Source organism: Streptomyces sp. NPDC039462 (assembly GCF_055639375.1).
This window is the reverse complement of record NZ_JBVKAO010000002.1, coordinates 800474-911773: the sequence shown is the minus strand read 5'-3', so window position 1 is coordinate 911773 and position 111300 is coordinate 800474. Positions and strand designations below refer to the sequence as shown.

106 protein-coding genes (1 of these 106 running past the window's edge) are annotated in these 111300 nt (G+C 70.7%); 58 read left to right on the top strand and 48 right to left on the bottom strand.

The genetic code is table 11. The features are described from left to right. Nucleotides 1-458: the 3' portion of a hypothetical protein gene (locus ACZ7LU_RS14655; protein WP_471916846.1), read on the top strand. 19 nt of this gene lie to the left of the window's left edge; only the last 458 of its 477 coding nucleotides appear in the window; the start codon falls outside the window, past its left edge; the stop codon is at nucleotides 456-458. A gap of 5 nt (nucleotides 459-463) precedes the next feature. On the opposite strand, the gene ACZ7LU_RS14650 is transcribed toward ACZ7LU_RS14655, so the two are convergent. The 4 genes from ACZ7LU_RS14650 to ACZ7LU_RS14635 all read right to left on the bottom strand — a co-directional run bounded on the left by ACZ7LU_RS14650 (nucleotide 464) and on the right by ACZ7LU_RS14635 (nucleotide 4343). After that, nucleotides 464-1087 (bottom strand): hypothetical protein, encoded by a 624-nt coding sequence (locus tag ACZ7LU_RS14650; protein ID WP_471916845.1) that lies wholly within the window; start codon nucleotides 1085-1087, stop codon nucleotides 464-466. A gap of 12 nt (nucleotides 1088-1099) precedes the next feature. Beyond that, nucleotides 1100-2311 carry a Shedu anti-phage system protein SduA domain-containing protein gene (locus ACZ7LU_RS14645; protein WP_471916844.1) on the bottom strand — a complete coding sequence of 404 codons (1212 nt, stop codon included), beginning with the start codon at nucleotides 2309-2311 and terminating at the stop codon, nucleotides 1100-1102. A gap of 99 nt (nucleotides 2312-2410) precedes the next feature. Continuing rightward, nucleotides 2411-3121, bottom strand: coding sequence for a peptide-methionine (S)-S-oxide reductase MsrA (gene msrA / locus ACZ7LU_RS14640; protein ID WP_471916843.1), 711 nt, complete (start codon nucleotides 3119-3121; stop codon nucleotides 2411-2413). 103 nt (nucleotides 3122-3224) lie between these two features. Further along, on the bottom strand, nucleotides 3225-4343 hold the full coding sequence (locus ACZ7LU_RS14635; RefSeq protein ID WP_398300615.1) for a hypothetical protein: 1119 nt from the start codon (nucleotides 4341-4343) through the stop codon (nucleotides 3225-3227). Nucleotides 4344-4444: 101 nt separating this feature from the next. On the opposite strand from ACZ7LU_RS14635, the gene ACZ7LU_RS14630 reads away from it, so the two are divergent. After that, on the top strand, nucleotides 4445-5602 hold the full coding sequence (locus ACZ7LU_RS14630) for a cystathionine gamma-synthase (protein ID WP_398300617.1): 1158 nt from the start codon (nucleotides 4445-4447) through the stop codon (nucleotides 5600-5602). 11 nt (nucleotides 5603-5613) lie between these two features. On the opposite strand, the gene ACZ7LU_RS14625 is transcribed toward ACZ7LU_RS14630, so the two are convergent. The 3 genes from ACZ7LU_RS14625 to ACZ7LU_RS14615 form a co-directional block, all read right to left on the bottom strand. After that, complete coding sequence (locus ACZ7LU_RS14625; protein WP_471916842.1) at nucleotides 5614-5868, bottom strand: hypothetical protein; 255 nt, start codon at nucleotides 5866-5868, stop codon at nucleotides 5614-5616. Then, nucleotides 5865-6347 carry a sigma factor-like helix-turn-helix DNA-binding protein gene (locus ACZ7LU_RS14620; RefSeq protein WP_471916841.1) on the bottom strand — a complete coding sequence of 161 codons (483 nt, stop codon included), beginning with the start codon at nucleotides 6345-6347 and terminating at the stop codon, nucleotides 5865-5867. The genes ACZ7LU_RS14625 and ACZ7LU_RS14620 overlap by 4 nt, the downstream gene beginning before the upstream one ends. Before the next feature lie 70 nt (nucleotides 6348-6417). Then, nucleotides 6418-6936: a MarR family winged helix-turn-helix transcriptional regulator gene (locus ACZ7LU_RS14615; RefSeq protein WP_398300623.1), complete on the bottom strand. Its 519-nt coding sequence runs from the start codon at nucleotides 6934-6936 to the stop codon at nucleotides 6418-6420. 157 nt (nucleotides 6937-7093) lie between these two features. On the opposite strand from ACZ7LU_RS14615, the gene ilvA reads away from it, so the two are divergent. From ilvA to ACZ7LU_RS14600, 3 genes are all read left to right on the top strand, one after another. Further along, on the top strand, nucleotides 7094-8323 hold the full coding sequence (gene ilvA / locus ACZ7LU_RS14610) for a threonine ammonia-lyase (RefSeq protein WP_471916840.1): 1230 nt from the start codon (nucleotides 7094-7096) through the stop codon (nucleotides 8321-8323). Nucleotides 8324-8483: 160 nt separating this feature from the next. Then, nucleotides 8484-9461, top strand: a complete 978-nt coding sequence (locus ACZ7LU_RS14605; RefSeq protein ID WP_398300627.1) for an ATP-binding cassette domain-containing protein — start codon at nucleotides 8484-8486, stop codon at nucleotides 9459-9461. Beyond that, nucleotides 9458-10309 (top strand): ABC transporter permease, encoded by an 852-nt coding sequence (locus ACZ7LU_RS14600; RefSeq protein ID WP_398300629.1) that lies wholly within the window; start codon nucleotides 9458-9460, stop codon nucleotides 10307-10309. The genes ACZ7LU_RS14605 and ACZ7LU_RS14600 overlap by 4 nt, the downstream gene beginning before the upstream one ends. Nucleotides 10310-10385: 76 nt before the next feature. Here the strand turns inward: ACZ7LU_RS14600 and greA are convergent, their stop codons facing one another. Together greA and ACZ7LU_RS14590 are read right to left on the bottom strand one after the other, a co-directional pair. Further along, nucleotides 10386-10883: a transcription elongation factor GreA gene (gene greA, locus ACZ7LU_RS14595; RefSeq protein ID WP_398300631.1), complete on the bottom strand. Its 498-nt coding sequence runs from the start codon at nucleotides 10881-10883 to the stop codon at nucleotides 10386-10388. A 175-nt stretch (nucleotides 10884-11058) separates the two neighbouring features. Continuing rightward, the gene (locus ACZ7LU_RS14590; RefSeq protein ID WP_471916839.1) at nucleotides 11059-11502 is read right to left on the bottom strand and encodes a DUF4307 domain-containing protein; all 444 of its coding nucleotides are present in this window, start codon (nucleotides 11500-11502) and stop codon (nucleotides 11059-11061) included. Between the two features lie 170 nt (nucleotides 11503-11672). Here ACZ7LU_RS14590 and mca point away from each other — a divergent pair, with 170 nt between their 5' ends. Next, entirely contained in the window at nucleotides 11673-12554 is an 882-nt protein-coding gene (mca, locus tag ACZ7LU_RS14585; RefSeq protein ID WP_468311520.1) for a mycothiol conjugate amidase Mca, read from the top strand. A gap of 19 nt (nucleotides 12555-12573) precedes the next feature. After that, nucleotides 12574-12822 (top strand): hypothetical protein, encoded by a 249-nt coding sequence (locus ACZ7LU_RS14580; protein WP_398301417.1) that lies wholly within the window; start codon nucleotides 12574-12576, stop codon nucleotides 12820-12822. A 40-nt stretch (nucleotides 12823-12862) separates the two neighbouring features. Here ACZ7LU_RS14580 and ACZ7LU_RS14575 read toward each other — a convergent pair whose 3' ends face one another. Further along, nucleotides 12863-13111: a chaplin gene (locus ACZ7LU_RS14575; protein WP_471916838.1), complete on the bottom strand. Its 249-nt coding sequence runs from the start codon at nucleotides 13109-13111 to the stop codon at nucleotides 12863-12865. Between the two features lie 431 nt (nucleotides 13112-13542). Between ACZ7LU_RS14575 and ACZ7LU_RS14570 the strand changes: the two genes are divergently transcribed. Then, nucleotides 13543-14583: a hypothetical protein gene (locus tag ACZ7LU_RS14570; protein WP_471916837.1), complete on the top strand. Its 1041-nt coding sequence runs from the start codon at nucleotides 13543-13545 to the stop codon at nucleotides 14581-14583. A gap of 81 nt (nucleotides 14584-14664) precedes the next feature. Here the strand turns inward: ACZ7LU_RS14570 and ACZ7LU_RS14565 are convergent, their stop codons facing one another. Continuing rightward, entirely contained in the window at nucleotides 14665-14904 is a 240-nt protein-coding gene (locus ACZ7LU_RS14565; protein ID WP_398300640.1) for a chaplin family protein, read from the bottom strand. A 141-nt stretch (nucleotides 14905-15045) separates the two neighbouring features. Further along, nucleotides 15046-18300 carry an AAA family ATPase gene (locus ACZ7LU_RS14560; RefSeq protein ID WP_468556821.1) on the bottom strand — a complete coding sequence of 1085 codons (3255 nt, stop codon included), beginning with the start codon at nucleotides 18298-18300 and terminating at the stop codon, nucleotides 15046-15048. A gap of 114 nt (nucleotides 18301-18414) precedes the next feature. Between ACZ7LU_RS14560 and ACZ7LU_RS14555 the strand changes: the two genes are divergently transcribed. Beyond that, nucleotides 18415-20436 (top strand): thioredoxin domain-containing protein, encoded by a 2022-nt coding sequence (locus tag ACZ7LU_RS14555; RefSeq protein WP_471916836.1) that lies wholly within the window; start codon nucleotides 18415-18417, stop codon nucleotides 20434-20436. A 93-nt stretch (nucleotides 20437-20529) separates the two neighbouring features. On the opposite strand, the gene ACZ7LU_RS14550 is transcribed toward ACZ7LU_RS14555, so the two are convergent. The 4 genes from ACZ7LU_RS14550 to trhA form a co-directional block, all read right to left on the bottom strand. Beyond that, on the bottom strand, nucleotides 20530-21285 hold the full coding sequence (locus ACZ7LU_RS14550; protein WP_471916835.1) for a Mut7-C RNAse domain-containing protein: 756 nt from the start codon (nucleotides 21283-21285) through the stop codon (nucleotides 20530-20532). A 29-nt stretch (nucleotides 21286-21314) separates the two neighbouring features. After that, a complete protein-coding gene (locus ACZ7LU_RS14545) occupies nucleotides 21315-21950 on the bottom strand; it encodes a TetR/AcrR family transcriptional regulator (RefSeq protein WP_471916834.1) in 636 nt (211 codons plus the stop codon). Between the two features lie 4 nt (nucleotides 21951-21954). After that, nucleotides 21955-23472: an MFS transporter gene (locus ACZ7LU_RS14540; RefSeq protein WP_471916833.1), complete on the bottom strand. Its 1518-nt coding sequence runs from the start codon at nucleotides 23470-23472 to the stop codon at nucleotides 21955-21957. A 114-nt stretch (nucleotides 23473-23586) separates the two neighbouring features. Beyond that, entirely contained in the window at nucleotides 23587-24324 is a 738-nt protein-coding gene (gene trhA / locus ACZ7LU_RS14535) for a PAQR family membrane homeostasis protein TrhA (RefSeq protein ID WP_468718641.1), read from the bottom strand. Nucleotides 24325-24640: 316 nt separating this feature from the next. On the opposite strand from trhA, the gene ACZ7LU_RS14530 reads away from it, so the two are divergent. After that, nucleotides 24641-26500: a phosphoenolpyruvate carboxykinase (GTP) gene (locus ACZ7LU_RS14530; protein ID WP_471916832.1), complete on the top strand. Its 1860-nt coding sequence runs from the start codon at nucleotides 24641-24643 to the stop codon at nucleotides 26498-26500. A 230-nt stretch (nucleotides 26501-26730) separates the two neighbouring features. After that, nucleotides 26731-28446 carry an Ig-like domain repeat protein gene (locus ACZ7LU_RS14525; RefSeq protein WP_471917077.1) on the top strand — a complete coding sequence of 572 codons (1716 nt, stop codon included), beginning with the start codon at nucleotides 26731-26733 and terminating at the stop codon, nucleotides 28444-28446. A 75-nt stretch (nucleotides 28447-28521) separates the two neighbouring features. On the opposite strand, the gene ACZ7LU_RS14520 is transcribed toward ACZ7LU_RS14525, so the two are convergent. Then, complete coding sequence (locus ACZ7LU_RS14520) at nucleotides 28522-28932, bottom strand: SCO4983 family protein (RefSeq protein WP_468087643.1); 411 nt, start codon at nucleotides 28930-28932, stop codon at nucleotides 28522-28524. A gap of 81 nt (nucleotides 28933-29013) precedes the next feature. Next, nucleotides 29014-30225, bottom strand: coding sequence for a pyridoxal phosphate-dependent aminotransferase (locus tag ACZ7LU_RS14515; protein ID WP_468311506.1), 1212 nt, complete (start codon nucleotides 30223-30225; stop codon nucleotides 29014-29016). A 203-nt stretch (nucleotides 30226-30428) separates the two neighbouring features. Here ACZ7LU_RS14515 and ACZ7LU_RS14510 point away from each other — a divergent pair, with 203 nt between their 5' ends. Beyond that, nucleotides 30429-31298 carry a S1 family peptidase gene (locus tag ACZ7LU_RS14510; RefSeq protein ID WP_470985548.1) on the top strand — a complete coding sequence of 290 codons (870 nt, stop codon included), beginning with the start codon at nucleotides 30429-30431 and terminating at the stop codon, nucleotides 31296-31298. Between the two features lie 91 nt (nucleotides 31299-31389). Here ACZ7LU_RS14510 and ACZ7LU_RS14505 read toward each other — a convergent pair whose 3' ends face one another. The 3 genes from ACZ7LU_RS14505 to ACZ7LU_RS14495 form a co-directional block, all read right to left on the bottom strand. Continuing rightward, nucleotides 31390-31788: a DUF2267 domain-containing protein gene (locus ACZ7LU_RS14505; RefSeq protein WP_398300662.1), complete on the bottom strand. Its 399-nt coding sequence runs from the start codon at nucleotides 31786-31788 to the stop codon at nucleotides 31390-31392. 48 nt (nucleotides 31789-31836) lie between these two features. Next, nucleotides 31837-32256 (bottom strand): Hsp20/alpha crystallin family protein, encoded by a 420-nt coding sequence (locus ACZ7LU_RS14500; RefSeq protein WP_398301421.1) that lies wholly within the window; start codon nucleotides 32254-32256, stop codon nucleotides 31837-31839. Between the two features lie 161 nt (nucleotides 32257-32417). Beyond that, nucleotides 32418-32795: a hypothetical protein gene (locus tag ACZ7LU_RS14495; protein WP_398300664.1), complete on the bottom strand. Its 378-nt coding sequence runs from the start codon at nucleotides 32793-32795 to the stop codon at nucleotides 32418-32420. 273 nt (nucleotides 32796-33068) lie between these two features. Here ACZ7LU_RS14495 and ACZ7LU_RS14490 point away from each other — a divergent pair, with 273 nt between their 5' ends. From ACZ7LU_RS14490 to ACZ7LU_RS14475, 4 genes are all read left to right on the top strand, one after another. Next, a complete protein-coding gene (locus tag ACZ7LU_RS14490; protein ID WP_398300666.1) occupies nucleotides 33069-33419 on the top strand; it encodes a MerR family transcriptional regulator in 351 nt (116 codons plus the stop codon). A 335-nt stretch (nucleotides 33420-33754) separates the two neighbouring features. Next, on the top strand, nucleotides 33755-33958 hold the full coding sequence (locus ACZ7LU_RS14485) for a cold-shock protein (RefSeq protein WP_046930152.1): 204 nt from the start codon (nucleotides 33755-33757) through the stop codon (nucleotides 33956-33958). A 293-nt stretch (nucleotides 33959-34251) separates the two neighbouring features. After that, the gene (locus tag ACZ7LU_RS14480) at nucleotides 34252-35673 is read left to right on the top strand and encodes a DEAD/DEAH box helicase (RefSeq protein ID WP_468087635.1); all 1422 of its coding nucleotides are present in this window, start codon (nucleotides 34252-34254) and stop codon (nucleotides 35671-35673) included. Between the two features lie 78 nt (nucleotides 35674-35751). After that, nucleotides 35752-36039, top strand: a complete 288-nt coding sequence (locus ACZ7LU_RS14475; protein ID WP_398300670.1) for an SCO5918 family protein — start codon at nucleotides 35752-35754, stop codon at nucleotides 36037-36039. A gap of 9 nt (nucleotides 36040-36048) precedes the next feature. Here the strand turns inward: ACZ7LU_RS14475 and ACZ7LU_RS14470 are convergent, their stop codons facing one another. After that, a complete protein-coding gene (locus ACZ7LU_RS14470) occupies nucleotides 36049-36585 on the bottom strand; it encodes a hypothetical protein (RefSeq protein ID WP_471916831.1) in 537 nt (178 codons plus the stop codon). Nucleotides 36586-36695: 110 nt separating this feature from the next. Here ACZ7LU_RS14470 and ACZ7LU_RS14465 point away from each other — a divergent pair, with 110 nt between their 5' ends. Then, nucleotides 36696-38138, top strand: a complete 1443-nt coding sequence (locus ACZ7LU_RS14465; protein WP_471916830.1) for a cellulase family glycosylhydrolase — start codon at nucleotides 36696-36698, stop codon at nucleotides 38136-38138. A 98-nt stretch (nucleotides 38139-38236) separates the two neighbouring features. Then, nucleotides 38237-39118, top strand: a complete 882-nt coding sequence (locus ACZ7LU_RS14460; protein ID WP_470985536.1) for a trypsin-like serine peptidase — start codon at nucleotides 38237-38239, stop codon at nucleotides 39116-39118. 4 nt (nucleotides 39119-39122) lie between these two features. Here ACZ7LU_RS14460 and ACZ7LU_RS14455 read toward each other — a convergent pair whose 3' ends face one another. Further along, nucleotides 39123-40739, bottom strand: a complete 1617-nt coding sequence (locus ACZ7LU_RS14455) for an N-acyl-D-amino-acid deacylase family protein (RefSeq protein WP_471916829.1) — start codon at nucleotides 40737-40739, stop codon at nucleotides 39123-39125. Between the two features lie 378 nt (nucleotides 40740-41117). Continuing rightward, a complete protein-coding gene (locus ACZ7LU_RS14450) occupies nucleotides 41118-42437 on the bottom strand; it encodes an amino acid deaminase (RefSeq protein ID WP_471916828.1) in 1320 nt (439 codons plus the stop codon). A 128-nt stretch (nucleotides 42438-42565) separates the two neighbouring features. Between ACZ7LU_RS14450 and ACZ7LU_RS14445 the strand changes: the two genes are divergently transcribed. The 4 genes from ACZ7LU_RS14445 (at nucleotide 42566) to ACZ7LU_RS14430 (ending at nucleotide 46445) form a co-directional block, all read left to right on the top strand. Next, nucleotides 42566-43648, top strand: coding sequence for a sugar kinase (locus tag ACZ7LU_RS14445; RefSeq protein ID WP_468718648.1), 1083 nt, complete (start codon nucleotides 42566-42568; stop codon nucleotides 43646-43648). Then, nucleotides 43645-44421 (top strand): IclR family transcriptional regulator, encoded by a 777-nt coding sequence (locus tag ACZ7LU_RS14440; protein ID WP_362996219.1) that lies wholly within the window; start codon nucleotides 43645-43647, stop codon nucleotides 44419-44421. The genes ACZ7LU_RS14445 and ACZ7LU_RS14440 overlap by 4 nt, the downstream gene beginning before the upstream one ends. Before the next feature lie 7 nt (nucleotides 44422-44428). Beyond that, nucleotides 44429-44839, top strand: coding sequence for a RidA family protein (locus ACZ7LU_RS14435; RefSeq protein ID WP_361055398.1), 411 nt, complete (start codon nucleotides 44429-44431; stop codon nucleotides 44837-44839). A gap of 115 nt (nucleotides 44840-44954) precedes the next feature. After that, nucleotides 44955-46445 carry a GntP family permease gene (locus ACZ7LU_RS14430; RefSeq protein WP_468718649.1) on the top strand — a complete coding sequence of 497 codons (1491 nt, stop codon included), beginning with the start codon at nucleotides 44955-44957 and terminating at the stop codon, nucleotides 46443-46445. Between the two features lie 63 nt (nucleotides 46446-46508). Here ACZ7LU_RS14430 and ACZ7LU_RS14425 read toward each other — a convergent pair whose 3' ends face one another. Further along, the gene (locus ACZ7LU_RS14425; protein WP_471152407.1) at nucleotides 46509-46697 is read right to left on the bottom strand and encodes a hypothetical protein; all 189 of its coding nucleotides are present in this window, start codon (nucleotides 46695-46697) and stop codon (nucleotides 46509-46511) included. Between the two features lie 1308 nt (nucleotides 46698-48005). Beyond that, nucleotides 48006-49349: a M14 family metallopeptidase gene (locus tag ACZ7LU_RS14420; protein WP_470985527.1), complete on the bottom strand. Its 1344-nt coding sequence runs from the start codon at nucleotides 49347-49349 to the stop codon at nucleotides 48006-48008. 285 nt (nucleotides 49350-49634) lie between these two features. On the opposite strand from ACZ7LU_RS14420, the gene ACZ7LU_RS14415 reads away from it, so the two are divergent. The 14 genes from ACZ7LU_RS14415 to ACZ7LU_RS14350 all read left to right on the top strand — a co-directional run bounded on the left by ACZ7LU_RS14415 (nucleotide 49635) and on the right by ACZ7LU_RS14350 (nucleotide 61652). Then, nucleotides 49635-50966: an Nramp family divalent metal transporter gene (locus tag ACZ7LU_RS14415; RefSeq protein WP_398300689.1), complete on the top strand. Its 1332-nt coding sequence runs from the start codon at nucleotides 49635-49637 to the stop codon at nucleotides 50964-50966. Nucleotides 50967-51095: 129 nt separating this feature from the next. Further along, nucleotides 51096-52007: a hypothetical protein gene (locus ACZ7LU_RS14410; RefSeq protein WP_471916827.1), complete on the top strand. Its 912-nt coding sequence runs from the start codon at nucleotides 51096-51098 to the stop codon at nucleotides 52005-52007. A gap of 107 nt (nucleotides 52008-52114) precedes the next feature. After that, the gene (gene cpaB / locus ACZ7LU_RS14405) at nucleotides 52115-52825 is read left to right on the top strand and encodes a Flp pilus assembly protein CpaB (protein ID WP_471916826.1); all 711 of its coding nucleotides are present in this window, start codon (nucleotides 52115-52117) and stop codon (nucleotides 52823-52825) included. Between the two features lie 10 nt (nucleotides 52826-52835). Next, entirely contained in the window at nucleotides 52836-54455 is a 1620-nt protein-coding gene (locus ACZ7LU_RS14400; protein WP_471916825.1) for an AAA family ATPase, read from the top strand. 35 nt (nucleotides 54456-54490) lie between these two features. Next, complete coding sequence (locus ACZ7LU_RS14395) at nucleotides 54491-54814, top strand: TadE/TadG family type IV pilus assembly protein (protein WP_468088284.1); 324 nt, start codon at nucleotides 54491-54493, stop codon at nucleotides 54812-54814. Nucleotides 54815-54848: 34 nt separating this feature from the next. Beyond that, complete coding sequence (locus tag ACZ7LU_RS14390) at nucleotides 54849-56186, top strand: CpaF family protein (protein ID WP_398301425.1); 1338 nt, start codon at nucleotides 54849-54851, stop codon at nucleotides 56184-56186. Beyond that, nucleotides 56183-57130: a type II secretion system F family protein gene (locus tag ACZ7LU_RS14385; RefSeq protein WP_398300697.1), complete on the top strand. Its 948-nt coding sequence runs from the start codon at nucleotides 56183-56185 to the stop codon at nucleotides 57128-57130. The genes ACZ7LU_RS14390 and ACZ7LU_RS14385 overlap by 4 nt, the downstream gene beginning before the upstream one ends. A 41-nt stretch (nucleotides 57131-57171) precedes the next feature. Continuing rightward, nucleotides 57172-58062 carry a DUF5936 domain-containing protein gene (locus tag ACZ7LU_RS14380; protein ID WP_398300699.1) on the top strand — a complete coding sequence of 297 codons (891 nt, stop codon included), beginning with the start codon at nucleotides 57172-57174 and terminating at the stop codon, nucleotides 58060-58062. 264 nt (nucleotides 58063-58326) lie between these two features. Continuing rightward, nucleotides 58327-58530, top strand: a complete 204-nt coding sequence (locus ACZ7LU_RS14375) for a hypothetical protein (RefSeq protein ID WP_468311569.1) — start codon at nucleotides 58327-58329, stop codon at nucleotides 58528-58530. Beyond that, nucleotides 58527-59129, top strand: coding sequence for a pilus assembly protein TadG-related protein (locus ACZ7LU_RS14370; RefSeq protein WP_468311567.1), 603 nt, complete (start codon nucleotides 58527-58529; stop codon nucleotides 59127-59129). Before ACZ7LU_RS14375 ends, ACZ7LU_RS14370 begins: the two co-directional genes overlap by 4 nt. Before the next feature lie 32 nt (nucleotides 59130-59161). After that, nucleotides 59162-59755, top strand: coding sequence for a hypothetical protein (locus ACZ7LU_RS14365; RefSeq protein WP_471916824.1), 594 nt, complete (start codon nucleotides 59162-59164; stop codon nucleotides 59753-59755). A gap of 4 nt (nucleotides 59756-59759) precedes the next feature. Beyond that, nucleotides 59760-60404, top strand: coding sequence for an OmpA family protein (locus ACZ7LU_RS14360; RefSeq protein WP_471916823.1), 645 nt, complete (start codon nucleotides 59760-59762; stop codon nucleotides 60402-60404). 27 nt (nucleotides 60405-60431) lie between these two features. Further along, nucleotides 60432-61232, top strand: a complete 801-nt coding sequence (locus tag ACZ7LU_RS14355) for a class I SAM-dependent methyltransferase (RefSeq protein WP_471916822.1) — start codon at nucleotides 60432-60434, stop codon at nucleotides 61230-61232. 48 nt (nucleotides 61233-61280) lie between these two features. Further along, nucleotides 61281-61652 (top strand): winged helix-turn-helix transcriptional regulator, encoded by a 372-nt coding sequence (locus ACZ7LU_RS14350; protein WP_468556788.1) that lies wholly within the window; start codon nucleotides 61281-61283, stop codon nucleotides 61650-61652. Between the two features lie 221 nt (nucleotides 61653-61873). Here ACZ7LU_RS14350 and ACZ7LU_RS14345 read toward each other — a convergent pair whose 3' ends face one another. Then, nucleotides 61874-62251 carry a DUF192 domain-containing protein gene (locus tag ACZ7LU_RS14345; protein WP_471917076.1) on the bottom strand — a complete coding sequence of 126 codons (378 nt, stop codon included), beginning with the start codon at nucleotides 62249-62251 and terminating at the stop codon, nucleotides 61874-61876. A gap of 348 nt (nucleotides 62252-62599) precedes the next feature. Here ACZ7LU_RS14345 and ACZ7LU_RS14340 point away from each other — a divergent pair, with 348 nt between their 5' ends. Next, the gene (locus tag ACZ7LU_RS14340) at nucleotides 62600-63142 is read left to right on the top strand and encodes a hypothetical protein (protein WP_471916821.1); all 543 of its coding nucleotides are present in this window, start codon (nucleotides 62600-62602) and stop codon (nucleotides 63140-63142) included. Between the two features lie 106 nt (nucleotides 63143-63248). Here the strand turns inward: ACZ7LU_RS14340 and mgrA are convergent, their stop codons facing one another. After that, nucleotides 63249-64286, bottom strand: coding sequence for an L-glyceraldehyde 3-phosphate reductase (gene mgrA / locus ACZ7LU_RS14335; RefSeq protein WP_398300713.1), 1038 nt, complete (start codon nucleotides 64284-64286; stop codon nucleotides 63249-63251). A gap of 128 nt (nucleotides 64287-64414) precedes the next feature. Between mgrA and ACZ7LU_RS14330 the strand changes: the two genes are divergently transcribed. The 4 genes from ACZ7LU_RS14330 (at nucleotide 64415) to ACZ7LU_RS14315 (ending at nucleotide 69384) form a co-directional block, all read left to right on the top strand. Continuing rightward, nucleotides 64415-65176: an isoprenyl transferase gene (locus tag ACZ7LU_RS14330; RefSeq protein WP_398300714.1), complete on the top strand. Its 762-nt coding sequence runs from the start codon at nucleotides 64415-64417 to the stop codon at nucleotides 65174-65176. 306 nt (nucleotides 65177-65482) lie between these two features. Continuing rightward, nucleotides 65483-66805 (top strand): PhoH family protein, encoded by a 1323-nt coding sequence (locus tag ACZ7LU_RS14325; protein WP_398300716.1) that lies wholly within the window; start codon nucleotides 65483-65485, stop codon nucleotides 66803-66805. Nucleotides 66806-67194: 389 nt separating this feature from the next. Then, nucleotides 67195-67923: an aggregation-promoting factor C-terminal-like domain-containing protein gene (locus ACZ7LU_RS14320; RefSeq protein WP_468087594.1), complete on the top strand. Its 729-nt coding sequence runs from the start codon at nucleotides 67195-67197 to the stop codon at nucleotides 67921-67923. Nucleotides 67924-68061: 138 nt separating this feature from the next. Beyond that, nucleotides 68062-69384, top strand: coding sequence for an AI-2E family transporter (locus tag ACZ7LU_RS14315; RefSeq protein WP_398300720.1), 1323 nt, complete (start codon nucleotides 68062-68064; stop codon nucleotides 69382-69384). A gap of 60 nt (nucleotides 69385-69444) precedes the next feature. On the opposite strand, the gene ACZ7LU_RS14310 is transcribed toward ACZ7LU_RS14315, so the two are convergent. Both ACZ7LU_RS14310 and ACZ7LU_RS14305 read right to left on the bottom strand, forming a co-directional pair. Then, on the bottom strand, nucleotides 69445-69975 hold the full coding sequence (locus tag ACZ7LU_RS14310; protein ID WP_030562721.1) for an alkyl hydroperoxide reductase: 531 nt from the start codon (nucleotides 69973-69975) through the stop codon (nucleotides 69445-69447). 15 nt (nucleotides 69976-69990) lie between these two features. Further along, nucleotides 69991-70545, bottom strand: coding sequence for a peroxiredoxin (locus ACZ7LU_RS14305; RefSeq protein WP_468087589.1), 555 nt, complete (start codon nucleotides 70543-70545; stop codon nucleotides 69991-69993). Between the two features lie 132 nt (nucleotides 70546-70677). Between ACZ7LU_RS14305 and ACZ7LU_RS14300 the strand changes: the two genes are divergently transcribed. Beyond that, the gene (locus ACZ7LU_RS14300; RefSeq protein WP_471916820.1) at nucleotides 70678-71631 is read left to right on the top strand and encodes a LysR substrate-binding domain-containing protein; all 954 of its coding nucleotides are present in this window, start codon (nucleotides 70678-70680) and stop codon (nucleotides 71629-71631) included. Nucleotides 71632-71882: 251 nt separating this feature from the next. Here ACZ7LU_RS14300 and ACZ7LU_RS14295 read toward each other — a convergent pair whose 3' ends face one another. The 3 genes from ACZ7LU_RS14295 to ACZ7LU_RS14285 are packed head-to-tail and all read right to left on the bottom strand — an operon-like array spanning nucleotide 71883 to nucleotide 75435. Beyond that, entirely contained in the window at nucleotides 71883-74228 is a 2346-nt protein-coding gene (locus tag ACZ7LU_RS14295; RefSeq protein ID WP_471916819.1) for an FtsX-like permease family protein, read from the bottom strand. After that, nucleotides 74225-74911: an ABC transporter ATP-binding protein gene (locus ACZ7LU_RS14290; protein ID WP_471916818.1), complete on the bottom strand. Its 687-nt coding sequence runs from the start codon at nucleotides 74909-74911 to the stop codon at nucleotides 74225-74227. The genes ACZ7LU_RS14295 and ACZ7LU_RS14290 overlap by 4 nt, the downstream gene beginning before the upstream one ends. Beyond that, nucleotides 74908-75435 (bottom strand): PadR family transcriptional regulator, encoded by a 528-nt coding sequence (locus tag ACZ7LU_RS14285; protein ID WP_268773229.1) that lies wholly within the window; start codon nucleotides 75433-75435, stop codon nucleotides 74908-74910. Before ACZ7LU_RS14285 ends, ACZ7LU_RS14290 begins: the two co-directional genes overlap by 4 nt. A gap of 238 nt (nucleotides 75436-75673) precedes the next feature. Between ACZ7LU_RS14285 and ACZ7LU_RS14280 the strand changes: the two genes are divergently transcribed. Next, entirely contained in the window at nucleotides 75674-77938 is a 2265-nt protein-coding gene (locus ACZ7LU_RS14280; protein ID WP_468087583.1) for a transglycosylase domain-containing protein, read from the top strand. Nucleotides 77939-78004: 66 nt separating this feature from the next. Here the strand turns inward: ACZ7LU_RS14280 and ACZ7LU_RS14275 are convergent, their stop codons facing one another. The 4 genes from ACZ7LU_RS14275 to ACZ7LU_RS14260 all read right to left on the bottom strand — a co-directional run bounded on the left by ACZ7LU_RS14275 (nucleotide 78005) and on the right by ACZ7LU_RS14260 (nucleotide 83018). Further along, nucleotides 78005-80047, bottom strand: a complete 2043-nt coding sequence (locus ACZ7LU_RS14275; RefSeq protein WP_398300731.1) for a SpoIIE family protein phosphatase — start codon at nucleotides 80045-80047, stop codon at nucleotides 78005-78007. A gap of 63 nt (nucleotides 80048-80110) precedes the next feature. Further along, complete coding sequence (locus ACZ7LU_RS14270; RefSeq protein ID WP_468087579.1) at nucleotides 80111-80752, bottom strand: class I SAM-dependent DNA methyltransferase; 642 nt, start codon at nucleotides 80750-80752, stop codon at nucleotides 80111-80113. Between the two features lie 116 nt (nucleotides 80753-80868). Further along, a complete protein-coding gene (fomD, locus tag ACZ7LU_RS14265; RefSeq protein WP_468087577.1) occupies nucleotides 80869-81555 on the bottom strand; it encodes a cytidylyl-2-hydroxypropylphosphonate hydrolase in 687 nt (228 codons plus the stop codon). A gap of 107 nt (nucleotides 81556-81662) precedes the next feature. After that, the gene (locus ACZ7LU_RS14260) at nucleotides 81663-83018 is read right to left on the bottom strand and encodes a class II fumarate hydratase (RefSeq protein WP_471917075.1); all 1356 of its coding nucleotides are present in this window, start codon (nucleotides 83016-83018) and stop codon (nucleotides 81663-81665) included. A 213-nt stretch (nucleotides 83019-83231) separates the two neighbouring features. On the opposite strand from ACZ7LU_RS14260, the gene ACZ7LU_RS14255 reads away from it, so the two are divergent. Then, complete coding sequence (locus ACZ7LU_RS14255; protein WP_471916817.1) at nucleotides 83232-84782, top strand: ricin-type beta-trefoil lectin domain protein; 1551 nt, start codon at nucleotides 83232-83234, stop codon at nucleotides 84780-84782. A gap of 88 nt (nucleotides 84783-84870) precedes the next feature. Here ACZ7LU_RS14255 and ACZ7LU_RS14250 read toward each other — a convergent pair whose 3' ends face one another. Continuing rightward, a complete protein-coding gene (locus ACZ7LU_RS14250; protein ID WP_398300741.1) occupies nucleotides 84871-86538 on the bottom strand; it encodes a fumarate hydratase in 1668 nt (555 codons plus the stop codon). Nucleotides 86539-86753: 215 nt separating this feature from the next. Between ACZ7LU_RS14250 and ACZ7LU_RS14245 the strand changes: the two genes are divergently transcribed. Continuing rightward, entirely contained in the window at nucleotides 86754-87410 is a 657-nt protein-coding gene (locus tag ACZ7LU_RS14245; RefSeq protein WP_471916816.1) for a DUF1707 SHOCT-like domain-containing protein, read from the top strand. 150 nt (nucleotides 87411-87560) lie between these two features. After that, complete coding sequence (locus ACZ7LU_RS14240) at nucleotides 87561-87974, top strand: WhiB family transcriptional regulator (protein WP_398300745.1); 414 nt, start codon at nucleotides 87561-87563, stop codon at nucleotides 87972-87974. Nucleotides 87975-88055: 81 nt separating this feature from the next. Here the strand turns inward: ACZ7LU_RS14240 and glpX are convergent, their stop codons facing one another. Beyond that, nucleotides 88056-89087 carry a class II fructose-bisphosphatase gene (gene glpX, locus ACZ7LU_RS14235; protein WP_127909988.1) on the bottom strand — a complete coding sequence of 344 codons (1032 nt, stop codon included), beginning with the start codon at nucleotides 89085-89087 and terminating at the stop codon, nucleotides 88056-88058. Between the two features lie 164 nt (nucleotides 89088-89251). On the opposite strand from glpX, the gene ACZ7LU_RS14230 reads away from it, so the two are divergent. Then, nucleotides 89252-89779 carry a DUF4245 domain-containing protein gene (locus tag ACZ7LU_RS14230; protein ID WP_468311452.1) on the top strand — a complete coding sequence of 176 codons (528 nt, stop codon included), beginning with the start codon at nucleotides 89252-89254 and terminating at the stop codon, nucleotides 89777-89779. Between the two features lie 69 nt (nucleotides 89780-89848). Here the strand turns inward: ACZ7LU_RS14230 and ACZ7LU_RS14225 are convergent, their stop codons facing one another. From ACZ7LU_RS14225 to ACZ7LU_RS14210, 4 genes are all read right to left on the bottom strand, one after another. Continuing rightward, nucleotides 89849-90439, bottom strand: coding sequence for a malonic semialdehyde reductase (locus ACZ7LU_RS14225; RefSeq protein ID WP_468311450.1), 591 nt, complete (start codon nucleotides 90437-90439; stop codon nucleotides 89849-89851). Nucleotides 90440-90658: 219 nt separating this feature from the next. Next, complete coding sequence (locus tag ACZ7LU_RS14220; RefSeq protein WP_471916815.1) at nucleotides 90659-90973, bottom strand: exodeoxyribonuclease VII small subunit; 315 nt, start codon at nucleotides 90971-90973, stop codon at nucleotides 90659-90661. A gap of 9 nt (nucleotides 90974-90982) precedes the next feature. Next, a complete protein-coding gene (gene xseA / locus ACZ7LU_RS14215; RefSeq protein ID WP_471916814.1) occupies nucleotides 90983-92191 on the bottom strand; it encodes an exodeoxyribonuclease VII large subunit in 1209 nt (402 codons plus the stop codon). A 195-nt stretch (nucleotides 92192-92386) separates the two neighbouring features. Continuing rightward, entirely contained in the window at nucleotides 92387-93799 is a 1413-nt protein-coding gene (locus ACZ7LU_RS14210) for an APC family permease (protein WP_471916813.1), read from the bottom strand. A 108-nt stretch (nucleotides 93800-93907) separates the two neighbouring features. Here ACZ7LU_RS14210 and ACZ7LU_RS14205 point away from each other — a divergent pair, with 108 nt between their 5' ends. Beyond that, nucleotides 93908-94891: a 4-hydroxy-3-methylbut-2-enyl diphosphate reductase gene (locus ACZ7LU_RS14205; RefSeq protein ID WP_398300757.1), complete on the top strand. Its 984-nt coding sequence runs from the start codon at nucleotides 93908-93910 to the stop codon at nucleotides 94889-94891. Between the two features lie 41 nt (nucleotides 94892-94932). Then, nucleotides 94933-95673, top strand: a complete 741-nt coding sequence (gene ppgK, locus ACZ7LU_RS14200; RefSeq protein WP_471916812.1) for a polyphosphate--glucose phosphotransferase — start codon at nucleotides 94933-94935, stop codon at nucleotides 95671-95673. A gap of 40 nt (nucleotides 95674-95713) precedes the next feature. On the opposite strand, the gene ACZ7LU_RS14195 is transcribed toward ppgK, so the two are convergent. Continuing rightward, nucleotides 95714-96424, bottom strand: a complete 711-nt coding sequence (locus ACZ7LU_RS14195; RefSeq protein ID WP_471916811.1) for a DUF6542 domain-containing protein — start codon at nucleotides 96422-96424, stop codon at nucleotides 95714-95716. A 200-nt stretch (nucleotides 96425-96624) separates the two neighbouring features. On the opposite strand from ACZ7LU_RS14195, the gene ychF reads away from it, so the two are divergent. The 4 genes from ychF to ACZ7LU_RS14175 all read left to right on the top strand — a co-directional run bounded on the left by ychF (nucleotide 96625) and on the right by ACZ7LU_RS14175 (nucleotide 100106). Continuing rightward, nucleotides 96625-97713: a redox-regulated ATPase YchF gene (gene ychF / locus ACZ7LU_RS14190; protein ID WP_468311439.1), complete on the top strand. Its 1089-nt coding sequence runs from the start codon at nucleotides 96625-96627 to the stop codon at nucleotides 97711-97713. A gap of 192 nt (nucleotides 97714-97905) precedes the next feature. After that, nucleotides 97906-98190 carry a hypothetical protein gene (locus ACZ7LU_RS14185; protein ID WP_471114286.1) on the top strand — a complete coding sequence of 95 codons (285 nt, stop codon included), beginning with the start codon at nucleotides 97906-97908 and terminating at the stop codon, nucleotides 98188-98190. After that, nucleotides 98172-98585 carry a DNA-binding protein gene (locus tag ACZ7LU_RS14180; RefSeq protein WP_471916810.1) on the top strand — a complete coding sequence of 138 codons (414 nt, stop codon included), beginning with the start codon at nucleotides 98172-98174 and terminating at the stop codon, nucleotides 98583-98585. The genes ACZ7LU_RS14185 and ACZ7LU_RS14180 overlap by 19 nt, the downstream gene beginning before the upstream one ends. Nucleotides 98586-99317: 732 nt before the next feature. Continuing rightward, nucleotides 99318-100106, top strand: a complete 789-nt coding sequence (locus ACZ7LU_RS14175; protein WP_471916809.1) for a helix-turn-helix transcriptional regulator — start codon at nucleotides 99318-99320, stop codon at nucleotides 100104-100106. Nucleotides 100107-100636: 530 nt separating this feature from the next. Here the strand turns inward: ACZ7LU_RS14175 and ACZ7LU_RS14170 are convergent. From ACZ7LU_RS14170 to ACZ7LU_RS14160, 3 genes are all read right to left on the bottom strand, one after another. Continuing rightward, entirely contained in the window at nucleotides 100637-101746 is a 1110-nt protein-coding gene (locus tag ACZ7LU_RS14170) for a beta propeller repeat protein (protein ID WP_471916808.1), read from the bottom strand. Between the two features lie 49 nt (nucleotides 101747-101795). Continuing rightward, entirely contained in the window at nucleotides 101796-102857 is a 1062-nt protein-coding gene (locus ACZ7LU_RS14165; RefSeq protein WP_471916807.1) for a hypothetical protein, read from the bottom strand. A gap of 170 nt (nucleotides 102858-103027) precedes the next feature. Beyond that, nucleotides 103028-104242, bottom strand: a complete 1215-nt coding sequence (locus ACZ7LU_RS14160) for a threonine synthase (protein ID WP_471916806.1) — start codon at nucleotides 104240-104242, stop codon at nucleotides 103028-103030. Between the two features lie 268 nt (nucleotides 104243-104510). Here ACZ7LU_RS14160 and ACZ7LU_RS14155 point away from each other — a divergent pair, with 268 nt between their 5' ends. Next, nucleotides 104511-106085 carry a S8 family peptidase gene (locus ACZ7LU_RS14155; RefSeq protein ID WP_468311430.1) on the top strand — a complete coding sequence of 525 codons (1575 nt, stop codon included), beginning with the start codon at nucleotides 104511-104513 and terminating at the stop codon, nucleotides 106083-106085. 76 nt (nucleotides 106086-106161) lie between these two features. Here the strand turns inward: ACZ7LU_RS14155 and ACZ7LU_RS14150 are convergent, their stop codons facing one another. Next, a complete protein-coding gene (locus ACZ7LU_RS14150) occupies nucleotides 106162-107373 on the bottom strand; it encodes a serpin family protein (protein ID WP_471916805.1) in 1212 nt (403 codons plus the stop codon). 80 nt (nucleotides 107374-107453) lie between these two features. Here ACZ7LU_RS14150 and ACZ7LU_RS14145 point away from each other — a divergent pair, with 80 nt between their 5' ends. The 4 genes from ACZ7LU_RS14145 to ACZ7LU_RS14130 all read left to right on the top strand — a co-directional run bounded on the left by ACZ7LU_RS14145 (nucleotide 107454) and on the right by ACZ7LU_RS14130 (nucleotide 111295). Next, nucleotides 107454-108686 (top strand): DUF4190 domain-containing protein, encoded by a 1233-nt coding sequence (locus ACZ7LU_RS14145; RefSeq protein WP_471916804.1) that lies wholly within the window; start codon nucleotides 107454-107456, stop codon nucleotides 108684-108686. A gap of 113 nt (nucleotides 108687-108799) precedes the next feature. Beyond that, nucleotides 108800-110014, top strand: coding sequence for an alpha/beta hydrolase fold domain-containing protein (locus ACZ7LU_RS14140; protein ID WP_471917074.1), 1215 nt, complete (start codon nucleotides 108800-108802; stop codon nucleotides 110012-110014). A 112-nt stretch (nucleotides 110015-110126) separates the two neighbouring features. Continuing rightward, a complete protein-coding gene (locus tag ACZ7LU_RS14135) occupies nucleotides 110127-110882 on the top strand; it encodes a GntR family transcriptional regulator (protein ID WP_398300781.1) in 756 nt (251 codons plus the stop codon). A 227-nt stretch (nucleotides 110883-111109) separates the two neighbouring features. Further along, complete coding sequence (locus ACZ7LU_RS14130; protein WP_398300783.1) at nucleotides 111110-111295, top strand: SPOR domain-containing protein; 186 nt, start codon at nucleotides 111110-111112, stop codon at nucleotides 111293-111295. Nucleotides 111296-111300: the final 5 nt, after the last annotated feature.

Genomic DNA, 111300 nt, shown 5'->3' with positions numbered 1-111300 from the left:
TAAGTACGTTGCTGGGCGCGGTGATCGGCGTCGGCGCGACGCTGCTCGCCGACCGGGCCCGGTGGCGGCGCGAGAGCGCGGACCGGGAGACGGCGACGCGGAGGCAGCTGTACGCGGAGTACACGGCGGCGCTCTCGCGCGTCCGCACGGCCCTGCACGAGTGCGCGCAGGGGGCGGTCGGCGCGACCCCGGGCAGCGAGGAGTATGCGCGTGAGGTCCGGGAGCGGTTTCTGGCGCCGGGTGCCTCCGAGATCCGGCACCAGCTGGCGATCATCGCCCCGCGCGATGTCGTGGCTGCCGCCAGGTCGGCCTTTGTCGCTCTGCGGACGACGCGGGACCGCGTCCTCGACGGTGTGACGGCCGACAGCGAGAGCTACGCCGAGCTGGAGGCCGGGAACGACGCGGCGATCGCCGAGTTGCGGCGCGTGATGCGGCGGGACCTCGGGGTCGGCGACTGAGGGGCCTACCAGGTGTACACGTACCGGTTGGCTGGGTGGTCGAATGTGGCGGTCACTCCGTGGGGAGGCAGGGTGAACTCCTCTTCGAGCCACTGGATCACCGCCGCCGCGAGCCCCTCCGGCTGGTAGTCCGTCTCGGGGAACCAGACGTGGTGGACGGTGACCGTGGTGTGCAGGGGAGAGTGGCTGGCCGCCACCGCGGGGGCGGCCAGCGCCACGCCGTGGTGCAGCCACACCGCTTCCTCGGGAGCGAGCCGCCGGCCCGTGCGGTCGGCGGGCGGGTGGGTGAGGACGGGGGAGACGTCCAGCCACACGTGCGCGCCGACGCGCTCCGCGTGCGCGGGTGGGACCGCTGCCAGCGAGGCGTCCGCCGTGAGGTCCACGGCGATGCCCCAGGCGGTCTTCAGCATGCGGTACTTGACCGTCCGCCCGGGGCGGCCCCGTCGGGGGAGCAAGGGGGCGGTCAGTTCTGGCTCGGCGCCGGGGCGATGCCCGTCGGGCACGCCCGCCCCCAGTTCGTCTCCGACGGCGCGTCCAGGACCGCGCCCGTGCCGCCGATCCCGCAGTACTCCGGGGTTCTTTTCCAGGTACTGCTGGTGGCTACGCACCGAGGAGAGATGAGAGTCCATCGCATGGGTACCTCACTGCCATCCGCCCAGTGAACGCTCTGCGTTATCTACCAACTCCTTGTAGGTTACGGCCTCAACGCGGCTCATATGGGTGTTGAGCGTACGCAATGCTTCATTGATGTCTTCCTCGGCTACGTCTGGTTGTACGGATGGGTGTCCGATTAGCACCAGAGCGCTTGCCCGGCGAGTTTCGATTCCTAGTTCGTCTCGTATCCGGAGCCGATGCTCGTCCAGGCCGACCAGATAGTTCACCGCTTGGCTAACTGCGTCGTGCACTTCAGCCGTTGGCACCCAGCATCCTCTGTGCCTCTTGACGAGGGAGCCACGGAGGCTCATTGAGCACTTCAACTCGATGATGTGTAGTGCGCCGTCCCCGCGTATCAATGGGATATCCACCTCGTCTCCGGGAACCAGTCTGCGCTGGATTGCCTGGCTTGCGAACTGTCCGCCGAAGATCCAGTGTTGACCGTCTAGCGCGCGCTGGAGATCCCTCTCGCTCGCCTTGGGGTCCTCCACGGCCATGCGAAGTTCCTTGAGGCCTCGCCGTCGGCGCTGGACCTCTGCGGCTCGTAGAAGGATCTGTCCTTCTCGGTCTGCTGCCAGAATTGCGAGAGACTCGGGGGTCATCACGATGCGGCGAGCAGCGTCTTCCGGATCTTCCACGTCAACCCGCTGACGAAAGACCTGTTCAAGCCAGGCGGCTACCTCTGCACTGCCCCTGAGGATCCGATAGCGGCCAGGTTGCTCCTGCGACTGTTGCAAGTAGCGTGAGTCCTGGGCAACGCTCTCCACATGGTTGAGCACCTCACTCGGGCTCGCGTTGGGGTGCTGGCTGAGGTACTGGGAGCCGAGCTGAGAGAAGAAGGCAAGGCTGCCGGAGAGCGTCCGTGCCAGGTAGTCCTGATGTGAGCTCAACGGTTCTGTCGACCTTTGGAAGAGCCGGTAACGCTCTTCGAAGTCTGGCCGGAGGATCCGTCCTTCCGCGTAGTCCAGAGAGTCTTGTATCAGTCGCACGACTTGCCACTCATCTGCTGCTGCCGCGGTTGAGCGCACCTCCTTGAGTAAGGTGACGAGTGCCTTGCCTCCCCTGTAGGGGCTCCTGCCGCTGGTCATGTGCGTAACGACCGATGCAAGGGCATCCTTGATCTTGGGGTCGATGGCTTGCTCGGCGACGTGCTTCAGTTGCAACTTCAGCGCAAAGTCAGATCTCACATCCACAGACATGATTCTGGCGCCTGGCACTGACATCTGCCGTAAGTCGAGAGAGCGGTGGCTGCCTAGTCGTTGGCTGCACAGCCCTTCTGGTAGGGCTCCGTTGCAGGCCTACTGTTCTGCCGTCTCCGGCGCAGGCGTGATCCCGGTCGGGCAAGCGCGGCCCCAGTTCGTCTCCGACGGAGCGTCGAGTGCTGCGCCCGTGCCGCCGATCCCGCAGTACCCGTCGGGGTTCTTGTCCAGGTACTGTTGGTGGTACGGCTCGGCCGGCCAGAACGGGCGGGTGTCGGCCGGGAGGACCGTCGTCGTGATCGTGCCGTAGCCGGCGGCCGTCAGGACCTTCTGGTACGCCTCCAGGGACGCGGTCGCCGCCTCCTCCTGCGCGGGGGAGTGCGTGTAGATCGCGGAGCGGTACTGCGTGCCGACGTCGTTGCCCTGGCGGAAGCCCTGCGTGGGGTTGTGGGACTCCCAGAACAGCTTCAGGAGCGTGGCGTACGAGACCTTGGACGGGTCGAAGACGACGCGGACGGCCTCGGTGTGGCCGGTGAGGCCGGAGCACACCTCTTCGTAGGAGGGGTTTTCCGTGTAGCCGCCCTGGTAGCCGACGTACGTCGTCCAGACGCCCTCGGTCTGCCAGAACTTGCGCTCCGCGCCCCAGAAGCAGCCGAGCGCGAAGTCCGCGATCTCCAGGCCGTCGGGGTAGGGGCCGAGCAGCGGGTTGCCGAGCACCGTGTGGCGGGAGGGGACCTCGAATTCCGGGGTGGCCCGGCCCTTGAGGGCCTGCTCGGCGGTGGGGAGCTCGGGCGTGCGTCCGAAGATCATGCGGGTCTCCTCGTGGGTGACAGGGGTCTACCGGGTGAACGTACGGAGGGGGCGGGGCATTCCGGTCGGCCGGTGCCCACCCCCTGCCCCCCCGGCGCTCTCGTCAGTGCGGCAGCGTCGCCGGGCTGCCGCCGTTCGCCTCGTAGCCCGCGACGGCCAGGGCGCGGTAGACCGCGTAGTCCGACGCGGGGTCCTCGGACAGGGTCCAGGGGAGCGCGCCGATGTGGCCGTCCACGTGCACCAGCTGGTTCATGGCCTCCGCCCAGCGCTCGGAGCGGACCAGGAAGAAGACCAGGAGGTGGCGGACGTGCGCCAGCATGGGGTCGTCCGCGCGCGCGGAGTGCACCGCGAACAGCGCGCCCTCGACGGCCTTGGTGACGACCTCGCTCTCGTAGAACCCGCGGACGAGGTTGACCTCGGGCAGGTGCTCGTACACCGCGAAGAGGGGGAGCGCCGCGAGCAGGGAGCCGCGGGGCGCGCGGGCGGCCGCGGCCTCCGCGAAGTCGTTGGCGAGGTCGCGGGAGCCGTGCCACTTCTCGCACCAGTAGTGCAGCGCCGCCAGATGCGCGCCCATGTGCGCGGGCGCGCGGTCCAGGATCTTCAGCCACAGCTGCTCGAACTCCTCGCGGGGATACGCCAGTCCGCGCGCGATGGAGAGCTCGATGATGTACGGAACGGGGTCGCCGGGGGCGAGCAGCGCCGCCTGCGCGCACGCCTCCTTCGCCTCCTCCAAAATGATCCGGAATTCGTCCGTCCCCTGCACCGCCGTGCGCCACGCCTGCTGGACGAGGAACTCCGCGTGCACCGCGGCACCGCCCGCGTCCTTGGGCGCCTCGGCGCGCCACACCCGCAGCCACTGCCCGCCCGGGGTGTCGCTGACGCCGCCCGGCCGCCGCTGCAGCTCCAGCGAGGCCGCGCCCGCGAAGGCCTGCACGCGCTGCCAGCGCCGCTCGCCGTGCGTCTCCGTGCCGGCGAGGAGCTGCGACGCGGCCTTCCACTCCTGCGTGCGCTGCACGAGGTCGAGCACTTCGAGGAGGTCGGCGTCCGGTCCCGGCATGCGGATGTCCAGCTCCTCCTGGCGCAGGAAGCCGTAGTTCGCCGGGTCCGCGGCGTCCGGCGAGCCGGGGGCCACCTGCCGGATCCCGCCGCGCCTGCGCAGCAGCACGGGCCCCAGGACCGCACCGATCATGATCACCGCGAACAGGAACCAGAGAATCTCCATGACACAAGCGAACCAGACGGGTCGGACAATTGGCCAACCTGCCGGGACGTACCCGGACCGACCCGGCAGAAGGGCCCCCGCGCGCACTACGCTCAGGCCGCATGAGTGACTCGCACAGCACGCAGAGCTTCGAGACCGTGGCCATCCACGCGGGCAACACCGCCGACCCCCTCACCGGCGCCGTGGTCCCGCCCATCTACCAGGTGTCGACCTACAAGCAGGACGGCGTGGGGGGCCTGCGTGGCGGCTATGAGTACAGCCGCAGCGCCAATCCCACGAGGACCGCCCTGGAGGAGAACCTGGCCGCGCTGGAGGGCGGCAGCCGCGGACTCGCCTTCGCGTCCGGCCTCGCCGCCGAGGACTGCCTTCTCCGTACGCTGCTCGGCCCGGGTGACCACGTCGTCATCCCCAACGACGCGTACGGCGGCACCTTCCGCCTCTTCGACAAGGTCGTCTCACGGTGGGGCGTGGAGTGGTCGGTGGCCGACACCTCCGACCCCGAGGCCGTGCGGGCAGCGCTGACCGACCGTACGAAGGCGATCTGGGTGGAGACCCCCTCCAACCCGCTGCTCGGCATCACCGACATCGCCGCGCTCGCGCAGATCGCCCGTGACGCCGGCGTGCGCCTCGTCGTCGACAACACCTTCGCGAGCCCCTACCTCCAGCAGCCGCTGGCGCTCGGCGCGGACGTCGTCGTGCACTCCATGACGAAGTACATGGGCGGCCACTCGGACGTCGTCGGCGGCGCGCTCGTCGTGAGCGACGCGGCCCTGGGCGAGGAGCTGGCGTACCACCAGAACGCGATGGGTGCCGTCGCGGGCCCCTTCGACGCCTGGCTGGTGCTGCGCGGCATCAAGACCCTCGCGGTGCGCATGGACCGGCACAGCGAGAACGCCACCAAGGTCACCGAGATGCTGACCCGGCACGCGCGCGTGAGCAGCGTTCTCTACCCGGGCCTTCCGGAGCACCCCGGTCACGAGATCGCCGCCAAGCAGATGCGGTCCTTCGGCGGCATGGTGTCGTTCCGTGTCCAGGGCGGCGAGGAGGCAGCCGTCGAGGTCTGCAACCGCGCCAAGCTGTTCACCCTCGGCGAGTCCCTTGGCGGCGTCGAGTCGCTGATCGAGCACCCGGGCCGCATGACGCACGCCTCGGTGGTCGGCTCGGCCCTGGAGGTCCCGGCGGACCTGGTGCGCCTCTCGGTGGGCATCGAGTCGGCGGACGACCTCATCGCCGACCTCCAGCAGGCGCTCGGCCAGTAAGCACCCGCCGGTCAGCCCCAGCGCGTCAGGGGTGGAGTCGTGTCCGACGGCGGCTCCACCCACGGCCGGGCCAGCGACGCCCACACGACGAACGCCACCGCGGCGGCGAACAGCAGGGTCCAGAACAGCCGCCGTGCCGCCCTGCGGCGCCGCAGGGCCCGGCTGCCCCGCCGCACCGCGTCGTCGAGGAGCTCGGGCGGCACGGAGGGCGCCGTGCCCTCCAGGAGGCGCCGGATCGCCTGCTCCTTGCGCTCGTACTGACTCATGAGGGCACCGCCCCGACCGGCGCCCCGGCCGGCGCGGGGCCGCGCGGCGGGTGCAGGACCGTCGCCATCGCGCGGGCGCAGATCGCCGCGACCCGGTCGGCGGGCAGGCCGAGGAGCGCCGCCGTCTGTTCCTCGGCGACGCCCTCGTACATCCGCAGGACGAGAATCAGCCGCTCCTGGGGGCTGAGCCGGGCCAGGACCCCGCCGTGGCCGCGGTGGCGCCGCCAGGCGGCGCGGCCGAAACGCAGGGCGACCTGCTGGCGGGTGCGGTCGTACGGATCCTCGCCGCGCAGCCGGTCCCACGACGCGTACGTGTGCGCGAGGGCGGCGGTCAGCAGGGCACGCGCGCGTGGGTTGTCCTCCGGGGGCTCGGCGGTGAGGAGCGTCGCGGCATGCAGGAGCCGCCCTGCCGCGCCCGCGACGAACGCCTCGAACTCCCGGGCACGGCGGGCGTTCCGCAACGCCTGCCGCTCTCGCACCGCGCCTCCCGGCCGGAGGCCACGAGCAAGCGGCCTCCGGTCTCATATGAGGCCAGACGCGGGTCCGGGGTCAAGACTCCGGAGTGGCCGGAACTTCTCCTCCGGGAGCCGGCTGTGACGTCTGCCGTGCCGAGAGGGCGGAATTGAAGCGTGTGAGGAGCGCGCAGAAGCTCTCGCGCTCCTGCGGCTCCCAGTCCTGCGTCAGCTCGGCCATCAGCTCGCGCCGCGAGGAGCGCACCTCGTCGAGCCTGGCCTGGCCGCGCGGGGAGAGCTGGAGCACCACGGCGCGGCCGTCCTCCGGGTGCGAGGTGCGCTTGACGAGCCCGGTGTCGACCAGCGGGGCGACCTGCCGGGTGACGGTCGAGGAGTCGATGCCCATGCTCGCCGCGAGCGCCTTGACGCCCATCGGGCCTTCTTTGTCGAGGCGGTTGAGCAGCAGATAGGCGGCGCGGTCCATGGAGTTGCGGACCTGTCCTACGCCGCCGAGGCGCGTCTGCTCCGCACGGCGGGCGAAGACCGCCACCTGGTGCTGCAGGCTGTCCAGGAGGGCGGGGTCGCTGGCGGTCGTCATGTCCGGAGTTGTGGGCATGGCCGGGGGCTCACTTCATGCGAGGGCAGTGGGTTGGGGGACAGGGTACGCGGCCGCGGCGCGTACCGTACCTGCGCTGCGCAAACCCACGCTCAGAACGGTCTCGTCCCTTGGTCGCCGCAGGAGGACTCGGACGCCGGCTGCAAGACTTGCCGTCATGAGCTACCGCACGCCCCACTCCTTGCCGACGGTCACCCTCGACGACGTGCGCGGCGCGCAGAAGATGCTCTCCGGAGTGGCCCGGATGACGGCCATGGAGGGCAGCAGGCACCTGTCGCAGCTGGTCGGGGCGCCGGTGCACCTCAAGTGCGAGAACCTCCAGCGGACCGGTTCCTTCAAGCTGCGCGGCGCGTACGTGCGGATCGCGGGCCTGCTCCCCGAGGAGCGCGCCGCCGGTGTCGTGGCCGCCAGCGCGGGCAACCACGCGCAGGGCGTGGCGCTGGCCTCCTCGCTCCTCGGCGTGCGCTCCACGGTCTTCATGCCGGCCGGTGCGCCGCTGCCCAAGGTCGCGGCGACGCGGGACTACGGAGCGGAGGTGCGGCTGCACGGCCAGGTGGTCGACGAGACGCTGGCCGCCGCGCAGGAGTACGCCCACGAGACGGGCGCCGTCTTCATCCACCCCTTCGACCACCCGGACATCATCGCGGGGCAGGGCACGGTCGGCCTGGAGGTCTTGGAGCAGTGCCCCGAGGTGCGCACCCTCGTCGTGGGCATCGGGGGCGGCGGCCTCGCGGCGGGCATCGCGGTCGCGGTCAAGGCGCTGCGCCCGGACGTGAAGCTGGTGGGCGTGCAGGCGGCGGGGGCCGCGGCCTATCCGCCCTCGCTTGCCGTGGGGCGCCCGGTGTCGATCGGCGACCCCGCGACGATGGCGGACGGCATCAAGGTCGGCCGCCCCGGCGACGTACCGTTCCAGCTGGTCGAGGAGCTGGTCGACGAGGTCGTCACGGTCTCCGAGGACGAGCTCTCCAGCGCCCTGCTGCTCTGCCTGGAGAGGGCCAAGATGGTGGTGGAGCCGGCCGGTGCGAGCCCGGTCGCGGCCCTGCTCAGCGACCCGAAGGCGTTCGAGGGGCCGGTGGTGGCGCTGCTGTCCGGCGGGAACGTGGACCCGCTCCTGATGCAGCGCATCCTGCGCCAGGGCATGGCGGCGGCGGGCCGCTACCTCTCGCTGCGGCTGCGCCTGACGGACCGCCCCGGCGCGCTCGCCACGCTGCTCGGGGTGCTGTCGGAGGCGGACGCCAACGTCCTCGACGTGAGCCACGTGCGCACCGACCCCCGGCTCGGGATCACCGAGGCCGAGGTGGAGGTCCACCTGGAGACGAAGGGCCCCGAGCACTGCACCGAGGTGGGAACGGCCCTGCGGGGGGCGGGTTACACGGTCATCGGCTGAAGCTCCCCCTCCGGGACCATCTTTCGAAAATGAGGTGAGCCGACGCGATGTATCGCGTTACGGTGTGCTCTGCGTCACCCGTCGTCGGGCGTACGAAGTCCGGCAAACCTAAGCTTTCCGTAGAAAGTCACCGGAAGTCACCCACACCAGGGGGAATCTCATGCCAGGCGCCATCTACGCCGAAGGTCTGGTGAAGACCTTCGGCGACGTACGTGCTCTGGACGGCGTCGATCTGGATGTCCCGGAAGGCACCGTGCTCGGCCTCCTGGGGCCGAACGGCGCGGGCAAGACCACGGCGGTCCGCTGCCTGACGACACTGCTCACCCCGGACAGCGGCAAGGCGGTCGTCGCGGGCATAGACGTCCTCAAGCATCCGAACGAAGTGCGGCGTTCGATCGGCCTCTCCGGCCAGTTCGCCGCCGTGGACGAGTATCTGACAGGCCGTGAGAACCTCCAGATGGTCGGCCAGCTCTATCAGATGAAGGCCAAGGAGGCGAAGGCAAGGGCGGGCGAACTGCTCGACCGGTTCAACCTCGCCGACGCCGCCGACCGCCCCTCCAAGACGTACTCCGGAGGCATGCGCCGCCGCCTCGACCTCGCCGCCGCGCTCGTCGTCTCGCCGCCCGTGATGTTCATGGACGAGCCGACCACCGGCCTGGACCCGCGCAACCGCCAGCAGCTGTGGGAGGTCATCCAGGAACTCGTCTCGGGCGGTACGACACTGCTCCTGACCACGCAGTACCTCGAAGAGGCCGACCACCTCGCGCACGACATCTGCGTCGTCGACCACGGCCGCGTCATCGCCCGCGGCACCTCCGACCAGCTCAAGGCCCAGACCGGCGGCGAGCGCGTCGAGGTCGTCGTGCACGACCGCGAGCACATCGCCACCGCCTCCGAGGTGCTGCGCGGCTTCGGCAAGGGCGAGGTCGCCGTCGCCGAGCACACCCGCAAGCTGACCGTCCCCGTCGCCGGTGGCGCCAAGCTGCTCGCCGAGGTCATCCGCGAGCTGGACACCCGCGGCATCGAGATCGACGACATCGGCCTGCGCCGCCCGACCCTCGACGACGTCTTCATCTCCCTCACCGGGCACGTCGCCGAGCTGGCCGACGAGGGCAACGGAAAGGAGACCGGCAAGTGAGCACCGTCACCGACACCGCGCGCACGGCGGCCCCCAGGCCCGCCGGCGGCATCGGCCAGTCCGTCAGGGACTCCTTGGTGGTTGCCAAGCGCAACTTGATCCGTATGTCCCGAATTCCCGAAATGGTCATTTTCGGCCTTATTCAGCCGATCATGTTCGTGGTGCTGTTCAGCTATGTGTTCGGCGGCTCCATGATGATCGGCAACAGCACCGATCCGGCGGACTACCGCAACTTCCTGATGGCGGGCATCTTCGCGCAGACCGTCACCTTCGCGACCGCGGGCGCGGGCGCCGGCATCGCCGACGACATGCACAAGGGCCTCATCGACCGCTTCCGCTCCCTGCCCATGGCGCGCGGCGCGGTCCTCACCGGCCGCACCATCGCCGACCTCGTGCAGACCGCGCTGACCCTCCTGGTCCTCGCGATCGTGGCGGTCCTCGTCGGCTGGCGCATCCACGAGGGGATCGGCAAGGCCCTCGGCGCCTTCGGCCTGCTGCTCCTGCTGGGGTACGCGTTCACCTGGGTCGGAGCGCTCATCGGTCTCTCGGTCCGCACTCCGGAGGCGGCGACTTCGGGTGGCCTGATCTGGCTCTTCCCGGTCACCTTCATCTCGAACGCGTTCGTGGACTCCAGCAAGATGACGCCCTGGCTGCGGCATGTCGCGGACTGGAACCCCTTCAGCGCGACCGTCCAGGCCTGCCGCGAGCTCTTCGGCAATCCCGGGGTGTCCCCGTCCGACGCCTGGCCGATGCAGCACCCGGTCTGGGCCTCGGTGATCTACTCGGTCCTGATCATCCTGATCTTCCGCACCCTGTCGGTCCGCAAGTACCGCTCGGCGACGGCCTGAGCGCACATGACCGAGCCCCCGGCACCGCGATTCAGGGTGCCGGGGGCTCGGTCGTGTGCGGAGCTCTGGGAGCGCGCTAGGCCGCGTACGGCTTCGCGGCGAGGATCTTCACGGAGGCGAACTTGCCGTTCGGCAGTTCGTACTGCGCGTTCTCGCCGATCTTCTTGCCGTTCACGCCGGTGCCCAGCGGGGACTGCGGCGAGTACGTCTCGATGTCGCCGCTCGCGTACTCACGGGAGGCGAGCAGGAAGGTCAGCGTGTCGTCCTCGTCGCCGTCGAAGGCGATGGTGACGACCATGCCGGGCTCCACGACCCCGTCGTCGGCCGGCGCCTCGCCGACCCGTGCGGTCTCCAGGAGCTGGGTGAGCTGGCGGACGCGGAGCTCCTGCTTGCCCTGCTCCTCCTTGGCCGCGTGGTACCCGCCGTTCTCCCGCAGGTCGCCCTCCTCGCGCGCCGCGGCGATCTTGGCCGCGATCTCGGTGCGCGCAGGACCAGACAGGTACTCCAGCTCGGCCTTGAGCTGGTTGTACGCCTCCTGGGTCAGCCAGGTGACGTTCTCGCTGGTCTGGGTCACAGGTGCTCCTCGTAGGTACTGGGAATACAAAGCATCGCCCTACCCAGAAGGATGTTCCTTCACGGGTGGGCGAAACCACGAGCCTAACAATTCAGGCGCCCAAGGGGGAGGACATAAGCCATCAGATTTGCGTCAACGCAGGTGAGCGCGGTAAACGCCGGAATGTCGCCCGATGTCAGTCGGAGTGGCAGCCCAGCAGCTCGACGCTGGTGGCCCTACTTGTCGTACGCAGAGTGACGACCTTGTCGATACGGTCCGTGCGCTGGTCGAAGCGGAAGTCCGCGCGGCCGACCTCGGCGCCGGACTCCGCCTGTGAGCGCAGGGTGCAGTAGCCCCGGGCGTCCGAGTCCTTGCGGACTTCCAGATGAGCCTCGACGGACCGGTCGGACACGACGTCGAACTTGATGACCTCGGCGCTGACCTTCGTACCGTTGACGTAGTCGTAGCCGAACCAGCCGACGACACCGAGCAGCAGCACGCCGAGCACCGAGCCGACGATCTTCAGCTTGCGGTCGGCGGCCTCGTCGGCCGTGCGGGAGCGGCCGTACCGCCCCTCGGGAACACCCTTGGAGGAGCCCTCGGAAGGCCCTTCGGGGAGCTTCGAGCCCACCGCCGCCATGATCGTCCTCCAGGAACAGTGGATGCCGGAATTTTCCGCCCCCCGGTTCCGTCACTATAGAAGCCTCCCGCCCGCCACCCGACCGCCGCCCCTCATCGACGCCCCTGCGGGGCGGCACCTGTTCAACGCGCCGGATCACCGAGGGCGCCCGATTACTTGAGGATCGAGTCTTGACTGAGCAGCTTCGACTGATGGCCGTGCACGCCCACCCCGACGACGAGTCGAGCAAGGGCGCGGCCACCATGGCCAAGTACGTGTCCGAGGGGGTGGACGTGCTCGTCGTGACCTGCACGGGCGGGGAGCGCGGCGACATCCTCAACCCCAAGCTCCAGGGTGACGCCTACATCCAGGAGAACATCCACGAGGTGCGCAAGAAGGAGATGGACGAGGCGCGCGAGATCCTCGGCGTCAAGCAGGAGTGGCTCGGCTTCGTCGACTCGGGGCTCCCCGAGGGCGACCCGCTGCCGCCGCTGCCCGAGGGCTGTTTCGCCCTGGAGGACCTCGACAAGGCCGCCGGCGAGCTGGTGCGCCAGATCCGCGCCTTCCGTCCGCAGGTCATCACGACGTACGACGAGAACGGCGGATATCCGCACCCCGACCACATCATGACCCACAAGATCACGATGGTGGCCTTCGACGGTGCCGCGGACGCCGAGAAGTACCCGGAGAGCGAGTTCGGCCCGGTCTTCCAGCCGCAGAAGCTCTACTACAACCAGGGCTTCAACCGCCCGCGCACCGAGGCGCTGCACCACGCGATGCTCGACCGCGGCCTGGAGTCGCCGTACGGGGACTGGCTGAAGCGCTGGGACGAGTTCGAGCGGGTCGAGCGCACGCTGACCACGCACGTTCCGTGCGCCGACTTCTTCGAGATCCGTGACAAGGCCCTGATCGCACACGCCACGCAGATCGACCCCGACGGCGGATGGTTCCGGGTGCCAATGGAGATCCAGAAGGAGGTCTGGCCCACGGAGGAGTACGAGCTCGCGAAGTCGCTCGTCGATACATCCCTCCCCGAGGACGACCTCTTTGCGGGCATCCGCGACAATGCCTAGCGTGAACGCACATCTGGCAATGACGCATCTCGTCCCTCTTGCCAAGGAGGTCGACGACGACAAGGTGACTCCGGGTGTCCTGGGCTTCATCGTCTTCGCGGTGATGGCCCTGGCCGTCTGGGGCCTGATGAAGTCGATGAACCGGCACATGCGGAAGGTCGACTTCAAGGAGCCGGCGGAGACGGAGTCCGCGGAGAAGGAGCCGGTCGGCGCGGCGGCGGGCGAGGACGCGGGCGCCGTGCGGCGGGAGTCCGACAGCGGGAAGTAGAGAAGTGCCCCGTCGTGTCAGCGCGCGACGGGGCGGTGGGCTACTTCGAGACGCAGGTGTTGCCGGCCGCCGGGTTGAGGAGGCCGATGACGTTCACGGTGTTGCCGCACGCGTTGACGGACAGGTCGACGGGCACCTGGACGACATTGCCGCTGAGGACGCCGGGGGAGTTCTTGGCCTTGCCGTGGGCGACCGCGCCGGGCGAGGAGTCGGCGGTGGCGGCGCCGGTGCCGCCGATGACGGTGGCCGTGACGAGGGCCGCGGTGATGAGGATCGAGCGCGTGCGCATGGGTGCCTCTCTGCACAGAAGAACGGACCCCACAGATGTCACCGGCCCGGCCCGCGGGCAAAACGATCGTGGGCCGTATGCCGGAGCGGAGCCGCCCGTCCGTGGGCACCGGCGGCGAGCGGTCCCCCCATCTCCTCAGTGATCGAGTACGTGCCGCCGGGCGGCTTCTCCAGTGGCGGGGCGCATGAAGCGTGCATAGAACGGGATACACGCTCACGCGCGGGGCGAGGACGTCCCGCTGAAATGGAGAAGAGAAGATGGCCGCTGAGTCATTCTCTGCCGCCGCTGGGGATTCTTCCGGTACCGGCGAACCTCTGGTTTCGACGTCGGTTCACTGGGGCACCGCGCAGCTCGGCGCCCCACCGCGTGACCAGCCCGCCCCGTGGCCCCGGACGGCAGACCCCACAGCCGACCCGACACCCGACCCGACCGTGGACGGAGCCGTCGAGCTCGACCGCGAGGCCGTCCCCCCGGACCCGCCCCCGTACGACGTCGACGACGGACCCCCGGCCCAGGTGGTGCCGGAGACCGACGAGGGCGCGGTCGCGGACCTCATACGCGTCGCCGTGGTGTCCAGGCCGCTGGACGACGTCGTCGACCTCGTCACCCGCCTGGAGCAGTCGCCGACCGGCATGCCGACCGCGGCCTCGGTGCTCCGCCTGGCCGCCGTCGCCCGGTCCGTCGACGACGTCACCCGGCTGGTGGAGCTGCTCGGTCCGCCCGAGCACCCCGCCGAGCCCATGAACCAGGCCATCCGGCACGCCGCCGAGGAACGCCCCATTCCGGAGGTGAGCCGGCTCGTCCACCTGCTGTCCCGGCCCCCGCACGATCCGCACAGCGGCGCCGAGGTGGTGCACGCCGCCGGTACGACCAGGTCCGTCGAGGAGCTGATGCAGCTGATCGGCAACCTGAAGGAGCACAGGAACGCCGACGCCGAGGCCGACGCCGAAGCGGCCGCAGAAGCCGCGGCCGCCGGAACCGCGGGCACGGCGGCCACGACGGCCGGCGAAGCCGTCCGGTCCTCGTCCGGCACGGTCCCCGGCGCGGCGCCGCTCGCCGCGCGGGACAGCGCACGCCTCGTCTGGCTGCGCCGCGCGGCAGGCGTGCTCCTGCTGCTCTGTGCGGCCGCTCATTTCCCGCTGAACTGGTCGGACGCGCCGAGCCTCGGCCTGCCGGCCGCGATCGCCGTCTCGGCGGTCTGCGCGGCGGCGGGCGTGGCCCTGTTCCTGAGCGGGTCGCCGCTCGTGGCCGTGGCGAGCACCCTCGTCGCGGGCGGGCTGACGCTCGGCCATCTCGTGGACGGCCGGGTCGACTCCACGACCCTCAGGTACGTCCTGCGGCCCGACGGGGTGACCGCACCCCTCCCGACCCTGTCGGCGGCGGTCGCGACGCTGGCCTCCCTGCTGGTCGTGGCGCTCACCGTCGCCGCCCTCAGGGCCGCCGCCGGACGGTACCCGGCGCCGCCCCGATGACCGGCAGCCGATGACCGGCAAGTGACAGGCAAGAAGGAAGGCCCCGCACCGGCGGGGCCTTCCTCATGTGTGCGTCGACCGTCAGTTGGTCTTGCAGTGGTTGCCGGTCGCGGGGTTGAGCACTCCGACGATGTCGATCGTGTTGCCGCAGATCGGGACGTCGACGTCGACCGGGACCTGGACCGCGTTTCCGCTGATGATGCCGGGGGAGTTGGAGACCTCCGCGTTGACCGGGTCGGGGTCGGCGACGGCCGCGCCGGCACCGCCGATCACGGTGACGGCGGCGAAGGCGGCTGTGGTGAGGATGGAGCGAGTACGCATGAATACCTCTTCGTAGGAGGAGAAGCGGACTCTGCGAGCGTCACCCGGGCCGGTTCACCGCGACAGCGGTCGTAGGCCGACAGTAGGAATAATGACCTCTTTCGTGTCATTTCGGCTGAAGTCCGATTCTGTAGCGTCGGCTCAGCTCGGCCGGGGCACGTCGACCCCCATCACCTCCCGCGCATGCCGGCTCGGCACCATGCCGAGCCGCCACGCCTGCCAGCCCGTCTCCAGCTCGGCTCCCCGCTCCAGGAGCAGGCCGTACGCCTGGACGTACTCGGCGAGCTTGCCGTCCCGGGTCGGATGGCCGGCCCGGGCCAGCTGGCCGAGCTCCTCCTGGGCGACCGCCGTGCCGATCTCCCAGCCGCCCGGCGACGCGTACGGCAGCAGGGTGCAGCGCAGGAAGCGGGCCCAGTCGCCGCCGCGCCGGTCGCCGTAGGAGGCGAAGAGCTCGATGGCCTCGTCGCACAGGGCGAGCGCCTGCTGGCTGCGGTTGTTGCCCGCGTCGACGACGACCAGCTCCAGACACGTCCAGGCCTCGCCGTGCGCGACGCCGATGCGCTGGAAGTCGGCGCGGGCGTCCACGAGGAGCTGGCGGGCGAAGCCGGAATTGCGCAGCGAACCCGTCTGGGCGGCCCGCTGGTCGCGGGTCACGCGCGCGGAGTGGTGCCGGGCGCACGCCAGGCCGTACACGTCCCGCATCCGGGAGAACATCGTGCGGGCCCGCTCCAGCTCCCGCACCGCCTGGTCCAGGCTGCCGGTCTCCTCCAGGGCCTGGCCGAGGTAGTACAGCGACCAGGCCTCGCCGCGCGCGTCGTCGTTGTCGCGGTGCCGGGACACCGCGTGGCGCAGCCCGTCGACGGCGGGGGACGGGTCGCCGTCCACCAGGCGGGCCCGCGCCAACTGCGTGAGCGCCCAGGCCTCGCCGCGCGCGTCACGCGTGCGGCCGTACAGATCGAGGGCGGTCCGCAGCTCGCCCTCCGCGCGCGGGACGTCACCCATGCGCAGGCAGAGCTGCCCGAGCTGGAAGTGCGTCCAGGCCTCGCCGTGCACAGAGCCGCTGTCACGGTGCAGCGCGAGCGCCGTCTCCAGCATGCCGAGGGCGTGCGCCAGGTGGGCGCGGTCCCGCTCGACGGCGGCCAGCGCGTGCAGCGTCCAGGCGCGGTCGCCCGCCAGCTCGTCGGCGGCCTGCAGGTCGAGGGCCTCCGTGAGGCGGGCCGCCGCCTCCGTCAGGTTGCCCTGGTGGTGCAGGGTGATGCCGAGGGAGCCGAGGGCGCGGGCGGCGGCCGCGTCCTGGTGGGCCTCGAAGTACAGGTCGACGACGGAGTTCAGCGTCGTGCGGGACTGGTCGAGCTCGCCGAGCTGACGGGCCGCGATGCCCGTGCGCCACTGCACGCTGCGGCCGAGCAGGCCCTGGTCGATGGCCTGCGTCAGTTCGTTGATCTCGCCGAGGCGGTAGAGGTCGCCGCGCAGCAGGCAGTAGTCGCACAGCGCGCCGAGGAGGTTGAGCACGGCCCGCTGGTCGACGCCCTCCGCGTGCCGCAGGGACGCCGTGATGAACGTCGACTCGTCGTCGAGCCAGCGCAGGGCCGCGTCGAGCGAGGCGAAACCGTGCTGCCCGAACTGGTTGGCGCGCGTGGACGTCTTGCCGTCGACCAGCCGGATCACCGTGTCGGCCAGCTCTCCATAGCTGGCGATGAGGCGCTCCTGCGCGGCGGTGCGCTCGGCGGCCTCCTCCTCGTCCAGGAGGCGGGCCCTGGCGAAGGAGCGGACGAGGTCGTGCAGGCGGTAGCGGCAGGCCGGGGCCTCGGGGGCCTCACCGGTCCCGTTCCGGGGGCGGGGGCGGTCGAGCAGGCCCGCGCGGGACAGCGCGGTCAGCTGCCGGGCCGCCTCCTCCTCGTCCGTGCCGAGCAGCGCCGCCGCGGCGGCCGTGCCCAGCGAGGCGCGCCCCGCGAGCGCGAGCCGGCGCAGCAGCCGCCGGGCCGGTTCCGGCTGGTCGGAGTAGCGCAGCCACAGGACACGCTCGACAGGACCGACCTTGTCGGCGGGGCCGTACGCCGACAGGTCGGCGGCCAGCTGACGCGGCGTCCGCGGACCGAGCGAGGAGCCCGCGGCGCGCAGCGCCAGCGGCAGCCCGCCGCACAACTCCCGCACCGCGTCCGCCGATTCGGCGTCGTAGGGACCGGAGAGGTCCTCCGCGGACTCGCGGAGCAGCTCCTCGGCACCCGCCTCGTCCAGTGCGTCGACCGGCAGCCGGTGCACCCACGCGGGCAGGTCCGCGGGCAGCTCCAAGGGCTCGCGGGCGGTGACCAGGACGAGGCTGTCCGAGCGCTCCGGGACCAGCGTGCGGACCTGCTCGGCGTCGCCGGCGTCGTCGAGGACGATCGTCACCGCGACGCCCGTCAGATACTGGTGATAGAGCTCGCTGAGCCGCTTGAGCTGCTGCTCCTGCGAGGACCGCTCCCGGAAGAGCAGCTGCTCGCGCGGAGCGCCCAATCGGTTCAGCAGATGCATCAGGGCGTCGCGCGTGGACATCGGGGACTCCTGCGGGCTGTCGCCGCGCAGGTCCACCACGCAGGCGCCGCGGAACTGGTCCCGCAGGTCGTGCGCCGCCCGCACCGCCAGCGAGGTCCGCCCGGAGCCCGGCGCGCCGTGCAGCACGACGACCGTGGGCCGGGTGTCGGTGCTGGCGCGCGCCGCGTGCACCCACCGCGCGATCTGCCCCAGCTCGGCCCGCCGGCCCACGAAGGGCGCCGCGGTCTCCGGGAGTTGCGCGAAGGACTGCTGCAGCACGCTGCGCCGCCGGGCCGCCGCGCTCTTGTCCGTGCCGCGCAGCTGGGGCGCCGACTTCTTCGCCGCGTGCGAGCCGGTCGATGCGGCGAGTACCCGCTGCTGGTCGAGGAAGGGCCGGATGCCGCGCACCTCCAGGGCCGTCAGCCACTGCAGCCGCAGCTGCTCGGGCCCGCCGGGCCTGCTGAGCTCACCCGCGCGGCGGCTCGCCGCGGGCACGTGGGAGGCCGTCACCTTCACGACCGTCGCCGCCGCGCCCGCCACGGCGACGACCGCGCCGGTCCCGAGCGCCGTGCCGACGCTCGTGCCGAACGACAGGTCGGACACCCCCGCCGCGAGCGCCGCAACCACCGCCACGAGCAGCGGAGTTCCGGCGCCCTCCTTCGCGTACCGCTGCGCGAAAGTGAGCCGGCCCGCCTCCGCCTCGTCGAGCGCTCCGGTGTACGCCGTGTACTCCTCGGCGGCCGTCTGCGCCATGGCGTCCAGCGCGCCGCGCGCCCGCGAGAGCAGTACGCTCCCGTCGACGCGCCCGCCCGACCGCCGGACCTCCTCCTCCACGGCCCGTGCCAACAGCCGCTCGGCCTCGGCCCGATGGCTGTCCCGCATATGGGTTCCCCCTCCGAGAGCAACAGTTGCCTGCGGTCACAAGTGTCCTGCGTACGGGGCCCCGGCGCGAGGGCGTCCGCCGATCGGGGCCCGGTGTGCGCGAGGATGGGCACCATGCCGAACCGACTGGCCCATGAGACGTCCCCCTATCTCCTTCAGCACGCCGACAACCCCGTCGACTGGTGGCCCTGGTCGGCCGAGGCCTTCGAGGAGGCGCGCGAGCGTGGAGTGCCGGTGCTGCTGAGCGTGGGCTACAGCAGCTGCCACTGGTGCCACGTCATGGCGCACGAGTCCTTCGAGGACGAGGCGACGGCCGCGCTCATGAACGAGAAGTTCGTGAACATCAAGGTCGACCGGGAGGAGCGGCCCGACATCGACGCCGTCTACATGGAGGCCGTGCAGGCCGCGACGGGCCAGGGCGGCTGGCCCATGACCGTCTTTCTCACCGCAGACGCCGAGCCCTTCTACTTCGGCACGTACTTCCCGCCGGAGCCCCGGCACGGCATGCCGTCGTTCCCGCAGGTCCTGGACGGCGTCCACCGGGCGTGGACGGACCGGCGCGGCGAGGTCGCCGAGGTCGCCGGGAAGATCGTGCGGGACCTCGGCGAGCGGCAGCTCACCCACGGCTCGGGCGAGAAGCCCGGCGAGGACGAGCTCGCGCAGGCGCTGCTCGGCCTGACCCGGGACTACGACGCGACGCACGGCGGGTTCGGCGGCGCGCCGAAGTTCCCGCCGTCCATGGCGGTCGAGTTCCTGCTGCGGCACTACGGCCGCACGGGCGCGGAGGGCGCGCTGCAGATGGCCGCCGACACGTGCGAGCGGATGGCGCGCGGCGGCATCTACGACCAGCTCGGCGGCGGCTTCGCGCGCTACTCCGTGGACCGCGAGTGGGTCGTGCCGCACTTCGAGAAGATGCTGTACGACAACGCGCTGCTGTGCCGCGCCTACGCCCACCTGTGGCGGGCCACCGGCTCCGAGCTCGCGCGCCGGGTCGCCCTGGAGACCGCGGACTTCATGGTCCGCGAACTCCGCACGAACGAGGGCGGTTTCGCCTCCGCCCTCGACGCGGACAGCGAGGACCCGGCGACGGGCGCGCATGTCGAGGGCGCGTACTACGTGTGGACGCCGGGGCAGCTGCGGGAGGTCCTGGGGGAGGACGACGCGGAGCTGGCGATGACCTGCTTCGGCGTGACGGAGGAGGGCACGTTCGAGAAGGGCGCGTCGGTCCTCCAACTCCCGGTCCAGGACGGCCCGGTGGCGGACGCCTCCCGTCTCGCCTCCATCCGGGAGCGGCTCCTCGCGGCGCGCGCCGAGCGGCCCGCGCCCGGCCGGGACGACAAGGTGGTCGCCGCCTGGAACGGCCTCGCGATCGCCGCGCTCGCGGAGGTCGGCGCGTACTTCGACCGGCCCGACCTGATCGCGGCCGCCGTCGCCGCGGGCGATCTTCTCGTACGTCTCCACATGGACCCGCGCGCACGGATCGCCCGCACCTCCAAGGACGGCCAGGTGGGGGCCAACGCGGGCGTCCTCGAGGACTACGCGGATGTGGCGGAGGGCTTCCTCGCGCTGGCCGGGGTCACCGGTGAGGGGGTCTGGCTGGAGTTCGCCGGTTTCCTCCTCGACCACGTCCTCGCGCAGTTCGTGGACGCGGAGAGCGGCGCGCTGTACGACACGGCGGCGGACGCGGAGCGGCTCATCCGGCGCCCGCAGGACCCCACGGACAACGCGGCGCCGTCCGGCTGGACGGCCGCCGCGGGCGCGCTCCTGTCCTACGCGGCCCACACCGGCGCCGAGCCGCACCGCACCGCCGCGGAGCGGGCCCTCGGCATCGTCAAGGCACTCGGCCCCCGCGTGCCGCGCTTCATCGGCCACGGCCTCGCGGTCGCGGAGGCGGCGCTGGACGGGCCGCGCGAGGTGGCCGTCGTGGGCGACGTCCTCGGCGACCTGCACCGCACGGCGCTGCTCGGCACCGCGCCCGGCGCCGTCGTCGCGGCCGGCCCGGCGGGCAGCACGGAACTCCCCCTGCTCGCGGACCGCCCCCTGGTCGACGGCCGCCCGACGGCGTACGTCTGCCGCGGCTTCGTCTGCACGGCCCCGACGACGGACCCGGCGGAACTGGCGGGGCTGCTCTCCTAGACCGCCTGCACCGTCAGGCCGCCCTCGCGTCAGGCCGCCTTGCCGTGGGGCGGGCGGTCTGACGGTGGCGCGGGCGTTCGAGCCGGAGGGTGTCTAGGCCGTCCGCGCCGCGGACCGGTGCTCCGGTGTGCCGAATTCCGCCATCGCCCGCTCCACGATGTCCTCCAGGCGGTCGTGGTGGGCGCCCCGCCAGAACACGCGGTCGCAGCTCTCGCACTGGGCGAAGACGTCGTACGTGCCGCGGGTGCCGCCCTCCAGGAGGTCCGCGACCTCCTCCTTCGTGGCCGACCGGAGCGTGCCGTTGCAGGCGCTGCAGCGGGTCCAGGGGCGCAGCTCGGGGGCGAAGCGGCCGAGGACGTCGCAGAGTTGGTCGTCGGGGCGGTCGCTGTAGACGTACGCCCCGGCCCACAGCTCGCGGCGGCGCAGCAGCCCGCGGTCGCGGCTCAGCAGCACGCGCCGCTCGGCCGCCGAGCGCGCGGCGAGGGCCGGGTCGCCGATGTCCGTGCTCTCGTACGCCGCGTCGACGCCGAGCAGCCGCAAGCGGCGGGCCAGCGTGCCGAGATGGACGTCGAGGAGGAAGCGGAGCGGGGCGCCCGGCACCGGCTGCGGGCGCGTCACCGCGCGCACGGTCACCGTCTCGCCCGCCGCGGGCACGTGTCCGGCGGCGACCCCGCGGCCGTCCACCACGAGCGCGCCGACCTCCGTCAGCGGGACGCCGAGCGACTCGACGACGTGCCCGAGCGTGGACACCCCGTCCGTGACGGCCGCGGTGGGTCCGCCCCGGCGTGTCTGCGGGACGAAAATCCCCAGCTCGGGGGCGAAACTGATGGAGATCTCCGGACCGTTCATGCCGTCAGGATGGCATGCCGGGCCGGGCGTCACCGGGAATTTCCCGCCTCCGGGAACCCGTGCGCCAGCATGTCGAGGGTCCGGTCCACGAGCACGGTCAGGTCGTCCTTGTGGTCGTGCTCCGCCCAGTACGCGGCGGTCTCGGTGAGCGCGCCGATCAGCCCCATCGCGAAGGTCCGCACCTCCAGCTCGTCCGCGTCCCGGCCGGTGCGCTCCGCGATGACGCGGCGCAGGATGCCGCCGGTGACCGACATGCTCTCCAGCATCCGGGAGCGCACGGCGGGCACCTCGATCATCAGCTTCGTCCGCAGCCGCGACACCTCGGGCTCCTCCGCGTGACCGAGGCCGACGGCCCGTCGCAGCACGTGCCGCAGGGACTCCACGATCGGCTCGTCGGCGGGACGCTCCCGCAGCTCCTGCTCCAGGAGCGGGTCGAACTCGTCGGTGAGGACGATGTCCTCCTTGGTCGGGAAGTAGCGGAAGACGGTGGAGGGGGAGACCTCCGACGCCTCCGCGATCTGCTCGACCGTCGTCGCCTCGTACCCCTGGGCCCGGATCAGCCGGTACGTCGCCTCACGGATCGCGAGGCGGGTCTTGAGCTTCTTGCGCTCACGGAGCCCCGGCCGGGGGGCGCCCGTGGGGGCGGAGATACGTGCGGCCGTCATGACCTCATTGTCGGGCATCGGCCCCGGTCCTGGGCAGGAGCGCGGCGACGAACAGCGCGGTCACCAGGGCGGCGACTCCGCTGACCAGCAGGACGAGGCCCATGCCGTGGAGGTACGCGGAGTTCGCGGACTCGACGAGCCCCGGCGCCCCGGTCCGTTCCGCGACCCCGTGCGCGGCGACCACCGAGTCACCGGCGGCGTCGGCCGCGGGCCCCGGCAGGCCGCCGGTGTCGAGCTGGTCGGTGTAGGCCCCGGCGAGCAGCGAGCCGAGCAGCGCGATCCCGAGGGCGCCGCCCACCTGTCGTACCGTCATGAGCAGCCCCGAGCCGGAGCCCGCGCGCTCCACGGGCAGCGCGCCGAGCGCCGAGTCCATGGCCGGCACGATCGCGCAGCCGAAGCCGAGGCCGGCGATCGAGAGCCACAGCGCGGTGAAACCGTAACCGCTGTCGACGTCCGTGCGGCTGCCCAGTATCGCGGCGAAGGCGAGGACGACGAGCCCGCCGCTGATCACCGCCCGCGCCCCGAAGCGCCGCACGACCGGCTCCGCGCCCTTCGCGGCGACGAGGAGACCGCCCATCATCGGCAGCATCCGCACACCGGTGCCGAAGGCGTCGTTGCCGAGGACGGCCTGGAGGTACTGCGGCAGCACGAACATCAGGCCGGACAGCACGAACATCACCAGCGTCGCCGCCACCGTGTTCAGGAAGAAGCCGCGGTTGCGCAGCAGCGACATGTCGAGCATGGGCCGCGTCATCCTGCGCTCCCGCAGCACGAGCGCGGCCACGAGGAGGGCGGCGCCGGCCAGCGTCGCGACGACCAGCGGGTCGCCCCAGCCGCGCCCCGGCGCCTCGATGACGCCGTAGACGAGGGCGCCGAGGCCGGCGGCGGTCAGGGCGGTGGAGACGACGTCGACCCTCGGGGCGGCGGGGTCGCTGGTCTCGGGGAGCAGGAACAGGCAGGCGGTGAGGCCGATCGCGACCATGGGGACGTTGATCAGGAAGATCGAGCCCCACCAGAAGTGGTCGAGGAGCCAGCCGCCGACGATCGGCCCGAGCGGCGCGCCGAGCGCGGAGGCGGCCGAGACGATGCCGACGGCCTTGGTCTGCTCGCCGGGCCCGAAGAGGGCGGGCAGCACGGCCATGGCGAGCGGCATGACGAGGGCGCCGCCCACGCCCATGACGGCACGGGCCACGACGATCAGTGAGACGTCGTCGGCGAGCGTGCCGAGCAGCGAGCCGCCCAGAAAGATCCCGAGCCCGGTCATCAGCATCCTGCGGCGTCCGAAGCGGTCGCCGAGGAGGCCGGCGGGAAGCATGAGGGCGGCGAAGACCACCACGTAGGCGTCCGCCATCCCCTGCTGCTCGCCCGTGCTCGCGCCGAGCTGCTCGGCCATCGTCGGCAGCGCGACGTTGAGGATCGTCATGTCGAAGCCGAGCACGAGCATGCTCGCGACCAGGGCGGCGAGGGCCCACCAGCGGCGCGGGTCCTGCCGCACGGCAGCGGTATCAGTGACAGTCACCATGAAATGAGAGTAGCTCTCAAAAGATGCACACTGTCAACATCGGAAACCGTCCCGGGCATGAAAAAAGTGGCCGCGACTCGGAAGCCGCGGCCACTGAAGTGGAGAGGGGGAACGTCAGCCGTGCTGGTAGGCCACCAGGGAGATGCCCACGTAGTGCACGGCGAAGGCCGCCAGGGTCAGCGAGTGGAAGACCTCGTGGAAGCCGAAGAAGCGGGGGGAGGGGTTCGGGCGCTTGATGCCGTAGATCACGCCGCCCACGCTGTAGAGCACGCCGCCGACGATGACCAGGACGAGCACCGCCACGCCGCCCGTGCGCATGAAGTCCGGCAGGAAGAAGACGGCGGCCCAGCCCATCGCGATGTAGCACGGGGTGTAGAGCCAGCGTGGGGCGCCGACCCAGAAGACCCGGAAGGCGATGCCGGCGACGGCCGCCCCCCAGATGCCCCACATCAGCCACCGCCCCTTCGCGTCGGGGAGCAGCAGCAGGGTCAGCGGGGTGTAGGTGCCCGCGATGATCAGGAAGATGTTGGCGTGGTCGAGCCGGCGCAGGACGCCGTCGGCTCTCGGGCTCCAGTTCCCCCGGTGGTAGAGCGCGCTCACGCCGAACAGCAGGCACGCCGTCAGGGCGAAGATGCCGCAGGCGAGGCGGCCGCGGGAGGAGTCCGCGAGCGCGGTGAGCACCAGGCCCGCGACCACCACCGCGGGGAACATGCCCGCGTGCAGCCAGCCGCGCATCTTCGGCTTCACGGGGAGCGGCATGGAGTCCGGGGACGGGACGAGGGAGGGGTTGTCGGAGCCTGCCGAGGGGTCGTCCGCGGGCTGCGGGATCGCTTCGGGGACGTGAGCGGTCATGTGCCGCATCGTACCTACGGGCCCGTAAGTCCGGAATCAAGCGGTGGCTTCTCGGCCAGAGGGGGACGGTTCCGCGCCAGAAGGGGACGGTTCCGCGTCAGAAGGGACGGAACCGCGCCCTCGCACCCGTACCCGTACAAGTGGCGATGCTCACGCCGCTCAGGTGTGAAGCCCTCTGGACAGATGCGCGCGGGCGTCGGATGATCAAATGAGTGCGGTCGGCACCGGATGAGCGCCAAAGTACGTCCACGTGAAGCGTCCGGGTCGCAGCCCCCACGGGGCATACATCCTGAAAACCCCTCGATTAGGAGCAATCGTGGCGCGCGACATCGCGGCTCCCCTGTCCTTGGGCACTGCCCCGACCAACCACCGGGAGCTCGTCTCCTGGGTCAACGAGATCGCCGAACTGACGCAGCCCGACCGCGTCGTCTGGTGCGACGGATCCGAGGCCGAGTACGAGCGCCTGTGCGAGGAGCTCGTCGCCAAGGGCACGTTCAAGAAGCTCGATCCGACTCTGCGCCCGAACTCGTACTACGCGGCCTCCGACCCGACCGACGTCGCGCGCGTCGAGGACCGCACCTTCATCTGCTCCGAGAAGGAGGAGGACGCGGGCCCGACCAACCACTGGAAGGCCCCCGCGGAGATGCGGGAGATCTTCCGCGGCAAGGACGAGCAGGGCGGCGTCTTCCGCGGCTCCATGCGCGGCCGCACCATGTACGTCGTGCCCTTCTGCATGGGCCCGGTCGGCTCGCCGCTGTCCGCGATCGGCGTCGAGATCACCGACTCGGCGTACGTCGCCGTGTCCATGCGCACCATGACCCGGATGGGTCAGCACGTCCTGGACGAGCTCGGCGACGACGGCTTCTTCGTGAAGGCCGTCCACACGCTCGGCGCGCCCCTCCAGGAGGGCGAGGCCGACGTCCCGTGGCCCTGCAACACCACGAAGTACATCTCGCACTTCCCCGAGGACCGCGAGATCTGGTCGTACGGCTCGGGCTACGGCGGCAACGCCCTGCTCGGCAAGAAGTGCTACGCCCTGCGCATCGCCTCCGTCATGGCCCGCGACGAGGGCTGGCTCGCCGAGCACATGCTGATCCTGAAGCTCACGCCCCCGCGGGGCGAGAGCAAGTACGTCGCGGCCGCCTTCCCGTCCGCCTGCGGCAAGACGAACCTCGCCATGCTGGAGCCGACGATCTCCGGCTGGACCGTCGAGACCATCGGCGACGACATCGCCTGGATGCGCTTCGGCGAGGACGGCCGGCTCTACGCGATCAACCCCGAGGCCGGCTTCTTCGGCGTCGCGCCCGGCACCGGCGAGCACACCAACGCCAACGCCATGAAGACGCTGTGGGGCAACTCCGTCTTCACGAACGTCGCGCTGACGGACGACGGCGACGTCTGGTGGGAGGGGATGACGGAGGAGACCCCGGCGCACCTCACGGACTGGAAGGGCAACGACTGGACGCCGGAGTCCGCCCGCGAAGCAAATGGATACCGTCCGGCCGCGCACCCCAACGCCCGCTTCACCACGCCCGCCTCGCAGTGCCCGATCATCGCGCCCGAGTGGGAGGACCCCAAGGGCGTGCCGATCTCGGCGATCCTCTTCGGCGGCCGGCGTGCCAGCGCGGTGCCGCTGGTGACGGAGTCCTTCAACTGGCAGCACGGCGTCTTCCTCGGCGCGAACGTCGCCTCCGAGAAGACCGCCGCCGCCGAGGGCAAGGTCGGCGAGCTGCGCCGCGACCCCTTCGCCATGCTGCCGTTCTGCGGCTACAACATGGGCGACTACATGGCCCACTGGGTCAAGGTCGGCGCGGACAAGGACCAGTCCAAGCTGCCGAAGATCTACTACGTGAACTGGTTCCGGAAGAACGCGGACGGCAAGTTCGTGTGGCCCGGCTTCGGTGAGAACTCCCGCGTCCTCAAGTGGATCGTGGAGCGCCTCGACGGGAAGGCCGAGGGCGTCGAGACCCCCATCGGCATCCTGCCGACGGTCGACTCGCTGGACACCGACGGCCTCGACCTGGCCAAGGACGACCTGGAGTTCCTGCTCACGGTCGACAAGGAGGTCTGGCGCGAGGAGGCCTCCCTGGTCCCCGAGCACCTGAACACCTTCGGCGACCACACGCCCAAGGAGCTGTGGGACGAGTACCACGCGCTGGTGGAGCGTCTCGGCTGACGTTCCGCTTGACGTCTCCCGCGCATCCCGGAGGGGCCCCGCACAACGGCGTGCGGGGCCCCTCCGCGTGTCCGCACGCGTCCCCGCCCACCGGTCCTCGCAACTTATACACCTTGCCTTCACACGGATCTCACATGTTTCAATGACCCCCACGGGGGCCGGTGATCGTCACGGGCCGTCAAAACAGCCTGTGGGGGGCCAAGTTGAAGAAGACTCAGCGGTTGAGACGCGTGACGGGCGCGGCGGTCGTGGCGGCACTCGGCTCGGCCGGGCTCGTCGCGGCGGGCACGCCCGCGGCGCACGCCGCCACCGCGTCGGACGAGGTCGTGAAGCTGCCGATCTCCTCGTACTCGGCGATCGCCGTGGACTCCGCGCACGAGCGGGTCTACGTCTCGGACAACAACCGCGGCAACTGGGACAACAAGGGCGTCATCGCCGTCTACGACTTCGAGGGGCACCTCGTCTCCAAGATGACCACCGACACCCGCGTGTCGGGCCTCGCCCTGAGCGCGGACGGCAACACGCTCTACACCGGCGAGCGCGCCAGGATCGTGACGTACGACGCGACCACGCTCAAGCCGACCGTGGTCTCCAACGCGTACGAGGAGACCTGCGGCCGCGAGGTGGCCGTCACCGGCGACAAGGCCTGGTGGACGACCCAGTCCGGTTCCTACGTGTCCGACTGCCCCGAGACGCGGAGCGACCTGGACGGCCTGGTCGGCGGCGTCCACGGCCGGACCGGCTGGAACGCCAAGGGCAGGCTCGCCCTGGAGGCCGCCCCGGGCGACACGAAGCGGTTCTTCATGGGCCAGGAGCCCAGCTCCACGGAGAAGGACCCGTTCCTGGCCGCCTTCGACGCCGAGGGCGACAATCCCGTGCGCGACGCCGTGCGCCGCTTCGGCGACAGCGAGGGCAAGGGGGCGCTGCGGCTGAAGGACCTGGCGGTCAGCGCCGACGGCAAGCGGGTGGCGGTCGCGGACGCCGCGTACGGCACCCGGCTCCTGAACGCCGGTGACCTGTCGGACGCCGGCACGCCCTACCAGGCGCTGCCCGAGGGGGCCACGTCCTCCGCGGTGGCGTTCAGCGGCGACGGGAAGTACGTGGCGCGCGGTGCGGCCGCCACCGGGAGCACCGCCGATCTGCTGGTGCAGCCAGCCGATCCGGCGGACGGGGTGACGCCGTTCGAGTTCGCCTTCGAGGGGCCGCTCGACGGCGACCGTGTCGTGCCGCGCGGTCTCGACTGGTCGAAGGACGGGAAGCGGCTGTTCGCCGTCACCGCCAACGCCGCGGGCCACGAATACTGGCTGCACATCATCCAGCCGCCCGCCGCGCAGTACGACTCGCGCTTCACCGGCACGCTCGGCACCACACCGTCGAAGCCCGTGGTCGGTGAACCCCTCGGCATCCGCGGCAGGCTGGAGCTCGACGGGCCCGCGCCCACGGAGCCCGTGAAGGTCGCCGCGGTCCGCAAGGACGCCGACGGCACGCAGGAGGTGGCGGCGGCCAAGGTCGCGGCCGACGGCAGCTTCACCGTCCTCGACGTGCCGGACCGGCTCGGCGAGGCGACGTACACGCTGCGGTTCCTCGGCGACGTCACGCACCGACCGGCCGAGGACGTCACGGTCACGGTGGACGTGGCCAAGGCCCCGACGGCGGTCGAGCTGACCGCGCCCGCCGAGGCGACCCGTGCGGGCGGCGTCGAGATCACCGGCAGGCTGACCGGCCAGGGCCGCGCGCTGCCGTCCGGCATCGCTCTGAAGGTGACGCGGACCGACCGGTTCGGCACGACGGGTGAACTGACGTCCGCGCCGGTCGCGGCCGACGGCACGTTCAAGCTCAGGGACCTGCCGAACAAGCGGGGCAGGACGGTCTACGAGGTGAGCTACGAGGGCGACGCGCTGCACGAGGGCTCGGCCGCCCGGGCCACCGTGAGGATCACCGGCTAGGCGGCGGGTACTCCCAGCCGCCGCCAGGTTGGTGGCGCCCGGTCCGCGGCCTTCCCGGCCGCGGACCGGGGCCGATCAGGGGGCGCCGACCAGGCGCGTGGCGTCCGCGTGGGCGTCCATGCGCCCGGCGGCCAGGATCGCCGCCGCGGTGTCGGCGCGGGAGGCCGCCACGACCAGGGCGCGGCCCGCGAGGGCGTGGGCGCGCTGGTGCAGGGCGGAGAGGTGGGGTTCGTGGATTGCGGCTGCGACCGCGGACCTGGGCGGGAGCGCGCCGCCCCGCAGCCGCGCCACCTGGTGCGCCAGTTGCTCTGCGGCGTCGTCCAGGTCGGCGGACGGGGTCAGGGCGCGCAGCTCGTCCGTGACCGCGAGCAGGGCGGCGAGGTGTCCGGCGAGCTGGATGTCCAGCTCCTCCTCGCGGGAGCGGTGGGGGTAGCCCGCGTCGTCGGCCATGGAGTGGACCGACTTGGTGCGGATCGGCTCATACATGGGACGGCCTCCAGACGGTTGCTTGAAAGCCATCCTAGCTTAGATCCTGTCTAAAGTTGAGTCGGTCCCAATACCGGTGGGTCACGGCTGGCTGTAGCCGTCCAGGAAGGTGCCGATCCGGGTGACCGCCTCCGCGAGGTCCGGCGCGGTCGGCAGCGTCACGACGCGGAAGTGATCGGGCTCGGGCCAGTTGAAGCCCGTGCCGTGCACGACCATGATCTTCTCGGCCCTCAGCAGGTCGAGGACCAGCTGCCGGTCGTCCTTGATCTTGAAGACCTTCGGGTCGAGCCGCGGGAAGAGGTAGAGCGACCCCTTCGGCTTCACACAGCTCACGCCGGGGATCTGCGTCAGCAGGTCGTACGCGGTGTCGCGCTGCTCCAGGAGCCGGCCGCCCGGCAGGACGAGGTCGTTGATCGTCTGCCGTCCGCTGAGCGCGGCGACGACGCCGTGCTGGCCCGGCATGTTCGCGCAGAGGCGCATGTTGGCGAGGATCGTCAGGCCCTCGATGTACGAGGAGGCGTGCGCCTTCGGGCCCGAGATCGCCACCCAGCCGACGCGGTAGCCCGCCACGCGGTACGCCTTCGACATGCCGTTGAACGTGAGGGTCAGCAGGTCGGGGGCGATGGCGGCGGTCGGCGTGTGCGTCGCGCCGTCGTACAGGATCTTGTCGTAGATCTCGTCCGAGCAGACCAGGAGGTTGTGCCTGCGGGCGATGTCGGTGAGGCCGCGGAGCATCGCTTCGTCGTAGACCGCGCCGGTCGGGTTGTTCGGGTTGATGATCACGAGCGCCTTGGTGCGGTCGGTGATCTTGCGCTCGATGTCGACGAGGTCCGGCATCCAGTCCGACTGCTCGTCGCAGCGGTAGTGCACGGCGGTGCCGCCGGAGAGCGAGACGGCCGCGGTCCACAGCGGATAGTCCGGCGCCGGTACGAGGACCTCGTCGCCGTCGTCGAGCAGGCCCTGCATGGCCATCACGATGAGCTCGGAGACGCCGTTGCCGATGAAGACGTGCTCGACGTCGGTCTCGATGCCCAGGGTCTGGTTGTGCATGACGACCGCGCGGCGGGCGGCCAGGAGGCCCTTCGCGTCGCCGTAGCCGTGTGCGTCGCCGACGTTGCGGAGGATGTCCTCCAGGATCTCCGGCGGGCACTCGAAGCCGAAGGCCGCGGGGTTGCCGGTGTTGAGCTTGAGGATGCGGTGTCCGGCCGCCTCCAGCCGCATCGCCTCCTCCAGCACGGGGCCGCGGATCTCGTAACAGACGTTGGAGAGCTTCGTCGACTGGATGACCTGCATGTCCGCGAGCTTACGGCCGGGTAGGACGTGCCGCTTCGTGTTTTCGGACACAAGAGGGGCGCGCGGGGGCGCTGGGGGAGCGTCCTGTCAGCGGTCGGTTGTGTCCGTTCGCGGTCTTGTCCTCGCGGCCCGGTACCTCAACAATGCGCATGACAAAACCGAAAGAACTTCGGTCACTCAGTCATTCAGAGGGGACCCCCCACATGAAGAAGCCTCTCGTCGGTGTGTGCTTCGCCGCTCTGATACTCGGAGCGACGGCGGCACCAGCGGCGGCCGTCGGCAACGAACCACCCGCCGCACCGAAGGCCGCGGCCGAGGTCAAGGCCAAGGCCGTCAACTTCGCGGGCACGGTGGCGCTCAGCAACTGCTCCGGATCCGTGGTCCGCGTGCCCTCCTCGCAGCCCGGCGACCCGGCGCTCGTCCTGTCCAACGGGCACTGCCTGGAGGGCGGCTTCCCCGCGCCGGGCCAGGTCATCGTCAACAAGGCGTCGTCCCGCAGCTTCACCCTGCTCAACGCCTCCGGAGGCAACGCGGGAACGGTCCGGGCCAGCAAGATCGCGTACGGCACGATGACCGACACGGACATGTCGCTGTACCAACTCACCAGCACCTACCGGGACATCGAGAGCCGGTACGGCATCAAGGCGCTGGAGCTGAACGCGGCGCGGCCCGAGCAGGGCCGGGCGATCACCGTCGCGTCCGGCTACTGGAAGAGGCTGTACAAGTGCAACATCGACGGCTTCGCCTACCGCCTCAAGGAGGGGAGCTGGACCTGGAAGGACTCCGTCCGCTACACCCCCGCCTGTCAGACGATCGGCGGCACCTCGGGCTCCCCGGTGATCGACGACGCGACCGGCAAGGTCGTCGCCGTGAACAACACCGGCAACGAGAGCGGCGGCAGGTGCACGGACAACAACCCCTGCGAGGTCGACGAGAACGGCAACGTCACGGTCCGCGAGGGCATCAACTACGCCCAGCAGACCTACTGGATCGTGCCCTGCGTCGGCGCGGGCAACAAGATCGACCTGAGCCGCGCGGGCTGTCAGCTGCCGAAGCCCGCCGGGGTCAAGTAGCCGCAGTCATGGGCTGAGCCACCGCGGCCGCGGGTGCCGCCCGGAAGCCCCGTTCACCGGGATCTCCGGGCGGCACCCGTGCGTCAGGCCCTCAGGCGGCCGGTGCCAGCTCGGCCCGGCCGAACAGCAGGGCGTAGCCGGCCGGCAGCAGGCAGAGCAGGCGGTCGACGAGGTCCGCGTCGACCGTCTGCGCCACGGCGGTGAGGACGGAGCTGACGTCCCATCGGGCGGTCGCCGGCGTGGCGCCCTCCAGGTTCAGCGCCACGCTCTCGACGAACTCCGCGGCCGTGAGCGGCCGCACGGCGGGAATCCGGTCGGCGATCAGCCTCGCCGCCTCCGGGGGCAACTGCCGCGCCAGGTCGACGCGTTCGTCCCCGATGACGTGGCCGCCGAGGGCGGCCAGCACGACGCGCGTCACGCGCTCGGCCTCCGCGGCGCTCGCGTACTGGCCGGTCTCCCTTACCGTCTCGATGAGTTCGCTCCACCCCATCGTGCCCTTCTCCTCCGTTTCGTCGAATCGTTCGCGTCGGCCGTGCGGTCAGCTGTCGATCTGCTTGCGGTCGCTGCCGCCGCTGATGTGGATCTTCCGAGGCTTGGCCCGCTCGGCCACCGGGATGCGGAGCGTCAGGACACCGGCCTCGTACGAGGCGTCGATCCGCTCCGTGTCCAGGGTGTCGCCGAGGAACAGCTGGCGGGAGTAGCTGCCGGTGGCCCGCTCGGCCGCGATCATCTCCACGCCCTCGGGGGCGGGGGAGCGGCGCTCGGCCCGTACGTTCAGCACGTGGCGCTCGACGTCCAGGTCGATCGACTCGGGGTCGACGCCCGGCAGGTCGAAGTGGACCACGAACTCGTCGCCCTGGCGGTAGGCGTCCATCTGCATCCCGGCCGGGCGGGCGCTGGTGAAGACCTGCTGGGCGAGACGGTCGAACTCGCGGAAGGGGTCGGTACGCATGAGCATCACGGGTCACTCCTCTCTTCGGGTGCTGGGTGCGATGCCCTACGGATTTCTATATAGCCCGAAGGAGAAAAATTGACAAGCCCCGACTCAGGTCTGGCTCTGAGGCGGGGCTTGTCGGCAGGAGCGGTCGTGGGTTTCGGATCGGCTGTGGGAGGGGCCGGTCAGCTGTCGGAGTAGCTGAGGTCTCCCACGGTCCAGGCGCTCACGTCCCGGAGGGCGATGCGGTACATCCCGCCGGTCTCGGGCAGGCCCACGCTGCCCTGGAGGATCCGGGCGAGGTGGAAGTGCAGGTGGGTGGGCGGCTCGGTGTCCCGCGGCGGGCCGGAATCCGCTTCCGGGGCCACGAACGCGGAGGCGAAGGGGGCCAGCCGGTCGGAGTCCTTCAGGACTTCGGCGACACGGCGCCGCCACAGGGCTTCGGGGGCCAGTCGTCCGGTGATGACCGCGCCGGCGACGACCACGGTGAGGGACATCTGATTGCTGTGCTCGGACTCCACCAGGGCGGCGATGTCAACGAGCAGCTCGTCAGGCTTCGACATGACTGGTCAGCCTACCGACGTGGCGGGGTCGGTGGGTGCTCGGATACCTCCCCCTCCGCTTCCGAAAATCTATCGCGGCTGGAATAGACATGCGGAAGTCCCGTTGTTAGAGTTCTTGGCATAGCCATACGAAGAGCAGTGCCCGTCCGTTCAGCCGGGCGCCCATGCGGTAACAGATGTCCGGCCCGCGGGGCCGGTAGATGGCGTGAAAACCCCTCGGGGCCTGGTGCTGTACGGCACCAGGCCCCTCGACGCGTTCCAGAAGAGGTGCAAATGCCCCCAGAGAACCCCTCGCACGGCAACGACAGGTTCGACGACGACGACTACCCCGCCTACACGATGGGCCGGGCCGCCGAGATGATCGGCGCCACGCCCGGCTTCCTCCGGGCGGTCGGCGAGGCCCGCCTGATCACGCCGCTGCGGTCCGAGGGCGGCCACCGTCGCTACTCGCGCTATCAGCTGCGGGTCGCGGCGCGCGCCCGCGAGCTCGTCGACCAGGGCACGCCGATCGAGGCGGCCTGCCGCATCGTCATCCTCGAGGACCAGCTGGAGGACGCGCTGCGGATGAACGAGGAGCTGCGCCGTCCCGCCGGATCCGAGTCCGAGGGGGCGCCCGCGTCCTGAGGCCGGGCCGTCTCCCCGGCCTTCGCCCGCCAAACGCTGTCTCGCGCCGACCGCATATCTGTGACGGCAAATGGAGAATTTCGCGTGATGCGCGATGAAGGTTTATCAGCCGACCGGCGAGCGATATGGAAAACCATGCGCCGGACGCGATGCCGTGCTACTGTCGTTATCAGTTGCAGTTGTGGTTTCCAGAGACTCCAAGTGCTCCCGTCGGCTTTATGTGCCGGTTGGGGCACTTTGTATTGCCGGTCATTTCCGGACGGGGTAATCATCGCGGCGACGCGGAGTCCGCACAGTGTGGGCTCCACAGGGCACTGCCCCGAAGGAGATATGACATGGCTACTGGCACCGTGAAGTGGTTCAACGCGGAAAAGGGCTTCGGCTTCATCGAGCAGGACGGCGGCGGCGCCGACGTCTTCGCTCACTACTCGAACATCGCCACCCAGGGCTTCCGCGAGCTGCAGGAGGGCCAGAAGGTGAACTTCGACGTCACGCAGGGCCAGAAGGGCCCGCAGGCCGAGAACATCGTTCCCGCCTGACGCTGACGCTCACGCGCACTTCGTAGCTGGGGCCCGCACCTTGGGTGCGGGCCCCAGCTCGTTGCGTTTCCGGGGAGTACGCCTCCCCGAAAGACTGATGGTTTGAGGTTCGAAGTGGTCGGCACCCCGGTGGTCCCATCGGAGAGTGCGACGCTTTTCACCGGTCGATCCCGGAATTAAACACCGGCGACCGGGAATGTTTTTTCATTTACCCCGGCCGTTCCAGCGATTCTCGGCACCGGTCGGTGCCTCTGAGAATTCCTCGATACGCGCCGCATCGAGGAAGGTTCTTCATGAACCGCTCAAGTCGCACAAACAGCCGACGCCCGGACAACCGCGCCCAGGGACGAGGCCGCCGCCCCGCCGCGCTCCAGGGGGAGTTCGCGCTGCCGGTCACCGTCACCCCGGCCCTGCCCCCCGTCGAGGACTTTGCCGCGCTCGGCCTGCCCGCCGGCGTGCTGCAGACCCTCACCGGACTCGGCGTCACCACCCCCTTCCCCATCCAGGCCGCCACGCTGCCGAACTCCCTCGCGGGCCGGGACGTCCTCGGCCGCGGACGCACCGGATCGGGCAAGACCCTCGCCTTCGGCCTCGCGGTGCTCACCCGCACGGCGGGCCTGCGCGCCGAGCCGCGCCGCCCCCTCGCCCTGATCCTCGTCCCCACCCGCGAGCTCGCCCAGCAGGTGACGGACGCCCTCACCCCGTACGCCAGATCGGTGAAGCTGCGCCTCGCCACCGTGGTCGGCGGCATGTCGATCGGCCGGCAGGCCGGCGCACTGCGCGCCGGGGCCGAGGTCGTCGTCGCCACGCCGGGACGGCTCAAGGACCTCATCGAACGGCGCGACTGCCACCTGGACCAGGTCGCCGTCACCGTGCTCGACGAGGCCGACCAGATGGCCGACATGGGCTTCCTGCCGCAGGTCACCGAGCTCCTCGACCAGGTGCGGCCCGACGGGCAGCGAATGCTGTTCTCGGCCACCCTGGACCGCAACGTCGACCTCCTGGTCCGCCGCTACCTCAGCGACCCCGTCGTCCACTCGGTCGACCCGTCGGCCGGCGCGGTCACGACGATGGAGCACCACGTGCTGCACGTTCAGGGCGCCGACAAGTACGCCACCACCACGGAGATCGCCGCCCGCGACGGCCGGGTGATCCTCTTCCTGGACACCAAGCACGCGGTCGACCGGCTCACCACGCACCTGCTGAACAGCGGCGTGCGCGCGGCTGCCCTGCACGGCGGCAAGTCCCAGCCCCAGCGCACCCGCACGCTCGCCCAGTTCAAATCCGGCCAGGTCACCGCGCTCGTCGCCACGAACGTCGCGGCGCGCGGCATCCACGTCGACGACCTCGACCTCGTCGTCAACGTCGACCCGCCCGCCGACCACAAGGACTACCTGCACCGCGGCGGCCGCACCGCCCGCGCCGGCGGCTCGGGCAGCGTCGTCACCCTGGTCACCTCGGCGCAGCGGCGCGACATGAACCGGCTGCTCGCCGCCGCCGGCATCCGGCCGCACACCACGCAAGTGGCCTCCGGCGAGCCGGAGTTGGCGCGCATCACCGGTGCCCAGACCCCCTCGGGCACCCCGGTGACCATCCCGGCACCGCCCAAGGCGGCCGCCGAACGCGGCGGCTCCTCCGCCCGCGGCCGCCGCCCCCGCGACGGCCGCGCGCGCCGCGCCTACGCCGCCCGCACGCGGACCGACTCCGCAGCCTGAACCCGGACCCGGGCCTGCCCCCGCAGGCCCGGAGCCCCGTTCGACTCACTCACCGGCCCTCTCCCTCTGTGAGGCACCATGCGCTGTGTCATCGCCCGCTTCCCCTTCGACCTCTTCAAGAGCGAGGTGGAAGCGGCCATGAAGGGCGTCAAGCCCGAACCCGTCACGGGCGAGTCCGTGATCATCGGCCGCCGCCACTACCCCGTCAAGCAGGTGGGTGAAGTGATCACCCGGCAGGACCGCCGCGACTTCTCGGCGGCCGAGGTCACCAGGGCGCTGACGGGCCTCGGCTTCACCTGCCGCCCCGCTCCCGCCCCGGCCGCCCCCGAGCCGGTCGAGACGGCTTGGCCCACGACCATCGTCTGACCGGCCGGATCACCCGGGCGCGGCGTGCGGCGCACGCCGCGTCGCGAGTGCCGCCGCGCCCGGCAGCCAGCCGAGGAGCAGCCCCCACAGGGCGCCGAACAGGGCACCTGTCACCGGCAGCAGCAGCCAGCCCAGGGTGTCCGCCTCGATCATGCGGGCCGCGACCAGGCCACGCCACGCGCCCGCCACCGCCGCGCCCGCGATGAGCGCCGTCCAGCCCGCGAGCAGCCGGCGCCCCCGGCCCGCACCGGGCCGCACGCGCAGGTGACGGCGCATGCGCGCGGCGGCCGCCGCGACCAGGAGCAGGGCGGCGAAGTTCTCGCAGAACTGCCAGGACCAGTCCGTCGCACCCAGCGGTGTCGCCCGCAGGCCCGGCAGCGCGAAGGGCACGCCGAGCGCGCTCGGCACGACCGAAAGACCCGCCCGCGCCGTGAACGCGGTGAGCAGCGTGGCGCTGCCGTGCGCCAGGACGAGCAGCAGACAGACGCAGCCCACCACGGCCGTGGCGTCCGCCCGGGCCCGCAACGCGTCGATCGTCGTCCGCATGGCGCGCCACTGTAGGCCGCCCCGGCCGCCGTGGACAGGGGCCGGGCCAAAGAAAGTGAACAATGCTCAGGTCTGTTGCGGCAGGGGTCGCGCGACCTACCATCCCGGCCATGAAGTCCCTTGCGGCGTGGCGCACTTGGGCGGTCGGCGCGGTCGTGCTCGCCGTCGCCGCCGCGCTGCTGGTCGCCGTCGGCCCGGAGGGCGCGGGGGCGGGGCGCGCCGACACCGCGACCGGTCACCGGTGGATCACCGACCGGCAGGGGCGCGCCCTGGTCCTGCGCGGCCTGTCCACGGCGAGCAGCGCCAAGCAGGCGGCGGACGGCATGCCGTGGATCGCGGAGAAGGACGTCGCACGTGAACGGCGCGAGCTGGGCACGAATTTCGTCCGCTTCCTCCTCCAGTGGCGCAAGGTCGAGCCGGCTCCGGGGACGTACGACAGGACGTATCTGAAGCGGGTCGCCGAGCGGGTGCGGTGGTACGGCGAGCGCGGCTACCACGTGCTGCTCGACATGCACCAGGACCTGTACGGCCCGCGCGTCGGCGGCAACGGCGCCCCCGCGTGGGCCACGGAGACGGACGGGCTGACGTCCGCCCCCACCGACCCCTGGGAACTCGGCTACGCCGAGCCCGGGACCGTCCGCGCCTTCGACCGTTTCTGGGGGACGGTCGAAGGCGGCGGGCGCGATCTGCGGAAGCACTACGTCGGCGCCCTGCGGGAGGTGGCCAGGCACTTCGCCGACGACGACGCCGTCATCGGGTACGACCTGATGAACGAGCCGTGGGGCGGCAGCGTGCAGGGCCCTGCCTTCGAATCGGGGCCGCTGGCCCGGCTCTACCAGGACGGCATCGACGCCATCCGCACCGTCGACCGCGACCACTGGCTCTTCGTCGAACCGTCCGCCATCGGCGCCAACTGGGGCTTCGCCACCGGCCTGCCGCGCCTCGACGACCCGCGGGGCGACGGCGACGCGGCGCGCATCGCGTACGCGCCCCACCTCTACCCCCTCCCCATGGACCTCGGCGGCGGCTACACCGGCGACACCAAGGGGCAGGTCGACGCGTCCCTGCGGGCCTGGCGCGAGCAGACGGAGAAGACCGCGCGGCGGCTCGGGGCGCCCGTGGTCATCGGCGAGTTCGGGCTCGACGTGGGGCTGCCGGGAGCCATGGAGTACGTCGAGAAGGTGCAACGGACGGCCGACGGGATGGGGGCGGGGTTCGCGTACTGGTCCAACGACCCCGGGACGTGGGCGCCTTGGGACGCCGATATGCGGCCGACCGCGCTGCTGCCCGTGCTCGACCGGCCCTACCCGCGGGCCGTCGCAGGGGACCCGGTCGCGTACCGGTGGGACGAGGCGCGCAAGACGCTGACGGTGAGCTGGCGGGGGAAGGCGGGCGTGCGGGGCGGCACGGAGGTGTATCTGCCGGCGCGGCACTTCCCCGCGGGGGCGCGGGTGGAGGGCGGCGAACAGCAGTCGTGGAGCGCCGAATCCCGCACCCTGACGCTCCGTTCGGGCCCGGGTGCCCACTCTGTCCGCATCACACCGCGTGGGTGAAATGGAAGAGTTCCACCCCTTGTCCGGCTGCACAGGGACCCCAAGAATGCCGTCTGACAATCACACGACAGGCGTACGTCACGAGGGGGGCTCCACAGATGGGCAAGAAGAGCAACGTGGTCGCGGGCGGACTGCTCGCCCTGGCGCTGACCGGGGCGAGCGCGATACCCGCGTTCGCGGGGAACACCGGGGGGAACGACCGGCCGGCCCAACAGGCGCAGGACCAGGGCAAGTCCAAGGCGAAGCCGGTCGACTTCGCGGGGACGGTGGCGCTCAGCAACTGTTCGGGCTCCGTCGTCCGCACGCCCAAGTCGAAGGCGAGCGACCCGGCGCTCGTCCTCACCAACGGCCACTGCCTGGAGACCGGTTTCCCCGCCGCCGGTGAGGTCGTCGTGGACCGTCCTTCCACCCGCACCTTCAAGCTGCTCGACGCGGAGGCGAACGACGTCGCCACGCTCAAGGCGTCCAGGATCGCCTACGCGACCATGACGGACACCGACATCACCCTCTACCGGCTCACCAGCAGCTACCGCGACATCACGAGGAAGTACGGCATCAAGCCGCTGGAGCTGGAGGACGACCACCCGGTGAAGGGGCGGGCCATCACGGTGGTCTCCGGGTACTGGAAGAAGACCTACAGCTGCAACATCGACGGATTCGTGTACCGCATGAAGGAGGGGGAGTGGACCTGGAAGGACTCCGTCCGCTACACCCCCGCCTGCCAGACCATCGGCGGCACGTCCGGCTCGCCGGTCATCGACCACAAGACCGGCAAGGTCACCGCGGTCAACAACACGGGCAACGAGGACGGCGAGCGCTGCACCGTCAACAACCCCTGTGAGATCGACCGCAAGGGCAACGTGACCGTGCGCAAGGGCATCAACTACGCCCAGCAGACGTACGGAATCGTGCCGTGCGTCGGCAAGGGCAGCAAGATCGACCTGGGCCGCAAGGGCTGCAAGCTGCCCCGTCCTGCCTGACGCGTCACGGCGTCCGGCGCACGGCGCGTCCCGCGAGGACGTCCGTGCGCCGGCCGTCCCGCATCACGAACCGGCCGTCGATCAGGACGTGCGGAATGCCGGTCGGATACGTCCGCGGAGCCTCGAACGTCGACCCCGCCGCGACCGTCTCCGGGTCGAAGAGCACCAGGTCGGCGCGGTAGCCCTCGCGGACGACGCCCCGGTCGGGGAGCCGGAGGCGCGCGGCGGGCCGCGACGTGAGGTGGGCGACGGTCTCTTCGAGCGACATGACGCCGAGCTCCCGCGCGTACCGCCCGAGATACTGCGGGAACGTGCCGTACGCGCGCGGGTGCGGCTTGAAGCCCTGCAGAATGCCGTCGCTGCCGCCCGTGTGCACACGGTGCCGCATGATCGCTTGGACGTTCTCCTCATGGCCGACGTGCTGAAGGATCGTCGAGCCCAGATTGTCGTTGATGAGCAGCCGCCGGGCGGTGATCCACGGTTCCTCGCCGCGCGCGTCGGCGGACTGCTGGACCGTCTTCCCCACGCAGGACGCGAGCCCCGGGTCGCTCACTCCGGAGATCTCGATGGTGTCCCACTCGATGGGTACGCCGTGACAGCCGTCGGCGCCGATGACCTCCATGTGGTGGCGGATCTTCTCGGCGGTCGCGTCGTCCCGGAGCCGGGCGAGGATCGCGTCGGGCCCGCCCTCGCTCGCCCAGCTCGGCAGCATGGCGACGAGGGTCGTGCAGCCGGGGGTGTACGGGTACGTGTCGAGGGTGATGTCCGCGCCGTCCGCGAGCGCCTCGTCGAGGAGGGCGAGCAGATCCGGCGCCTTCCCCTTGTTCACGCCGAAGTTCATGGTGGCGTGGGCCAGGTGGAGGGGGCAGCGCGCGGTCCGGGTGAGGTTCACCATCTCCTCGTACGCCTGGAGGGCGCCGGCGCCGTAACTGCGGTGATGGGGGCAGTAGTAACCGCCGTGGGCCGCCACGACTCCGCAGAGTTCAGTCAGCTCGGAGTCGTCGGCGTACATGCCGGGGGTGTAGGTGAGACCGGACGACATCCCGACGGCGCCCTCGCTCATCCCCTCCGCCACGAGCTGCTTCATCCGCTCCAGCTCGGCGGGGGTCGCCGGGCGGTCGTCCCAGCCCAGCGCGTACATGCGGACGGTGCCCTGGGGGATGAGGTACGCGGCGTTGACGGCGGTGCCCCGGCCGCCGTGGGCGGAGTCGAGGGCGTCGAGATAGCCGCCGACGGTGCGCCATGAGAAATCGATGTCGCCGCCGTCCCCGTTCCAGCCGGTGATGGCCTGACGGACCTGGGCGAGCGTGCGGTCGTCCACGGGGGCGTAGCTCAGGCCGTCCTGCCCGATGACCTCCAGGGTGACGCCCTGGGCGGCCTTCGCGGTGTGCTCAGGGTCGCGGAGGAGGGCGAGGTCGCTGTGGGCGTGCATGTCGATGAAGCCGGGCGCCAGCGCGAGTCCCTGCGCGTCGAGGGTGGCCTGCCCTGACGGGCGGGGCCCTGTCACCTCCTCCTCCCGGTGGATCTCGACGATCCTTCCGTCCTGTACGCCGACGTCGGCGCGGTAGGAGGCACCTCCGGTGCCGTCTATGACGCGTGCGTCCCGGATCACCAGGTCCATGGGGGTGCCTTTCCTCTGCGTTGCGTTCGCTTGCGGCTGCGGCTGCTCGGTGGTGCACCCGGCCTCCGGCCGGGTCTTTCTGTTCCCACCCGCACCACCCGTGCGACTTTCGTCGCCGGGTGCGGGTGGCCCCAGTGGTTCCACCCCACCGCCGGCGGCGAACGGTGGCTCCTACTCGGGCTGGGCGATGCGGGGCAAACGGGCGGGTGGCTGGCTGGCTCCTACTCCCGCTCTGCGGTGCGGGGTGCACGGGTGGGTGGGTGGGAGGTGTCCGCCGCGAAGCGGGCGGAATAGGGGCACCACCCACCGGGCGGGAGGCGCCCCGGAGCCGTATCCGCCGCGAAGCGGCGGGCCAGGACACCCCCCAAGACGCCCCCGTCAGAAAAACGTGCGGATGTAGGAGACGACCACCCCATCCCCCTCCACCACCGGAATCAACTGCCACTTGTCGAACACCGTGCACGGGTGCGAAAGCCCCATCCCCAGCCAGTCGCCCACAGCAAGGTCCGCCGACGGCGAGGTCCGCAGCCACCCGTGCTGGTCGGAGAGACCGGTGACGGTGACCCCGGTCGCGGGGCGCTCCACCCCGTCCCGGCGGACGACCTGCGCCACGGGCAGGTCCAGGTCGTACGCCGCGTCCCGCTTCCCCGCGTTGGTGAACGCCTGCTCCGCGGAGGGCCGCGACACGACCTGCGCCCAGAGGCGGAAGGCGGGCTCCAGCGCACCCTCCTCCGGGACGCGGTTGAAGGGCGTGAGATGCCGGTAGTGACCGTCGTCATGGGAGACGTACGCACCGGAGCGCAGCAACTTCAGGACGGGCAGCGACAGTTCGGGGATCTCCGCGAAGACCGACGCCACCGCGTCGAACCACGCGCTGCCGCCCGCGCTGACCACGACCTCCGGCAGGTCCGCGAACCGCCCCGTCTTGTCGAGGTCGACGAGGAGTGCGACGAGCCGGCGCAGCCACGCCGTGACCGCCTCGGTCGACGCCTCCGGCACCTCGCCCTCGTACCCGGCGACGCCCACGAGCCGCAGCGTGTCCGCGGCCGCGACGGCGTTGGCGATCTCGAAGCACTCCGCCTCGGTCCGCACCCCCGTGCGCGCCCCGTCGCCCGCCGCCAGTTCGATCACCACGTCCACCGGGCGGCTCGCGCCCGCCTCGCCGAGGGCGGCGTGCATCAGTTCGACGCCGCGTACGGAGTCGACGTAACAGATGAAGCGGAAGGCGGGGTCGGAGTCCAGCTCGCCGGCCACCCACCGCAGCGCGGCCGCGTCGACCAGTTCGTTCGCGAGGAAGATCCGTGGGGTGCCGAACGCCCGTGCCACGCGCACCTGGTGGGGGACGGCCAGCGTGATGCCCCACGCCCCGCGCTCCATCTGGCGGGCGAAGAGCTGGGGGGCCATGGACGTCTTGCCGTGCGGCGCGAAGGCGAGGCCGTGGCGCTCGGCGTACGTCTCCATGAGGGCGAGGTTGTGCTCCAGGCGCTCGGCGGAGAGCGCGAGGACCGGGGTGGTGAAGCCGCCGGTGAAGAGGTTCCTGCGCTGGGCCGCGAGCTCGCCGACGGTGAGACCCGCCGCGTCCGGCGGCAGCCCCTTGAAGCGGTGGTCGACCCGCTCGTCCGCGAGCGCGGCCAGCGCGTCGGCGGACCGGTCGCCGGCGGTTTCGAGGGCGGTGTCGACGGCGTCGTCGGCGGCCATGGGCGCCTCCTCCAGAGGTGCGTTGCAGCATGTGCAACAGTGATTGCGTATGTCGCTTACCGCTGTCTAACATCCGAGCCAACGCCGGGTCAACGGATCCGGAGAGTCGGTTGAGGGGCTGGAAGATCGTGACCGCACAGGCAGCCGCACGGCCCGCCGTGGAGACGACCGAGCGCGGGGCGGTGGACGTCGTGGCGCTCGGCGAGTCCATGGTCACCTTCCTGCCCGCACGGCCGGGACGCCTCGCCGACGTGCCCTCCTTCGACCGCGGGATCGGCGGCGCCGAGTCCAACGTCGTGTGCGCGCTCGCCGCCGCCGGGCACACCGCCCGCTGGGTCAGCCGGGTCGGCACCGACGGCTTCGGCGACCACCTCGTCGAGACGATCGCCCGCTATGGAGTGGACACCTCCGCCGTGGGCCGCGACCCGCACCGCCCCACCGGCATCTACTTCCGCACCGCCGACGACCGCGACACCGACACCCACGAGGTCGTCTACTACCGCGCGGGCTCCGCCGCCTCCGCCATGTCACCCGGCTCCGTCGACGAGGACGCCCTCACCGCCGCCCGCATCCTGCACCTGTCAGGCATCACGCCCGCGCTCTCCGCCGACTGCCTGGATCTCGTACGCCACCTCTGCGCCCGGCGCGCCGACCGCGGCCCGCTCGTCTCCTTCGACGTCAACCACCGCCCGGGACTGTGGAAGGGCGCCCCGGAAGGACCCGAGGTCCTGCTCGACCTCGCACGCGGCGCCGACCTCGTCTTCGTCGGCGAGGACGAGGCCGCGACGGCCTGGGGCGTGACCGGGGGCCCGGACGCGATCCGCGCCGCCCTGCCCGAGCCCGCCACCCTCGTCGTCAAGCAGGGCAGCCGCGGCGCCACCGTCTTCCGGCACGGCGAGGACCCCGTCTTCCAGGCCGCCCTGCGCGTGGACGTCGTCGCACCCGTCGGCGCCGGTGACGCCTTCGCCGCCGGCTTCCTCTCCGCCACCCTGCGCGGGCTGCCCCCCGCGCACCGCCTGCGCCACGGCCATCTGATGGCCGCCGCCGCCCTCACCGTCCCCGGTGACCTCGCCCCTCCACCCGCCCGCGCACACGCCGACCGCCTCGCCGCCCTGGATGACGCCGCCTGGGAGACACTTCGTCTCGGCCCCGGCTGGACGGCTCACGCCCCGGAGGACACCGAGGCCGACGAGGAGGTACGTAACCCATGAGCCAGACCGTCGACCGCGCGCTCTCGATCCTGCCGCTGCTCGCCGAGGGCCCCGCCGACCTGGGCCAGGTCGCCGACCGGCTCGGCGTCCACAAGTCCACGGCGCTCCGGCTCCTGCGCACCCTCCACGAACACGGTCTCGTCTTCCGCCAGACCGACCAGCGTTACCGCCTCGGCGCACGCCTCTTCGCGCTCGCCCAGGAAGCCGTCGAGAACCTCGACGTGCGCGAGATCGCCCACCCCCACCTCCTCGCCCTCAACGAGAAGTGCGGCCACACGGTCCACCTCGCCGTCTACGAGGACGGGGAGGTCCTCTACATCGACAAGGTCGAGAGCCGCTATCCGGTGCGGATGTACTCCCGCATCGGCAAGCCGGTGGCCATCACCGTCGCCGCCGTGGCGAAGCTGCTGCTCTCCGACTTCCCGGAAGCCGAGCGCCGCGCGATCGCGGAGAAGCTCGACTACCCCACCTACACGTCCCGTTCGACACCCAACGCCGCTGCCTTCCTCCGGGAGCTGGACAAGGTGCGCGAACAGGGCTGGGCCACCGACCTCGGTGGCCACGAGGAGTCCATCAACTGCATCGGGGCCCCCATCCGCGGCGCGGACGGGCGTGTCGTCGCCGCCATGTCGGTCTCCGCGCCGAACGTCGTCGTCACGGCCGAGGAACTCCTCACCCTCCTCCCGCTGGTGCGCCGCACGGCGGATGCCATCAGCCGGGAGTACTCCGGCGCCGCGCCCGATGCGAAAACCGTCCCTCTCAAGGAAGCCTGATCAGCGAATGACCGAGAAGACCGCACTCACCCCGGCCACCCACACCACCCCGCCCGCGAAGTTCTCCCACGGCGTGAAGAAGGGCAACATCCTCCAGGTCGCCGGGCAGGTCGGCTTCCTGCCCGCCGAGGAGGGCAAGGCCCCCACCCCCGCGGGCCCGACCCTGCGCGAGCAGACCCTCCAGACGTTCGCCAACGTCAAGGCGATCCTCGAAGAGGGCGGCGCCACCTGGGACGACGTGATGATGATGCGCGTCTACCTCACGGACGTGGACCACTTCGCGGAGATGAACGAGATCTACAACGCGTACTTCGAGGAGCAGGGCCTGAAGGCCCCCGCCTCCGCGCGCACCACCGTCTACGTGGGCCTGCCCAAGGGCCTGCTCATCGAGATCGACGCCCTCGCCGTCCTGAGCTGACCCACATCACCACCCCGCAAGCCGTACGTCGTCACGGCACGGCGCCTCACCCGCACGAGGCGCCGTGCCGCGATCCCCCCTGCTCCGAAAGCCCCATGCACTTACGAGGTCAACGATGTCCCCGTCCCACACCGCCGTGCTCGCGGCCGCCCCCGCCGTCGAGGCACCACCTCACACCGGCGGTCTCCTCGCCCTGATCGACGGCACCGCAGGCCTGCTGACCGTCGCCGCGCTCGGCATCCTGCTGCTGCTCTTCCTGATCATCAAGGTCAGGCTGCAGCCCTTCGTGGCGCTCCTCGCGGTCTCCATAGCCGTCGGCCTCGCGGCCGGCCTCTCCGTCACCGAACTCTTCGGCACCGTCCAGAAGTCCGACGCCGTCTCGGTCATCGAGTCGGGCATGGGCGGCATCCTCGGCCACGTGGCGATCATCATCGGCCTCGGCACGATGCTCGGCGCGATCCTCGAGGTCTCCGGCGGCGCCGAGGTGCTGGCCTCCCGCCTGCTCGGCCTCTTCGGCGAGAAGCGCGCCCCGCTTGCCATGGGCCTGACGGGTCTGATCTTCGGCGTCCCCGTCTTCTTCGACGTCGGCATCTTCGTCCTCGCGCCGATCGTCTACGCCGCCGCCAAGCGCAGCGGCAAGTCGATCCTCCTCTACTGCCTCCCCCTGCTCGCGGGTCTCTCCATGACCCACGCGTTCCTGCCCCCGCACCCCGGCCCCGTGGCCGCCGCCGGTCTGCTGAAGGTGGACCTCGGCTGGGTCATCCTCATGGGCATCGTCTGCGGCATTCCCGCGGTGCTCGCCGCCTGGGTGTTCTCCGCGTGGGTCGGCAAGCGCATCTTCGTGCCCGTCCCGCAGGACATGGTCGAGGCCGCCGAGGAGGCGAAGGCGGCGGTCGTCGCCGAGCAGCGCGCCGCCGGGGTGGAGCCGCGCGAGAAGCCGGTGCCGCTGGGCATGGTCTTCGCGATCATCGGCACGCCGCTGCTCCTGATCCTCCTCGCCACGTTCTCCTCCATCGCCTTCGACCCCTCGACGTTCCGCTCGGTCATCGAGTTCTTCGGCAGCCCGTTCGTGGCCCTGACGATCGCGCTCCTGATGGCGTACTACCTGCTGGGCATCCGGCGCGGCTGGTCCCGCAAGTCCCTCGAAACGGTGTCGACCGCGTCCCTCAAGCCGGTCGGCAACATCCTGCTCGTGGTCGGTGCCGGCGGGATCTTCGGCGCCGTCCTGAAGGCCAGCGGCGTCGCCAAGGCCCTCTCGGACACGTTCCAGGACGTGGGCCTGCCCATCATCGTCCTCGCCTACCTGCTCTCCTTGGTGCTGCGCGTCGCCCAGGGCTCGGCGACGGTCGCGATCGTCACGACGGCCGGCATCGTCGCCCCGCTCCTCGCCGAGGGCGACCACTCCCAGGCCTTCGTCGCCCTGGTCATCATGGCGATCTCGGCGGGCTCCATCTTCGCCTCGCACGTCAACGACGGGGGCTTCTGGATGGTCGCGAAGTACTTCGGCATCAGCGAGCGGGACACGCTGAAGACGTGGACGGTGCTGGAGTCGGTGCTTTCACTGGCCGGGTTCGCGGTGGCGGCACTGGTCAGCCTGTTCGTGTAGCGCGTACGTGGATGGGGGGCGCCCGGCAGTGCTGCCGGACGCCCCCCTTGTTCGCGGTGGCCGCTAGAGGAGGTGGTCGGCTTTGCCGGCTTTGATGTCGTGGATGAGGGTGCGGAGGGCTTCGCGGGTGTCGGTGAGGTAGTGGTCCTCTTGCCCGGCGACGGCGATGTAGGCGTTGCCGGTGGCGTCGGTGCCTATCCGGAAACAGTTGGGGGTGCGGGGCGGGGACTTCGGTGGGCCGGTGACGTTGATGCGCGCCGGGGCCGTCCGGTTTTTTGCGGAGTGTGGCGGTTCCGGGCCGGCAGTAAAGGGCGCTCCGGCGTCGCGTCGGCTGCGCCGATTCCGCTTCGCTCCACCCTTGACTCCCGCCCCTCCACCGCACGTTGACCTTGACCCGGACGCCCAGGGGTGGGGCCGACGGGTATCCCTGGGATGGGTCATCCCCTTTCGCTGCCGGGTGCGGATCGGTCCATCGTGCGTGCCTGTCACGGTCGGGCCTCGGCCTCCCGGCCTCCGGCTTCGCCGCTCGGGTCATCGGCTTTCGCGGCCGGGTGCGGACCGGCCCAACGTGGGCGCGGGCTACAGTCCGGGCTCTGCCGCCCGCGCGGCCCGGCTGACGGGGTCATCACCCTTCGTAGCCGGGTGCGGACCGGCTCATCGTGCGTGCCCGTCACGGTCCATGGCGCTGGGCAGGCCCTAGCCCCGCCCCTCCCGGGCACCTACTTCGGAAAAGTTGTGAACGAGGAGGCTGCGCGCCCCCCTTCACAACTAATGCGCCGCCCTGGGCGGGCGGGAGAGGCCGCCCCTCGGGGACCAACTTTCGCGAAGTTGCGAATGGGGAGGCCGTGCGCCCCCTCTTCACGACCGATGCGTCCTGCCGGCCGGGCGGGAGAGGCTGCCCCTCGGGGACCTACTTTGGGAAAGTTGCGAATGCGTTCGCCGCACGCCCCCCTGATCGGCCCATGCGCCCCCAGCATCCGAGCCCACCGCGCCACAATCCCTCCATGGCCGGCCCTGCGTGACGGCGCGCAGGGCGTGACAGGGGGGCGCGCGGTCTCTCCATTCACAACTTTTCCAAAGTAGGTGCCCGACCGGACGCGATGGACCGTCCCGCACCCGGCGATGAAGGGTGATGGCCCGGCCAGCCGGGCCGTGCCGGGCGGCCGCGCCCCGAGCGTGGCCCGCGCCCACGTTGGGCCGGTCCGCACCCGGCCGCGAGAGCTGATGGCCCGAGCGGCGAAGCCGGGGGCCGCGCCTTGACGGTGACGTCGGCGCACGTTGGGCCGGGCCGCACCCGGCGGCGAAAGGGGATGACCCATCCCAGGGATACCCGTCGGCCCCACCCCTGGGCGTCCGGGTCAAGGTCAACGTGCGGTGGAGGGGCGGGAGTCAAGGGTGGAGCGGAGCGGAATCGGCGTAGCCGACGCGACGCAGGAGCGCCCTTTACTGCCGGCCCGGAACCGCCACACTCCGCAAAAAACCGGGCGGCCCCGGTGCCCGTCAACGACACCGGCCCACCGAAGCCTCCGGGACTCCGGGGACTCCGGTGGGCCGTAAGTGTCAGGCCGTGCAGTACTGCTGTTCCTTGCCGATCGAGCGGTACATGCAGTCCGAGTTCTCCAGGAGTTGCAGGACCGCGTCGCGGTTGCGGGACGTCTCCCGCTCGATCACCTCGTCGGGCGGGTAGAAACCGCCGCCGCCGGCGGACGACGGGTACATCTCGAAGGTGTAGCTGAAGATCTTCTGGCTGCCCCACAGCCAGTCGTTGATCGACCCGTCCGTGATGTAGAGGTCGCTGGACTGCTGTGGCGTGTAGCCGTTGCTCGCGGCCATCTTCCGGCCGACGGCGGCGTGCGCGTCACGGTCGTCCTGGGTGAGGCCGGGACCCGTGTCGCTGTACGTGTAGCCGTACGGCCAGAGGACCAGTTCGCTGTACGTGTGGAAGTCGATGGAGGCCCTGAGCTGCTGCTTGCCTCCGACGACGCGGCTGCGGACGAAGTTGGAGACGACCTTCACCTCGGGGGCCGATTCGGCGCTCGGGCCGCGATACGTCTCGGACCCCGTGCTGCCCGAGGAGCCGCCGCAGCAGCCCCACCGGTAGGCCCAGTTGCGGTTCAGGTCGGTGCCGACGTTCGAGGAACCGGCGTTGGGCTGGCGGTTCTTGCGCCAGCTGCGGTAGGAGCCGGTCGCGATGTCGTACTCGCCGCCGTCCGGGTTCACGTCCGGCACGATCCAGATCTCGCGCTCGTCGACCATCTTCTTGACCCGGGCGTCGGTGGCGTAGTCGTCGCCGAGTTCGCGCAGCAGGTAGAGCGCCATCTCCACCGTCAGGTGCTCGCGCGCGTGCTGGTGGTGGGTGAAGAGGACCTCGGGCTCGGCCTCGTCGGTGCCGACATTGTCACTGATCTTGATGGCGACGATGTCCCGGCCCTGGTAGGACTTGCCGATGACCCGCTTGCTCATGAGGTTCGGGTGGGCCGCGATGCGCTGGTCGATCTCCGCGGTCATCTCCGCGTAGTTGTGGTAGCGCGAGTCGGCGGGCGGGAAGTCCTTGGCCTCCACCGGGTTCCCGTTCGTCCGCTTCGGGGGCCCGGCCAGCGGCCTCAGTTCGTAGCCGGCCCTGCGGAGCGCTGCGGCCTCGGCGGCGTCCGCCGAGACGACCACCGCGTGGGCGTCCACTTCGTCGATGGCGACGCCGGTGCGGGCGAGCGCGGTGCGCGCGGCGCGGTCGTCGCGCAGCGGGATCTCGTACTGGCGTGTTTCCTCGTCGGCGGCGGTCGCCGCGCTGCGCGGGGCCTGGCCTGGGTCGCCCGACGAGGCGTTTGCGGTGAGGGGGGCCGCGAGGGCGAGAGCGAGCAGGGCCGCCAGGGCGGCGGATCTCCTGCCGCGTATGCGGAGTCGCATGAAGTCTCCTCAGGGGTGGGGGGGGTTCAGTGCGACGTGCGGGGCGCCACGTCGGGGTGCGACGTGCGGTGCGGGTGCGTCGTGCGGGTCCGACGTGCGGGTGCGTCGTCCGAGTGCGTCGTGCGGGGTGACGCGCGGGCCCATCGTGCGCGCGTGGCATGCCCCCGTCAACGCTGTCTTTGGCCAATCCGCGGGGGGCGCGCGCCCCTCCGGCGCGAAACCGGAGAGGGCACGGCCGCGCGACGACCCCTTGTGCCCCGGCCGTCCATGCGCTTTCTTGATCGCATGGCTGAAACCACAGGCAGCGCCACCGGCACGGGCGACGCGGCACCGCGGCCGCGCAAGTCGAGCTGGAAGTACATCGGCCCCGGCATCGTCGTCGCGGCGACCGGCGTCGGCGCGGGCGACCTCGTAGCGACCCTCATCGCGGGCAGCAACTTCGGCTACACGCTGCTGTGGGCCGCCGTCATCGGCTGCGTCGTCAAGATCTCGCTCGCCGAGGCGGCGGGGCGCTGGCATCTGGCCACCGGCCGCACCCTCTTCGACGGCTGGGCGAGCCTCGGCCGCTGGACGACGTGGTTCTTCGTCGTCTACGTCGTGATCTGGGGGTACGTCTACGGCGCCGCCGCCATGTCGTCGTCCGGGCTGCCCCTCCAGGCGCTCTTCCCCGACGTCATGGAGCTCAAGTGGTGGGGCATCCTCACCGGGCTCGTCGGCCTGGTCTTCGTCTGGTTCAACAAGTACGCCGTCTTCGAGAAGGTCATGACGGTGCTCGTCGGCATCATGTTCGTCGTCACCGTCTATCTCGCCATCCGCGTCACCCCGCACCTGGGCGACGCCTTCGCGGGCCTGCTGCCCGTCCTGCCCGACGAGAAGGACTCCGTCCTCAACACGCTCGGCCTGATCGGCGGCGTCGGCGGCACCATCACCCTCGCCGCGTACGGCTACTGGGTCAACGCCAAGGGCTGGACCAACACCGGCTGGATGAAGGTGATGCGGCTCGACAACCGCGTCGCCTACATCACCACCGGCATCTTCGTCGTCTCCATGCTCTTCGTCGGCGCCGAGCTCCTGCACTCGGCGAACGTCGCCATCGCGAGCGGCGACAAGGGACTCGTCCAGCTCTCCGACATCCTGGAGAAGGAGTACGGGAACGCCACCGCCAAGCTGTTCCTGGTCGGCTTCTTCGCCACCTCGTTCACCTCGCTGATCGGTGTGTGGCACGGCGTGAGCCTGATGTTCGCGGACTTCGTGGAGCGCTACCGCAAGCAGCGCGTCGGCGCCGACAGCCAGGCGCTGACCGGCGAGGAGGTGGCGTCCGGCAGCCACGAGAAGTCCGTGCCGTTCCGCGCGTACCTGCTGTGGCTGACGTTCCCGCCGATGATCCTGCTCTTCCAGGGGCAGCCGTTCCGCCTCATCATCATCTACGGCGTCCTGGGCGCGGCCTTCATGCCGTTCCTCGCGCTCACCCTGGTCTGGCTCCTCAACTCCACGCGCACCCCGCGGGAGTGGCGCAACGGCTGGCTCAGCAACGGCATGCTGACCGTCGCGGGCCTGCTCTTCCTGGTGCTGTGCGTCAAGCAGATCACCGACCAGGACTGGGGCAGCTTCTTCTAGCCGGAGCAGCTTCTCCCGCCCGGTCGTCCGACCGGAACGGCCCACCTCCACATGAACAGTGGGAAGTTGGGTGTTGGGGCGACCATGACGTGGATATGGTGCTGAGGCAGGAGTGCACGAGGACCGGGGGTGTACGCGTTGCCGACCGCCATAGCCGTCACCGGACCCGACCTCGTGCTGCCGTCGCCCGACCGGCACACCCCGTCGGCCGCCGTCCTCCAGTCGGCCGTGCAGTCCCCGCGGACGTACTCGCTCGATCAGGCGCTCACCGAGATGCACACCCTGATCGAGCACCACGGATACGTGATCGCCCTCTGCCCGTCCTCCGCGCCCGCGTCCGTCGCCCAGCGCCTGCACGCGGTCCGCTCGGTCCTGGAGAGCGACCGCATCGCCGTCGTCCGCTCCGACCTGCCGCCGCTCGGGCTCGCCGTCCTCGCCCTCCAGCTGCGGCAGCTGTCGATCTGCGACTTCAGCCCCGGCGTCCTGGCCTCGGCCGCCCGCCTGCTGTCCCACTACATCTACGCCGGTGCCCTGCTCGGCTCCGTCGCCAAGCTCGACCGCGTGCCCGTCAGCCTCCAGTCGCACGCCAAGTCCTGGCTGCACGGCGCCCAGTTCGCGGTCCTCGCCACACCGCGGCCCGAGCTGACGAAGGTGTCGGGCGGCGCCGGGGCGGACCTGCCGGGGCCGGGGTTCGCCACGCGGCTGCTCTACGCCCCCGGCAAGCTGGCGCCCGGCTGGGTGACCGACGCCCTCGCCCCCGCCTGGCACGCCCAGGAGGTCACCGAGGCCCGGCTGCCCGGCGAGTCCGCGCGCTGGTGGGCGACCGGCAGACTCGTCGAGTTCGCCGCCGCCATCCCCGACATCTCCGTCCTCTACCAACTGGTGTCGTCCGTCCGCCGCGACGACTGCCACTGGTGCGGCCTCGAACTCATCGGCGACCGCTGTGCGTTCTGTGCCGCCCCGCTGCCACCGCCCTCCGAACGCCCCTCGCAGCGCACCCTCGCGCACGGCGTGACCGCCCTGCCGCGCGGCGCGACCTAGGCCAGGACCGACCGCCCCTCCCGCACCTCGTACGCGACCGACGACCGCACGTGCGCCACCCCGCTCACTGTCCGTAGCCAACCGCATCGATCGAGGTAGTCCGGCCCATGAACTCTCGCCAGCGCCGCGGTGTCATCCTGCTGATCCTGTCGGCCCTGTGCGCGGTCGGCGCGTTCGCCGGTGTCCTCTCGGTGATCCGCGACGCGAACTCGAAGGTCGGCCCCGAGGTGCCCGCGTACAAGCTCAAGGGGGACATCGCGCCCTACAAGGAGCTGACCGCCGACCAGTTCGAGAAGGTCGAGATGCCCGAGCGGTGGCTGTCCGACAACGCGGTCACCGATCTCGGCCAGATCCGCGGCAAGATCGCCGTCACCCAGCTGCGGAAGGGTTCGCTGCTGCAGTCCGACATGATCGTCGGGCGCCCCGAACTCGGCCCGGGCCAGCAGGAGATCGCCATCATGATCGACGCGGCGACCGGCGTCGCCGGCAAGATCACGCCGGGCTCGAAGGTCAACATCTACGCCACCTTCAAGGGCGAGACCGACAAGGCGAAGGACCAGTCCAAAGTCATCGTGGAGGGCGCCAAGGTGCTCGACGTCGGCAAGCTCACCCCGCTCGAACCCGACCAGGACGACCGCACGCGCCGCAGGGCCACGGAAGCGGTCCCGATCACCTTCGCCCTCGGCACGGCGGACGCGCAGCGCGTCGCGTACGCCGAGTCGTTCGCCACGCACGTCCGGCTCGCCCTGGTGGGCGCGGGCGGCGACGCGACGGTGCCGCCCCGCGACCGGACGTACACCCTCGACGAGGACAAGTAAGGGGTCTCGGATGACCACTCGGATCCTCCCGGCCGTCGGCGACATCGATGCGGCCCGTGCGCTGTCCACCCTTGCCGGGCAGCTGCCCGACAGTGAACCCGCCCCGCCCGTCGCCGACTCCACGGCACTGATCGACACCCTCGCGCGGCTCGCCGCCGAGTCCGTCGACGAACTGCCCGAGGTCGTCCTCGTGCACGAGCGGATCGGGCCCGTCCCGGCCCTCGACCTGATCCGGGACCTCGTCCTCCGCTTCCCGGCGGTCGGCGTGGTCCTGATCACCGCCGACACCAGCCCCGGACTCCTCACCGCCGCCATGGACTCCGGGGCACGCGGCATCGTCGGCCTCCCGCTCGCCTACGACGCCCTCGCCGAACGCGTCCAGGCCGCCGCCTCCTGGTCCACCGGCATGCGGCGCCACCTCGGCAACGGCAACGGCGGCCTGGAGCTGTACGCGGGCACCGGCCCCGGCACCGGCACCGTCGTCTCGGTCAGCGGCGCAAAGGGCGGCGTCGGGACCACCGTCACGGCCGTCCAGCTCGCCCTCGCCACCGCCGCGTCCGGCCGCTCCGTCGCCCTCCTCGACCTCGACCTCCAGTCCGGGGACGTCGCCTCCTACCTCGACGTGCAGTTCCGGCGCTCGATCGCCGACCTCGCCGCCATCTCCGACATCACGCCCCGCGTCCTCCAGGACGCCGTCTACACCCACGAGACCGGCATCGGCCTCCTCCTCGCCCCCGCCGACGGCGAACGCGGCGAGGAGGTCACCGACCGCGTCGCCCGCCAGACCATCGGCGCCCTCCGCGCCCGCTACGACGTCGTGGTCGTCGACTGCGGCGCCTACGTCACCGGCGCGAACGCCACCGCCGTCGAACTCGCCGACCAGGCACTCCTGCTCGTCACCCCCGACGTGGTCGCCGTCCGTGCCGCCAAGCGCATGGTGCGCCTCTGGGACCGCCTCCAGATCCGCAAGGCCGAGGAGACCGTCACCGTCGTCAACCGGCACGGCAAGGGCACCGACATCCAGCCCTCCCTCGTCGAACGTGTCACCGGCACCCGGACGGCCCGCACCACCGTGCCCGCAGGCTTCAAGGAACTGCAGGCCGCCGTCGACGCGGGCCGCATGCAGGACCTCGACAGCCGCTCCTCGGTGAAACAGGCCCTGTGGGGCCTCGCGGGCGAACTCGGCCTGGTCGAGCCGGAGCCGTCGGCCACCGGCGGCAAGCGGGGCGCGCTGTCTCTGCGCAGAAAGGCGGCGAGCGGCGACCGGGGCGCGGTCACGCTCGAATTCGCCGGAATGTTCCCCCTGCTGCTCGCGGTCATGGCGATCCTTTGGCAGTGCGCGCTGTACGGCTACACGTACTCCCTCGCGGGGAACGCGGCGGACGAGGCGGCGCGGGCCTACACGGCGGCGCGGGCAGTGGGGGAGGGCGCGGACGCGGCCTGTTCCGCCGCGGCGAAGAAGCACCTGCCCGGCGCCTGGCAGGACGCCGACGTCTCCTGCGGGGACGAGGGCGGCGGGGTGTACAAGGCCCACGTACGGGTGGACGTACCCGTGTTCTTCCCGGGCTTCGACGCCGGGTGGCACGTGGACGGGGAAGCGGGTGCGGCGAAGGAGGGGGAGGACGGGTGAAACGGCGGCGCAGGTGGGACGACCGGGGCGTATCGATGCTGGAGTTCGCCGGATTCCTGCCGATCCTCCTGATCATCGGCCTCGCCGCGATCCAGCTCGGCCTCGTCGGCTACGCCGCCAACCAGGCCGGCTCCGGCGCCCGAGCGGCGGCCCGCGCGGCCTCGCAGGGGGAGTCGGGGGAGGCGGCGGGCGCGGCGGCCATGGACGGGGGCCTGACCTCCTCCATCGGCGTCAGCCAGGGCGGCACGACCACGACCGCCACCGTGGAGGTCCAGGTCCCGACGCTGCTCCCCTTCATCGGCACGGACTGGAGCGTCACCAAGGAGGCCACGATGCCGAACGACGACGACGCCGACTGAACCCGCGTACACGACAAGGAGGTCGAAGGACGACATGAGTCTGCGCGACCGCGTGGCCCCCACCCGCCAGACCGAGCCGAGCCGCGACGACGGCCTCGTCGCCGTCTACCGCTCCAAGCTCCTGGAGGAGATCGACCTCGCCGAGATGTCGTCGCTCGCGGCGGCGGACCGCCGCGTCCGCCTGGAGCGCGTCCTCGGCCACATCATCAGCCGCGAGGGCCCCGTCCTCTCCACCTCCGAGCGCGCCCAGCTGATCCGCCGCGTCGTCGACGAGGCCCTCGGACTCGGCGTACTGGAACCGCTCCTCGCCGACACCTCCATCACGGAGATCATGGTGAACGGCCCCGACTCGATCTTCGTCGAGCGCGCAGGCCGGGTGGAACAGCTCCCCCTCCGCTTCGCCTCCGACGAACAGCTGATGCAGACCATCGAGCGCATCGTCTCGACGGTCAACCGCCGCGTGGACGAGTCGAACCCCATGGTCGACGCCCGCCTGCCCACCGGCGAGCGCGTCAACGTGATCATCCCGCCGCTCGCGCTGACCGGCGCCACCCTCACGATCCGCCGCTTCCCGCGCGCCTACACGCTCCCCGAGCTCATCGGCCTCGGCTCGCTCGACGAGCACATGCTGATGCTGCTCGCCGCGTTCGTGCGGGCCCGCTTCAACCTCATCGTCAGCGGCGGCACCGGCACCGGCAAGACGACGCTCCTCAACGCCCTCTCCGGGCTGATCCCCGCCCACGAGCGCATCATCACCATCGAGGACTCGGCGGAGCTCCAGCTCCAGCAGGAGCACGTGATCCGCCTCGAATCGCGCCCCCCGAACGTCGAGGGCAAGGGCCACATCACCATCCGCGACCTCGTCCGCAACAGCCTCCGCATGCGCCCCGACCGCATCATCGTCGGCGAGGTCCGCGGCGGCGAGACCCTCGACATGCTCCAGGCGATGTCGACGGGCCACGACGGCTCGCTCGCCACCGTCCACGCGAACACGGCGGAGGACGCCCTCATGCGCCTCCAGACCCTCGGCTCCATGTCGGAGGTCCAGATCCCCTTCGAGGCCCTGAAGGACCAGATCAACTCGGCCGTCGACGTCGTCATCCAGCTCGCCAGGCACGGCGACGGCTCCCGCAAGGTCGCCGAGATCGTGCTGCTCGTCTCGCGCGGCCGCCAGCAGTTCCGCATCGTGCCGGTCACCCGCTTCGTGCCGCGCCCGCTCGGCGCCGACCGGATCGTGCACGGCCACTTCGAACACCTGCCGCTGCCGCGCGAGATCGCCGACAAGCTGTACGTCGCGAACGAACCGGTGCCACCGGCGTTCGGCGTGGCGGAGGCCATCGACGTACTGGACGCAAGGGACGCCATCGGATGAACGACCCCGCCCTCGTCGCGCTGGGCGCCACGATCCTGACCGGCACGCTCGCGGTCGCGGGCGTCCACACGTACGCCTCGGGCCGCGCCCAGCGCCAGGCCCTGGTCGACCGGCTCGCACTCGGCCCCGGCACGGGGGACGGCGGCCCGCCCGGCCGCACCCGCCGCTTCGCCGCCGTCGACCGCAGGCTGCGCCGCACCCGCCTGGGCAGATCGATCCACCTGCGCCTGTCCTCGACGGGACTCGACCTGACGGCGGGCGAGTTCTTCACGTACGTCGTCGCGGTCGTCGCCGCGCTCTGGCTGATCGCGGCCGCGACCCTCGCCCCTTTCTTCGGCCCGATCGCCGGCGTCGTGGCGGTATGGGGAGCGACCGCCTTCCTCAACTGGCAGCGCCAGAAACGCATTGAGGCGTTCATCAACCAGCTCCCGGACGTGGCTCGCATCCTGGCCAACGCGACGGCGGCGGGCCTGGCCCTGCGCACATCCCTGGCGATGGCGGCGGAGGAACTGGAAGCACCGGCGGGCGAGGAACTCTCCCACGTCGCCGACCAGTTGACGCTGGGCCGCTCCATCGACGACACGCTCGGCGAACTCGCGGAGCGCCTGCCGTCCCGCGAGCTGATCGTCCTCGTCACCACCCTCGTCCTCTCCAACAAGGCGGGCGGCACGGTGGTCAACTCCCTGCGCAACCTCACGCAGACCCTGGAGGACAGGAAAGAGACGCGGCGCGAGGTCCGCACGATGCTGTCGGAGGTCCACGCGACGGCGTTCACGGTCCCGCTGCTCGGCCTGGGATCGCTGTTGCTGATCAACTCCTCGAACGAGGGAGCGCTGGAGCGGGTGACCGGCTCGCCCCTGGGCCAGACGCTGATCCTGATCTCGCTGGGCCTGTACGGCGTCGGATTCTTCGTGATCAGACGCCTGGGAAAGATCGAAGTCTAGAGACCCCTGGGAGAGATCCCGGGTCCAGGAGGGGAGTTACGTTGCTGGGCTTGCTGCTAGCGGCCGCGATGGGCCTCGCCGTGGCCGGCGTCTGCCAGGGCATCCGCATGTACCGCGCGGACGCGAAGCTGCCCTCCGACCTGGCCGTGGCCCTGGAGGTCGGCGCGACCCGCGTCTCGGCGGCGGGCTCGGCGGTGGACCGCCTGGGGATGCGCTTCGCCCCCCTGGTCCTGCGCGCCATGGGCCCGAAACGGGTCGACGCCAAGCGCCGCAGGATCGACATGGCGGGCAACCCGGGCGGCCTGACGATCGACCGTTACGCCGCGCGGCGGGCGGTCTACGGCGTCTTCGGCCTCGTCCTCGGCCTGGTCTTCTTCGTGAACGGCTCCCCGCTCTTCGGCCTGCTCACCCTCGCCTTCGGGGCGGTCGCGGCGGACGCGCTGATCTGGCAGGCGATCCGCGAACGCCGCGAAGTCATCGACCGCACCCTGCCCGACTTCCTCGACGTCCTCGCGGTCGTCGTCTCGGCGGGCCTCGGCTTCCGCCAGGCCCTCGACCGGGTGGCGGAGCGGTACGAGGGGCCGTGGGCGGACGAACTGCGCATCACGCTCCGCCAGATGGACATGGGCGTGAGCCGCCGCCAGGCCTTCGACGAACTGCGCCGCCGCAACGCGTCCGAGCAGGTGGCCCAGTTCGTCTCCGCCCTCCAGCAGGGCGAGGAACTGGGCTCCCCGATCGCGGACACGCTGATCCAGATCGCGACGGACATGCGCCGCACGGACGCGCAGAACTCCCGCCGCAGGGCGGCGAAGACGATCCCCAAGGCGACGATGGTGACGCTGGTCTTCATGCTCCCGGCCACGATGATCCTCATCGCCTCGGGAATGTTCCTCGGCTCGGGTTCCGACTTCGGTTCGATTTTGGGGCGTTGAGACGAATGTTCGCGAAAGCTCTTCGCGGCTGCAACTCGATGTGGGACAGTCAGTTCTGAGTTCACGGTTCGCGGGAGGGGACTTCGTGCATGGTGATCTCACCGAGGGGGAAGAGAACCCGCCAACTTGCGGGCCCGGCACCCCGGATTTCGCATGCGTTGCGCAGAGTTGCTGACGATGTACGCCGTGTGGCGTACGTTGCCTCTGACCACAAAGGGCGCCGTATCGGGTGGGAGAGAAGGGGCCGTCGTGCTGAAGGAACGCGTGCTCAGTGTCTGGATCTACTGGACGGTTTCCGTGGCTTCCCGGGTTCGGGGGAGGGAGCGGGATGCGGGGGCGGGGTTTGTGGAGTATGCGGGGTTGATGATTCTTATTGCGGGGATCTATACGTTGATCGACCAGCTGGGGCTGGACGGCAAGATCTCGCAGGCGATCGGCAACGCGGTCAACGATGTCATCGGCGCCTGAGGCAGTGGCGCGGTGACCGTGGGCAAACGCTGCCCATCTACATCTGGCTGACAGGGATCCTGCTCTTTGTCGCGCTGGCCTTCTTCGCCTTCGCGCAGGCAGCTTCGGCTCGAAACGGAGCTCAGTCGGCGGCCGACGCAGCGGCATTGGCTGCGTCGCAGGAGGCAAGGGACGAACTCCTCGATGGATTAGGGCTGTCCATTGGCGAGGGGGACGAGTGGGTCGATTGGCTGGCCGGGGACAAATTCACCGGTGATGGTGCTCGTGATGCGGCCGACATGTTGGCTGCCGAGAACGACGCCATTGTCATCGGTTTCGGGGCGGCCGAAGTCAACGGCTACCCCGGCTTTCGGGTAGAGATCGAGACCACGTACACCGTCGGGGATTCGATCATCCCGGGCACAGAGTCCAAACATGCCAAAGCCGAGGCTACGGCCGTCATCGAGCCGCGCTGTGACGTCACTCCGTCGGCCGATCCGGGAAAGGCCGTGGAATTCGACTGCGACGGTGGCGAGTCCTTTGAGATCGATCCGGACGACTTCGAACTGGACGATCTCCCGGATGCATCCGTTCTGTTCTCTGTCCACTTGGCCGACTGACCGGCGTACGACCAATGAAGGAGGCCGTAGCCATGAGCACTCGTCGAACCATGGTGGCCCGCAGGGTAACGACCGTTGTGGCGATCACGACCGGGCTGGTCCTGACGGTCGCCGGTTGTGGCGGTGGTGGGGGGGACGACAAGTCGGACGAGAAATCCACTCCCACGTCCACCGAGAAGGACAAGGACGGCGGTGAGAAGGACACCTCGGCGCCGCCCGAGGCGGAGAAAGCGTTGGCCGAGGTGAAGAGCAACGGCATCACGCTCACCGTCATCTCTGCCTCGCGCGACGAGGGTGGGTTCCTGACTGTCAGCGGCAAGGTGACCAACGGTACGTCGGGTATCTGGGTCGGCAGCGAGTGGCGCAGTGACGAAAACGAGCTGAAGAAGAACGGCGGGTCCTTGGCGGGGGCGAGCGTCATCGACCAGCAGGGCAAGAAGAAGTACCTGGTACTCAGGGACACGACTGGCCGGTGCCTGTGCACAAAGTTCGAAGGCGGCATCAACCAGAACCAGTCGGTGGACTGGTACGCCCAGTTCCCGGCCCCGCCGGAAGGAACCTCCAAGGTGGAGTTCCAGGTGCCGACCATGCCGCCCGCCCCCGTAGAGATCTCCGAGGGCGAGTGAACCCATGGCCCGAAAACCAGTCGCTCACACCGCAACGGCGGCCGCTTTCACCACACTCATCTTCCTCGTCGGCTCTGGCACCGCCCTCGCCGACGACGACCCCCCCACCCCCCCAGGCACCACCACCACCTCCCCACCCCCCGAAGTCGACTCCAACAGTCCGGGGCTGAAGCTTGCCGATGGGGCCACCCTCGCGCCTGCCAAGGTGCTGGACATCAAGTCGGTCGTCGAGGACCTCGGCGGCGAGGAGCGGCGTGAGGACACCAACACCGACGTGAAGTTCGCGCTGCAGGCGGAGGTCCTTTTCCCGAAGGACAGCGCGAAGCTGAACCCGGACGCGAACGCCCGGATCAAGGCCATCGCGGAGGAGGCCGAGGCCCAGAAGGCCACAGACGTACGCGTGTTCGGTTTCACGGATAACCTCGGGTCCTACGGCCACGGCAAGAAGCTCTCCCGGGAGCGCGCGGAGGCCGTCCACGACAAGCTGTCGAGCTACCTCGGCCCCGAGGTCACCTACTCCGTGCGCGGCTACAGCGAGGACTACCCCATCGCGGACAACGGCTCCGAGGAAGGCCGCAAGAAGAACCGCCGCGTGGAGGTCTCGTTCCCGCGCGGCGCGACAGGGACGGGGACCGAAACCACCGGCTGAGCCGTCCGCTGCGGCAGTATTGACCCCATGACCAGCAACAACAGCCAGGCCCCCCGCTCCTTCGACGACCTCGTGGCCGAAGCCGAGGCCGCGCCCACCGAAGGGTGGGACTTCTCCTGGTTCGAGGGAAGGGCCACCGAGGCGCGCCCCTCGTGGCGGTACGCCGAGGCGATGGCGCGACGGCTCGCGGAGGCCACGGCGAGCCTCGACATCCAGACCGGCGGCGGCGAGGTGCTGGCCTCCGCCGCCACCCTGCCGCCCCTCGCCGTCGCCACGGAGGGCTGGCCCGCGAACGTCGCCAAGGCCACCGCGCTGCTCCACCCCCGGGGCGTGGCGGTCGTCGCGTCGGCGGAGGACGACCCGCTGCCTTTCGCGGACGGCGCCTTCGACCTCGTCACCAGCCGCCACCCGGTCAAGGCCCACTTCGACGAGATCGCCCGCGTGCTGCGCCCCGGCGGCACGTACTTCGCCCAGCACGTCGGGCCCGCCAGCGTCTTCGAGCTCGTCGAGTACTTCCTCGGGCCGCAGCCGCCGGAGGTCAGGAACGGCCGGCACCCCGACCTGGAGCGCGCCGAGGCCGAGGCGGCGGGCCTGGAGGTCGTCGACCTGCGGGCGGAGCGGCTGCGGATGGAGTTCCACGACATCGGCGCGGTCGTCCACTTCCTGCGCAAGGTGGTGTGGATGGTCCCCGGCTTCACCGTGGCGGAGTACCGCCCGCGGCTGCGCGAGCTGCACGACCGCATCCAGGCGGACGGCCCCTTCGTGGCCCACAGCACACGGCACCTCTTCGACCTCCGCAAGCCGGTACTGTCGACCGTCGAACGGTAAGTAGCGGTACGTATCGGTAAGTCAGTAGGCGGAGCAGAGGAGTTGGCCGTGCCGAAGGACAGTAAGCCGTACGCCTGCGGGCTCGACGCCGCGGTGGACGTCGTCGGCGGCAAGTGGAAGCCCATGATCCTGTGGGCGCTGCACTCGGGCAGGACGCTGCGCTTCGGCGAGCTCCGGCGGCACATCGACGGTGTCAGCGAGAAGATGCTGATCCAGCAGCTGCGCGAGCTGGAGTCCGACGGCATCGTGCACCGCGAGGTCTACCGCGAGGTGCCGCCGAAGGTCGAGTACTCGCTGACCGAACTCGGCGAGTCCCTCAACGCGGCGCTGCTTCCCCTGGGGTTGTGGGGCGACGAGCACATGCAGCAGGTGATCGCCAACAAGGCCGGCGCCGGCGACGCGGCGAACAGTGCGGCGTAGCCCTGCAATTCGGGCAGAAGTGTACAAATACCCTCAGAGCGCCCTCTTGTTGCAAGTCGCGTCATACGCACCGCAAAAGAAGCCGCGATTCCGCATCGTTATCAACACTGGCTCGATCCGCCCCTGAACGTCGCGTAAGTTCAGACCAAGGCTAATTCGCGTGAGCAAACCCGCGCGGGCGGTGCCGCGCGGTGGAGGGGGCCGCGCGGCACCGCGAGCCGTCACCCGCCGCCGTGTCCCGCGCCGCGCACGACGATCCGTGCACCCCGGCGCACGCCCCACCGGGCCATCGCCCCGGCCTCCGCCTCGATCACGTGCCGGGCCCGCGGCCGCGGCAGTCCGATCCGGCCCGGCCGCATCGTCCGTACGGACAGCACGCGCCACTCACGGTCGAGATACGCCACATCAATGGCGAACCGCATCCCCAGGGTGTGCACCCCGCTCGCCGGCGTCAGCAGGAGCGCCCCCGTCACGCCCGCGCGCCCGAGAAGCCCCCGCCGCCGCGCCCGCGCCGAGTCCGCGATCTCCAGCGGGATCTCCGGGGAGCTCCGCGCCGGAGGCTCCGGCGGGACCTCCGGCGGGGGAGCCGAGACCGTCATCGTCGCCATGCCCGCGAAATTAGCGGTCCTGTGGTCCGGGGCGTCAAGCGCGTGAACCGCGCGGGGTCCCTCTTGGGGAGTACCGCCATGCCCGGCCGAAATACGCCTACGAACCCGGGATTCCGCCGGTAGAACGGGATCGCGCAGTCGTCGGCCGGTCTCGGAGAGTAGTTGTGTGCCGCCGATGCACCCAGCAGCACTTACGAAGGGTTATGGTGGAAACCCCCCCTCGGGCCGGTCCGTCTCCCCCCCACGGACCGGCCCGTTTTTTTGTGCCACGGCGCGGGCGGCCGGACGCCGGGGCGGACAGGGCACGTAGAAGATCGACATCCCGTTATGGTCAGGGACATGTCGAACCAATTCCCCCCACCGCCCGCCTCCCAGCCCCACCCCGGACCCAACCCCCAGTCCGGGCTGCCCACCTACAACGGCCCGGCCCAGGACCCCGCCCACGCGTACGGCCCCGGATACGCCACCGGTTACGGTCCTGGATACGGCTACGGACCGGGATACGGGCCCGGCCCGATGGCCCCGCAGGGCATGCCGGGTGTCGTCCGCGCCGCGCAGATCGTCATCTGGGTGCTCGGCGGACTCACCATCCTCGGCAGCATCCTCCTGATAGCCATATCCAACCCGGAGACGGCGGGCGCCGCCCTCGGCGTGAACGTCTGCCTCCTGGTCGCGTTCGGCATGGCCTTCCGCTTCGGCACCGCGGGCAGCGGCATCCGCACCACGTGCATCGTCCTGATGAGCGTCCAGATCCTGTTCGGCATCGGCGGCGCGGCGGCCGGCAACCCGGGCGGCCTCATCCCGCTCCTCGGCTCGATCGCCACGGTCATCCTGCTCTCCCAGAGCGCCGCGGGCGCATGGTTCAACCGCCCGCGCGCCTGACCGCGCCCCCTGTGCGCCGCACAGCAAACACGCGCCGCGCCGGACAGCAAAGAGCCCCGGGCCGGGACGACCCCGGCCCGGGGCTCCGCCACATCCACCCGACGGATCAGCCCCGGCCGGCCCAGATGTTCGTGCCGGGCGTCGACACCGCGAACGTGTCGATCGCGGTCAGTTCGGCGTCCGTCAGCTTCGGGCCCGCGAGCGCCGCCACGTTCTCCTCCAGCTGCTTGACGCTGGAGGCGCCGATCAGCGCGGACGTCATGCGCTCGTCCCGCAGCACCCAGTTGAGGGCGAGCTGGGCGAGGGACTGGCCGCGGCCCGCCGCGATGTCGTTCAGGCCGTTGAGGCGGCGTACGACCTCGTCGCTCAGGAGCTCCGGGTCGAGGGACTTGCCCTGCGTCGCGCGCGAACCCTCCGGGATGCCCTTCAGGTACTTGTTCGTGAGCAGGCCCTGCGCGAGCGGCACGAAGGAGATGCAGCCCATCCCGGCCGCCTCCAGCGTGTCGAGGAGACCGTCCTCCTCGGTCCAGCGGTTGATCATCGAGTACGACGGCTGGTGGATGAGCGCGGGGACGCCCATCTCCCGCAGCAGGCGCGCCGCTTCGGCGGTCTGCTCGCTGTTGTACGAGGAGACGCCCACGTAGAGCGCCTTGCCCTGCTGGACCGCCGACGCGAGGGCGCCCATCGTCTCTTCCAGCGGCGTGTCCGGGTCGAAGCGGTGCGAGTAGAAGATGTCGACGTAGTCGAGACCCATCCGCGCGAGCGACGCGTCCAGCGACGACAGCAGGTACTTGCGGCTGCCCCACTCGCCGTACGGACCGGGGTGCATGAGGTAGCCGGCCTTGGTCGAGATGACCAGCTCGTCGCGGTACGGGGCGAAGTCCTGCGCGAAGATCTTGCCGAAGTTGAGCTCCGCGGACCCGGGCGGCGGACCGTAGTTGTTCGCCAGGTCGAAGTGGGTGACGCCCAGGTCGAAGGCGCGGCGCAAGATCGCGCGCTGCGTATCGAGGGCCTTGTCGTCGCCGAAGTTGTGCCAGAGGCCGAGCGAGACGGCGGGCAGCTTCAGACCGCTGCGGCCCGTGCGCCGGTACTCCATCGAGTCGTAGCGGTCCGGTGCCGCGCGATACGTAGACGTGTCGTTCATGGGCACGAAACTACTTCAGCGGCCCGCGCCCCGACTGTGGAGGGACGCTCGAGCGGCGGTAGGGTGTCGCCCTCGGGGTTGCTCTGGGCGCGCCCCTTGAGACCGCCATCTGCTGGAGGCTGACACACGTGAACCTGCGCGACCTGGTGTACGGACTTTACGCACGCCGGGTGGAAGGCCGCCTCGACCACGACCAGGTGCCCAAGCACATCGGGGTCATCCTCGACGGCAACCGCCGCTGGGCGAAGGCTGCGGGCGGGACCACCGCACAGGGCCACCAGGCGGGCGCACACAAGATCGAGGAGTTCCTCGGCTGGTGCGCCGAGACGGACGTCGAGGTCGTCACGCTGTGGATGCTCTCGACGGACAACTTCGACCGGCCCGACGACGAGCTGAAGCCGCTCCTCGGCATCATCGAGGCCACCGTCCGCTCGCTCGTCGCGGACGGCCGCTGGCGTGTGCACCACGTCGGCGCGCTCGACCTGCTGCCGGCCCACACCCAGATGGTCATGAAGGAAGCCGAAGAGGCGACCCACCACAACAAGGGGATACTGGTCAACGTCGCCGTCGGCTACGGCGGCCGCCAGGAGATCGCCGACGCCGTCCGCTCGCTGCTCCTGGAGCACGCGGCCAACGGCGCGAGCCTGGAGGAGGCCGCGGAGAGCGTCGACATCGACCAGATCTCCAAGCACCTCTACACCAGCGGCCAGCCGGACCCCGACCTGGTGATCCGTACGAGCGGCGAACAGCGCCTCTCCGGATTCATGCTCTGGCAGTCCGCCCACTCCGAGTACTACTTCTGCGAAGTCTTCTGGCCGGCCTTCCGCAAGGTCGACTTCCTGCGTGCGCTGCGTGACTACGCCGCCCGCCACCGCCGTTACGGCGGCTGACCCCCTCCACCCCTGAGGTCGGGGTAACCGGGAGTTAACCAACGCGTCGTCATATGCCCTGGCATGGCTGCGCTTGTTCGAGGGAATAAGCCTTCCAGGTCGACGTCCGTGCAGTATCCGAAAGGGACGTCGTATCTCAGCGGACGGCATCGGGCCGTCCGCCCGGGAGGCCCTTTGCACCAGGACGACCGTGTGCGCGACACGGGCGACGTGGAGGGCCGGCGCTCGGCCCACGCATCGTGGCCCGTGCCCGGTCCAGAACCCTCCCGTCGCTCCCCGACCTCATCCGAGGGGGTACGTCCTTCCGTGGTGACCAGCACAAAGCGCCGCATGCCCGACAGGCGCACCTATGTTCTCGACACCAGCGTCCTGCTGGCCGACCCGAACGCCCTGATCCGCTTCGACGAGCACGAAGTCGTGCTGCCCGTCGTCGTGGTGACGGAGCTGGAGGCCAAGCGGCACCATCCGGAGCTCGGCTACTTCGCCCGGCAGGCGCTGCGCCTGCTGGACGACTTCCGCATCCGGCACGGCCGCCTGGACGCCCCGATCCCGATCGGGGACCTGGGCGGCTCGCTGCGCGTCGAGCTCAACCACTCCGATCCCGGCGTGCTCCCGGCCGGCTACCGGTTGGGGGACAACGACTCACGGATTCTCGCCGTAGCACGCAACCTCCAGGCGGAGGGGTACGACGTCACCGTCGTCTCCAAGGACCTCCCGCTCAGGATCAAGGCCTCGTCGGTGGGGCTGCTCGCCGAGGAGTACCGCGCCGAGCTCGCCATCACGGACTCCGGCTGGACCGGCATGTCCGAACTGACCCTCTCCGGAGAGCAGGTGGACCTCCTCTTCGAGGAGGACCAGCTGTACGTCCCCGAGGCGGCCGACCTGCCCGTGCACACGGGCCTCACCATCCAGTCGGAGAAGGGCAAGGCCCTCGGCCGCGTCACGGCCGAGGGCAATGTCCGGCTCGTCCGCGGCGACCGTGAGGCGTTCGGCATCAAGGGCAGGAGCGCCGAGCAGCGGGTCGCGCTCGATCTGCTCCTCGACCCGGCCGTCGGGATCGTCTCGATGGGCGGCCGCGCGGGCACCGGCAAGTCGGCGCTCGCGCTCTGCGCGGGCCTGGAGGCCGTCCTGGAGCGCAGGCAGCATCAGAAGGTGATGGTCTTCCGGCCGTTGTACGCGGTGGGCGGTCAGGAGCTCGGCTATCTGCCCGGCACCGAGGCCGAGAAGATGGGCCCGTGGGCGCAGGCCGTCTTCGACACGCTCGGCTCGGTGGCGGGCAAGGAGGTCATCGAGGAGGTCACGGCGCGCGGGATGCTGGAAGTGCTGCCGCTCACCCACATCCGCGGCCGGTCGCTGCACGACGCGTTCGTGATCGTGGACGAGGCCCAGTCCCTGGAGCGGAACGTCCTGTTGACCGTTCTGTCCCGGATCGGGGCGAACTCCCGTGTCGTACTGACCCACGACGTGGCCCAGCGCGACAACCTCCGCGTGGGGCGGTACGACGGAGTGGTCGCCGTCGTCGAGAAACTGAAGGGCCATCCGCTCTTCGCGCACGTCACGCTCACACGCTCGGAGCGCTCGCAGATCGCGGCGCTGGTGACCGAAATGCTGGAGGACGGCCACATCTGACGCGGAATGCACGGTGATTGGCGCCGTCCGGCGAAGCGAGCGAGCCTAGCCGGGCGGCGTCGTCGCGTGTGCCTGTTTCCGTAAAACTCCTGGGGCAAACGGGGTGTGAGCTTTCCCACGCAACGGAGAATTGCCTCGCGGTGTCCGGCTGGGGCAGAGTCTGGGTCCTGTCAGGCCCCGCATGCGACACACGTGTACCCCCAGCGGTACGAAACAACAGAACTTCATAGTGACCGTCGCATGCCGCCCGAGCACCACGCGGCGCTCCCCGCACGGGAGTTGTCCACCGGGTCCGTGCCTCCCGTGACCGATCGCAAGCGGAGGCCAGCGCCAGGGGCACGATTGCGTCCGCGAGGTCACCTATGCGGGCGATGCTGGAAGGAAACCGTGTGAGCCGGATTTCGGTCCGGGGATTCGCCGTGGCTTCTGCCACCGCGGTCACCACCGTCGGCGCTGTCGTGGGTGTCGCCTCGGGCGACACCCAGCCCTCGAACACGAACGACATCGAGGCAGCGGCAAGCGACGCGACGCTCCTCGCAGACATACCCGCGGGTCAGCAGGCCCAGGTCCAGACCGCGTCCCTGACGCAGCAGGCCGACGCGCAGGCCATGGCCGCCGACACCGCCGCGAAGAAGACCGCCGCGGAGGAGGCCCGCAAGCAGGCCGCCGCCTCGGCGATCGAGAAGCAGAAGGCCGCGGAGAAGGCCGAGAAGGCGGAGGCCGCCCAGAAGGCCGCCGACAAGAAGGAGCGTGAGGAGAAGGCCGAGTCCAAGGCCAGCCGCTCCTCCGCCCGCGACGCCTCCAGCTTCGCGCCCCAGAGCTCTTACACGGTCGCTCAGGTCCAGGCGATGGCACGGCAGATGGTCCCCGGTGACCAGTTCCAGTGCTTCAGCAACATCGTCAACCACGAGTCCACGTGGAACTACAAGGCGCAGAACGCCTCCTCGGGTGCCTACGGCCTCGTCCAGGCGCTGCCCGGTTCCAAGATGGCCTCGGCGGGCGCCGACTGGCAGACGAACCCGGCCACGCAGATCAAGTGGGGCCTGAACTACATGAACGACCGCTACGGAAGCCCGTGCGGCGCCTGGAGCTTCTGGCAGGCGAACAACTGGTACTAGGCCCGCAGCCGCGGCCGTACCGCGCTCAACCCCGGGAGACCCCTCACCGTCCTACGGTGGGGGGTTTCTCCCGTGTACGGTCGGTGCGGACAACTCCAGGGGGGAGTGGTGGGGAAAGACGGGGGAAGAGGACGGATCATGTCGCGAGTGCCAGGATGGTTCGACCGGCTCGGAGCCGGACTGAGCGGGGTGGGCGAGCGGTTGAACGAGCGGCGCGAGAAGCACGCCGACCGCGACGCCGACCCGGAGACCGACGAGCCGGGTGACGTCATCACCGGCGAGCACGAACACGTGCCCCCGCCGCCCGACTACGCGCCGGCCGTGTCGGCCAGACCCGACCCCGCGGCGGCCGTGCCGTGGGGGATGCGGGTCGCCGCCGAGGCCGGCTGGCGCCTCCTCGTCCTCGCGGGCACGCTCTGGGTCCTGATGAAGGTCATCAGCGCGGTGCAGCTGGTGGTGCTCGCCTTCGTGGCGGCCCTGCTGATCACCGCGCTCCTTCAGCCCACCGTGGCCCGGCTCAGGAACCTCGGTCTGCCGCGCGGTCTCGCGACCGCCGTCACCGCGATCCTCGGCTTCGTCATCATGGGCCTGGTCGGCTGGTTCGTGGTCTGGCAGGTCATGGAGAACGCCGACGAACTGTCGCGGCAGGTCCAGGACGGCATCGAGGACCTGCGCAAGTGGCTGCTGAACAGCCCCTTCCACGTGACCGAGGACCAGATCAACGACATCGCCAAGAGCCTGCGCGACGCGGTCGGCGCCAACACGGAGGAGCTCACCTCCGCGGGCCTCGAAGGCGTCACGGTCATCGTCGAGACGCTGACCGGCATCCTGCTCGCGATGTTCTCGACGCTCTTCCTGCTCTACGACGGCAAGCGCATCTGGCAGTGGTTCCTGAAGCTGGTGCCCGCCCAGGCGCGGCCCGGCATCGCCGGGGCGGGACCGCGGGCCTGGCGCACGCTCACCGCCTATGTGCGCGGCACGGTGATAGTGGCCATGATCGACGCCATCTTCATCGGCCTCGGCATCTACTTCCTCGGGGTGCCGATGGCGGTGCCGCTCGCCGTCATCATCTTCCTGGCCTCGTTCGTGCCGCTGGTCGGCGCCGTGGTCTCCGGCGCCCTCGCGGTGGTCGTCGCGCTGGTCACGCAGGGCGTCTTCACGGCCGTGATGGCGCTGGCGGTGGTCCTCGCCGTGCAGCAGATCGAGGGACACATCCTGCAGCCGTTCATCCTCGGCCGCGCGGTGCGGGTCCATCCGCTTGCGGTGATCCTCTCGGTCGCCGCGGGCGGCATGGTCGCCGGGATCGGCGGGGCGGTCGTGGCGGTGCCGCTGGTGGCCGTCACGAACACGGTCGTCGGCTACCTGCGGGCGTACTCGCGCGAGGCGGCCCTCAAGCAGGCGCCGCAGCCGCGCGGGGCCACCGCCGTGGACGCCGCCCCTGCGGAGCCGCCGCAGCAGTGAGCCGTACATACAAAAGCGGGGCCCAGAACCAGTGGTTCTGGGCCCCGCTTTTGTATGGGGTTACGCGAGGTGCGCCTCGGAGTCCAGCGTGACGCCCACGGCCTGGATGACCGCAGCGATCTTGAAGGCCTCCTGGATCGTCTCGCGGTCGACACCGGCCTTGCGCAGGACCTGCTCGTGCGAGTCCAGGCACTGGCCGCAGCCGTTGATCGCGGAGACCGCGAGGGACCACAGCTCGAAGTCGACCTTCTCGACACCCGGGTTGCCGATGACGTTCATCCGCAGGCCGGCGCGCATCGTCCCGTACTCCGGGTCGGAGAGCAGGTGACGCGTGCGGTAGAAGACGTTGTTCATCGCCATGACGGCGGCGGCCGACTTGGCGGCGGTGTACGCCTCGGGGGAGAGGTTCGCCTTCGCCTCGGGCTCCAGCTCACGCAGCACCTTCGGGGAGCGGGACGCGATGGCGCAGGCCAGCACGGTGCCCCACAGCTGCTGCTGCGGCAGGTCCGAGTTGCCGATGACCGAGCCGAGGTTCAGCTTCAGGTCCTTGGCGTAGTCCGGAACGGCGGACTTCAGTTCGTCGAGTGCCATGTCAGAGGCTCCTGTTCACTCGCCCGAGAGGAGCGCGACCGGGTCGAGGGTCTCGTCGCCCTTGGTCCAGTTGCAGGGGCAGAGCTCGTCGGTCTGCAGGGCGTCGAGGACCCGGAGGACCTCCTTGGGGTTACGGCCCACGGAACCGGCGGTCACCATCGTGAACTGGATCTCGTTGTTCTGGTCGACGATGAAGACGGCGCGCTGCGCGAAGCCGTCCTCGCCCTCGATGCCGAGGTCACGCATGAGCTCGTGCTTCGAGTCGGCCAGCATCGGGAAGGGCAGGTCCGTCAGGTCCGGGTGGTCCTTGCGCCAGGCGTGGTGCACGAACTCGGAGTCGCCGGAGAAGCCGAGGATCTGGGCGTCACGGTCGGCGAACTCGTCGTTCAGCTTGCCGAACGCGGCGATCTCCGTCGGGCACACGAAGGTGAAGTCCTTGGGCCACGCGAAGACGATCTTCCACTTGCCTTCGTAGGTCTTGTGGTTGATCTGCTCGAACTCCTTGCCCTGCTCCAGCGAGACACAGGCAGTCAGGTCGAACTCGGGGAACTTGTCACCGACAGTGAGCACACGTACTCCTTGCGCGAAGAGAGTCCCTTTTGAGGACTTTCCTGTGGGGTTGGACTGATGTCGATGGTGGCACAGGGTGCATTGATTAGGGAAATAGCTAGAGTGGGTCATGTTGATCGGAGGTGGCTATCAGTGCGTGCCATAAATAAGGGCAAGCAACCCAGTGGCAGACAGCCCAGCCTGGCGCAGCTCCGCGCCTTCGCCGCCGTGGCCGAGCACCTGCACTTCAGGGATGCCGCCGCGGCGATCGGAATGAGCCAGCCCGCGCTCTCCGGGGCCGTGGCCGCGCTGGAGGAGGCACTGGGTGTCCAGCTCCTGGAGCGGACCACGCGCAAGGTGCTCCTCTCACCCGCCGGCGAGCGGCTCTCGCTGCGGGTCAAGGCCGTCCTCGGCGAGGTCGAGGCGCTCATGGAGGAGGCCGACGCCGTCAAGGCGCCGTTCACGGGGGCGCTGCGGCTCGGGGTGATCCCGACGGTGGCGCCGTATCTGCTGCCGACCGTGATCGGCCTGGTCCACGAGAAGTATCCGGACCTGGACCTCCAGGTCCACGAGGAGCAGACCTCCTCGCTCATCGAGGGGCTCACCGCCGGGCGGCTCGACCTGCTGCTGCTCGCGGTGCCGCTCGGGGTGCCCGGCGTCACCGAACTCCCCCTCTTCGACGAGGACTTCGTCCTCGTCACGCCCCTCGACCACTGGCTCGGCGGCCGTGAGGGCATTCCTCGCGAGGCGCTCAAGGAGCTGAACCTGCTGCTTCTGGACGAGGGTCACTGTCTGCGTGACCAGGCCCTCGACATCTGCCGGGAGGCGGGGCGCGCCGACGCGCCCGTCACGACGACCGCGGCGGGGCTCTCCACGCTCGTCCAACTGGTCGCGGGGGGCCTCGGGGTGACGCTGTTGCCGCGGACGGCTGTACGAGTGGAGACGAGCCGCAGCAATCAGCTGCTCACCGGGTACTTCGCGGATCCCGCGCCTACGCGGCGGATCGCCCTCGCGATGCGGAGCGGGGCGGCGCGGGGCGCGGAGTACGAGGAGTTGGCTCGGGCTCTGAAGGAGGCGGTGCGGCCGTTGCCGGTGCGGGTGGTGTGACCCGCACCGGCGTTCCGCCTGCCGCGGGGTGGCCTTCGTCTGCGGGTCGGTGGGGGCTGGTCGCGCAGTTCCCCGCGCCCCTGGGGGCCCGCCCCGGCTCGACTTCGTCTGCGGGCCCGGTGGGGGTTGTTCGCGCAGTTCCCCGCGCCCCTGACAGTGGGTCCTCCGGGTGGGGTTTTTCTGCGGGCCCGGAGGGGGCTTGTCGCGCAGTTCCCCGCGCCCCTGGAAGGGCCCCTCCGGGCCCCCAGGGGCTACTCCGTGCGTAGGCCGTCCGGGCGCATCATGCGGCGGAGTGGGGGGAGGCTCAGCAAGGTCACTGCTGCGACCATTGCCGCGCCCGCGGCCGTCAGGGGGACGAACGACCACCAGTCGGTGACGCTCTTGCCGATCATGCGGGTCATGACCACGCCGAGGCCGAGGCCGCCGGCGATGGCCAGGGCCAGGCCAAGGGCCACCGGGATCGCCGTCTGCCACAGCAGGGACCACGCCATCGACGAGCGGCGCGTGCCGAACGCGGTGAGGGCGGCCAGCAGGCGCTTGCGCTCGCGGAGTTGCTCGATCATCGACACCAGCATCGAGGCGGCGATGAGCGCCATCGTGACGCTCGCGCCGATCTGCAGCCCCCGCGCGATCGACGCGTACTGCTTGTCGCGGTCGACCGCCTTCAGCGAGTCGACGCCCAGGAACGGGCTGATGCGGGCCGCCGCGTTGCGTACGCGCTCGTCGGCGTCCGGCACCTTCGGGTCGAGCTTGACCCAGGACGCCGTCGACGCGTCGTCCAGCATCTTGATGTCCACCGCGCCGGGCGTCGCGAAGATGCCGTCGAACTTCGTGCCGGACGGGTTGCGCAGGGCCTGAACCGTGGGCGAGTCCTTCGGCAGCGTCCACAGGACCGGCTTCGCCCCCTTGTTGAAGTCCGGGTCCGGCCCGACGTTGACCGGCTTGCCGGGGCGCGCCGTCTTGTCCAGCCAGGCGTTCTGCTCCCGGCTGCCCGTGTGGGAGACGAACGTGTCGCCGTCCTTGCAGGAGCCGATCTCCGCGAGCTCCCGCAGGGTCGCGCAGGTGCCGATGGTCAGCTCCGTGGTCGGCGTCATGCCGTCGATCTTCTTGCCGCCGGGCCGCGTGACGTACGCCTGCACGGTGCCGATGACCTTGGTGACGCCCTCGGTCCTGGCGAAGTCGTCGATCATCTGCTGGGCGAGGGGCCCGCTGCCGGTCATGCTGTGGACCGTGAGCTCGGCACGCGTGGGGTCCTGCCCCGTGAGCTGGTTGAAGTCGTCGTGCATGGACGCGAACATCATCTGCAGCGCCACCGCGCCGGCCACCGCGACGGTGATCCCGCTGACCGCGCGGGACGCCGTGCCCGACGTCAACTGGAGCCTGCGGACGGCGAGCTGCCAGGGTACGGGACCACCGCGCAGCCGTCCCACCGCCGCTTCGAGGAGCCAAGGCAGCAGCGCGCTGAGCCCGATCAGGGCGAGCGCCGAACCCACCGCGATCGCCGTCACGTTGACGGCGTCGTTGCCCATGTCGGCGTCGATGCGGCCGGAGAGGAGGAGGATGGCGATGCCGGCGGCCGGCAGGACCACCCGCCACCACAGGCGGCGCTTGCGCTGCTTGCCGCCCCTGACCACGCCGAGCGGCTCGATGGCGACCGACCGCAGCGAGATCAGCGTCACCACGACCGCGGACACCGGCACCGCCACCGCGACCAGCGCCACCAGGCCGGGCGTGGGCACCATGTCGGACGGATACGCGCTGACGTTCGTCAGGTCGACCACGCCCACCAGCTCCCGCAGGAGCAGGAAGAGCACGGCCCCGGCCGCGAGCCCGAGCAGCGCCCCGAACAGCGCCTCGCCCGCGGCGATCCTGCGCACCGAGCGGGCGCTCGCGCCGACGAGCCGCAGCGCGGCGAGGCGCCGGTCGCGCCGGTCGCCGCCGAACCGGACCGCGGTGCCGATGAAGATGGCCACGGGGGTGAGCAGGACGACGCAGATCAGCACGACGAGCGCCATCAGGAACGGGTCGAGGGGCAGCGAGTCGTCCTGCCCGAAGCGGGCGACGCGATGGGCGCCGTGCGCGGAGGTGAGCGGGTCGGCGCCCACGTAGTAGTAGAGCTCAAGCGGTGACACGAGCCCCGCCTCGCCGATCGTCCCGGCCTGGCGGTACTTGCCGAAACGCTCCCTGAGCAGCGTGTTCGCCGGGTCGTCGAGCAGGTCGCGCAGCGCGGGCGAGACGACCATCTCGCCGGGGGCGGGCATCTTGTCGAGCCCCGGCGGCAGCACCGGGTGGTCGCCGTCGGCCTTGAGGAACCTGCCGGTCGCGGTGCGTCCGTGGAACTCGGTGCCGGTGTCGCGCACCATGATCGTCGTGTCGTCGGCCTTCGGCGGCTTGCCGTCCACCGAGGAGTACGGCGTGCGGGCGACCGACCGGTCGTCGCGGTTCTGCAGCATGTTCGGCACCGAGGCCGCACCGAGCAGCAGGGCGACGCCGAGGCCGACGCCGACGGCGGTCAGGATCGTACGGATCCAGCCCTCGCGGCCACCGCCCGCCGCGAACCGTATGCCCATGCCGAGATCGCGCGCCCAGGCATTCATACGATCCGCTCCATGTCGCGGGAGCGGCCGTCGCGCACGATGATCTCGCGGTCGGAGTAGGCGGCGACGCGGGTCTCGTGGGTGACGAGGACGACGGCCGCGTTGGTGGAGCGGGCCGCGTCGGTCAGGAGCTCCATGACGCGCTCGCCGTTGAGCGAGTCGAGAGCGCCGGTCGGCTCGTCGGCGAAGATCACGCGCGGACCGGTGGCGAGGGCGCGGGCCACGGCGACGCGCTGGCCCTGGCCGCCGGAGACCTCGCCGGGCCGCTTGGCGGCGACGTCGTCGACCTCCAGGCGCTCCATCCACGTGCGGGCGGTGGCCTCGGCGTCCTTGCGCCTGGCGCCGTTCAGCCGCAGCGGCAGCGCGACGTTCTCGACGCAGGTGAGCTCGGGGACGAGCTGGCCGAACTGGAAGACGAAGCCGAACTCGCTGCGGCGCAGCGCGCTCAGCTCCGTGTCCGACAGGCCGGTCAGGGAGCGGCCGTTGTACGTGATGGAGCCCTCGTCGGGACGGACGATCCCGGCGAGGCAGTGCAGCAGGGTCGACTTTCCGGAGCCGGAGGGACCCATGACGGCGACGACCTCGCCGGGGTGGATGGAGAAGCCCGCGCCGTCGAGCGCGGTGGTCGGGCCGTACGCCTTGCGGAGTCCGTGGGCCGCGAGAAGGGAACCTGCGGGGGTCATGCGGAGCGCACCTCCTGGGCGAGCTTGCCGAGACGTGCGGCGGTCAGTTCGAGCCACCGCAGATCGGCTTCGAGGTGGAACAGCGCGTGGTCGCAGATGAGCTGGTCGGCGAGGTCGCCCTTGCGCTTGCGGTCGGTGAGGATGCGCATCAGGCGCAGGTGTTCGGCGCGCTGGACGTCGAGGAGTTCGGCGGCGTCGCGGTCGGTGAGGAGCGCGAGGACGACCTTGGTGTAGAGGGTCGACTGGAGGTAGGGCTCCGGCTTCTCCGGGGTGGCGAGCCACCGCTGGACGTCGGTGATGCCGGCTTCGGTGATCGCGTACCGCTTGCGCTCGGGGCCGCCGCCCGCCTCTATCCCGTCGACCTCGACGAGACCGTTCTTCAGCAGCCGGGACATGGTCGAGTAGACCTGCCCGTAGTGCAGGGGCTTGTCGTGCCCGAACTTCTCGTCGAAGGCGCGTTTGAGGTCGTAGCCGTGCCGGGGGCCGGACTCCAGGAGTCCCAGAAGGGTGTGACCAATGGACATGACGAGCACTGTACACGGTGTGTATACGTGCGGTGTATACGCCCTGTGTAGAGATCGTTTGTGCGAGGAGTGGGCAACCATCCGGGGCCCGCGAACGTCGGTTCCTAAGGGGCAGGTGCTCATTGTCACGTCCGCAAAAGACCGGATCGGCAGGAGTTTGTCCCAGGGTGCGGTGTTAGCTTCATGAGCTGACTCGACGTACGCATGTTGACTAGACGGAAGCGGAGCACTCTCAGTCATGGGCCGAGCCGAAGAACGACAAGCGCGGCAGCGCGGTGCCCGCAGGGCAGCGCGCGGGCGCCCGTCCGGCGGGGGCAAGCCCAAGCGCACCGGCATACGCCGCTTCTTCACCTGGAAGAAGATCCTGGGGACGATCTTCGGGTTCATCCTGCTCGGCATGGGCGCCTTCGTCGTGCTCTACCTGGTGATCGACATCCCCGAGGGCAATGCCGCGGCGAAGAGGCAGAGCAACGTCTACAAGTACAGCGACGGGACGATCCTGGCGCGGGACGGCAAGGTCAACCGCGAGATCGTCGACCTCGACAAGGTGCCCGAGGGTGTCCAGAAGACCTTCGTCGCCGCCGAGAACAAGTCCTTCTACAAGGACCAGGGCGTCGACTTCAAGGGCACGGCGCGCGGCGTCCTCAACACGCTGACCGGCAAGGGCAAGCAGGGTGGCTCGACGATCACCCAGCAGTACGTGAAGAACTACTACCTCACGCAGGACCAGACGGTCAGCCGCAAGCTGAAGGAACTGGTCATCTCGCTGAAGGTGGACCGCGAGAAGAGCAAGGACGACATCCTCGCGGGCTACATCAACACCAGCTACTACGGCCGCGACGCCTACGGCATCCAGGCCGCCGCCCAGGCCTACTACGGCGTCGACGCCAAGAAGCTGAACGTCGCCCAGGGCGCCTACCTCGCCGCCCTGCTCCAGGCCCCCAGCCAGTACGACTGGCAGGCCGCGAGCCCGACCGGCAAGAAGCTCGTCAAGGCCCGCTGGAACTACGTCCTCGACAACATGGTCGAGGAGGGCTGGCTGGACTCCGGCAAGCGCGAGGCGATGAAGTTCCCCGTGCCGGACGACCCCAAGGCCCCGCCCGGCCGTGAGGGCCAGATCGGCTACCTCGTGGAGGAGGCCAAGCGGGAGGTCCTGCGCAACAGCAACCTCAGCGAGGCCGAGTTCGCGGCCGGCGGTTACACGATCACGCTGAACATCGACCCCAAGAAGCAGAAGCAGCTCCAGAAGGCCGTCGACGAGAAGCTGAACGACCGGCTCGACCGCAAGAACAACAAGGCGGACGCACGGGTCCAGGCGGGCGCCGCGTCCGTCGACCCCAAGACGGGCAAGGTCCTCGCCATGTACGGCGGCGTGGACTACGTGAAGCACTACACGAACAACGCCACCCGCCGCGACTACCAGTCCGCCTCCACCTTCAAGCCGCTGATCCTCGCCGCGGCCCTGGAGAACGGCTCCAGGACGCAGGAGGGGCTGCCGATCACCGCGAGCACCGTCTACGACGGCACCAGCAAGCGGCCGGTCAAGGGCGGCGACGTCGCGTTCGCCCCGCCCAACGAGGACGGTGTCAGCTATGGACCCGTCACCGTCCAGAAGGCGATGAACAAGTCCGTCAACTCCGTCTTCGCGCAGATGGGCGTGGACGTGGGCATGCCGAAGGTCATGGAGACGGCCGGCAAGCTCGGCATGGACGTCAAGGGACTGCCCGCCGTGCCCGCCCAGACCCTCGGCTCCATGGGCGCGAGCCCGCTGGAGATGGCGGGCGTGTACGCGACGCTCGACAACCACGGCAAGAAGGTCACCCCGGCCCTGGTCGGCTCCGTCGAGCACAAGGACCGCGCGGTCGACCTGCCGGACCCGATCGGCGACCAGGTCGTCCAGCGCGGCACCGCCGACTCGGTCACCTCGGTCCTGACCGGCGTGGTCGACGACGGCACCGGCAGCGAGGTCCGCAACCCCTCGCAGGACGTCGCGGGCAAGACCGGTACCTCCGACGACAACAAGTCGGCCTGGTTCACCGGCTACACGCCGAAGCTGGTCACTTCCGTGGGCCTCTTCGGCGAGGGAGCGGCCGGCACCAAGGAAGCGGGCAACCAGGTGTCGATGAAGGGTGCGGGCGGCCGTGCCCGCGTCGACGGCGGCAGCTTCCCGGCCCAGATCTGGGCGGCGTACACCTTCGACGCGATGGGCTCGCCGAGCTCGTTCGACCTCGACACGAACATGGGCGCCGCCATCGCGCCGGTCCCGGACCCGTCGTCGCAGGCCCCGAAGGACCCGTCGAGCACGCCGTCGAAGCCGGAGGACGAGGACGAGCCGTCCAAGAAGCCGTCGAAGTCGCCGTCCCCGACGAAGTCGTCGTCCACGCCGACCCCGACGCCGACGCCGACTCCGACCAGGACGACTCCGACGCCGAGCGCCGACCCGGACCCGACGGACAGCGACGGGCCCCCGGACCCGGAGGACGGCCGACCGGGCAGGGACTGATCCGCATGCGAGAGGCGCCCCGGACCACCATGGTCCGGGGCGCCTCTCGTCTGTGCGGCCCTCGGCTCAGTTCCGGTTCAGCTCGAACCAGACCACCTTGCCGGTGCTCAGCCGCGTGGCGCCCCAGCGCCGCGCCATCTTGTTGACCAGGTACAGGCCGCGGCCGCCCTCGTCCGTGGCGCGCGCCTGCCGCAGCCGGGGCAGCTGCGGCACGTCGTCGCCGACCTCGCAGCGCAGCACGTCGGTGCGGAGCAGCCGCAGCGTGATCGGCCGCGACGCGTACCGCACGGCGTTCGTCACGACCTCGCTGACGAGCAGCTCCACCGAGTCGGTCAGCTCTTCGAGACCCCAGCGCACCAGCGCGCTGCGGGCGAGCCTGCGGGCGCGGGACGGTGTCGCGTTCTCCGGTTCGAGGAACCAGTACGCGACGTCGCTCGGCGCGATCCCGTCGAAGCGGGCGGCGAGCAGCGCGATGTCGTCGTCCCGGTCGCCGGGGCCGAGCATGTCGAGCACCTCGTCGCAGAGCGCCTCCAGGGGCGGCGGATGGTCCGGACCCGTCAGCTGGGCGGTGGCCGCGAGCCGTTCGCGCAGCTGCTCTATGCCGGTCCACACGTCGCGCAGCCGGGACTCGACGAGCCCGTCCGTGTACAGGAGCAGGGTCGCGCCCGCGGGGGCGTCCAGCTCCACCGCCTCGAAGTCCACGCCGCCCACGCCGATCGGAGCGCCCGGCGGAACGCGCAGCACCTCCGCGCGGCCGCCCAAGTGCAGCAGGACGGGTGGCGGGTGGCCCGCGTTGGCGATGGTGATGCGGTGCGAGACCGGGTCGTAGACCGCGTACAGGCAGGTCGCCATGCGGTCGGAGCCGAGCCGCTGGGCCTGCTCGTCCAGGTGGTGCAGGACCTCCTGGGGCGGCAGGTCGAGCCCGGCGAGGGTCTGCGCGGTCGTCCGCAGCTGGCCCATGATGGCGGCCGACGTCATGGAGTGCCCCATGACGTCACCCACGACCAGCGCGACGCGGCTGCCGGGCAGCGGGATCGCGTCGTACCAGTCGCCGCCGACCCGGGCCGTCTCGGCGGCCGGGAGATAACGCGAGGCGAGCCGCACGCCGGTCGGGCGGGGCAGCGTCTCGGGCAGCATGGTGCGCTGCAGCTCGTCGGCGATGTACGCCTCGCGGCCGTACAGGACGGCCTTGTCGATGCCGAGCGCGCTGTGGGTGGCCAGTTGGGCGGCGACGAGCAGGTCGTCCGCCTCGAACGCGGGCCGGTCCGGGCGGCGCAGGAACACGGCCGCGCCGATCACCCGGCGGCGGCCCCGCAGCGGCGCGAGGATGCCCCGCTGACCGCCCGGCAGGGCGCGCCCCTCGCCGAGCAGTTCGGGCAGCGCGGCCCGGGCCGCCGCCGAGTCCGCGAAGACGGGGCGCACCCCGCGCAGCACCTCGGCGAGCGCGCCGCCGGGCCGCACCTCGCACAGCTCGGCACTGCCCATCACGTCGGTGATGTCGGACTGCACGACCTGAAGGGCGGGCAGCGTGGTGCCGCCGCTCTCGGTGTCCGGGTCCTCGGCGCCCTCCTCGATGGAGCGCAGCCGGTCGGAGCGGCGCAGGCGCAGGACCAGCGGGCCCGTGGGCCGCTCGTCGCCGACGGGCAGCGGGTCGCGCAGGTAGACCAGGATCGCGTCGGAGAACGTCGGCACCGTCGCCCGGCAGAGACCCATCACGATCTCGTCGAGGTCTATGCCGCGGGCGATGCGCCGGGTCGCGGCGCCCACGAAGCGCAGCCGGTCGCCGTCGCGCCGCATCGCCACCGGGCCGGAACCCGGGGGCCTCGGCTGCCCGGAGCGTCGCTCCGCACCGTCCGGCGGGGGACCGGCCTGCGCGTGACCCGGCTGTGCCGGCACACCGCCCTCGGGCGCGGGGCGCGGCCGGTGCGGGTCGGGTTCGGCGGCCGAGGGCTGGGAGTGCTCACCGGACGGCGGCACCCGGGCGCCCGGGTGCGCGTCACCTCCCGGGGGTTCGGGGGAACGCAGCAGCGCCCCGCGGGGATCCGCGGGGGCGGTCGGCCGGGCAGCTGGTGCCTTGCGACCCTCGTGGGGGGTGAGGTGCTCCGTCACGCGTTTCGAATCCGTCCGTCCGGGGCTGCGCGGGCGTGCGCGCCGTCCAGCGTTGCACGTTGCTCAGCCGCGTCGGCAGTGCAGAAAGATCTGGTGCTCGGGTGGTACGTCGGTGCTCGCGGGGGCGTACGAATACGTGTCCTCGCCGGTGATCTCGAAGCCCGCGTCCCGCACGACCTGCCGCAGTTCGTCCCGCAGGTAACCCGATACCCGGATTGTGTGCCCCAGGAACGGAATCGCCGCGTCGTCCAGGTCGGCCTCGACCATGGACAGCTCCATCAGGCCTCCCGGCACCAACAGCCCGTGCAGCAGCCGCAGCGCCTCGGGGATCTCGGCGCGCGGCAGCATCAGGAGGGCGAAGAAGCACGCGACACCGTCGAACCGGCCGACTCCGCCCGGGCCTTCGGCCCGCAGGTCGGCGATGTCCAGTTGCCGGAACTCGGCTGCCGGGACGTTCTTTCCCGCCAGGTCAAGCATGCCCGTCGAGATGTCCGTGCCGAGCACCGAGTGGCCGGATTCGGCCAGCTGGCGGGCGGTCGGCAGACCGGTGCCGCAGCCCACGTCGAGGACGCGGGAACCGGGCGGGAGCGCCGCGGCGAGCCGGCGGCCCGCGGCCAGCTGGCCCTCCTTGTGCGGGAAGGCCCTGTCGTACTGCTGCCCGATGGCGTCAAAGGCCTCGGCCTGACCTCTGCGGTCCTCGCTCACGTTCTGCCGCCCCTCGATGACTTCCTGTCAGGCACCGCGCAGACCCACGGAGTTGTTGCTGTGCGCCCTTGCGGAGGACGATCCTACGTTTGAACCGCAGGGGCGCATCAAGGGTCTCACGACGAGACGTGCGCGGGCGTACGGTCCCAGTCATCCGGAAGGGGCGGTACGACCCAGGACGGATCGGGACGCCAGTGCTGCCAGCCGTCCGAAAACGGCGCCCCCCACTCGGCGATCACGTCGAGCGCGGCCCGGCCGGCGGCGCGTACGTCAGCGGCCTTTTCCGCGTCCATCAGGCCCACCCTGCGGGCCTGGGCGAACTCGTCCTCGTCGTGCCAGCGCCAGCTGCGGTCCGGGCGCACGGAGATGTCCAGAAAGTGATCCTCGGAGTCGACGCCGCCGGCCCACCGGGCGCGCGGCTCCTCCAGGTTCACGTACCAGTTCTTGAACTGCCATCCCGGGTCCCAGAACAGCCAGACCGACCAGGGGTCGCCGGGCCGCGCGAGCTTGAGGACGCCGGTGCCGAACCAGTGGTCCCTGCGGACGGCGCGCGGCTTGGTGTAGCGGGTGGCGAGCGGCTCGCGGTGCAGGGGCGTCCCGTCGGCGATCACCGGCTTCACGCATTCGGTGCCGGGCGCCATCCACACGGCGAGCAGCTCGTCGGTGTCCCTGACGACGGTGACGGGGCGACAGATGTGCACCCGGTGACCGGAGTTCTCCCGGTACCGCCACAGGATGTGGTCCCCGGGCGCCCACCGCACCACCCCGCCACCGGCCGCTGTGCTCCCGTCCAGGTCTGTCATGCACAGATACTAGACGCTGCCCCTACAAGCGCTGTGGGCAAACGTGCCGCAGGGCGGCACGGGTGGGCACAGCCCCCGGTGCCGGGCGGCGTCGCGTGGGGCGCTGATCAGGGATGCGTCATGCGCAGGACGTCCAGCGCCTCGTCCAGCTGCTCCAGGGAGAGGTCACCCCGGTCCACGTACCCGGCATCGAGGACGACCTCACGAATCGTCTTCCGCTCGGCCAACGACCGCTTCGCGACCTTCGCCGCCTCCTCGTACCCGATGTACTTGTTCAGCGGCGTCACGACGGACGGCGACGACTCGGCGTACTCGCGGGCCCGCTCGCGGTTGGCGGTGATCCCGTCGACGGTGCGGTCGGCGAGCAGCCGGGAGACGTTGGCGAGGAGCCGGATGGACTCCAGGACGTTCTTGGCGATGACCGGCAGCATGACGTTCAGCTCGAAGTTGCCCGCGGCGCCCGCCGCCGCGACCGTCGCGTCGTTGCCGGTGACCTGCGCGGCGACCATCAGCGCGGCCTCCGGGATGACCGGGTTCACCTTGCCGGGCATGATCGACGAACCGGGCTGGAGGTCCGGCAGGTTGATCTCGGCGAGGCCGGTGCGCGGGCCCGACGCCATCCACCGCAGATCGTTCGCGATCTTCGTCAGGCCGACGCCGATCGTCCGCAGCTGCCCGCTGGTCTCGACGATGCCGTCGCGCGCGCCCTGCGCCTCGAAGTGGTCGCGGGCCTCGGTGAGCGGCAGCCCCGTGGCCCGCGCGACCTCGGCGATGACGGCCGCGGAGAAGCCGGGCGGCGTGTTGATGCCGGTGCCCACGGCCGTGCCGCCGAGGGGGAGTTCCGCGAGCCGGGGGAGCGAGGCGCGCAGCCGCTCGACGCCGTACCGCACCTGTGCCGCGTAGCCGCCGAACTCCTGGCCGAGGGTGACCGGCGTCGCGTCCATGAGGTGCGTGCGCCCGGACTTCACGACGTCCGCGAACTCCTCGGCCTTGCGCTCCAGGGCGGCGGCGAGGTGTTCGAGGGCGGGGATCAGGTCGCCGCTGACCGCGCCCGTGGCCGCGATGTGGATCGAGGACGGGAAGACGTCGTTCGAGGACTGCGAGGCGTTGACGTGGTCGTTGGGGTGGACGTCCCGGCCGAGCCGCTCCGTCGCGAGGGTGGCGATGACCTCGTTGGTGTTCATGTTGGACGAGGTGCCGGAGCCGGTCTGGAAGACGTCGACGGGGAAGTGGTCGTCCCAGCGTCCGTCGGCGACCTCGGCCGCCGCGTCCGCGATCGCTCCGGCGATGTCCTTGTCGAGCACCCCGAGCTCCGCGTTGACCTTGGCGGCGGCCGCCTTGATCCGGGCGAGGGCGGCGATGTGGGCGCGTTCGAGCACCTGTCCGGAGATGGGGAAGTTCTCCACCGCGCGCTGGGTCTGGGCACGCCACTTGGCGTGCGCGGGGACCCGCACCTCGCCCATGGAGTCGTGCTCGGTGCGGTACTCACCGGTGCTGGTGCCGGTGCCGATCCCGGTGCTGCCGGTGCGGTCGTCGCTGGCGTCGCTGGTCATGCCCTTGAACCTACCTCTCCACTCAAACCCCGTGAAAAGTTGAGCACTTGTCTTGTTCCAGGTATTCCCAAGCCTGCTACCCACCAGTAAAAACCCTGGGTAACACCACACCGGGGAGGCGCAATGGAGCGCATCAGACGCAGTGGCCGAAACGGCGGCCGTGGGTGCCTGCGAGGTTCGTTCGCGGCGGCGGTCGCGATGACGGCGATGCTCGGCACGGCCGCGGCCGTACCCGCGCAGGCGGCGGACGGGAGCGACGCGCGGGCGGCCGCCGCCACCCCGCTGCCGCCCGAGCTGGAGAAGATACGGGCGGCGGAGGCCACCAAGCTGTACGGCAGCCCGGCCGAGCGTCCCATGGCCGACCGCAAGACCGGCCTGATCTCGCTCGGCGACAGCGAGATCTCCGGCGAGGGCGTGGGGACGTACGAACCGGGCACCGACGGCCCCGACAACTGGTGCCACCGCTCGCCGGATGCCGCGATCCACCGCACCGGCATCCCCGCCGACGTGACGTACAACGTCGCCTGCTCGGGCGCGCAGACCGTCAACATCAGGATCGGCGGTCAGAAGCAGTACGCCGACGAGCTGGTGCAGAGCGACAACCTCGCCATCAAGGCGCGCAACACGAAGATCAAGACGATCCTGCTCGTCATCGGCGCCAACGACGACCTGCAGTTCGCTCCGGTGATGACGGACTGCGTCACCCGCTATCTGCTCAGCCAGGGCCCCTGCGCCGACAAGTACGACGACGGCTGGCAGGCGCGCGTCGACGCCCTCGTGCCCAAGGTCGAGCAGTCCATCCGCGACCTGAAGACCGTCATGAAGGACGCGGGCTACCAGGAGGGCGACTACAAGCTCGTCGCCATGGGCTACCCGAGCCCGATCGGGCCGGACTTCCGCGACAACCCGAAGTTCCCCGGCAAGCTCGCCTGCGGCGGCCTCGGCTACGACTCCGACACCGAGTGGGGCCGCAACACCGCGGTGCCCGCCTTCGAGACCGGCATGCGCAGGGCCGCGCGGAACGCGGGCGCGACCTACCTCGACAACTCGCGCCTCTTCCACGGCCACGAGGTCTGCATGGAGGACACCTGGGCGCGCGGCCTCTACGTGGACGTGACCAACCCGTTCCCGCCGGACTCCAACTCGGTACGCCAGTCGTTCCACCCCAACGCCCGCGGCCACGCCGCGTTCGCGTCCTGCCTCACCCAGATCCAGAACTCCGGCGCGCGTGAGGCCAGTTGCGCGGACCCGGCGAGCACCGGCAGCCCGAAGCTGTACGAGCTGGCGTGGGACGACGCGTTCAAGCCCCTGAGGAACGAGGCCACCGGCACCTGCGTCGACGTCGACGCCTCGAAGAGCCGCAACGGCACCAAGGTCCAGGGCTGGGACTGCACCGGCAACCGCAACCAGACGTGGTGGTACGACGGTTCGCGCGGGTCCCTGCACACCGGACTGACCCAGGACCGCTGCCTGGACGTGCCCGACGGCGCCTACAAGGAAGGCGCCGCCGTCGTCCTGTGGAACTGCCACGGGGGTGGCAACCAGAAGTTCGTCCGGGAGGCCGGGACGGTGCGGCCCGCTGCCGCGAGTGAGCTGTGTCTGACCCTCGCGGGGGGCAAGGAGCCGGTGCGGCTGCAGAAGTGCACGGGGGCGGCGAACCAGCGGTTCGCCTAGCACCTGCCGGGGGACTGCGCGGCCTGCCTCCGCGGGTGCGTCGTGGCTGGTCGCGCAGTTCCCCGCGCCCCTGACGGGGCGCCCCGTACTACGCCAGGCCGGGGCCCCGCACCGGGATGTGCGTGAACGTCGGCTCGGGGGCCGGGTTCTGGAAGAAGTCGTTGCCCTTGTCGTCGACGACGATGAAGGCCGGGAAGTCCTCGACCTCGATCTTCCAGACCGCCTCCATGCCGAGCTCCTCGTACTCGACGACCTCGACCTTCTTGATGCAGTCCTGCGCGAGGCGCGCGGCCGGGCCGCCGATGGAGCCGAGGTAGAAGCCGCCGTGCGCGTCACAGGCGTCGGTGACCTGCTGGGAGCGGTTGCCCTTGGCGAGCATCACCTTGGAGCCGCCCGCCGCCTGGAACTGCTCCACGTAGGAGTCCATGCGGCCGGCGGTGGTCGGGCCGAAGGAGCCCGACGCGTAACCCTCGGGGGTCTTCGCGGGACCGGCGTAGTACACCGGGTGGTCCTTCAGGTACTGCGGCATCTCCTCGCCCGCGTCGAGCCGCTCCTTGATCTTGGCGTGCGCGATGTCGCGGGCCACGACGAGGGGGCCCGTGAGCGAGAGGCGGGTCTTCACCGGGTGCTTGGTGAGCTCGGCGAGGATGGCGTCCATGGGCTGGTTGAGGTCGATCTTGACGACGTCCGCCGACTCGTCGAGGTGCTCGTCCGTGGTCTCCGGCAGGAAGCGCGCCGGGTCCGTCTCCAGCTGCTCCAGGAAGACGCCCTCGGCGGTGATCTTCGCGGTGGCCTGGCGGTCGGCCGAGCAGGAGACGGCGATCGCGACGGGCAGCGAGGCGCCGTGGCGCGGCAGGCGCACCACGCGTACGTCGTGACAGAAGTACTTGCCGCCGAACTGCGCGCCGATGCCGATCTTCTGCGTCAGCTCGAAGACCTTCTCCTCCAGCTCCTTGTCCCGGAACCCGTGCCCGGTCGGCGAACCCTCGGCGGGCAGCTCGTCCAGGTAGTGCGCGGAGGCGTACTTCGCGGTCTTCAGGGCGAACTCGGCGCTGGTGCCGCCGACGACGATCGCCAGGTGGTAGGGCGGGCACGCCGCCGTACCGAGGGAACGGATCTTCTCCTCCAGGAACTTCATCATGGAGGCCTCGTTCAGGACGGCCTTCGTCTCCTGGTAGAGGAACGACTTGTTGGCGGAGCCGCCGCCCTTGGCCATGAAGAGGAACTTGTAGGCGCCGCCGTCCGTCGCGTAGAGCTCGATCTGCGCCGGGAGGTTGGAGCCGGTGTTCTTCTCCTCCCACATGGTGAGGGGAGCCATCTGCGAGTAGCGCAGGTTCAGCTTCGTGTACGCGTCGTAGATGCCCTTGGAGAGCGCCTTCTCGTCCTCACCTTCGGTGAGGACGTTCTGGCCGCGCTTGCCCATGACGATGGCGGTGCCGGTGTCCTGGCACATGGGGAGCACGCCGGCGGCCGCGATGTTTGCGTTCTTCAGCAGGTCGAGCGCCACGAACTTGTCGTTGGACGACGCCTCGGGGTCGTCGACGATGCGCCGCAGCTGGGCCAGGTGCGCGGGCCGCAGGTAGTGCTGGATGTCGTGGATCGCCTCGGCGGCGAGCTTGCGCAGCGCCTCCGGGTCGACCTTGAGGAACGTCCGCCCGTCGGCCTCGAAGGTGGAGACACCCTCGGAGGTCACCAGCCGGTACGGGGTGGTGTCCTCTCCCAGGGGAAGCAGATCGGAGTACTGAAACTCTGGCATTTCGGCCATTCCTCACTCGGCAGACAGCGGCGCGGCCTCCATTGGCGACGCGCCAACCAGCGTAGAACGCGTGTGGCGGACCGTTCCTGTGAGGTAAGGCTCAGTAGCGGCGCAGGCGCACACTGCCCCGCCCCGCCCCGCGCATCGCACATCGTGAAGCGATAGTCGCGATACAGGGCTAGTCGCGATCTATCGCGTTTGGGTACGCTGCTCGTGTGGACCTCCAGAAGCAGCCTCCAGTGCTCCGCGCATCCGACGCCGACCGGGACCGCACGGCGGACATCCTCCGCGACGCCCTGGCCGAGGGCCGCCTGACCGCCGAGGAGCACTCCGAGCGGATCGACGGGGTCTACCGCGCCAAGACCACGGCCGAGCTGGAGCCGCTCATCAGCGACCTGCCCGCGGCGCACGACCAGGCGGCCCTCCGGGGTCGGGCGCCGGAGCCCGCGCCGGCCAGGCCGTCCCCCGGCGGCGTACCGCCGGTCGCGGACGAGAACCTCGTCGCGGTGCTCAGCGGCTCCGCGCGCAGGGGCCGCTGGCGGGTGGCCCGCCGCACCCACGCGTACGCGATCTTCGGCAGCGTCGAGATCGACCTGAGCGAGGCGCTCTTCGAGCAGCGCCAGGTGGTCATCAAGGCCGTCGCCATCTTCGGCTCGGTCGAGATCCGCGTCCCGGAGAACGTGTCGCTGCGCGGCCGTGGCACCGGCGTCCTCGGCAGCTTCGAGGTGGACACGCTCGACTCCCCGGACCAGGACGCCCCCGTCGTCTACGTGGACGGCTTCGCGGTCCTCGGCAGCATCGAGGCGCGGCCCAAGCGCGGCAAGCTCGTCCGCGACCTGCACCGGCGGATGCGCAAGCACCTCGGACACTGAGCCGGCACCGACGTCGGCACGGGCGGCGCACGGGCCCTGCACGGGAGGCCGGCCCTCCGGACATCGGAACTCAGTGCATAGGCGCGCACACAGCGGGTAGAGCTTGCTGCATCGTCTCTCGCTCGCGAAGCCGTCGTCAGGAGTAGACCCGTGCTGCAACCGTCGCGTCAGTCTCTGCAGGTCGCCGCCGTTCCGGGCGATGGGGTATCCCCTGCACGAGCGGGGTCGAGTGCTCGGGGAAGGGTGCCCGTGCGAGATCGGGACGATGACGCTCCCTGGCACACCGAAGCCGTGTGCCGTCGTGACGAGGCGGGACTGTTCTTCGCCCCGTCCAAGGAGCCGACCGCGGCGCGGCTCTCCCGGGAGGAAGCGGCCAAGCGCGTCTGCGCCCGCTGTCCCGTGATGGTCGAGTGCCGCGAGCACGCCCTCCTGCAGCCCGAGCCGTACGGCGTGTGGGGCGGCCTCACCGCCGCCGAGCGCCGTGTCGTCCTGGCCCGCCGGCGCAGGCGCGACCTGGAGCTCCAGAAGGCGGCACACGCGACGGGCATCGCCGCGGCGGGATAGCGGCCCTTGGATGTACGTCGAAGGGGGCGTCCCCCGCACGGGACGCCCCCTTCGGTGCAGCTGCTCGGTGCAGGGCTCGGGTTACTTCGCCCGGTCGAAGTCGATGGCGCTGTAGGCGCGCAGCTTGGAGAGGCGGTGGTCGGAGTCGATCTTGCGGATGGTGCCCGACTTGGAGCGCATGACCAGTGACGAGGTGGAGGCGGTGGCGGCGCGGTAGCGGACGCCCTGGAGCAGTTCGCCGTCGGTGATGCCGGTGGCGACGAAGAAGACGTTGTCGCCCTTGACCAGGTCGTCGGTGGACAGGGTGCGGTCCAGGTCGTGGCCCGCGTCCAGGGCACGCTGACGTTCCGCGTCGTCCTTGGGCCACAGCTTGCCCTGGATGACGCCGCCCAGGCACTTGATGGCGCAGGCGGAGATGATGCCTTCGGGGGTGCCGCCGATGCCCATGAGCAGGTCGACGCCGGTGCCCTCGCGCACGGCCATGACCGATCCGGCGACGTCGCCGTCGGAGATGAACTTGATGCGGGCGCCGGTCTCGCGGATCTCCTTGACGATGCCCTCGTGGCGGGGGCGGTCCAGGATCATGACCGTGACGTCCTCGGGTGAGGAGTTCTTGGCCTTGGCGACGCGGCGGATGTTGACCGAGGCGGGTGCGTTGATGTCGACGTAGTCGGCGGCCTCGGGGCCGGTGACCAGCTTGTCCATGTAGAACACGGCGGAGGGGTCGAACATGGCGCCGCGGTCGGCGGCGGCCAGCACGGCGATGGCGTTGGGCATGCCCTTGGCGGTCAGGGTGGTGCCGTCGATGGGGTCGACGGCGATGTCGACCTCGGCGCCGGTGCCGTCGCCGATGCGCTCTCCGTTGAAGAGCATCGGGGCTTCGTCCTTCTCGCCCTCGCCGATGACGACGACGCCGTTCATCGAGACGGTGTGGACCAGGGTCCGCATGGCCCGGACCGCGGCGCCGTCCGCGCCGTTCTTGTCGCCGCGGCCGACCCAGCGGCCCGCGGCCATGGCGGCCGCCTCGGTGACCCGGACGAGCTCCAGGGCGAGATTGCGGTCGGGAGCCTCGGGGGAGACCTCGAGCTCGGACGGGAGATGATGCTCGGTCATCGGAGCGCACCTTTCTGCTGATACGACGACGGCCGGATGAGGGATTGTGAACGACTCTATCCGTAGGCCGACAAAATGAGCAGAGGGGCCCACGCATGAGCGGACCGGGCGGGAAGGCGGAGACCGGCGGCAGGGGCACGGCCGGCGCCTGAGAACATGGGGGCGTGGCAGGAAGACAAGGCACTCAGACCGTCAAGAACATGCTGTGGTCGTTGGTGGTGATCGCGCTCGCCGCGGGCGTGATCTACATCTTCATCCCGCACAACGAGTCCAAGAGCTCCGTGAAGCGGGTCGACTACCGCGTGGAGCTCCTGACGGCCCGACGGGCCGCGGAGTACCCGGTGGCGGCGCCCGAGGGCCTGGCCAAGGCGTGGAAGCCGACGTCCGTGCGGTTCAACGGCGAGGACCACGACGCGTGGCACCTGGGCTTCCTCGACCCCGACGAGGAGTACGTGGCGGTCGAGCAGTCGACGGAGAAGCCGTCCGCGTTCATCAAGAGGGTCACGCAGAACGCCGCGAAGACCGACGCCACCGAGGAGATCGGCGGCCGCACCTGGCAGCGGTACGAGGGCTCGAAGTACGACGCCCTGGTGACCGAGGAGAAGGGTGCCACGACGGTGGTCACGGGCACGGCGCCCTTCAAGCAGCTGACGAAGATGGCGGAGTCGCTGAAGATGTCCCGAGACGACTGACCTGACCGCAGGCATGCGAAGGGCCCCCGGCGCGCTGCCGGGGGCCCTTCGCATGTCGTGTCAGTCGTGTCAGACCGTCGTGACGACGTCCTCGTAGGCCAGGCGCGGCGAGCGCGGGAACCACGCGTCGTCACCCGGCTTGCCGATGTTGACGACCATCAGCGGGGTGTGGTCGTCGTCCAGGAACTCCTTCTGGACGCCGGCGAAGTCGAAGCCGGTCATCGGCCCCGCGGCCAGCCCGGCGGCGCGCACGCCGACGATGAAGTACGCGGCCTGCAGCGTGGCGTTGACCAGCGCGGCCTGCTCGCGGACCGGGCGCTCCGCGAAGAAGGCGTCCTTGGCCTGCGGGAAGTGCGGGAACAGGGCGGGGAGCTCCTCGTGGAACTCGTTGTCCGCGGAGAGGATCGCGACGAGCGGCGCGGCCGACGTCTTCGGGCGGTTGCCCTCCGCCATGTGCTGGACCAGGCGCTCGCGGGCCTCGGGGGAGCGGACCAGGGTGACGCGCAGCGGCGACTGGTTGAAGGCGGTCGGGCCGTACTTGACCAGGTCGTAGATCGCCTGGACCTGCTCCTCGGTGACCGGCTCGTCCGTGAAGGTGTTCGCGGTGCGGGCCTCGCGGAAAAGCAGGTCCTGGGCGGCGGGGTCAAGGACGAGAGACATGGATCAACCTTCTTCGACGTACGGGGGTGTGTCTTGCCGGGCCCGTTCCCGAGCCCGCCACAACGACAGTACGCCGATGCTGTTCAACTTTCAATCAAAACTGGAGTTGGGTGATCCGGTTCACAAACAGCAGGTCAGGACGGTTTTGCCGCAGGCCTTGTCGGCTAGACCGCAGGGCAGGTCGTCATCCCGGCCTCAGGCCCGGTCGTCGTCCTGGCCTCAGGCCCGCTCATCGGCGGTCGGGTCCTCGTCCGGGTCGGCGTCCGTTTCGGGCCCCGCCAGGGCCGCGTCGAGCCGGGCGCGGGCGCCGTCCAGCCAGCGCCGGCAGATCTTCGCCAGCTCCTCGCCGCGCTCCCACAGGGCGAGCGACTCCTCCAGGGTCGTCCCGCCGGTCTCCAGGCGGCGTACGACCTCGATCAGCTCGTCCCGCGCCTGCTCGTAGCCGAGCGCGTCCGTGGCGCCGGCGGCTTCCGTGGCGCCGGCGGCTTCCGTGGCGCCGGCGGCGTCCGTAGCCTGGTCCGTCTTGCTGGTCATGCGCCCACCCTAATTGTCGACTCGTACGGTGAATTCGCCCTCGGCCACGCGCGCCCTCAACTCGTCGCCCGCCCCCACCTCGTCCGGCGCCCGGACGACCGCGCCGTCCGGTTGCTGCAGCACCGCGTACCCCCTCTGGAGGGTCGCGGCGGGGGAGAGGCCCACCACGCGCGCGTGCGTGTGCGTCAGCTCCGAGGCCGCCCGGTCGAGGAGGTGCCCGAGCGTGCGGCGGCTGCGGTCGACGAGCGCCGCGACCTGCTCCTCGCGCTCCTCCACCATGCGGTGGGGGTGCTCCATGGAGGGGCGGCCCAGCGCGTGCGCCAGGCCGCGGGTCTCCCGGTCCAAGAAGGCGTCCATGCTGCGCCGGGCGCGGTCCCTGAGCCACTGCACGCGCTCGTACTCCTCGCCGACGTCCGGCACGACCTTCTTGGCGGCGTCGGTGGGCGTCGAGGCGCGCAGGTCCGCCACGTGGTCGAGGAGCGGATTGTCCGGCTCGTGGCCGATGGCGGAGACGACCGGCGTACGGCACGCGGCCACCGCGCGCACCAGCTGTTCGTCGGAGAACGGCAGCAGGTCCTCCACGCTGCCGCCGCCGCGCGCCACGATGATCACGTCGACCCCGGCATGGGCGTCCAGGTCCTTCAGGGCCTGCACGACCTGCGGCACGGCGTGCACTCCCTGGACGGGGACGTTGCGCACCTCGAAGCGGACGGCGGGCCAGCGGTGCCGGGCGTTCTCCAGGACGTCGCGCTCGGCGGCGGAGGCACGGCCGGTGACCAGACCGATGAGCTGCGGCAGGAACGGCAGCGTCTTCTTGCGCTCGGGCGAGAAGAGGCCCTCCGCGCCGAGGCTCTTCTTCAACTGCTCGATCCGCGCGAGCAGCTCGCCGACGCCGACCGGCTTTATCTCGGCGGCCCGCAGCGACAGCTGCCCACGCCGCTCGTACCACTCCGGCTTGGCGCGGACGACGACGCGGGCGCCCTCGGAGACGACGTCGGCCACCGCGTCGAACACCTGGCGGTAACAGGTGACGCTCACCGAGATGTCGTGCGACGGGTCGCGCAGCGTCATGAAGACGACGCCGGCGCCGGGTCTGCGGGACAGCTGCGTGATCTGTCCTTCGACCCAGATGGCGCCGAGCCGGTCGATCCACCCACCGATGAGCCGGGACACCTCCCCCACGGGGAGGGGCGCGTCTGCAGACGTGTTCAGAGGCATACACCGAGCGTAACGGCCCCCACCGACAACCCTCCCGGACCCGGGGACGGGGCCCGGTCGCCCCCCAGGGGCGCGGGGAACTGCGCGACCAACCACATCGGACCCGCACAGGCCGCACGACCAGAACACAGGCGACCTTAGGGGCGCGGGGAACTGCGCGACCAGCCACAACAGACCCGCACCCGGAACGCGACCTCAGACCCCAGCCCGTTCCCGTCCCCCTCCCCGTCCCCGCCCCTGCACCACCAGCACCACCAACCCCACCACCAGCCAAACCGCCCCCACCACCTGCGCAGAGCCGGACGCCTCCCAAATGACCGCAACCACGATCGCCGCCCCGAGCACGGGGACGACCACATGCCGCCACCAGCTGAACCCGGCGTCACGGTGGCGCAGCGCGAACCAGCCCACCACGCTCGCGTGCAACAGCAGGAACGCCGTCAGGGCGCCGATGTCGACCACCGACACCAGGTGGTCCATGCCGTCGTCCCTGCGGGCCGCCCACACCGCGGCCACCAGCGTCACCACGGCCGCACACAGCAGCGCGACCCGCGGCGTACCGGAGTCCGTCTTCGAAAGCACCCCCGGCAGCCGCCGGGCCCGCGCCATCGCGAAGAGCAGCCGTCCCGCCGCCGCCTGCCCCGCCAGCGCCGCGAACGCCGCGCCGATCGCCTTGCTGACGGCCACGAGGTCGTGCAGCCACGACCCGGCGGCCGAGTCCACGGAGTCGTAGAAGGCCGTGCCCTGCTTGCCGGGGTCCGCCGCGAGATCGGCCGACGACAGCGGCTCCAGGAGCGCCACCAGATACGTCTGGGCGACGAACAGCACGCCCGCGAGCGTCAGACAGAACAGCACCGCCCGCGCGACCTTCGCCGAACCGCCCGTCACCTCCTCGGCGAAGGACGCGATGGCGTCGAAGCCCAGATAGGAGAGGACGGCGATCGACACCGCGCCCACCACCGCCGACAGCGCGAACGCCCCCTGCGAGCCGTCCCCGGTCAGCGGCGAGAGCCAGTCCCGCTGCGCCCCGTCCCGGATCAGCACCACCACGGCCGCCACCACGAAGACCAGCAGCACCACGACCTCCATGGCGAGCACCGCGAAGCCCACCCGCGCCGCCGTCCGCACGCCCCACAGGTTCAGCGCGGTCGTGATGAGCACCGCGAGGGCCGTCCACACCCACCGGGACACCGACGGCACCAGTGAGTTCATGGCGATGCCGGAGAAGAGGTACGCGACCGCCGGGATGAGGAGGTAGTCGAGCATCGCCATCCACCCGGCGATGAACCCGGGCCCTTTTCCGAGCCCCGCGCGCGCGTAGGCGAAGACGGACCCCGCCTGGGGGACCACCCGCACCATCTGGGCGTAGCTGAATGCGGTGAACGCCATCGCGACGGTGGCGATCAGATAGACGAGAGCGACCGCGCCGTGCGACTTGGCGTCGAGCGTCCCGAAGACGCCGACCGGGGCCATGGGGGCGATGAAGAGCAGTCCGTAGACGACGAGGTCCCGGAAGCCGAGACTGCGCCGCAGCCCGTCCCCCTGTGCGGGCTCGGCGCCCCCGGGGGGCTCGGCATGGGCTCCCGTACTGGCGGACTGTCCGGACATCGTGCCTCCGTGCCTCCGTGGATCAAGGCCGCGTGGATCAACGCAGGTCCCCAGTCTCCCCAACCGGGCGATCTTTGACGCGCTGGACGCGGCCTTACGATGGTGGGCATGACTGCTACGCCTGGCTCCCGCCGTGTCCTGCTCGCCGCTCCCCGTGGCTACTGCGCGGGCGTGGACCGTGCCGTGATCGCCGTCGAGAAGGCCCTGGAGCAGTACGGGGCCCCGATCTACGTCCGCCACGAGATCGTCCACAACAAGTACGTGGTGCAGACCCTGGAGAAGAAGGGCGCCATCTTCGTCGACCAGACGGCGGAGGTCCCCGAGGGCTCCATCGTGATGTTCTCGGCGCACGGCGTCGCCCCGACCGTCCACGCGGAGGCCGCCGAGCGCAAGCTGGCGACCATCGACGCGACGTGCCCGCTGGTCACGAAGGTCCACAAGGAAGCGGTCAGGTTCGCCAAGGAGGACTACGACATCCTCCTCATCGGGCACGAGGGCCACGAGGAAGTCATCGGTACGTCGGGTGAGGCGCCCGACCACATCACGCTGGTCGACGGCCCCGACGACGTCGCGAACGTCGAGGTCCGCGACCCGGACAAGGTCGTCTGGCTCTCCCAGACCACGCTCTCCGTGGACGAGACCATGGAGACCGTCGACGCCCTGAAGAGCAAGTACCCGAACCTCCTCTCGCCCCCCAGCGACGACATCTGCTACGCCACGCAGAACCGCCAGACCGCGGTGAAGAAGCTCGCCGAGGACGCGGAGCTGGTCATCGTCGTCGGCTCCAAGAACTCCTCGAACTCCATCCGCATGGTCGAGGTCGCCCTGGACGCCGGCGCCGCCGCGTCCCACCTCGTCGACAACGCCGACGAGATCGACGAGGCCTGGCTGGAGGGCGTCACCACGGTCGGCCTGACCTCGGGCGCCTCCGTGCCGGACGTCCTCGTCGACGGCGTCATCGAGTGGCTTGCCGAGCGGGGTTACGAAGACGTGGAGACGGTGAAGACCGCCGAGGAGTCCATCACCTTCTCCCTCCCCAAGGAGCTCCGCAGGGACCTGCGCGCCGAAGCGGCCGAGCTGTCCCAGCGCTGAAAGGCGGGCTCCGCGGGCGCGGGCGCCGTACGGTGGGAGCCATGCAGATCTTCGGTGTGGACATCGGCGGATCCGGGATCAAGGGCGCTCCCGTGGACCTTGATCGTGGAGAGCTGGCACAAGAGCGGCACAAGGTACTGACACCGCATCCGGCGACGCCGGAGGCCGTGGTCGACGGTGTGTGCGAGGTCGTGGAGCACTTCGGCTGGAAGGGGGCCATCGGGGCGACCTTCCCCGGCGTGATCACGGACGGCACGGCGCGCACCGCGGCCAACGTCGACAAGAGCTGGATCGGCAAGGACATCCGCACGCTGGTCTCCGACCGGCTCGGTGGAGTCCCCGTCACCGTCCTGAACGACGCGGACGCGGCGGGCGTCGCCGAGATGCACTTCGGCGCGGGCCGCGACCGTAAGGGCACGGTCATCCTGCTCACTCTCGGCACGGGCATCGGCAGCGCGCTCTTCACGGGCGGCCGCCTCGTCCCGAACACGGAGCTCGGCCACCTCGAGCTGCACGGCCACGACGCGGAGAAGAAGGCATCCTCCAAGGCCCGTGAGGACGAGGACCTGAGCTGGGAGCACTGGGCGCACCGCGTACAGAAGTACCTCGCGCACGTGGAGATGCTGTTCTCCCCGGAGCTGTTCATCATCGGCGGCGGGGTGAGCCGCAAGGCGCACAAGTTCCTGCCGCTCATCGAGGGCATCTCGGCGGAGATCGTCCCGGCGCAGCTGCAGAACAACGCGGGCATTGTCGGGGCGGCGATGGCGGCGGCCGAGGCATAGCCCGCCCCGTCGGCCTTCCCATGGCCCCTCTACGGCCTTCCTAGGTGGTGGGCAGGCGCTTCCCGCGGGCCGGCCCCGGCGCCGTACTCGAACCCGACCCTGGACCCGAACCAGACCCTGGACCCGGGCCCGGGCCCGGGCCCGCGGGGCGCTCCTGCCGCCGCTGCGCCATCAGCCTGACCTTCCGTACGGTCACGATGAGCCCCGCGACGAGCGTCCCCCCGTACAGCCAGCCGGCGTGCAGGGCCAGCGTCGTCACGAGCCCCATGAACTGGCCGCCGAACCCGCCCGAGCCCCCGGCGACGGGCAGCACGCCGGCCGCGAAGGCGATCGGCACGCCGACCGGGGCGGTGACCAGGTCGGCCGGGCGCACCCAGAGCGCCGTGAGCGCGGCGACGGGCAGGAACAGCACGCCGTACGCGACGACGGAGTCGCCCCCGACCAGGCGGAGCAGACAGGCCAGCAGGAACATCACCGCCGTGCAGAAGAGCCCGCTGCCGAGCCCGGTGAGACGAGGATTCGGCATGCGGCGCAGCGAGCGGTACAGCGGTGACCGGCGCAGGGCGCGCAGGAACGGCGGGACGGGGCGGCGCGGGCGGGGCGCGGCCCGGTACACCGCGCCCGGCACGGGCCCGCCCTGCGGGGGCAGCGGTGCGGTCCGGCGCTGCGGCCGGGCCGGTGAGGCGGTCCCGGATGCGGACCGCGCGGTCTTGGGTGCGGGCTGAGGGGGACGCGTCCTGTGTTGCTCCACTGGACCAACCTAGGCGGGGTACGGCGTCGAATCAGGCGTGGGACACGCCTTTGGGCCGACCTTGGCCATGCGTTCGAAGCCGCGGCGACGGGCAGGCGGGGGCGGCGGCGGCACGCCGTAGACTGGGGGATCGCCCCAAGGCCGCTCCGGCCCACCGGGCCGCCCACCATCCACATCCCTCACGTACGGGAAGTCGCAACGTGTCGCTCACGATCGGAATCGTCGGTCTGCCCAATGTCGGCAAGTCGACCCTGTTCAACGCCCTGACCAAGAACGACGTCCTTGCGGCCAACTACCCGTTCGCCACGATCGAGCCGAACGTCGGCGTGGTGGGCGTCCCGGACCCCCGCCTGACCAAGCTGGCGGAAATCTTCAGCTCCCAGAAGGTCCTCCCGGCGACGGTCGACTTCGTCGACATCGCGGGCATCGTGCGCGGCGCGAGCGAGGGCGAGGGCCTCGGCAACAAGTTCCTCGCGAACATCCGCGAGTCGGACGCGATCTGCCAGGTCATCCGCGCCTTCAAGGACGAGAACGTCGTCCACGTCGACGGCAAGGTCTCGCCCAAGGACGACATCGAGACGATCAACACCGAGCTGATCCTCGCCGACCTCCAGACGATCGAGAAGGTGCTTCCCCGCCTCCAGAAGGAGTCGCGGATCAAGAAGGACATCGCCCCGAAGGTGAAGGCGGTCGAGGAGGCCAAGGAGATCCTGGAGCGCGGCGACACGCTCTTCTCCCAGGGCATCGTCCAGGGCTCGGAGCGCGCGGAGCTCCTCCACGACCTGCACCTCCTCACCACGAAGCCGTTCCTCTACGTCTTCAACGTGGACGAGGACGAGCTGACGGACGACGACTTCAAGGCCGAGCAGCGCGCGCTGGTCGCCCCCGCGGAGGCGATCTTCCTCAACGCCAAGCTGGAGGCGGACCTCGCCGAGCTCGACGACGAGGAGGCCCTCGAACTCCTCCAGTCGGTCGGCCAGGAAGAGCCCGGCCTCGCCACCCTCGCCCACGTCGGCTTCCGCACCCTCGGCCTCCAGACCTACCTGACGGCAGGCCCCAAGGAATCCCGCGCCTGGACCATCCCCCAGGGCGCCACGGCCCCCGAGGCGGCCGGTGTCATCCACACCGACTTCCAGAAGGGCTTCATCAAGGCGGAGATCATCTCCTTCGAGGACCTGGTGGAGGTCGGCTCGGTAGCCGAGGCCCGCGCAAAGGGCAAGGCCCGCATGGAGGGCAAGGAGTATGTGATGCAGGACGGGGATGTGGTGGAGTTCCGGTTCAACGTGTAGTGGGCGAACCTTCACTGCCTCGCTGATCTGGCAAGCATCCAGGTCAGAAAGGACCCGACTCTTCGGAGCCGGGTCCTTTGCGTATTCCTGTGTGGGCGTGGTGCTGGCGTAAATGGCCCCCTCATCACCTGTCGTCATCCCCGGACATTCGCGCCGTGGCGTTTTTCCTACTCGTTTGACACACTTGAGGCCATGGCTGAGACGACGTACGGCATCGGGGAGGGCCCGGCAACGCGGGTAAGCCTGTCGTTGCCGGAGGGGACCGCGGAGGCGATCCGGGCGCGGGTGGGCAAGCGGGAGTTCTCCGCGTTCATCGCCGAGGCGGTCGAGCGCGAGCTGCGCGGACAGGTCCTCGACGAGTACCTGGCGGACTACGAGAGCCGCAAGGGGCCGGTCTCCGAGGAGGCTAGTCAGCGGGCGCGGCAGGTTTTCGACGAAGTGTTCGCCGAGGAGGGCGAGTGGCCCGCCGCAAGCTGAGTCACGAAGGAACGCTGGTCCTCGACAGTGCAGGACTCTCGGAGCTGCTCGCTGACGACGAGCAGGTGGTGGCCCTGATCGCCGAGGCGCGCTCGCGCGGCATGGAGGTCGTGATCAGCGCGCTCACCATCATCGAGGCCGTCCACGCCCGCACGAACAAGTCCCGCTTGAACTGGGTGCTTTCCGGACTACGCGTGGTCCCGGTGGGCGATGAGGAGGCGAGAGCGGCCTCGAAGCTGCTGATGGAGGCCGGTCTGCACGGGCATAAGTACGCGATCGATGCGGCGGTTGCCGAGGCCGCGTTGCGTCAACAGCGTCCGGTGGTCATGTTGACGTCCGACATCGACGACATGGTCAAGCTCTGCGGCGAGCGGGTCCGGCTCGTAGAGGTGTGATAGCCCTTTGGCTCGGGGCGGCGCCTGTTTTTAGGGGCCGCCTTCTGAGCGGACCGTCTGCACCCGACGAGCTGTGAGGCAGGCAACAGCCGATCCGCTCTTGCCGCGATGGGCCGGATTCGGGCCGGTTAGTTGCCTCCCGTTTCGGGGCCTCGTCGCTGACGGAATCGATCGCTCACCTGGACCGGCCCAGCCGCCCGCGCGCCGAGCTGACGTGGCCACGAAGATGATCGTGGCAGCGCCCCCCGGGTTCCCGTGCCGGCGCTGGCCGCCGCCCTGCGGGCGCTCCGGCACCGGCGGCACCACGCGTCCGGGGCAACTCCCACAGCTGTCCGGGCCAGACTGCCGCACGATCACGCCCAAACGAAATGGCGTCTAAGTCGAAACGAGACCGCCACAACTCGACTGCAATCATTGCTCTTATTGTCAATGATGGGGCAAATTGGCGATCATGTTCGGTCTTCGTCTTGGTGGCAAGGTGATGCGTCATATTCTCTTTGACCTCGGAAGCAAGTTTCGGAGGAAAAGATGACACCTGACGTATTCGACTTGTTGGCAGTGCATGTACGTAGCGCCTGTGGTGATGACCCGCTCTGCGTCCACGTGGACGATGTATCGGGGTGCAAGGTCGGCCGGCATCCGAAGTATGCGAAATTCTACTCTCAGGCTGTAACTGCGCGTGCGGAGCAGAAGTCATCTCGCCTTTGGGAGTCCATGGTTTCCATGGGGCGCATGTCCGATATGCGCGGTGATGATAAGTGGCGCATGATCGTGCTGGACTGCCTCATCCCCTCTCTTCGCGCACACTCATGGTCGATCTCGCGAGATTTCTTTCGCGATTTAGAGGATGTTCGATCGGACATGTTTGAAGCTGCGCTGAATGCTTGGGAGGAAACAGCACGGGGTGTGCCTCCTGGAGATGTTCCGGGGGTTATGGTGAAAGCGGCCATGCGCGCCGCCTATCAACGCGCGAATGACCACAAGAGTGAGAGTTCGGTCAGTGACGTGGAGGCTCTGTTAGCTTTCGAGGAATCCGTTCTCGATTCACCCATAAACGCATCGTCAATAATACACGGAGTCAATCCGAGGGATCCTGCGGTCTCGGAGCAGATCCGAGGCGAGCGTACTGGTGCGCTATGGCAGAGGCACGGACTTGCCAGTACATTTGAGCGCTACCATGAGGACCTTCGTGCGGGGCGCAGACCGGGCGTCCGAAGCGTCCTCGCATCGGATGCGATGCTGGCTCGCACCTTTGTCGCAGGTCGTAATTGCTATTACTACATCTCTGATCTTTACCCCAAATTTGTTGATCTCCCTGCCGCCGCCGAGGCGTTGGGGATTGCTAAAACTACTGCCTGCCGAATGGTGAGGGCGGGATCTTTCCCATGCCCGCCCATACGTATGGGAGGTAGTTATCAAGTAATTACTCAGGCTCTGATGCATTCTCTGCATATCCCGGATGTCATCGTTCACGCGGACGATGTGGAAAATGGGGCGTCTTACGCGAGCGGGAACTGTTAAGTCTCTAGAGTCAGTTGCGACCGCTGATACGAGGGGATTGGGTGTTAAGTTATATCGGAGATTCGCCGATGCGGTGGCAGCGCTTCGCTGATTCAGCGGGTATGCGGGCCAGAAAGAGGTCGGCTCTTTGGGGTCAGGACCTGACTTTCCCTGCCCGTTCGACATGTGCTAGGGATGAGCGAGGCGGCGTACAGAATGAAGGAAGGGCTGGCGGCACGTGTAAGTGTGTCGCTGTTGGTGGGGGACCGCGGAGAAAATTCGGGCGCGAGTGGGTGAATGTGAGGTTTTCCGCGTTCTATTACCGCTGCGGTCGAGTGTGATCTGCGGGGGCAGGCTTTAGCCGTCCCCCCCCCGTGCGGGCAATTCCCGCCTGAACTGCGGGCTCTTCGAGCTGTGGTGGAGTGATCTCCCCGCTGGCCGCGCCGAACAGTCAGGCCCGCGCCGCGCGGAGTAGCAGTGCAGTGCGCAGGGTCCCCCCCACTCCTGTCACCGGAGGCAGTGACACCCCTATGAGGGTGGAGGCGCGTGTGTCAGTCGAAGCGCAGGATGCGAGGCGCGAACGTGCCGCCGGGGCCGTTGGCCCTGCCGACCGACCACACCGTTTCCGTGCCCGGTACCGGGGTCAGGTGCAGGCGTTGGGATTCGCCCTCTCCGGGGACCGGTGGTTCCTCGTGGCCGGTGAAGGACTGGCCGTCCCAGGCGAGGAAGTCCGGGCCCGAGACGAAGGGGGGCCAGCTTCCCGGGGGGCCGTACTTCTGGGAGCGGGCCACCGAGACCCAGGCCAGGGCGCCGGACGGGGCCGGCACCAGTGAGGCGACCGAGCCGAAGTCGGTGGGGACGGTCACCCGGTTCCATGCCTGGCCGTCGAAGCGGACCAGCAGCGGTGGGATCGGCTTGCCGACCGGGCCGCCGACGAAGCCGGCCGTGCCGCCCGCCCACACCTCCGTGTCGGAGACCGCGTACACGCTGCCCACGGCCGACCGCGGGAAGCCGAACACCGTCGTCTGCTCCCACGCCTGGCCGTCCCAGTGCGACACGGCCGCGCCCGCGTGAGTGTCGCCCGCGGCCCAGACGTCATCCGCCGCCTTGACATGCAGGCCGTACACCGAGCCCGGCGGCACCGGCATCTCCTGCCAGCCGGAACCCTCCCTGCGCAGCAGCACCTGCGCTCCGGGCCGCGAACCGATCAGCCAGGTATCGCCGCCGCCCGCCACGACCTTGGTCAGCGTGACGTCACGAGGTGCCCGGCTCTCGCGCCAGGTCTTGCCGTCGAAGCGGAGAAGGCGTGCGGCGCCTGCCGTGTCGCGGCCCACCGCCCAGGTCTCGGTCGGTGAGGCGGACGCGACGGACAGCAATTCTCCTTGCCAGCTGCCGCCCGGCACCTTCTGGTGCTGCCACGCCGTTCCGTCCCAGCGCAGCAGCAGCGGGAAGCCCGGCGCCTCGCGGCCGACGGCATCGGTGCCCACCGCCCACGCCCGGTCGGGGCCGAACGCCACCGCCTCGTTCAGCCCGGCCTGCGGGCGCACCTCGGCGGGGACCGGGACGTGCCGCCAGGACCCGGGTTCCGCCGCGGCCGAGGCCATGACGGTCACGATCGTCATGGCGACGGCGAGGGCCGCGATGAGCAGTCTGCGTGCCATGGTCGGCCTTCCCAGCCGCTCGCTCATCAGATGCCTCCCAGCCGCTCGTTCATGAGATGGCCCGCAGTCGCTCGCTCATCAGGTTCGGTTTCGAGCCGTAGATCTCGACGGTTCCGAAGGACAGCAGCGAGGGACCGGCCCGCGTCAGCGCCGTCGGCTTGACGTTGATCGCGTTCGTGCGTTCCGGGCCGTACGAGAAGGTGGTGCGGGAGCCGTTCAGCCGTGCGTACTTCGACTGGAACGCGCGGTCGCTGCGCACCGGCAGCCACAGCGCGCCGTCCGGACCGCGCACCAGCGCCTCGGTGTGGGTGTCGCCCAGCGGCGGGTTACTGGTGCGCCAGGTGCGGCCGTTCCAGGTCAGGATGTACGTGCTCTGGGTGCCGTCGGTGTATTGGGTGCCGCTGATCGTGGTCCGGTCGGAGCGTTCGAGCAGGATCGTGTGCACGTTGCTGTTGGCCGGGAGCGGTACCTCCGCGTCCCGCCACGCCGTGCCGTCCCAGCGCAGGATGGCGGTCCCGGTGCTGGTGTCCGCCCACGCCCAGGCGTCGGAGGCGGTCCGCGCGGCGACCCCCGCCACGAAGTGCACGTCGTCCGGGACGGATTGGGTCGTCCAGCGGGAGCCGTCGTAGTGCAGCACCTTCAGCCCGGTGTTGTCCTCGCCGACCACCCACGCGGCGCCCGGCACCGCGGCGAAGTCCTGGTAGTTCCACATGGTCTGCGGCAGCGGGACCACGCTCCAGCCGGCCGCCGAGCGGCGCAGGATCTGGCCCGCGCCCTCGCGGTTGTTCTGGAAGATCCACACCTCTTCGCCGACGAACTGGACCTCGCCGAGCCAGCCCGGATCCCCGGCGCCCGGGAAGGTCGTGTCCCGGCTCCACGCCGTGCCGTTCCAGCGGTACAGCATCGGCCGCAGTCCGTCGGTGGCGTGCTCGTATCCGCTCGCCCAGGCGTCGTCCGGCCCGCGGGCCGCGAGATCCTTCACGGTCACCGTCGGGGCCGTCACCGGCGGCACCGGCAGCGCGGACCAGCCCGGTGTCACCGCCGCGGCCGGTGACACGAACGCGACGCACACGATCACAAGGCCGACAACCACCGCACGGAGACCGTTCACGGGACCCCCCAGGACCGAAGGCCGCACACGCTATTGGCATGCTCACACCCGTGCACAGGCGGCATCCGGCCGATCGAGGCCGGAACAATGTCACCCTGCCGTCACTGGCTTCACTCCAGTCACCTGTGACCTCCAGTCGTCCATGACCTCCAGTCACCCGTGGCCTCCAGTCACCCCTGACCTCCAGCCATCCCCGACTTCACCCCCGCCCCGCACAGCGGCACCACCGTCGTCCGCTCCCCGAGCGCCCCGTCCCGTACGGCCGCCCAGCAGGCCACGCCCGTCGACTCGACGTAGAGCCCCCGCGCGGCCAGGTCCCGCTGGGCCGCGACGAGCCGGTCCTCCGTCACCGTCAGAAAGGCGCCGCCCGACTCGCGTACCGCGCGCAGGATCTGGCGGGCGCGGAGCGGGCGTGGGATCGCGATGCCCTCCGCGTGGGTCGACGCCACCGGGGTCTCGCCGACCAAGTCGTCCGAGCCGGCCAAGTCGTCCGAGCCGACCAGGTCACCCGCGCCGACCAGCTCACCCGCACCGACCAGGTCCTCCGCCCCCGCCCGCCACGCCGCCGCCAGCGGCGCGACCGCCGCGGACTGCACCGCGTACAGCGCGGGGCGCCCTGCGAGGAGCCCGGCCGCGTACAGCTCCTGGACCGCGAGGGCCGCGCCGAGCAGCAGCGTGCCGTTGCCGACGGGGAGGACGAGGGCGTCGGGGAGGCGGCCGCCGAGGTCCTCCCAGAGTTCGTGGACGTAGGTCTTGGTGCCGTGGAGGAAGTAGGGATTATGGACGTGCGAGGCGTAGAACGTGCCCGGCTCGTCGGCCGCGGCACGCGCGGCGAGAGCCGTCGACTCGCGGCCGCCCTCGACGACTTCGAGGCGCGCCCCGTGCGCGCGGACCTGCTCCAGCTTCTTCGGCGACGTCCCCGCGGGGACGTACACGGTGCAGTCGAGCCCGGCACGCGCGCAGTACGCGGCGACGGCCGTGCCCGCGTTGCCGCTGCTGTCGGCGATCACCCGGTCGGGGCCGAGGCGCTGCGCGAGGGCGGCGAGCAGGACCGCCCCGCGATCCTTGAAGGACAGCGTCGGCATCAGGAAGTCCAGCTTGGCCGAAACCGGCCCCGCGAGCGGCACGAGGGGCGTGCGGCCCTCGCCGAGGGAGATCGCGGGGGCGGGGAGCGGCAGGCATTCCGCGTAACGCCAGAGGGAGTTGACCCGCCCGGCGAGGGCGTCGAGGGGCGCGGGCACGGGGGAGAAGTCCAGGTCGAGGGGGCCGCGGCAGGTGGGGCACGACCAGGCGAGCGTGCCTGCGGGGACGCGCGTTCCGTCGGCCGGGCAGGTGAAGTCGGGCAGGGCGGTCGTGGCGGTCGAGGCGTCCGGCGCGTCTGTCATGCGGGCAGGCTAGCCGGGGCGGTTGTTGAAGCTGGGACGAGAGGGGTGCGGGGCTATTGCTGAGGGAGCGTCACCGCAGCACCCGACCACCGTGTTACGTCCGGTCCTGACTCTTGTGGGATTCCTATGGATCCGCCAATCTTTCGTCCCGACGGAGGCAAGAGCAGGCGTGTCGAATTGACATGCCCCTGCCGCATGTCCCCGCGAGTGTGGGCACCACGGCACCAATCCCCCACCAACGCACCACCTATTGAGGAGGACCCCTCAGATGGCAGTGATGCGTCATAACCGCCGAAGACTGGCCGGGATCAGCGCGACAGCGGTCGCGGCCCTCGCGCTCGGCGTCGTCTCCGCCCTCCCGGCGAACGCCCAGCCGGACCGGGCGGAAGGCACGATCGAGAACGCCGGCGCACCCGGCGTGATCAAGAACAGCTACATCGTGAGCCTCGACAAGGACGCTCCGAAGGCCCGCTCCGCCGCGGGCAAGGCCCTCGCCAAGCAGTACGGCGCGAAGATCGAGCGGACCTACGACAAGGCCCTCAACGGCTACGCGGTCGAGCTCTCGGAGGCCGAGGCGAAGAAGTTCGCGGCCGACCCGGCGGTCGACGCGGTCGTCCAGAACCGCACGTTCACTGCCTCCGCGACCCAGACGAACCCGCCGTCCTGGGGCCTGGACCGCATCGACCAGAAGACCCTGCCGCTGGACCAGAAGTACACCTACCCGGACTCCGCGGGCGAGGGTGTCACCGCGTACGTCATCGACACCGGCGTCCGCATCAGCCACACCGACTTCGGCGGCCGCGCCTCCTACGGCTACGACGCCATCGACAACGACAACACCGCGCAGGACGGCCACGGCCACGGCACGCACGTCGCCGGAACCGTCGCCGGCACCCTGCACGGCGTCGCCAAGAAGGCCAAGATCGTCGGCGTCCGCGTCCTGAACAACCAGGGCTCGGGCACCACGGCGCAGGTCGTCGCGGGCATCGACTGGGTCACCAAGAACGCGGTCAAGCCCGCCGTCGCCAACATGTCGCTCGGCGGCGGCGCCGACAGCGCGCTCGACACGGCGGTGCGCAACTCCATCGCGTCCGGCATCACCTACGCCGTGGCGGCGGGCAACGAGTCGACCGACGCGTCGACCAAGTCGCCCGCGCGCGTGGCGGAGGCCATCACCGTCGGTGCCACGACCAGCACCGACGCGAGGGCGAGCTACTCGAACTACGGCAGCATCCTCGACATCTTCGCCCCGGGCTCCTCGATCACCTCGACGTGGAACTCCAGCGACAGCGCCACCAACACCATCTCCGGTACGTCGATGGCCTCCCCGCACGTCGCGGGCGCGGCCGCGATCTACCTCGGCCAGAACCCCTCGTCGACCCCGGCGCAGGTGTCCTCGGCCCTCGTCAGCGCGTCCTCGACGGGCGTCGTCACCAGCCCGGGCACGGGCTCGCCCAACCGGCTCCTGAACGTCACCGGGGGTTCGACCAACCCGCCGGGCAAGAAGTTCACGAACGACACGGACTATCCGATCCGGGACAACGCCACGGCCGAGTCCCCGGTGACCGTGACCGAGGTCCCGGGCAACGCGCCCGCCGCCCTGAGCGTGCCGGTGACCATCCAGCACACGTACATCGGTGACCTCCAGGTCCAGCTGATCGCCCCCGACGGAACCGCCTACACCCTCAAGGGCTACGGCACCGGCGGCAGCACGGACAACATCAACACCACGTACACCGTGAACGCCTCCTCGGAGACCGCCAACGGCACGTGGAAGCTGCGGGTCAGCGACAACGCGGCCCAGGACACCGGGAAGATCGACTCCTGGAGCCTGCAGTTCTGACACCGGGAGAAGCAGCAGAGCTTGTGAGTACGTGAGTGTGTGAGTACGTGCGTACTTGAGTGTGCGAGTACGTGAATCAGTGGTCCTCGTCCTCGCGGTACGGCTCCGGGTCCGTGACCCAGCCTGCCGCGAGGACGAGGCGCGAGGTGCGGTGGACGGCGAGGAAGCCGAAGGGGCGGTCGAAGGTGGCGTCCACGTCGGTGGTGACGTAGCGCTCCTCGGGGATGCCCGCGCCGGCCGCATCGAACACCGTGACGGCCGCGGCCCGGAAGCCCCGCGCGCCGAACGTCGCCGTCGCCGTCTGCGAGCCGTTCCGGAGCGCCAGGGATTCCGCCGCGATCCCCGGGAATTGGCCGCGCGTCGCGTCCCTCGCCGAGGTCAGGCCGAACAGCTCGTGCCGCTGCATCAGGTCGTGCCCAGCGGTCAGCGTGAACGGCACGGTCGTGACGCGCAGCGTCGGCGGGCGCGGGGACTCGGAGCGCACCCTGGTCACCTCCAGGCCCGGCCCCACGTCTCCGTACGGCAGTTGATTCCCCGGCACCACCGCGATCCTCCGCGCGAGGACGTCCACGCCCGCGCCGAGCACCTGCCCCGGCCCCATGTGGTCCTCGCCGAGGAGCAGATGGACGTCGATCCCGGTGTTGCCTAGCACCTTCAGCTCGGTCACGGCGCCCGCGGGGGTGTGGGCCACGCCGACGCGGTCCAGGAGTGACGTCGACCGGCGCAGGGCGGCCAGGTGGCGGTCCCGCCACGGTCCCGTTTCCGGAATCGTCTCGCAGTCCCTGAAGGGCCGTAGCCACTCGGTCCGCAGGGCCAGCGCGCTCGCCAGGGCGAAGTCGGTGTCCTTGTCCGGACGGACCGGCATCCGCTGGATCTGGCCGCCCGTCCGCTCCGCCGCCCACGCGTCGAGCGCCGCCCCGTCCTTCTCCGGGTCACCGGTCAGCACGCCCAGCGCGTCCACCGGCACGCCGACTCGCCACGCTCGCCGCAGGGTCAGGGTGCGCTTGGTCCACAGGCCGAGGGCCGCGTCCAGGCCCCGTACGCGGTCCATCGCGGCCAGCAACTCCCGTGCGCCCGCCGCCGCTTCGTCGGCCGGCAGCCCCACCGCGTCCGCGAGCTCCGTGCGGGCCGCGCCGTCGGCGCCGTCCGCGAGGAAGGCGAGGAGGGGCCAGACGCCGGGCGCCGAGAAGACGGTGCCGCGGTCGGCGGCCGCCGTCGCCGCCCACTGCGAGGTCAGGTCGTTGACAACCCGTATCACTGCCCGAGTTGTCGAGGTTTGCCGTCGCATTACCTTTTCTCCCCAGCCCCCGATTACGATGCGCCAAGCTCTCCGCACCGCCCGCCCATGAATTCAGGAGCACGCTACCCGTGGACATACCGCCGCCGCCCGGCCCGTACGCGCCCCCGCCGGGGCAACAGCCGTGGCAGCAGGGGCAGCAAGGAGCCCCGTGGCAGCAGGGGCCCCCGTGGCCGCCGCCCGGGCACGCCCCGTACCAGCAGTGGCCCGGGCCGTACTCCCCGTACGCCAAGCCGCAGGTGAACGGCTTCGCGATCGCCTCCCTGGTCTGCGGCCTCCTCTGCTGCGTGCCCGCCGTCGGCCTGGTCCTCGGCCTCGTCGCGCTCGCGCAGATCAAGAAGAAGGGCGAACGCGGCAAGGGCATGGCGATCGCGGGCAGCATCCTCTCCGCGATCGGCATCCTGCTGCTGGTCCTCGCCGTCGCCACGGGCGGCGCCCGTGAATTCGTCGAGGGCTTCAAGGAGGCGGCGCGCGAGTCCCGGCAGGGCGCCGGCGCCTTCCCGGTCGACAAGGGCGGCTGCTTCGACGCGCCCGACGGGAAGCTCGACTCGATGCGGTACGCCTTCCAGGTCGACGAGGTCCCGTGCGCCGGGCGCCACGACGGTGAGGTCTTCGCGTCGTTCCGCGTGAGCGACACGAGCTACCCGGGGGACGACGCGCTCGTCGACCGCGCCACGACCGAGTGCACCGACCTCCAATGGTCCTACGTCCAGGACAGCTGGACCGACTTCGGCGACGCCGAGCTCTACTACTTCGTGCCCGACCGCACCACTTGGCGCCAGGGTGACCGCCACATCACCTGTCTCTTCGGAGCCGCCGATCCGAAGCATCCGCTGAAGGGGTCCCTGCGCCGCGACGCGACGACGCTCGACGCCGACCAGCTCGCGTACGTGAAGGCGGACCGCGCCTTCGACGAGGCGTACAGCTCGGAGCCCGCGGCGGAGCGGGTCGAGGACGACCTCGAAGGGCACAAGAAGTGGGCCGCCCGCGTCGACAAGGGCCTCGCCGAACGGGCGCGGCTGCTGCGCGCGCACGACTGGCCGAAGGCGGCGCAAGGCCACGTCGACGCGCTCGTCACCGAGACCGGCAAGGCCCGCAAGGAATGGGCGAAGGCCGCCGGGGCCACCGACGCCGACACCTTCAACGACCACTACGTAGCGGCCCTTCAGCAGCTCGGCGAGAAGAACGCCATCGCGGTGCGCAAGTCCCTCGGCCTGGCGACCACTTCGCCCCGCGACGCCACTCCGGAGGACGGTGCGGAGTCCGGGCTCGGCGAGGACCACGGCGAGGGCGCGGCGGTGTGACCCTCTCCGGAGCGGTTCGACCCTCTCCGCGGTGACCCCTCGCCGCGGTGCCCCTCTCCGAGGCGGACACCCTGAGAGGATTTTGTCCGCTTCTGTGATAGTTCTTCGGTGTGATGCCCGCCGTGCCGCCGCCCGCCGTGACCCGGGTCCTGCTCCTGGCCGCCGGCCTGCTGAACGCGGCACTCGCCGTCCTCGTCGCCGCACCCCTGCCCCGGATCCCCCTCCTGGTGCTCGTCGCGGCCGCGATCACCTCCTGGGGTCTCGTGCTGCTGCCGCCCGGCCTGCTCGGGCTCGCCGCCGCCGCGTGCGCCGGCCGACGGCACCCCTGGTGCGCGGGGCTCGCCGCGCTCGCCTCCTTCGCGGCCCTCGTCTACGGAGTGATGCCGTACGCCGCCGCGTACGGCCTCGCGGAGCGCCAGGGGCAACGGCTCGCCCCCACGCGGTACTTCGACGGCGTCAACTACGCCAAGGTGCCCGACCGCGCGCGAACGCTCACGTACGCGCGCGTGGGGCGCGGCCACGGGGCGCACCGCACGAAGGGGCAGCAGCTGACGCTGGACCTCTGGGCGCCGCCCGGGCGGTCCGGGGAGCGGCGGCCCGCCGTCGTGTGGGTGCACGGCGGCGGCTGGAACAAGGGCCACCGCAGCCAGACGCCCGAGTGGAACCGGTGGTTCAACGCGCGCGGCTGGTACGTCTTCGACATCGACTACCGGCTCGCGCCACGGGGCACCCAGCTCGACCAGATCGGGGACGTGAAGTGCGCGGTCGGCTGGGTGCGGCGGCACGCGCGCGTGTACGGCGTCGACCCCGACCGCCTGCTTCTCGCGGGCAGTTCGGCGGGCGGCAACCTCGCGCTCGCCGCCGCCTACACCGAGGGTGACGGCCGGGTGCCGCCCTCCTGCGCGGTCCGCGACAGTTCGGTGTCGGGAGTGATCTCGCTCTACGGGCCCACCGACATGCGGCAGTTGATCGCCGGCACCGCGCTGCGCCGCGACCCCATGATCCCGGCCCTGATGGGCGGTTCGGTCGCGTCCGCCCCCGCCCGCTACCGCCTCGGCTCGCCCGCCCGTCTCGTCCGGGGCGACGTGCCGCCGACGCTGCTGCTGCACGGGAGCGCGGACCGGGCGGTGCCGGTGGTGCAGGCGCGCGACCTTGCCCGGCGCCTGCGGGAGGCAGGTGCCCCGGCGACGTACGTCGAACTCCCGTGGGCCGACCACTGTTTCGACGTGAACTGGGGCGGCTGGGGGAGTCAGATCGCCCGGGCGGCGACAGAACGTTTCCTCGGGGACGTTGATCACCCGCCATATCCGGGGAAAGGTCCTGCGTAAAGACCTGCGCCAGCAGAAATCATCACTTCGAGTGATTCCTTGGCCTTGGGTTGCATGCAACAACCCACGGTTGCCAGGCTGTTGCTGTCTGTCAACCTGATGGGAGTGGCCAGTGACTTTCGGCGAGCAGCCGGCGTATCTGCGGGTCGCGGGTGATCTCCGCAAGAAGATCGCCGACGGCTCCCTGCCGCCGCGCACGCGTCTTCCCTCACAGGCGAGAATCCGCGAGGAGTACGGCGTGTCGGACACGGTCGCCCTGGAGGCGCGCAAGGTCCTGATGGCCGAGGGCCTGGTCGAGGGGCGCTCCGGTTCCGGCACCTATGTGCGCGAGCGCCCCGTCCCCCGCAAGATCGCCCGCACGGGCTACCGCGCGGCGAACGGCGGGTCGACCCCCTTCCGCCAGGAGCAGGCCGCCGACGGCGTGCGCGGCACCTGGGAGTCCCGCAGCGAGCAGACCGAGGCCGGCGCCGCGATCGCCGAGCGGCTCGCCATCCGCGCGGGCGACCGCGTGATGTGCACCCGGTACGTCTTCCGGGACGCCGGTGAGGCCATGATGCTCTCCACCTCCTGGGAGCCCCTCGCCATCACCGGGCGCACCCCCGTCATGCTCCCCGAGGAGGGCCCGCTCGGCGGCTGCGGCGTGGTCGACCGGATGGCCGCCATCGACATCATCGTGGACAACGTCGCGGAGGAGGTCGGCGCCCGCCCCGGCCTGGCCGAGGAGCTCACGGCGCTCGGCGGCGTCCCCGGCCACGTGGTCCTCGTCGTCCACCGCACGTACTACGCGTCGGGCCGCCCGGTCGAGACAGCCGACATCGTGGTCCCCGCCGACCGCTACGAGATCGCGTACCGCCTGCCCGTGAAGTGACCCGCCCCGGCCATTCCCGGTCTCTCCGTGCCCCAGGGGGCGCATCCAAAGGATGCGCCCCCTGCTGTTTGCCGGGCGTTGGCCGATAGCGGCCCTCGCGCGTACCTCTTTGTGCAAAGCCGTATCCGCTGCGTAAAGGTCGGGCGTAGGCTCGGGCATATGCGGATTGCGGTTTCCTTACTGATCGAGGCGTGGGGCGCGCCGGGGGTGGCGAACGGAGGGGCGCGATGAATGACGGCACGGTCCTGCTGCCCTGGTTCGTGATACGGCAGGACGACAACGGCAACCGCTACCGCGTCGGCAGGTACGCGACGAAGGCCGAGGCCCAGCGCATCGCGGACCGCCTCGACGACCGCGGGCACAAGCAGCTCTACTCGGTCGAGAAGCTGAGTGCGAACGGCAGCGGGCGATAGCCGGT

Bases quoted from the DNA above. Each gene is read 5' to 3' on its own strand.
- ACZ7LU_RS14650 (WP_471916845.1), bottom strand. From the start codon at position 1,087: ATGGACTCTCATCTCTCCTCGGTGCGTAGCCACCAGCAGTACCTGGAA.
- ACZ7LU_RS14645 (WP_471916844.1), bottom strand. From the start codon at position 2,311: ATGTCTGTGGATGTGAGATCTGACTTTGCGCTGAAGTTGCAACTGAAG.
- msrA (WP_471916843.1), bottom strand. From the start codon at position 3,121: ATGATCTTCGGACGCACGCCCGAGCTCCCCACCGCCGAGCAGGCCCTC.
- ACZ7LU_RS14635 (WP_398300615.1), bottom strand. From the start codon at position 4,343: ATGGAGATTCTCTGGTTCCTGTTCGCGGTGATCATGATCGGTGCGGTC.
- ACZ7LU_RS14630 (WP_398300617.1), top strand. From the start codon at position 4,445: ATGAGTGACTCGCACAGCACGCAGAGCTTCGAGACCGTGGCCATCCAC.
- ACZ7LU_RS14625 (WP_471916842.1), bottom strand. From the start codon at position 5,868: ATGAGTCAGTACGAGCGCAAGGAGCAGGCGATCCGGCGCCTCCTGGAG.
- ACZ7LU_RS14615 (WP_398300623.1), bottom strand. From the start codon at position 6,936: ATGCCCACAACTCCGGACATGACGACCGCCAGCGACCCCGCCCTCCTG.
- ilvA (WP_471916840.1), top strand. From the start codon at position 7,094: ATGAGCTACCGCACGCCCCACTCCTTGCCGACGGTCACCCTCGACGAC.
- ACZ7LU_RS14605 (WP_398300627.1), top strand. From the start codon at position 8,484: ATGCCAGGCGCCATCTACGCCGAAGGTCTGGTGAAGACCTTCGGCGAC.
- ACZ7LU_RS14590 (WP_471916839.1), bottom strand. From the start codon at position 11,502: ATGGCGGCGGTGGGCTCGAAGCTCCCCGAAGGGCCTTCCGAGGGCTCC.
- ACZ7LU_RS14580 (WP_398301417.1), top strand. From the start codon at position 12,574: ATGACGCATCTCGTCCCTCTTGCCAAGGAGGTCGACGACGACAAGGTG.
- ACZ7LU_RS14575 (WP_471916838.1), bottom strand. From the start codon at position 13,111: ATGCGCACGCGCTCGATCCTCATCACCGCGGCCCTCGTCACGGCCACC.
- ACZ7LU_RS14565 (WP_398300640.1), bottom strand. From the start codon at position 14,904: ATGCGTACTCGCTCCATCCTCACCACAGCCGCCTTCGCCGCCGTCACC.
- ACZ7LU_RS14560 (WP_468556821.1), bottom strand. From the start codon at position 18,300: ATGCGGGACAGCCATCGGGCCGAGGCCGAGCGGCTGTTGGCACGGGCC.
- ACZ7LU_RS14555 (WP_471916836.1), top strand. From the start codon at position 18,415: ATGCCGAACCGACTGGCCCATGAGACGTCCCCCTATCTCCTTCAGCAC.
- ACZ7LU_RS14550 (WP_471916835.1), bottom strand. From the start codon at position 21,285: ATGAACGGTCCGGAGATCTCCATCAGTTTCGCCCCCGAGCTGGGGATT.
- ACZ7LU_RS14545 (WP_471916834.1), bottom strand. From the start codon at position 21,950: ATGACGGCCGCACGTATCTCCGCCCCCACGGGCGCCCCCCGGCCGGGG.
- ACZ7LU_RS14540 (WP_471916833.1), bottom strand. From the start codon at position 23,472: ATGGTGACTGTCACTGATACCGCTGCCGTGCGGCAGGACCCGCGCCGC.
- trhA (WP_468718641.1), bottom strand. From the start codon at position 24,324: ATGACCGCTCACGTCCCCGAAGCGATCCCGCAGCCCGCGGACGACCCC.
- ACZ7LU_RS14520 (WP_468087643.1), bottom strand. From the start codon at position 28,932: ATGTATGAGCCGATCCGCACCAAGTCGGTCCACTCCATGGCCGACGAC.
- ACZ7LU_RS14515 (WP_468311506.1), bottom strand. From the start codon at position 30,225: ATGCAGGTCATCCAGTCGACGAAGCTCTCCAACGTCTGTTACGAGATC.
- ACZ7LU_RS14510 (WP_470985548.1), top strand. From the start codon at position 30,429: ATGAAGAAGCCTCTCGTCGGTGTGTGCTTCGCCGCTCTGATACTCGGA.
- ACZ7LU_RS14505 (WP_398300662.1), bottom strand. From the start codon at position 31,788: ATGGGGTGGAGCGAACTCATCGAGACGGTAAGGGAGACCGGCCAGTAC.
- ACZ7LU_RS14500 (WP_398301421.1), bottom strand. From the start codon at position 32,256: ATGCTCATGCGTACCGACCCCTTCCGCGAGTTCGACCGTCTCGCCCAG.
- ACZ7LU_RS14495 (WP_398300664.1), bottom strand. From the start codon at position 32,795: ATGTCGAAGCCTGACGAGCTGCTCGTTGACATCGCCGCCCTGGTGGAG.
- ACZ7LU_RS14490 (WP_398300666.1), top strand. From the start codon at position 33,069: ATGCCCCCAGAGAACCCCTCGCACGGCAACGACAGGTTCGACGACGAC.
- ACZ7LU_RS14485 (WP_046930152.1), top strand. From the start codon at position 33,755: ATGGCTACTGGCACCGTGAAGTGGTTCAACGCGGAAAAGGGCTTCGGC.
- ACZ7LU_RS14480 (WP_468087635.1), top strand. From the start codon at position 34,252: ATGAACCGCTCAAGTCGCACAAACAGCCGACGCCCGGACAACCGCGCC.
- ACZ7LU_RS14475 (WP_398300670.1), top strand. From the start codon at position 35,752: ATGCGCTGTGTCATCGCCCGCTTCCCCTTCGACCTCTTCAAGAGCGAG.
- ACZ7LU_RS14470 (WP_471916831.1), bottom strand. From the start codon at position 36,585: ATGCGGACGACGATCGACGCGTTGCGGGCCCGGGCGGACGCCACGGCC.
- ACZ7LU_RS14465 (WP_471916830.1), top strand. From the start codon at position 36,696: ATGAAGTCCCTTGCGGCGTGGCGCACTTGGGCGGTCGGCGCGGTCGTG.
- ACZ7LU_RS14460 (WP_470985536.1), top strand. From the start codon at position 38,237: ATGGGCAAGAAGAGCAACGTGGTCGCGGGCGGACTGCTCGCCCTGGCG.
- ACZ7LU_RS14455 (WP_471916829.1), bottom strand. From the start codon at position 40,739: ATGGACCTGGTGATCCGGGACGCACGCGTCATAGACGGCACCGGAGGT.
- ACZ7LU_RS14450 (WP_471916828.1), bottom strand. From the start codon at position 42,437: ATGGCCGCCGACGACGCCGTCGACACCGCCCTCGAAACCGCCGGCGAC.
- ACZ7LU_RS14440 (WP_362996219.1), top strand. From the start codon at position 43,645: ATGAGCCAGACCGTCGACCGCGCGCTCTCGATCCTGCCGCTGCTCGCC.
- ACZ7LU_RS14435 (WP_361055398.1), top strand. From the start codon at position 44,429: ATGACCGAGAAGACCGCACTCACCCCGGCCACCCACACCACCCCGCCC.
- ACZ7LU_RS14430 (WP_468718649.1), top strand. From the start codon at position 44,955: ATGTCCCCGTCCCACACCGCCGTGCTCGCGGCCGCCCCCGCCGTCGAG.
- ACZ7LU_RS14420 (WP_470985527.1), bottom strand. From the start codon at position 49,349: ATGCGACTCCGCATACGCGGCAGGAGATCCGCCGCCCTGGCGGCCCTG.
- ACZ7LU_RS14415 (WP_398300689.1), top strand. From the start codon at position 49,635: ATGGCTGAAACCACAGGCAGCGCCACCGGCACGGGCGACGCGGCACCG.
- cpaB (WP_471916826.1), top strand. From the start codon at position 52,115: ATGAACTCTCGCCAGCGCCGCGGTGTCATCCTGCTGATCCTGTCGGCC.
- ACZ7LU_RS14400 (WP_471916825.1), top strand. From the start codon at position 52,836: ATGACCACTCGGATCCTCCCGGCCGTCGGCGACATCGATGCGGCCCGT.
- ACZ7LU_RS14395 (WP_468088284.1), top strand. From the start codon at position 54,491: ATGCTGGAGTTCGCCGGATTCCTGCCGATCCTCCTGATCATCGGCCTC.
- ACZ7LU_RS14390 (WP_398301425.1), top strand. From the start codon at position 54,849: ATGAGTCTGCGCGACCGCGTGGCCCCCACCCGCCAGACCGAGCCGAGC.
- ACZ7LU_RS14385 (WP_398300697.1), top strand. From the start codon at position 56,183: ATGAACGACCCCGCCCTCGTCGCGCTGGGCGCCACGATCCTGACCGGC.
- ACZ7LU_RS14365 (WP_471916824.1), top strand. From the start codon at position 59,162: ATGAGCACTCGTCGAACCATGGTGGCCCGCAGGGTAACGACCGTTGTG.
- ACZ7LU_RS14360 (WP_471916823.1), top strand. From the start codon at position 59,760: ATGGCCCGAAAACCAGTCGCTCACACCGCAACGGCGGCCGCTTTCACC.
- ACZ7LU_RS14355 (WP_471916822.1), top strand. From the start codon at position 60,432: ATGACCAGCAACAACAGCCAGGCCCCCCGCTCCTTCGACGACCTCGTG.
- ACZ7LU_RS14345 (WP_471917076.1), bottom strand. From the start codon at position 62,251: ATGACGGTCTCGGCTCCCCCGCCGGAGGTCCCGCCGGAGCCTCCGGCG.
- ACZ7LU_RS14340 (WP_471916821.1), top strand. From the start codon at position 62,600: ATGTCGAACCAATTCCCCCCACCGCCCGCCTCCCAGCCCCACCCCGGA.
- mgrA (WP_398300713.1), bottom strand. From the start codon at position 64,286: ATGAACGACACGTCTACGTATCGCGCGGCACCGGACCGCTACGACTCG.
- ACZ7LU_RS14315 (WP_398300720.1), top strand. From the start codon at position 68,062: ATGTCGCGAGTGCCAGGATGGTTCGACCGGCTCGGAGCCGGACTGAGC.
- ACZ7LU_RS14310 (WP_030562721.1), bottom strand. From the start codon at position 69,975: ATGGCACTCGACGAACTGAAGTCCGCCGTTCCGGACTACGCCAAGGAC.
- ACZ7LU_RS14295 (WP_471916819.1), bottom strand. From the start codon at position 74,228: ATGAATGCCTGGGCGCGCGATCTCGGCATGGGCATACGGTTCGCGGCG.
- ACZ7LU_RS14290 (WP_471916818.1), bottom strand. From the start codon at position 74,911: ATGACCCCCGCAGGTTCCCTTCTCGCGGCCCACGGACTCCGCAAGGCG.
- ACZ7LU_RS14285 (WP_268773229.1), bottom strand. From the start codon at position 75,435: ATGTCCATTGGTCACACCCTTCTGGGACTCCTGGAGTCCGGCCCCCGG.
- ACZ7LU_RS14280 (WP_468087583.1), top strand. From the start codon at position 75,674: ATGGGCCGAGCCGAAGAACGACAAGCGCGGCAGCGCGGTGCCCGCAGG.
- fomD (WP_468087577.1), bottom strand. From the start codon at position 81,555: ATGACAGACCTGGACGGGAGCACAGCGGCCGGTGGCGGGGTGGTGCGG.
- ACZ7LU_RS14260 (WP_471917075.1), bottom strand. From the start codon at position 83,018: ATGGGCGAGGTGCGGGTCCCCGCGCACGCCAAGTGGCGTGCCCAGACC.
- ACZ7LU_RS14255 (WP_471916817.1), top strand. From the start codon at position 83,232: ATGGAGCGCATCAGACGCAGTGGCCGAAACGGCGGCCGTGGGTGCCTG.
- ACZ7LU_RS14250 (WP_398300741.1), bottom strand. From the start codon at position 86,538: ATGCCAGAGTTTCAGTACTCCGATCTGCTTCCCCTGGGAGAGGACACC.
- glpX (WP_127909988.1), bottom strand. From the start codon at position 89,087: ATGACCGAGCATCATCTCCCGTCCGAGCTCGAGGTCTCCCCCGAGGCT.
- ACZ7LU_RS14225 (WP_468311450.1), bottom strand. From the start codon at position 90,439: ATGTCTCTCGTCCTTGACCCCGCCGCCCAGGACCTGCTTTTCCGCGAG.
- ACZ7LU_RS14220 (WP_471916815.1), bottom strand. From the start codon at position 90,973: ATGACCAGCAAGACGGACCAGGCTACGGACGCCGCCGGCGCCACGGAA.
- xseA (WP_471916814.1), bottom strand. From the start codon at position 92,191: ATGCCTCTGAACACGTCTGCAGACGCGCCCCTCCCCGTGGGGGAGGTG.
- ACZ7LU_RS14210 (WP_471916813.1), bottom strand. From the start codon at position 93,799: ATGTCCGGACAGTCCGCCAGTACGGGAGCCCATGCCGAGCCCCCCGGG.
- ACZ7LU_RS14205 (WP_398300757.1), top strand. From the start codon at position 93,908: ATGACTGCTACGCCTGGCTCCCGCCGTGTCCTGCTCGCCGCTCCCCGT.
- ppgK (WP_471916812.1), top strand. From the start codon at position 94,933: ATGCAGATCTTCGGTGTGGACATCGGCGGATCCGGGATCAAGGGCGCT.
- ACZ7LU_RS14185 (WP_471114286.1), top strand. From the start codon at position 97,906: ATGGCTGAGACGACGTACGGCATCGGGGAGGGCCCGGCAACGCGGGTA.
- ACZ7LU_RS14175 (WP_471916809.1), top strand. From the start codon at position 99,318: ATGTCCGATATGCGCGGTGATGATAAGTGGCGCATGATCGTGCTGGAC.
- ACZ7LU_RS14170 (WP_471916808.1), bottom strand. From the start codon at position 101,746: ATGGCACGCAGACTGCTCATCGCGGCCCTCGCCGTCGCCATGACGATC.
- ACZ7LU_RS14160 (WP_471916806.1), bottom strand. From the start codon at position 104,242: ATGACAGACGCGCCGGACGCCTCGACCGCCACGACCGCCCTGCCCGAC.
- ACZ7LU_RS14155 (WP_468311430.1), top strand. From the start codon at position 104,511: ATGGCAGTGATGCGTCATAACCGCCGAAGACTGGCCGGGATCAGCGCG.
- ACZ7LU_RS14150 (WP_471916805.1), bottom strand. From the start codon at position 107,373: ATGCGACGGCAAACCTCGACAACTCGGGCAGTGATACGGGTTGTCAAC.
- ACZ7LU_RS14140 (WP_471917074.1), top strand. From the start codon at position 108,800: ATGCCCGCCGTGCCGCCGCCCGCCGTGACCCGGGTCCTGCTCCTGGCC.
- ACZ7LU_RS14130 (WP_398300783.1), top strand. From the start codon at position 111,110: ATGAATGACGGCACGGTCCTGCTGCCCTGGTTCGTGATACGGCAGGAC.